The organism is Streptomyces ziwulingensis, from assembly GCF_039542605.1.
In the GTDB taxonomy this organism is placed as follows: domain Bacteria; phylum Actinomycetota; class Actinomycetes; order Streptomycetales; family Streptomycetaceae; genus Streptomyces; species Streptomyces ziwulingensis.
This window is the reverse complement of record NZ_BAABIG010000039.1, coordinates 1-114,475: the sequence shown is the minus strand read 5'-3', so window position 1 is coordinate 114,475 and position 114,475 is coordinate 1. Positions and strand designations below refer to the sequence as shown.

The window sequence follows — 114,475 nt, the reverse complement described above, 5'->3', positions numbered from 1 at the left end:
TCAACGCGGCCCTCTACCTGCGCCGCCCGCTGCTGGTCACCGGGCCGCCCGGTACCGGCAAGTCCTCGCTCGCCTACGCCGTCGCCCGCGAACTGCGCCTCGGCCCGGTGCTGCGGTGGAACATCACCAGCCGCAGCTCGCTGCACGACGGCCTCTACCAGTACGACCCGCTCTCGCGGCTGTACGCGGCACGGCAGCCGGCCGCGCGCCCGGACGGGACCGCGCCGCCCGAGCCCGCGCACCCCGGCACCGGCGTCGAGAACCACCTGCGGCTCGGCCCGCTCGGCACCGCCCTGCTGCCCTACGCCCGCCCCCGCGCCCTGCTCATCGACGAGATCGACAAGAGCGACCTCGACCTCCCCAACGACCTGCTGAACGTCCTGGAGGAGGGCCAGTACGAGATCCCGGAGCTGGTCCGGGCCTCCCGGGACGCGCCGGGCGGGCGGGCCGAGGTGATGGCCGACGGCACCGACCGGCCGGTGCCGGTGGAGCACGGCCGGGTCCGCTGCCGGGCCTTCCCCTTCGTCGTCCTCACCTCCAACGGCGAACGCGAGTTCCCGCCCGCCTTCCTGCGCCGCTGTGTCACCCTGCGCCTGCGCCAGCCGGACGACCGGCACCTCGCCGACATCGTCCGCGCCCACCTCGGCGAGCCCGACGACTACGGGCAGCAACTGATCACCCGGTTCCTGTCCCGGGTGGGCGGCGGCGAACTCGCCACCGACCAGCTCCTCAACGCCCTCTACCTGGCCCGCGCCTCCGGCCTCGGCGCCGACTCCCTCGACGAACTCGCGGAGCGGCTGATGCCGTACCTCGGCCAGTCCCCGCAGCCCCATGCCTTCTGACCGCCCGGACCCGCCCGAGCCGCTGGCCCGCCTCGCCGACCTGCTGGACCGGGCGACCTCCGGCACCCGCCCCACCCCGCTGGAGCTGGCGGAGGTGCTCTGGCTCGCCGGTCACATGGCACCGGCCGGCCCCCCGCCGCCGCGCGGGCCGGCCCCGCAGCGGCCGCCGGACGACCGGAGCGGACCGCCGCGCGACCCGCCGTCGCCGTCCGGTCCCACCGCCCCCGCCGCCCCGGCACCGGACCCCGGCGCGGGCACCGGCACCGGTGCCGGTCCCGGCGGCGCCGACCCGCCCCCCGCCCCCGGCGTCCCGCGCGCCCCGCTGCACCTGCCGCCCCCGCCCACCCCCGCCGGGCGGACGGCCCGGACCGGTCCGCACGCCGCGCTGCTGGCCCCCGCCCCGCCGATGCTCGCTCACCCGCTGGCGCTCCAGCGCGCCCTGCGCCCGCTCAAGCGCCACACCGACGCGCCCGTCGGCCGTGAGGTGGACGAGGCGGCGACCGCCGACCGCATCGCCCGGCTCGGCGCCGGCCCCGAGTGGTGGCTGCCCGTCATGCGCCCGGTGCGCGAACGGTGGCTGCGGCTGGACCTGGTGTGCGACACCGGGCCCACCATGCCGGTGTGGCGGCCGCTGGTGCGCGAACTGCACGCCGCGCTCGCCCAGTCGGGCGTCTTCCGCACGGTCACCGTGCGGTGCGCCGCCCCCGACGGCAGCGTCGACGGCCCCGGCACGCACGCCCCCTCCGACGGCCGTACGGTCACCCTCCTGATCAGCGACTGCATGGGCCCGCAGTGGCGGGCGGGCCCGGCCGGCACCCGCTGGTTCGCCACCCTGCGCCGCTGGGCCGAGCGGATGCCGCTGGCCGTCGTCCAGCCGCTCCCGGAGCACCTGTGGCGGGACACCGCGCTGCCGCCGGTGGCCGGCCGGCTGACCGCCCCGCACCGGGCCGCCCCCAGCGCGGCCCTCACCTTCACCCCGTACGACGACTCACACGACCCCGCGGACAGCTCCGGCTCCCCCGGCACCCCCGCCACCCCCCGGCCCGCCGGTGCCGTACCCGTACCCGTGCCGATGCTGGAGCCGGGGCCCGAGTGGCTGGCCAACTGGGCGGCGCTGGTCGCGGGTCCCGGCGGCACCGCCCACCCCGGCGCGGCGGCCCTCCTGGACCGTCCGCTGCCCGCCGACGCCGACGACCGCACCGACATCGCCCGGCTCTCCCCCGAGGAGCTGGTCCTGCGGTTCCGGGCCAGCGCGTCCGCCGAGGCGTACCGGCTCGCCGGGCATCTCGCCCTCGGCCGCCCGGACCTGCCGGTGATGCGCCTGGTGCAGGCCGCCGTCGAACCCCGTCCCCGGCCCGCCCACCTGGCCGAGGTGATCCTCAGCGGCATACTCGCCGCCGTCCCCGGGCCGCCCGGCTCGTACGCCTTCCGGCCCGGCGTGCGCGACCTGCTGCTGCGCGGGCTGCCGCGCACCGCCCGGGCCCGCACCCACGACCTGCTGCTGCGCACCGGGGGCCTGATCGACGAGCGGGCCGGCCGCTCCCCGGGCGAGTTCCGGGCGCTGACCCCGGCCCCGCACGGCACCGAGCCAGGGGCGCTGGACGAGGCGTTCGCCGCGATCAGTCCGGGCAGCGCGCGGCGGCTGACCACCGGGGAACCGCAGCCGTCCGGACCACCGTCCCCGCCGCCGCCCGCCGTGCCGCGGCCGCCGCGAGCGCCGTCCACCGGACCGGCGCCCGCGGGGACACCGGGGCCCCGGCGGCTCGGCGGCGGCCGGTACCGGCTGGTGCGGCGGCTCCAGCCGAACGGCAGGGTGTGGCTGGCGGAGGACACCGAGGCGGGCCGCACGGTCCTGGTCCGGGTGCACGCCCCGGTCACCGGCCGCGCGGAGCGGGAGGCGTTCCGGCGGGACACGCGGCTGCTGCGCGGGATCGACCACCCGAACGTGGTGACCGTCCTGGACGCCGGGTTCGAGGGCGACGCGCCCTACGTCGTCATGGAGCACCTGGACGGCATCGCCCTCGGCTCGCTGAGCCGCCCCGACCACGGCCACCGCCTCCCGGCGCCGCTGACCGTGTCCGTCGGGGCGCAACTGGCGCGGGCGCTCACCGCCGTGCACGCGGTGGGCACCACGCACGGCGCGCTGGAGGCCTCCCGGGTGGTGCTGCTGCCCGACGGCACGGTCCGGCTCAGCCTCTTCGCACCGGGACGCGGCGCCCGCCCCGGCGCCCGGTCCGAGGACCTGCGGGCCCTGTGCGAGGTGCTGCTGCGGCTGGCGTCGGGCACCTCCCACCGCACCGTCCCGATCGACTCCCGGCAGCTCACCCATCTCCCCGAGGCCCTGCGCGGCCCGTACGCGCACGCCCTCGACCTGCTGATGTCCCGCTCCCTGGCGACCCAGGTCCAGGGCCGCGACCTGCTCACCGACCCCGAACTGTCCCGGCGGGCGCGCGAGGCGTACGAGCAGCGCTTCTACTACGCCCTGGGCCCGCTGCGCGTCGAGGGCCCCGAGGGCACCCCCGACCTGGCGCCGGACGTCCGCGCGCTGCTCGCCACGCTGCTGCTCAAGCACGGCCGCACGGTCACCCACGAGGAGCTGCGGTGGGGCCTGTGGAACCCGGGTGTCGAACCGTCCGACCCGCGCGCCGAGGTGCGCCGGCTGGTGGAGCGGCTGACCGCCGCGCTGGGCCCCGGTGTGCTGGCGTCGCCGTCCCACGGGTACGCCCTGCACACCAGCGCCGACCACGTCGACCTGGTGCACTGCGAGGACCTGGTCCACCGCGCCGACCGGGCACGGGCGGCCGGCGCCTACGCCGACGCCCGCCGGCTCGTCTCCGAGGCGCTCGGGCTCTGGCGCGGCGGCGACCCGCTGCCGGACGTGCCGGGGCCCGCCGCCCGCACCGCCCGCGACCGGCTCCAGCGGCTCCGGCTCACCCTGCACGCCACCCGCGCCGAACTCGACCTGGCGCTCGGTGACGCCGACCGGGCCGCCGGCCGGCTGGCCGGGCTGGTACGGCAGTACCCCTTCCGCGAGGACTACCGCCGCCTGTACCTGATCGCGCTGCGCCGCCAGGGCCGCCTGGACGAGGCGCTGGAGGCGTTCGAGGAGTACGAACTGTCCGGGGGCCGCGACCCCGACCTGCTGGCCCTCGGCCGCGAACTGCGCCAGGACCACGTCCGCCCGACGTACGCCATCGGCGACCCGCCGGACCCCCCCGAGCCCCCCGAGCCCCTCGGCGGCGGCTTTCCGGACGGCGCGGTGGCCGCCCCGGACGAACTCCCGGAGGGCCCGTTCCCCACGGAGGACGACCTGTGGTCCCGCCTGTGGGCGGGCGAGGAGCAGCAGGCCGGACCCCGGCCGCCGGTCGTCTCCCCCCGTCCCACCGCCGAGTCCCTGCTCGCCGGCGCCCGCTGCGTGCTCCTCGGCTTCGACGACGTGGTGGCCCGGCTGTACCGGGCGGGCGCGGAGCGCGAGGTGCTCCTCGACGTCATGCGGCTCCTCGGCGAGGAGCGCGATCCCGAGGAGGTGCTGTCCGGCCGGGAGCCCCTGCCCCGGATCGGCCTGGCCCCCTCGGACGACTACCCCGGCACGCTCGACCTGGTGCGCGGGCTCGCCGGTCACCGCCTCGCCCCCGAGGTGCGCCGGCGGCTGGACCGGCACGAGGAGCGGGCGGCGCGCACCGCACGGCCCACCCCGCTCGCCCACCGGCTGATCCGCGCCCTGCACACCCGGCGGGTCCCGCTCGCCCTGGTGACCGACCGGGCCCCGGCACCGGTCGAGACGTATCTACGGCGGCACGGACTGCTGGGCCAACTGACGGGCGGCGTCCACGGCCGGGAGGAGGACCTCACCCGGCTCCTGCCCCACCCGTACGTCCTGCACCGGGCGCTGGAACGGCTCGACGCCGCCGCCGCCGAGTCCGTGCTGGTCGGGGGGTCGGTCGCCGAGCAGCGTGCCGCGCGGGCGATCGGGCTGCCGTTCATCGGCCTCTGCCTCGGCCAACGGGCCCGGACCCGACTGAGCCAGGCCGACCCGCGCACCCCCCTCGTCCCCGACCTGCGCTCCCTGCTCACCGCCGCCGAGACCCGCTGACGCGCGAACCCCCCGTTCAGCCGCACCCCGCCCGGCCCCTCCCGGCGGGCGCCCGCCGGGCTCCGCCCGCACGATGCCAGGAAGACCGGCCGCACCGGTCCCCTGGTCTGCGCTCTCGGGAGGATCTGCCATGACCGCCACTCTGGAGCAGCTACGCCGCTGCCACTTCGCCGTCGACCTGGGAGCGGCGAGGACCCGCGTGTACGTCAAGGGCGCCGGGCTCGTCGTGGACCAGCCGTCCGCCGCCGCCGTCAACACCCGGACCGGCGCACTCATCGCGGTCGGTGAGTTCGCGGAGAAGATGACCGGCCGCACCCCCGGTTACATCCGCGTCGTGCGGCCCGTCTCCGGCGGCACGATCGTCGACATCGAGATGGCCCAGCGCATGCTCCGCCACCTCCTCGGCGACAAGGTCCGCCGCGCGCTGCGCCGCAAGCCCCGGCTGCGCGCCGCGGTCTGCACGCCGCACGACGCCGATCCGCTGGCCCAGCGGGCCGCGATCGAGACGCTGGTCGGGCTCGGGGCCCGCCGTGTCGAACTGGTCGACACGCTCATCGCCGCGGCCGTCGGCTGCGGACTGCCCGTGGAGCAGCCCGAAGCCACGATGATCATGGTGTGCGGGGCGCACGCCACGCAGGTCGCGGTGCTCTCCCTCGGCGCGATCGTCAGCGCCACGCGCATCCCGGTGGGCGGCGAGGCGGTGGACCACGCCATCGTCCAGCACCTGCGCCACCAGCACGAACTGGTCCTGCCCAGCCAGTCGGTACGGCCGTTGCAGCTCGCCCTGTCCGGCAACGGGCTGACCGCGCAGGGTCCGGCCTCCACCGAGATCCACGGCCGGGACGTGGCGACCGGCCTGGCCCGCAGCGTGCGGGTGGACACCGCCGCCGTGCGGCACGCCATCCAGACGCCGCTGACGGGCGTGCTCGACGGCATCGGCCGGGTGCTGCGCGACTGCCCGCCGGACCTGGTCGCCGATCTCGCCGACCGCGGGATCATGATGGTCGGCGGCAGCGCCCTGCTGCCGGGCTTCGACCAGATGCTGCGGCAGGCGACCGGCATGCCGGTGCACATCGCCGAACGGCCCGACATCTGCGCCGTGCAGGGCCTGGGCACCATGCTGGAGGGCAAGGTCACCCCGCTGGCACTGGACCCGGCCGCCGGCTGAACCGGCGGCACCCCGGTCCCCGACCCCCCCGCTCCTCGCTCCCCGACCCCCGCTCCTCGCTCACCGCTCCCCGTTTCCCGGACCGGTTGCGCGCGTCAGGCCGCGAACCAGCCGCGTACCGTCGTGCCGTGCGGCGCGGTGTGGGTCCGGACCAGGTCGCAGACCAGGTTGACCAGCAGCAGGCCGCGGCCGCCGCGCTGGGCGCGGGCGGCGGGCCGCCGTCCGGCCAGCGGGTCGTCGAGCCGGCCCGCGTCGCTCACCTCGCAGACCACGTGCCCGTCCTCGGCCCACACCCGCAGCGTGCCCGAGCCGCCGCCGTGCACGACGCTGTTGGTGGCCAGTTCGGCGACGACGAGCGCGAAGTCGTCCAGCCGGACGCCGGTGAGGCCGAGCCGCGCGGCCTCGGCGGTGGCCGTGTGCCGGGCCGTGGAGAGCGAGGCGGCCACGACGGGCAGGGCCAGCGCTCCCGGGGCCGGCGGCAGCGGCTCGTTGTACCGGGCGACGACGCCGAAGGGGTCGTAGGAGTCGCTGTGCCGGGCCTCCGAGTCGCCGGCCGCGATGACCGTGGGGTGGGTGGCGCGGGCGTCGGCGAGGACGTACGCGGCCAGGTCCCGGGCGTCGTACGGGCACAGGATGGTCGCCGCGCGGCCCTCGAAGGCGGCGTTGATCAGCGCCTCGTGCTGGGCGCAGGCGGGGTACTCGGTGGCGCTGCGGCCGGCCCAGACCGGCTCGCCGATGATCCGCACCCGGCGGCCGGGCTCCTGAGGGTCGGCGAAGGCGCGCAGCACACCGGGGATGATCCGGCCGGGGTTGCGTCCGGCCTCCCGCATGTCCAGCAGACGCACCCGGTCGGCCTCGGTGCCCAGCGCGTCCCGCAGCAGCGCGAGCCGCTTGCCGGGCACCGCCACCGCCACGGGTTCGCCGGCCGCGAGGCCCGCGCGGACGAAGGGGACCGTGCCGGCCAGGTACTCGTCCTCGTCGCGGTAGAAGAGCGCGGGGTGGACGAAGGGGCCGGCGGGCGGCGTCGTCCCGGAAGGCGGTGCGGTCGCGGCACTCACGCGCACACCTCGATCTCCGTCAGGTCGGGCCAGAGCATCTCCAGCACCCGGCGCAGGGCGGCCGGCGGCCGGTGCAGCACGAGCCGCCGGCCTTCGGTGAGCCGCCCGGCGGCGTCCGCGAGCGCGCCGGCCCCGGCGACGTCGACGAACGTCACCGAGGACAGCTCCAGATACACGTCCTCATCCTCACGCACCACCTGTTCCAGCGCCTGCCGCCAGGCCGGGAGGGTCGACAGGCCGACCTCCCCCGCCATCCGTACGCCGCTCCGGCCGGCCAGCGGGGACACCGACAGCCGCGGCGGCGCGTCGACGGCCCCCGAGGACAGCTCGCCCCGCTTGCCCACCTTCGTCTCCCCTGATCGCGGTTTGTCTCCCCTGATCGCGGACAGCCCCACCCTACCCAGCCTTTGTCATGTCATTCCCGGCCTCCTGGTGTACTCGCCAGGACGGGGGGCAGGTGCACGGCGACGGGGGTCCGTAGGAGAAGCACGTGGTGAAGTCCGTCAGGACGCACGGGGACCGACAAGGCGGTGACATGACCTCAGCGGCACCCTCACGGCCGGCCGACCGGCCGGACGGTCTGGTCATCGAGTGCCGGACGAACGGGGACCGGGCGCTGCTCCGACCTCGCGGGGAACTGGTCCAGGGCTGTGTGGACACCCTCGCCGAGACGCTCGCCGGGCTGCCGGCCGGGACCGGGCGGATCGAGCTGGACATGAGCCGGGTGGTGTTCATGGAGACGGCCGGGCTGCACTTCCTGGACCTGCTCGACGGCCACGGCCGCCGGCAGTCGGTGCCGGTGACGACGGCGAACTGGACCGGCCAGCCCCGCAGGTTCCTGGAACTGGCCGGTCTGGACACCGACGACCCGCTGCGCGGCCCGCGCCCGCACGTCCTGGAGGAACTGGAGGAGGAGGTCGAGCAGTTGCGGCACGCGATCGCCTCCCGTCCGGTGATCGACCAGGCGCGCGGCGTGCTCATGGCCGTCCACGCCTGCTCGTCCGACGAGGCGTGGCACATCCTGCGGGAGACGTCGCAGCTGTCCAACACCAAGCTCCGCTCGGTCGCCGAGGCGGTCACCGCGGGCGCCGCGCCCGACGGCCCGCCCCCGCCCCCCGACGTACGCGCCGCCCTGCGCACGGCACTCGCGCGACACGGCCACTGACGACAGGCCGCCGACGACGGGCCGCTGACGACAGGCCCGCTTGGGCCCGTCCTACCGGGAAACCAACTTGGCGACCAGGCGCCCGCGCCACTCCCGCAGGCGCTTCATCTCGTGGTCGCCGAGGTTCTCGTCGACGCCGTGGACCGTCCCCCGCTCGGCGGCGATCTCCTCGTCCAGGAGGTCGAGGGCCTCCCGGAGGTCGCCGTGCGACTCCAGCGCCGCGACCAGCGCGTCGCGCACGGAACGGGTCTCGCTCCGCCGCTGCCGGCCGAGGGCCAGGGACTCGGCGTACAGGGCGCGCAGCAGGCGTACGCCCTCGGCCGGTTCCCCGTTCTCGGCGAGGAACCGGCCGAGGGCCGCCCGGCAGCGATGGGTGTCGGCGTGGCCGGGGCCCAGCACCCGGACCGAGTCCCGCTCGACGGCCCGCGCCTCGGCGACGGCTCCGTCCAGGTCGCCGGCCCGGCGGCGGTACCAGGCGAGCGAACGGCGCCGGCGCAGGGTTCCGGGGTCGTCCGTGCCGAACTCCGCGACACTGTCCGCCACTTCCGCCTCGGCCAGCCGTACGGCTTCGGCGTGCCGGCCTTCGTCCGTGAGCCACATCAACACCCGTGAGCGGCCGGCGAGGGTGTCGGGGTGCCGGCGGCCCAGCGCGCGGGTGAGACGGGCGATGTCCTCGTACACGTCCGGCCAGTCCCGCGACTTCGGCCGCTGCCAGTGCCGGAAGCGCCGCCTGATCCGCCAGGTGCCCAGGGTGTGCCGGCTCCCCGGCCGCTCCGCTTCTTCCGGCATCCGAACAGCTTAGGAGCCACCGCCGACCCTGCCCAGACCCTGACCGGACCCTCCTCCCCACCTCCCAAAATTTGATGGCCTGATTGAGAAAATCAAGTATCAGGCGTTGAATTCTCAAAAAAGTGAAGTTAGATATGCACTACAAGTGTGTCGCCGAGTGCAGGGGAGCCGAGGGTGGACTGGCAGGAACTGACGGATCTGACGCGCGGACAGCCGTTCGTGGTGGAGCGGGTCCGCCTCGCGGGCAGCGGCATCGCGGTCGAGGGCCGGTTCGAGCCGCCGCAACTGGCCCAGCTCGGCGTCGACGACCAGGTGTTCGTCGCCGCGTTCGTGCGGTCGCACGGCTCGATCAAGGAGATGGAGCGGATCTTCGGGGTGAGCTACCCGACGGTCAAGTCCCGGCTGAAGCGGATCGCCGAGCACCTCGACTTCGTCGACACCGACCCCGGCCCCCGTCCCGCCTCCCCGGCCGGCGCCGCCGACGTCGTCGACCGGCTGAGCCGGGGGGAGATCAGCGCCCAGGAGGCGCTGGCCGAGCTGGAGCGACCCCGGTGATCCCGCAACTGGTGACGGTCAGCCGCCGCCGTCCCGACGGCCGCCGGCAGCGGCTGTACGTCCCCGTCCTCCCGGTGCTGCTGCTGTTGTCACCGCTGCTGCTGCTCGCCGCGGCGGGCGGCGTCGTCGCCTGCCGGATCTTCAAGGTGAGCGCGACGGGCGCGCTGCGCGGTGCCGGGCGGCTGCTGTGGGCGCTGCCCGGCACCCGGTTCGAGATCGAAGAGGGCCGGACGGCCCTGCTGATCAGCGTCAGATGAGTCAGAAGCGAACCAGAAGCGAAGGAGCGACGATGAGCGAGCAACGCCGCCAGATCCTGCGGATGCTGGCCGAGGGCAAGATCACCGCGGACGAGGCCGAGCGGCTGCTCGACGCCCTCCAGCGGGACCAGCCCCGCCCGGCGCCGGGAACCGGGCACCGGCCGGCCGGCCGGCCCAAGTACCTGCGCCTGAGGGTGGACGCGGCGGACGGCTCCGGTGGCGACGGGGCGAGCCGGGTCGACATCCGGGTCCCGCTGCAACTGCTGCGGGCCGGGGTCCGGCTCACCAGCCTCCTCCCCGCGCAGGCCCTCACCAAGGTCAACGCGAGCCTGACCAGGTCCGGGGTACCGATCGACCTCACCGAGCTGAAGCCTCAGCACCTGGAGGACCTCATCGAGCACCTGGACGAGGTCGACATCGACATCGCCGACCCGGACTCCAAGGTGCAGATCTACTGCGAGTGAGGCGGTTCCGCTACGAGTGGGGCGGCTCTTCCGCGAGTGAGGCGGTCCGTGCGCGTCCGGCCGGGATCAGTGCGCGGCGTCCACCGTCTCGTCGGCGGGGGCGTCGCGCAGGCCCAGGCGGAGGTGCTCGACGTGGAAGAGGGCCTGGTCGAGGAGTTCGGCGACGTGGTGGTCGTACAGGGCGTAGACGATGGAACGGCCGTTGCGCTCACCGGCGACCAGACCGAGGTTGCGCAGCAGGCGCAGTTGGTGGGAGCAGGCGGAGGCTTCCATGCCCACCGCCTCGGCCAGGTCGCCGACCGCGCACGGCCCTTCCTGGAGACGGGCCAGGATGCGCAGCCGGGAAGGGGTCGCCAGGGCCTGGAGGGTGGCGGCCACGTCCGCGGTGCCCACGGCGTCCAGACGCTCGCGGGTGGTGGCGGTCTTCCTGGCCTCGGCTCCATGACCCATGCCGCCCATCCTACGCACCACACTTGAAAGCCTGTTCATATGTTCCTGTACGGTGGTGGGGTCGCCGCGTCCCGCACCCGTGAAGGGCTGTTCCGTCATGCCTCCTGCTCTCACCCTGCGCCCCGGACGGACGGCGTCCACGGGTCCAGACGCGGCTGCCGCCCCGGTGGTGCCGCGTCGCCGGACGCGCGTGTTCGCCCTGGCCGAGACCCGCTGGGCGGCGGCCGCCCTGGCGCTGTTCCTGATCGCGCTGCCCCTGCAACTCACCGGCGTCCCCGTGTGGGTGTGGGGGCCGCTGTACGCGGCCGCGTACGTCACGGGCGGCTGGGAGCCGGCCTGGGCGGGACTCACGGCGCTGCGGGAGAAGACCCTGGACGTCGATCTCCTGATGATCGTCGCCGCGGTCGGCGCGGCCTCGATCGGCCAGGTGATGGACGGCGCGCTGCTGATCGTCATCTTCGCCACCTCGGGCGCGCTGGAGGCCCTGGCCACCGCGCGCACCCAGGACGCGGTCCGCGGCCTGCTCGACCTCGCCCCCACCACCGCCACCCGCCTGACCGACGGCGGTGCCGGTGCCGGTCACGGTGCCGGTGACGACCGCCGTGGGGACGGCGGCGGGGAGGAGACGGTGGCCGTCGCCGCGCTCTCGGTCGGCGACACGATCCTGGTGCGTCCCGGTGAGCGGATCGGCGCGGACGGCCGGGTCGTGGCGGGGGCCGGGGAGGTCGACCAGGCCACCATCACCGGCGAGCCGCTGCCGGTGGCGAAGGAGCCCGGGGACGAGGTCTTCGCCGGCACTCTGAACGGCACCGGCGCCCTGCGGATCGAGGTCGCGCGCGACGCCTCCGACTCCGTGATCGCCCGGATCGTCGCCATGGTCGAGGAGGCTTCCGGGACGAAGGCGCCGACCCAGTTGTTCATCGAGAAGGTCGAGCAGCGCTACAGCCTGGGGATGGTCCTCGCGACCCTGGCCGTCTTCCTCGTCCCGCTGGGCTTCGGCGCGGAGCTGACGGGCTCGCTGCTGCGGGCGATGACCTTCATGATCGTCGCGTCCCCGTGCGCGGTGGTCCTGGCCACGATGCCGCCGCTGCTGTCCGCGATCGCCAACGCGGGACGCCACGGCGTACTGGTCAAATCAGCCGTCGTCATGGAGCGGTTGGGGCAGGTCGACGCGGTCGCCCTGGACAAGACCGGCACCCTCACCGAGGGCATCCCCCGGGTCACCGACATCCGTCCGCTGCCCGGCTCCGGTGTGGACGAGGAGGCGTTGCTGATCCTCGCGGCCGCGGCCGAGCATCCCAGCGAGCACCCGCTGGCCCGCGCCGTGGTCGACGCCGCCCGCACCCGCGGCCTGACCGTCCCGGACATGCGGGACTTCACCTCCGCGCCCGGCATCGGGGTCACCGCCACCGTCCAGGGCGCCCGCATCACTGTCGGCGCCCCGGCCCGCCTGCTCGGTGGCGGCGACCGCGACAGCGGAGGCGGCGGGAGAAGAGACGCGGACTCGGCCTCGGCCTCGGATCGCGCCGCCGTGCTGGTGGCCGAGTGGGAGGACGGCGGGCGCACCGCGGTTGTCGTCCTGCGTGACGGACTGCCGGTCGGCGTGCTGGGGGTCGCCGACCGGCTGCGCCCGGACGCGGCCGCCACCGTCGCCGCCCTGGCGACGCTGACCGGCGGCGCGCCGATGCTGCTGACCGGTGACAACCCGCGTGCCGCCGCCCGCCTGGCCGGCGAGGCCGGCATCGGTGACGTCCGCGCCGGGCTGCTGCCGCAGGACAAGGTCTCGGCCGTCCGGGAGCAGGAGAGGGCCGGCCGCAGGGTGCTGGTCATCGGCGACGGAGTCAACGACGCGCCCGCCCTGGCCGCCGCCCACACCGGCATCGCCATGGGCCGGGCCGGCTCCGATCTCGCCCTGGAGACCGCGGACGCGGTCGTCGTCCGCGACGAACTCGCCACCGTCCCCACCGTCGTACGCCTGTCCAGGGCGGCCCGGCGCCTGGTGGTGCAGAACCTGGTCATCGCCGCCGTGTTCATCTCCGGCCTGGTCGTCTGGGACCTGGCCGGACAGCTCCCGCTGCCGCTCGGGGTCCTGGGCCACGAGGGGTCGACCGTCATCGTCGGCCTCAACGGCCTGCGCCTGCTGCGCGACACCGCCTGGAACCGCGCCGCCGCCACGCCCGCGCCCGCATCCGCGCCCGCGCCCGCGCCCGCGCCCGCCGGGAGCCTGCGATGAGCCGCCGCGGCAGGAAAGCCGCTCAGGCCGCTCGGGGGACGGGGGCGAAGACCAGGACCGGGACCGGGACCGCTGGGGCTGGGGCTGGGGCTGTCCGGCCCACCGTCACCGTCTGCCGCGGCTGCTGCTGCGGTACGGCCGCGAAGGTCCCCCGGCTGGACCACGAAGCCCAGCTCAGCGACCTGCGCACGGCGCTGGCCGGGGTGGCGGCGATTCGGCGCGTCGGCTGCCTCGACGCGTGCGAGCGCGCCAACGTCATCGTCATCCAGCCCTCCGCCGAGGGCCGCAGGGCCGGCGGCCGGCCCGTCTGGCTCGGCCAGGTCAACGACCCCGGCGCCACGGCCGACATCACCGCCTGGGTCGAGGACGGCGGCCCCGGCCTGGCCGAGGCCCCCGACATCCTCGACCTCTACACCTTCACCCCCTCGCGCCGCGTACGGCACGACCTTGAGGAGGAGTGACCCGCCCGGTACCCCGGGACGCCCGGACCGCGTGGGTCAGGGCGCCGTCGTCACCGCGTCGGCGGCGAACCTCTTCCGCCAGGCCAGCGCGACGTGGACCAGTGCGATCAGCACCGGGACCTCGATGAGCGGGCCGACGACACCCGACAGGGCCTGCCCGCTCGTGGCACCGAAGGTGGCGATGGCGACCGCGATGGCCAGTTCGAAGTTGTTGCCGGCGGCGGTGAACGCCAGCGTCGCGGTGCGGTCGTAGGCGAGGCCCAGCCCCTTGCCGAGGAGGAAGGTCCCGAAGAACATGATCGCGAAGTAGACCAGCAGCGGCAGTGCGATGCGTACGACGTCCAGCGGTTGCGAGGTGATCGTCTTCCCCTGGAGGGCGAACAGCACGACGATCGTGAACAGCAGCCCGTACAGCGCCCACGGGCCGATCTTCGGCAGGAACGCCGTCTCGTACCTCTCGCGGCCCATCCGCCGCTCGCCGAGGCGGCGGGTGAGGAACCCGGCCAGCAGCGGGACGCCGAGGAAGACGACGACGTTCAGCGCGATGTGCCACACCGACACGTCCAGGCCCTGACCGTCGCCGAGGTTCATCCAGCGGGGCAGCAGGTCGAGGTAGAACCAGCCCAGCAGGCCGAACGCGAGCACCTGGAAGACCGAGTTCAGGGCGACCAGGACGGCCGCGGCCTCGCGGTCGCCGCAGGCGAGGTCGTTCCAGATGATGACCATGGCGATGCAGCGGGCGAGCCCGACGATGATCAGGCCGGTGCGGTACTCGGGCAGGTCCGGCAGGAAGATCCAGGCCAGCGCGAACATGACGGCGGGGCCGACGATCCAGTTGACGACCAGCGAGGAGACCAGCAGCCTGCGGTCGCCCGCCACGCGGTCGAGCCGGTCGTAGCGGACCTTGGCGAGGACCGGGTACATCATCACCAGCAGGCCGAGCGCGATCGGCAGCGAGATCCCGCCGGTCTCGATCGCGGCGAGGGCGTCGCCCAGGCCCGGGACGAGACGGCCCAGCCCGAGGCCGAGGGCCATGGCGAGCAGGATCCAGACCGCGAGGTAGCGGTCGAGGGTGGACAGCTTCCCGACGATCGAGTCGTCCCCGGCCGGGCCGGGGCGGCGGGTGGCAGCGGTGGAGGTCACGGGCAGGCCCTCCTGTTGTCGGCGGCAGCGCGCGCGGACCCGGCGAGCGCGGCGAACCGCTCGGACAGTCCGGCCAGGACCTCGGGCCGCAGCCGGTAGTAGGTGAAGCGCCCGCACGGCTCGGTCTCCACCAGCCCGGCCTCGCGCAGCACCTTCAGGTGGTTGGACAGGTTGGTCTGCCTGGCTCCGGTCTCCTCGACCAGGTGCGTCGTGCAGAGCGTCTCACGCGCCAGCAGGGTCACGATCCGCAGGCGGAGCGGATCGCCCAGCGCCCGGATCACATCAGGATCGACTGAAGTCAGCATGAGCTGATACTTTCACATCGCCGCGCGCGCCGACACCGGCGAGCGCCGACACCGGGCATCCGCCGCCGTCGCGACGAGGGAGAACGTTCACCATGGCCGAATCCGCCGGCAAGCCGTCCGTGCTGTTCGTCTGCGTGCACAACGCCGGCCGTTCCCAGATGGCCGCCGCCTGGCTGACCCACCTGGCCGGGGACCGGGTCGAGGTGCGCTCGGCCGGCTCGGACCCGGGGGCCGCCGTCAACCCCGCCGCCGTCGAGGCGATGGCCGAGGTCGGCATCGACATCTCCGCCGAGACCCCGAAGGTCCTCACCGTCGACGCGGTCCGCGAGTCCGACGTCTGCGTCACGATGGGCTGCGGCGACACCTGCCCCGTCTTCCCCGGCAAGCGCTACCTCGACTGGAAGCTCGACGACCCCGCCGGCCGGGGGGTGGCCGCGGTCCGCCCGATCCGCGACGAGATCAGGACCCTGGTCGAGAACCTGATCGCGGATGTGGCTGTCCGGTGGCCCGGCACCGGGACCACGCGGCCACCGGGCACCGCTCCGGCTGGCTGAGCCACGCGGCGGCGCGCGGCCGAACGCACGAGGAGAAGCTGCGCCATGTGCGATGAAACGCGGCAATACCGCAACTTCAGCGGCCCTGTTTGTACCTTTGGCGCCGATAGTGCCTACGAACGGGATACGCCTGTGCATTACGGTGAACTGGCCACGACAGGCTCCGGCCTGTCCCTCTTCGGCCTCGCGACGGGCCAGACCTGGCTGGTGGCGGCCGCTTTCGCGCTCACCCTGGGGGGCGCTCTGCTGATCCGCCTGACGTTCCGGCGCGGCAAGGGCGCGGATGAAGCCTGACACCGGCCTCTGCCCTGGCCCCGCACCCGAAGGCGCCGCCGTCCCGTCGGTGCCAGGGCCGGCGCCGGGGCCAGGGGGCGAGTACGTACCGCTGGGCGGCAGAGCGGCGCTCACCGCGCTGCCCCTCGTCCTGCTGGCGGGCTGGGCCGGGTGGCACCTGCTGCGGCTCACCGCATGGCGCGACGGCTCCGACCCCGGCCTCGGCTTCGTCTGGCTGGTGTCGTTCCTCCTGCTGTGGTGGCTGCCCCTGTGCTGGCTGGAACGTCCGGTCCCGGCGACGACCGCACAGCGGTCGATGCTGGACGGACTGGCCGTGACGGTCCAGATCCCGGTCTACAACGAGGATCCCGAGGCGCTCCGGGCCTGCCTGGCATCCGTTCTCGCGCAGACCCGGCGGGTCCAGCGGGTCCGGGTCGTCGACGACGGCTCCGTGGACACGGAGACAGGGCGGCCCCTTCTGTACGAGGCCGAGCGCGACCGGTTCCTGGCGGCGGCGGCCGCACTCGGCATCGAGGCCACCTGGGACCGCACTCCCAACTGGGGCAAGCGGTGGGCGCAGATGCATGTGCTCGCCGCGGACGACGCCGACATCTTCGTCACCCTCGACAGCGATTCCGTCCTGGACGTGAAGGCCGTCGCGGAGGGGCTCAAGCCCTTCGCCGATCCGCGGGTGCGGTCCGTGGCCGGCCTGATCGTCCCGCTCAATGTGCGGACGAACCTGCTCACCCGGCTCACGACCGTGCTGTACGTGCCGTTCACCCGGGGGCTGCGCAGCGCCCAGTCCGTCCTCGGCTCGGTCCTCATCAACTCCGGCACTCTCGCCTTCTACCGGGCCGACGTCGTACGCCGGCACGCCGGGGTCTACGAGCGCGAGACCTTCCGCGGGGTGCCGATGCAGATGAACGACGATTCGATGCTGACCATGTACGCCCGCCTGGCCGGCCGCACCGTGCACCAGCCCTCGGCCCTGTGCTTCACCCTGGTACCGGACCGGCCCCGCCACTACGTCCGGCAGCAGATGCGCTGGATGCGCGGCACCACGGTGCGGCACCTGTGGTGGCTGCGGCACATGCCGCTGCGCTCGGTGGCGTTCTGGATGCCCGTACTGGAGTACGCGCACCTGGTCCTGGCGCTGCTGATCCCGGTGGCCGTCGCCGCTTCGCCGGACCTGCGCGCCCAGGCGGGCCCGCTGCTCTGGCACACCCTGGTGCTGGGGTGCGCCATGAACTACCTGGTCTGTCTCCGCCTGTTCGTGATCCGCCGGTCGGACGAGGGGCTGGGACATCAGCTCCTCATGTACCTGCTGTCACCGCTGGCGGGTCTCTGGCGGCTCGTGGTGCTGCGTCCCCTCTACCTCTACGCCATGGCGACGTGCTGGCGGGTCGGCAGGTGGGGCACCCGGGCGAGCGTCGAGGTCCGCGTCAGCGCCGCCCACTGACCGGTGGCGGTGCGCCGGGCCCCTCTCCCGCCCCGCCGCGCGGCGCCGGTCGTGGTGCGCGGCCACGGCGCCCCGGGCCAGGGCGTAGGCGTCCTGCTCCAGGTCCGTACCCAGGCGCAGCCGCCGGTTGGCGTGCATGTGCAGCAGCGCGCGCAGGATGCGGGAGACGTCGGCGTCACCGGCGTGGACGGCACTGCTGTACGCGGTCAGCGCCGCGTACCAGTCACCGAGCCCGGCCGGCGGGTCCGGTTCGCCGGCCGGGATGAGGGCCAGCGCGTCACGGCGCCTGTCGCTGAACCTCCGGTGCCGCCGGGGGTCCTTGGGGTACTGGTCCAGCAGCCACCGCTCCCCGTCCTGACCGCGTTCGGCGTGGAACCCGCGGACGAGGCGGACCAGGTCGGCCGCGACGGGCAGGGGGTCACCGTCCCCGGGCAGGCGGCTCAGGGCCAGCCGGCTGTCCTCGTGGAAGAACCTCTCCGCCGGGCCGATGGCCGCCGGGCCGCCGTACCGGTCGGTCTCGGGACGGTACTCCCGCAGCGACCAGGTCCGGGCCAGGCCCGCTGCCATGAGGTCGCGCATCCGGTCGTGCAGGCTCGGCAGCACCTGCCGGGCGAGGACGGAGGGGGCGCCGTGCAGGCGCAGGCGCAGATGGGGGGTGTGGGTGCCGTACTCGCGGTAGCGGAGGAAGAACCAGCGGTCGACGTCGCCGGCGACCGTGCGCAGCCACGGCTCCAGGTACGCGGTGAGGACGCGGGACTGGTCCCCGGGAGCGGAGGGGATGTGGACCGAGAGCCACTCGCCGCCGGGCAGGTGGGCCGTGGCGTTCCTGACGGGTGTGGCCCGGGTGGCCGGATTGGCCGATGTGGCCGGTGTGGCCCGCTTGCCCGGCACCGGATCGTCCGAGGCGGAGGCGGAGGCGGAGGCGGGTTCGGCGGCCGCGTCGGCGGGCGGTCGGTGCGGGCGGGGGGACGGCCGGGCGAAGAGGGGTACGACGATCTCGGCGTCGTGGGCCCCGCCGGGTCCGCGCAGCCATCCCGAGGCAGCCGACAGGTCCTCGTGCAGCACGGCCTCCCCCTGCGCGCGGGCCTCCTCGTACAGCAGTTCCCGGTGCGCGGGCAGTCGCAGGTCCAGGGCCAGCCGCTGGTCCTCGCGCACCAGGTGGACCCGGTCGGGTATCCGCCAGCGCGCGCGGGTGGGCGCGAGGTGTTCCTCGGGGTCGTCCTTCGTCAGCACGGTGGCGGAGAGGCGCCAGGTGGCGGGCGAGAGCACCGACCGGCCGTGCCGGACGGCCGGCAGGAAGGGGGCGGTGGCGAGGTGGCCCCAGTCCCACGGGGTCACCTGGGTGACCCCCATCAGCGGCACCTCCAGCAGGAAGCGCGCCACGTCCGGAGCGAACGCGTGGTTGACCGCGTGCGGGACGTAAGGGCTGATCGGGCGCCCGTCGGAGGCGTCGACCAGGTGGAAGCGCCGGGTGTCCGCGGACACCAGGACCTCGGCCAGGTCGACGTCGCCGGGGGCGCCCGGGTCTCCGTACGTCCCCACGCCGAGGCGCGCGCCGGGCCGTCCCGGCGGGTCGGGCACCCGCATGACGTTGAGCGAACGGCGCTCGCGCGGCGCGTAGTCGACGCGGACGGGCCTGAGCCCGGCGCCGTCGGCCGCGCGGGCCCGGCGGGCGAACCCGGCGAGGTGCTCCCCGGCGCCCAGGACGTGGGAGAAGCGCCCCCACAGCGTCCCGGCCGGGCGGCAGACGCGGAAGGGGACCACTTCCAGCCCGAAGCGGCCGGCCGCCACGTCCGCCAGGGAGCCGGCGAGCACCGCGACCGGGAAGTCCGCGGACGCGGGCGGGGCCTCCCGCCCGGTGGACAGGGCGCGCAGGGTCTCCTCGTCGAGTTCCACGCCGGTGGCGCCCGACATGAGAGCCCCGGCGTACAGCGCGTTGAGGGCCGCCGTCCGGGCGGCGTCCACCGACGCGTCCGGCAGCGGGCGGCCGCCGCCGGGCAGCGAGTAACCGGCGGGCGGGCCGAGGCCGGTGCCCGGCGTCAGCAGGGCGGTCAGCGGCACCTGTTCGCCCTGCCCATAGGTCTCCAGGAACTCCCGGTGGTAGGCCGTCAGGGCGCGCTGTCCGGCCGTCTGCGGCGGGGCGCAGCGCCAGAGGACCGAGGCGGCCCGGGCCGCCTCCGCCGCCACTTCCGGAGGAAGGTGTACGTCGGCGTCGAGCGCCATGTCGACGTGCAGGCACTCGGTCGAGCCCGCCGCTTCGTGCAGCGCGCTCAGCGCACGGGTGCCGTCCCCGACGGGCTGTGCCGCGTAGGCGCGGGCCCGCGCCGTGTACTCCCTGAGGACGGGTGGTCCGGCAGCCGTGCGCGCGAGGTGCTCGAACGGGTCGGGATCGGACGGCGGCGGCGCGCTGTCGGTGAGCAGGAACTCCAGGGCGATCAGCCGGGTGAGCAGCCCGACGGCCTTCTCGCGGGTGAGGCCGGGGCAGTCCGCGAGGACCGCCGCGGCGAGGTCGCCGAGACGTACCGGTCGCCGGGCCGCGCGCAGGACCGACTCCACGGGCGGGGTCCGCCGCAGCGCGCGCCGCACGGGCCGGCCGGAGCGCAGCCCCAGTGGCAGGACGATCCGGTCGCCCTGGGTGCGCGCGGTGTTGTCGAGGACGACGCGCACGTCGTCGGGCGGGGCGGTGGTGTCCCGCGCGTCCAGGAGCGCGCCGAGCCACGCGTGGTCGGGCCTGATGTGCCGGGTGCGGCGGCCGGTGAGACGGGCGCGGGGGGCTCCGCCGAAGTGTCCGAGCGCGACTCCGGCGACCAGGCCGAACGGCGTGGACCTGCGGGTCATCCGCAGGTGGTAGCGGAGCATCGAGCGGGACAGCCGACGCCTGCGGGCCGGGGACGGCTGCCGCCCCGCGCGCAGTTCTTCCAGGGCGGCGTACAGCGAGGGGCTGGACACGAGCAGTGCCTCGGCCACCACCGGGTCGCGCTCGGCGGCCGCGACCAGGCCGTCGCGCCCGTCGTCGGCGGCGGCCGGCTCGCGGGACAGGACGGGCGCCCGCAGCAGGAAGGTCCCGCCGGCGTCGAACACGGCGAGGTCGTCGTCGGACACCAGCTCTCCTCGCACCCTGGTCACAGGAACATGGGGACCGGGTTGAGTTCGGACTCCGGGGTCCGCGCCGTCACCCACCCCAGCGAGACGGGGACGTCGTACAGCCGTCCCGGGGCGAACTGCGGCCAGAAGCTCCGCAGTCCGGGCACCATGACCTTGACCACGGGCAGGGCTATGTCGGGGCGGGTCTGGTCCAGTACCAGCAGTTCCATCCCCCGCTCCCCGACCAGGGCACGGGCCCGCGCCAGCTCGGCCGACAGGTCGTGCCGGCCGGCGGGCCGGCGGTGCGGGCCCGTCAGGAGGTCGGACCAGCCGTCCGGTGCGAGGTGGGGCTGGTTCTCCAGCGTCGCGGTCCGCCACCAGTGCGCGTCCGGGCCGCCCTGGGCCTGGTGCGGCCCGGAGCGGAACTCGATCAACTGGGCCAGGAACTGGTTCATCTCCGTCAGCGCCCGGGAGACGGCCACGGCCGGGTCGACGTGCGCGCCGAATCCGAAGAGGATGTCCTCGCTGCCGCCCCCGACGCGCCGCGACACGGCGGCGGCCACGGGTATGCCCAGGTCGGAGGTCAGGTCGAGGACCCACACCTCCCGGTCCCGCGCGGCGTACACGTCCCGCCAGCGCGCCAGGTAGGGCTGGGCCGTGTCGTCGAGGCGGACGCCCGGTCGGCGGACCCGGTTGTACCACCACAGGGCGACGCTGTCCCGTTCGACCAGTTCGAGGAAGCCCTGGAGGATCGCGTCCTCCCGGCTGGCCCCCGCCGCGTTGCCGTTGGAGTGGGCGACGGCGTGCACAGGTCCGGGCTCAGCGGGGAAGCGGTAGTACAGATAGGAAGTCGGTACGTACTTGTGCCGGTTCTCGGTCAGTGACCACACCGGCGTCCAGGAGATCTCCCGCGTCTCGTCGAGCGGGTCGGGCACCCAGGTGAAACCGGTCCCCCGCCGGCGCCACTCCTCGCGTTCCCGGAACTGCCGGGCGCTGAAGTGCTGGAGGGTGTCGAGTCGTACGGCGTCGTCCCCGAGGGCGCGGAGGGACGCCGTCACCCGCGCCTCGTCCCCCTGCCAGACACCGCAGTAGCGCTCGATGGCCTCACCCAGAGCGCTGGCGCGGGCCTGGGCGTCGGTCATCCCCTTGCCCGCGCTCTCGGTGCGCAGCACCCGGCGTACGCTCTCGCCGCCCCGCGGCCGACTCGTCGCGAAGTTGTGCCCGGCGGTGTAGACGTGCAGCAGGTCGGAGTGCGTCTCCATCCTGTCCAGCCGGGTGACGACGCCGGTGACGGGGCTGATCAGGTGCCCGTAGGTGCGCAGCAGGTGGTCGGGGCCGCTGGCCCGGTATCCGCCGTCGGTGTCCGGCGCCGTGGCGCGGCCGCGCGGTTCCAGGGGCCGGTGGGCCTGTGCCGCCACCATGCCGGGGTCACCGCAGCCGGGGCACTGCGGGCGGCGGGTGACCCGGTGGCTGCCGGTCTCCAGGGTCAGGGCGTCGAAGCTGAGCAGGGTCGGCGTGGGTTCGCGCAGTCCGGCGATCCACCGGGCGGCACGGAGGACCGCGAGCCGCGCGGCCACACCGGTCGCGGTGGCGGAACCGGTGTCGGTTCCCCGTACCGGGTACTGCTCCGTGCCGCCCGCGGCGAGCAGCGTGTCGGTGTCGCGATGGCTGCGCAGACGCTGCGTCAGACAGAGCCAGCAGGGGCCGCGGTCCGCCTCCATGACGGGTGAGATCCACGCCGACGCTCCGGCGGGCCTGACGACCATCCACGCGGTGGAGTCGTCGAGGGCCTGGGCGTGGAGGGGCAGGAGCCGGGGATCGAGGAAGTCGTCGACCGTGACGATACGGAGCGCCACCACCCCGCTGCGGTCGCTGTCGCCATCCGTATCGCTGTCGCTGTCGAGGAGAAGACCCTGTTCCCGTGCGGCTTCGGTGAGGGCCGCCGTCCCGGGCCCCGGGTCGCCGACCGGGATCAGGCGGACCACACGGCTCCGCATGGCGTCGCCGACCGCCTCCGGATCGAGGCCGGCCAGCTCCCACAGGCCGCTGTCATGGTCCTCTCGGCCCGCCGCCCGCTCCACCACCAGTCCCGCGGCGAGGAGTTGGTCCAGTGCCCGGTCGACCGCCGCCGCGGCGAAGGAGGCGGCCAGGGCCTCGCGCAGAGCCGCACGGGTGGCGCCTCGGCGGAGCAGCGGAGCCAGCAGTTCACCGATCGGACCACGCAGGAGGGTGTGCCGCTCCCGGGACACGAGGCGTACTCCTGTCCCGGAGTGCGTCGCCATGCGTACATGGCGGGGGAACCGCAGGAGGGGGGCATCCATGACAACGGGCAACTTTCTGCCGGAAAGCGAGGCAGGCCCGCAGACAGGCTGCGGGCCCGCACTCGACGGCCATGACCGGCCGCCGGTTTCTACCAGGTGGTCGAGCAGAAACCGCGCTCGGCACGCGCGTCGAGCTCCTCGATCGCGAGCTCTTCCTCGGTGACCTCGACGATCTCGATGTCGTTCTGCATGGTCTACCTCCACGTCAGGGAAAGGGGGTACGGCGCCATGCTGCCACCTGATTTCCCGAGGCAAAGGGGCCGGCGACGTAATCATGGTAAGTCCGCCCGAAAGCACATTCGGTGGTGCCGAGAAGTGCACAATGCGCCTCCGGCATGCGTAACCGCGGCGATCCGCGACGCGCCTCCGGGGTGCGCGGGCACCGGACGGCCATGGCCCTCGCGCTCCGGATTCGGAGGGGAGCTTTGCGTAAGCGTTCATCGGACCCGGCCCGGCGAGGCTCCGGCGCGAGCCCACCACGGACAGGTGACCGGCACCGGATTCCCGCACGCGGCAGCGAATCCGGCGGCCACATATCCGCGTTGCCACGCAGAAGGCGGCTCGCTACCATGGCACGGCAGCACATGTATCGCAGTATACGTATTGCTGTATACGTATTGCGGTACAGGTATTTCCGTGGCCCTCACATCGGTGAAGCGGCCCTCTTATCGGTGAAATGGAAGGGAACCCCAGTGCGGCGATTCGGCGATGCTCCCCGCTCACCCCTCCCTTCTCGCATCATCGAGGATCGCATTGCCAGCCCACACTCTGAATCTCGGCATTCTCGCGCACGTCGACGCGGGTAAGACCAGCCTCACCGAGCGGCTGCTGTTCGAGAACGGCGCCATCGCCGCACTCGGCAGCGTCGACGGCGGTGACACACAGACGGACAGCAACGAACTGGAACGGCAGCGGGGCATCACCATCCGCTCCGCCGTCGCATCCTTCGCCCTGGGCGATCTCCAGGTGAACCTGGTGGACACGCCGGGCCACCCGGACTTCATCGCCGAGGTGGAGCGGGCCCTCTCGGTGCTCGACGGGGCCGTTCTCGTGATGTCGGCGGTCGAGGGCGTCCAGTCCCAGACCCGGGTCCTGATGAGGTCGCTCAGACGCCTGCGGCTGCCCACCCTCCTCTTCGTCAACAAGATCGACCGTACCGGGGCGCGGTACGACAGCCTGCTGGCGGACATCCGCGGGAAGCTGACCCCCGCCGTGGTGCCGATGCAGCGCGTCGCCGGCCTGGGGACCCGGGCGGCCGACGTCCGGCCCCGATCCCCCGAGGACGGGGACTTCGCGACGGAACTGGGCGAGCTGCTCGCGGACCACGACGACACGGTGCTCCGCCGGATGGTCGACGACCGCCCGCCCGGCCCCCGGGAACTGCACGCCCTCCTCAAGCGGCTCACCGGCGACGGCCTGGTACACCCGGTCTTCTTCGGTTCCGCGGTGTCGGGTGCCGGCACCTCCCAACTCACCGAGGGGGTGCGGGAGTTCCTGGGACGACGCCGCCCCGCCGCCGCCGGCGAGGGGCTGCGCGGCACGGTCTTCGCCGTCGAGCGCACCGGCGCCGGGGAGAAGGCCGCCTATCTGCGGCTGTTCTCCGGGGAGCTGCGACAGCGACAGCGGGTGACCCTGCACCGGCACAAGCCGGGTGGGGCGGTGGAGAAGTACAGCGGCCGCGTCTCCGGTCTGGAGGTCGTCGGCGCCCGGACCGCGGACGGCGCCCCGGCGCCGTCCGGACCGCTCACCCCGGGCAACATCGCCAGGCTCCGCGGTCTGCCGTCCGTGCGCGTGGGTGACCACCTGGGGGAGACGGACGGGCCCGGACCGCGGTACCAGTTCGCACCGCCGATCATGGAGTCGGCGGTCCGGTCCCGCGAGCCCGGCAGGGAGGGCGAACTGCACGCGGCGCTCGCCCAGCTCGCCGACGAGGACCCGCTCATCCGGACGCGGACCCTCGCCGGTGGCGCGACCTCCATCCTGCTGTACGGAGCGGTGCAGAAAGAGGTCATCGAAGAGCGGCTCAGGCGCGAGTTCGGCGTCGAAGCGGTCTTCGAGCGGACCCGACCGGTCTACTTCGAACGCCCGCTGGGCACCGGCGAGGCGGTGTACGAGTTCGAGCCGCACCGGCCGAACGAGTTCTTCCAGACCGTCGGGGTGCGGATCGAACCCGCGGCCGCCGGCTCGGGCAACCAGTTCCTCCGCGAGGCGGAGGAGGGCCTGCTGCCGCGCGCCTACCACCGCGCCATCGAGAGCGCCGCCATGAGCACGCTCCAACAAGGGCTCTACGGCTGGGAGGTGACCGACTGCCTGGTGATCCTCACGAAGATCGGTTACGAAGCGCCGCGGACCACGGCGGCGGACTTCCGCAACCTGACCCCGATGGTGCTCATGCAGGCGCTCCAGAAGGCCGGAAGCGCGGTCTACGAGCCCGCCTACAGCATCGAGGTGGACTTCCCCGCCGACGCTCTCAGCGGTGTCATCGGGCTGCTCATGTCGCTGCGGGCGGACGTCGGGCAACCGGTCGAGGCGGAGTCGTCCTGGAGCGTCCGGGCCGAGGTCGCCGCCCGGCTGCTCCAGGACGTGGCCCTCGCCCTGCCCGGACTCACCCACGGCGAGGGGACGATCTGTTCCGAACCAGGCGGGGACCGGCGCGTGCGCTCTCCGATCCCGTCGCGCGAACGCTTCGACGGGAACCCGCTCGACCACGACGAGTACATGCGCTTCCTGTCCCACCGCGCACTCGGCAGACAGCCGTCGTGACGGAGTGACCGGATGCGGTGCGAATCGGGTACGGACAGTTCGCACGATGTTCCTCTTCGCGGTCGGCCGACAGCTACGCTCGGGGTCATGGGCGACCACATGTTCGTGCGAGTACCGCGGGACTTCTGGGAGTTGCTGGACGCGGCCGACTTCGACGAGGTGGAGGTCGGCTCCCGCTCGGCCGATGAGTGGGCATCGGTGGCGCAGGCCGCGGTGTCCGTCGGCAATCAGGGGCTGGCCGTCACAGCCAACCTGGTGGCCGTCTATCTCGCCCGCGAGCAGATCAAGGAATTCGCTCAGCGAGCCGCCGCCTGGTTCGGGTTCCGCGCCCCCGTCGAAAGATCCGCACCACCGCTCGTCTTCACGATCACCGGTGGGGCCGGAGCCGAGACCCGCATCGAGATCAGCTCCAGGCCCGGACCCGACGGAGTGCCCGTCCTCGACACGGCCGCCCTCACCAGGGCCATCGTGACCGCGATGGACGCCTCCTCCGGGACGGCCGGATGACTCCAGGGCTCGCACCGTGTCCGCCGTGCTCGCCACGGGCCGGACGGCGCGCTCGGTGCTCTGCCCCGCACCCGGAGTGGAGGGCGGTACGGCGATCCGGCTCGAAACGCCGAAGACCGGCCGTGAGCTGTGCCGGAGCATCGCCCTGCCCGGTCTGGGGCACGAAGAGGTCCAAGCCCGCCTGGAGGGCCGCGTCGCCCTGGTGCCGCTGAGGCAGAGCGCCCTGCTGCCGCTGTACTCCGCGCCGGTGGACGGCATCCCGGTACGCGGGCTCGCCGACCTCACCGTCGTCCCCTCCGGCAACGCCCACGACCTGCGGCGCGGAACCAGCGTCGGCCTGTCCGCCTGCCACCTGGCCGGCATCGGCACCCGGCTGCCGGAGAACAAGATGATGGCCACCCTCCACGAGGAACTCCGGGCGGGGACACCGCCCTCCGCCGCGCTCGGCAAGGTCGTGGCTCGCGCTGCCGCCGACGGGTTCCGCCCCAAGGCCTGGGGACCCCGCACCCACTTCGGCGCCTGAACCGGGCCCCGTGCGGCGGTGGGCCGGGCCTGGCCGGCGGGGCGTCAGGACGGCTGCACTCGCGCCTCTCACCGACCGAAGGTGTGAAAGGGGGACACAGAGGTTCGCCGCTGCGGCGTACGGGGCGCCGGATGGAGGATTCTTGCCTCCCCGGCTCGGGGCGGGCGTTGCCCGACGTAGACGCGACGGTGAAGGAGCGGACCGTGGAACAGCGCGTGATCCTGGTGGACGGCGCCGCTGGGCCCGGGGAAACGCGGAAGCTGTGGATGCGGGACCTGGCGGCCCATCTGGAACGGGCGGGGCTGGGAGTCACCGGCCGGCACCGGGAGCCACGGCCGGCCGAGGGCGCCGGTGCCGTAGCCGTGGTGGTCGGCGCGGCTGCGCTGCCTCCTCCCGACCTGCCGGACGACCCCGCCGGCCGCTCCTCGCGGGGGCAGCGGGACGGGGAGGTCCTGCGCCTGCCCGTCTTCATCGTTCTCGACGGTGCCGCCGCCGACCAGGTACGCGTCCCGGCGCACTGGCCCGCGGCGGAGTTCCTCGACCCCCGTACGGAGAGTCCCGGCGAGGTGGCCGCCCGGATCGTGCGCCGCGCCCGGGAGCCACGCCCCCACGAGGTCCCACCGCTGTTCGCCGCCCTGCGCTCCTTCGGGCGAAGCGATACGCAGGCCTGGCACACCCCCACCCATTCGGGCGGTCTGGCCTTCACCAAGTCCCCGGCCGGGCGGGCCTTCCGCGCCTTCTACGGCGAAGACCTGCTGAGCACCGACATCTCCGTCTCCGTGACGGAGCTGGGGTCCCTGCTCGCCCACGAGGGCCTGATCGGGGCGGCCGAGGACGAAGCAGCCCGCGTCTTCGGGGCCGACCTGTCCTACTTCGTCCTCAACGGCGCCTCCACGGCCGACCGCATCGTCGCCCACTACGCGCTGCTCCCGGGCAGCGTGGCCCTGGTGGACCGCAACTGCCACCGGGCCCTGGCCCACGCTCTCGTACTCACCGGCGCGGAAGCCGTGCCTCTCCTGCCCTCCCGCAACGGCTACGGGCTCATCGGCCCGGTGCCGCCAGGGACCCTCGCGCAGGCCGCCGCCCCGTCCGCCGGTCCGGCAGCCCTCGCGGTGTTGACCAACTCCACCTACGACGGCATCTGCTACGACACCGTACGGGCCAGTGAACTCCTGGCCGCCCGCACCCCCCGGATCCTGTTCGACGAGGCCTGGCTCGCCTACGCGCACTTCCACCCGCTCTTCCGGCGCCGCTACGCCATGGCCGTCGACGAGGAAGCCATGCCGGGGCCGGAGCGGCCCACCGTCTTCAGCGTCCAGTCGACGCACAAGATGCTCACCGCGCTCTCCCAGGGCGCCATGCTCCACACCCGCTCCGCCGCCAGGGCTCCGGTCGACCGCGCCGTGCTGGACGAGACCTACGAGATGCACGGCAGCACGTCGCCGCTCTACCCCCTGATGGCATCGCTCGACGTGTCCACCGCCACGATGCGCGACCACGGGCGGGCACTGATCGACGAGGCCCTCCGGGAGGCGATCGCCTTCCGGCAGGCGGTCGCCCGGCGGGCCCGGCAGTCACGCACCCGCGCCGGCGGCGACTGGTTCTTCGAGGTCTGGCAACCGCCCCAGGTCACCGACCCGGCCGACGGCTTCGCCCACGCCTTCCAGGACGCGCCCGGGGCGCTGCTGCGCACCGAGCCCTCCTGCTGGCTGCTGAACCCCGAGGACACCTGGCACGGCTTCACCGGACTCGAACCAGGGTTCTGCATGCTGGACCCCCTGAAGGTCACCCTGCTCTGCCCCGGCATCACCCCCGGCGGCGGTCCCACGTCCCAGGGCATTCCCGCCGCCGTCGTCAGCGCCTACCTCCAGACCCGGGGCATCACCCCGGAGAAGTCCAACGACTACACCCTCCAGGTCCTCTTCTCCATGGGCAGCAGCACAGCGAAACGGCAGGCACTGCTGGACTGCCTCTCGGACTTCAAGGCCCTGTACGACGACGACGCCCCCCTCGCAGCCGCCCTCCCCGACCTGGCGGCGGACGCCGGCAGCGACCCGGCCACCCTCCGGCAGTTGTGCGCGGACCTGCACGACCTGCTGACCAGGAGCGGCCACAGCCGACTGCTGGAGGAGACCTACACGAGGCTGCCGCGGAAGGACCTCAGCCCGCAGGCCGCCTTCCACCACCTGCGCGCCCACGGCTGCGAGCAGGTCCCGCTGCGGGAGGCCGCGGGCCGCACGGTCGCCACCGTGGTGACCTTGACGCCCACCGCCATCCCGCTCTTCCTGCCGGGCGAGAACACCGGGCCGCCCGGCAACCCCCACCTGCGCTACCTCGACGCCCTCCAGGCACGCGACCGCGCGTTTCCCCGGTTCCGTCAGGAGATGCACGGGGTACGGCGCGATCCGCGCACCGGGCAGTACCACCTCATGTGCCTCTCCGGGCAGCCGGGGTGAGGTTCGCCCTTCTCTCCCGCAGCCGGCCGAGGCCGACCGCGCAGATGTGCGGGGCGTTCCGGTCCGCGCCCGCCCCTGTGCCGGACGCGGGGGCAGGCGCGGCCGCACCGCGTCGAAGGGGCTCAGGTCCCGATGTCGGGCTGCGGGCCGCTGTACTGCTCAAGCAGCGCCGGCAGGCCGGCCGCCGGGTCGAGCGTGTAGGAGTAGTAGCTGCTCGGGGTGAACGTCGTGCCGTTGGTCTTCTGGTCGCCCGTGCAGTCGACCAGGACGCTGCCCTTCTGCGAGAGGGAGGCGGCCGTCGTGTCGACGGAGTAGGGGTTGTTGACGTTCTCGTAGTAGCTGTTCTCGATGACCGTCCTGGCCGCACCGCGCGAGAGGTTGCCGTACGAGGTGATGTTCCGCAGGTAGTTGTTGTAGAGGTGGGCCAGCGCGACGTTGTCGATGCTGGGGTTGCGCTGGTTGGTGTCGTGGATCCAGTTGTGGTGGATGGTCATGCGGGCGGTGACGTTGTCCGTCCAACCGATGCCGAAGGCCTTGTTGACCTCTCCCAGTTCGTTCCAGGACACGGTGAGGTAGCTGGTGTCCTTACGGCTGTCGATCAGGCCGTCGTTCATCCGCACGATCCGGTTGTGGTCGATCCAGACGTGGTCGGCGGTGTCCATCTGGATGCCGTCGTAGTCGTACGTCTTGTCGTCGGGATCGTCGTCGGTCATCCGCGTGTCGCGGAGGGTGAGGTTGCGGATGATCACGTTGTGGACGCCGGTGCCCAGGAAGAGGCCGCCGTTGACGATCTCGCCCGCGGTGCCGACCCCCACGAGTGTCTTGTCGGACCGGACCGGGATCTCGTAACCGTAGGACGGCACCGTGATGCCCTTGGTCACCTTGATGACGTAGGGAGCGCTGGCGGTGGCGTACTTGAGCAGGTCCGCGTAGGTGCTCACGCTGACCGTGGTGCCGGCGGCACCGCCGGTGGTACCGCCTCCCGTGGCGGCGAAACCGTCGGCCGTGGAGGGCCAGGTGCGGCCGCTGACGGGTTCGAAGGCCCATTGTTTGTTGGTGTTGGCGGTGCAGGTCTCCTGGATGACGGGGTTGCCGGAGGTGGTGGAGGCGTTGAGGTCGCTGACGCACAGTCCGTTGCCCGCGTTGATCACCTGGTAGGTGCCGGAACCGGACGCCGCGAAGCGCCACAGCTGGTTGCTGCTGCCGACACAGGTGTACTGCTGGAGCCGCACTCCGCTGGTGGTGCTGCTGTCGGGCACGTCCAGGCACTTGCCGCTGCCGACCGACTGCAGTTCGAAGGCCGAGCCGCGGGTGTTGACCTTCCACTGCTGATTGCTCTGGTCGGAATGGCAGTTCCACTGCTGGACCAGCGCCTTGTTGACGGTACTGCCGTCGACCACGTCCAGACACAGCCCGCTCCTCGCCACCGCCAGCGTGTACGTCCCCCCGGCCACCGGCACCGCGGCCGGCACTGTCACCCCGGCCGCCGCCGGCTCAGCCGAGGCACCGATCACGAGCAGCGGCACGGACAGCACCGCCGCGATGACGCAGCGGGCCCAGCGCAGTGATCGCGAGGCGACCTTCGGAGGTGCGGATGTCACTGTGCGCATGGCCATTTACCTTCCTGTCTGTCGTGAGCATGACAACAGCGAGTCGCACAACACCGGGGCCCCTGGCGTGAAACGTTTCAATGAAACAGATCGGAACGCCTGTCACCACCGCGCCCGGACCGCACTCCGCCCGTTGCGTCCTTGTTTCTCATATATGACGTACGAGGTACGACGGCCATGAAGATAGGAGCCCCACCTGGATTCGTCAACGCCTCTTACAAAACCGGTGTGCCTGGTCAGCCGAGCGGCAGCACCGCCCGCACCGTCGGCGCCGCCCTGACCACGCTGATCAGCCCCGGCCCAGGCCCGCCGCCCGTTCCACCGCCGCCTTCACCAGTCCGGCGAAGAGGGGATGCGGGCGGGTGGGACGGGAGCGCAGTTCGGGGTGGGCCTGGGTGGCGACGAGGTAGGGATGGATGTCGCGCTGGTACTCCACGTACTCCACCAGCTCGCCGTCCGGGGACGTGCCCGAGAAGACCAGCCCCGCCTTCTTCTCCAGCTCAGCCCGGTAGGCGTTGTTCACCTCGTAGCGGTGCCGGTGGCGCTCCGCCACGTACTCCTCGCCGTCGTACACCTCCCGCACGATCGAGCCCTCGGCCAGCTTCGCCGGATACAGGCCCAGCCGCATCGTGCCGCCCATGTCCCCCTCCCCCGCGACGATCTCCGACTGCTCCGCCATCGTCGAGATCACCGGATGCGCGGTGGCCGGATCGAACTCGGTCGAGTTCGCGTCACCGATACCCGCCAGGTTCCGCGCCGCCTCGATCACGACGCACTGCAGCCCCAGGCAGAGCCCCAGCAGCGGAATCCCGTGCTCCCGCGCGTAACGGATCGCACCGATCTTCCCGAGGATCCCGCGGTCGCCGAACCCGCCCGGGACGCACACCGCGTCGACGTCACCGAGCTGGGCCCGGGCACCGGCCGGAGTCCGGCAGTCGTCCGAGGTCACCCACTTGATCTTCACCCGCGCCCGGTTCGCGAACCCGCCCGCCCGCAGCGCCTCGGTCACCGACAGATACGCGTCGGGCAGATCGACGTACTTGCCCACCAGTGCCATCACGATCTCGCGAGCGGGCCGGTGCACCCGCTCCAGCAGGTCGTCCCACGTCGTCCAGTCCACGTCCCGGAACGGCAGATCCAGCTTGCGCACCACATAGGCGTCCAAGCCCTCGCCGTGCACCCTCTTCGGAATGTCGTAGATCGACCGGGCGTCCGGACACGCCACCACCGCCGTCTCGTCGACATCACACATCAGCGAGATCTTCCGCTTGATCGCGGTCGGCACCTCCCGGTCGCAGCGCAGCACGATCGCGTCCGGCTGGATACCGATATTGCGCAACGCCGCCACACTGTGCTGCGTCGGCTTCGTCTTCAGCTCACCCGACGGCCCGATGTAGGGCAGCAGCGAGATGTGGACCACGAACACGTTGTCCCGGCCCACCTCGTGACGGACCTGGCGCACGGCCTCCAGGAACGGCAGCGACTCGATGTCCCCCACCGTCCCCCCGACCTCCGTGATCACGACATCCACCTCGTCCGCCGCCATCCGGCGCATCCGGTGCTTGATCTCATTGGTGATGTGCGGGATGACCTGGACCGTGTCGCCCAGATACTCACCCCGCCGCTCCTTGGCGATCACCGTGTTGTAGACCTGGCCCGTCGTCACGTTCGCCGAAGCGTCCAGATCACGGTCCAGGAAACGCTCGTAATGACCGATGTCCAGATCCGTCTCCGCACCGTCATCGGTGACGAAGACCTCACCGTGCTGGAACGGATTCATCGTGCCGGGGTCGACATTGAGGTAGGGGTCGAGCTTCTGCATCACCACGCGCAGGCCCCGGGCCTTGAGCAGCATGCCCAGGCTGGAGGCCGTCAGCCCCTTGCCGAGGGAGGAGACGACACCCCCGGTGACGAAGATGTGCTTGGTCGTCGAGGCTGTGTGGGATCGGGAGGCGGGGGGCGGCATGGCCAAGAGAGGGCTCCGTGGTCGCGGTCCGGGGTGCGGAGCGGCTGCCCATGACCCGTGACCTACCGGGGTGCGGTGTTCAGGACAGGTCCGCGCTTGTAGGTGTGCGTGACGATCTCTGTGTCCACGTCGAGGAGGTGCGGCAGCGCTCCGAGCTGGTCGACCACGAAGGCGTACAGGCCGGTCTCGTGCTCCAGGCACACGTCGACCAGCAGGTTGTGCCGTCCGGTCACCGCGGCGCAGCAGCGCACCTCGGGACAGCCGGCCAGGTCCTCGCCCGCCCGCTCGATCCCCGCCGGGTGGACCTTCAGCCGGACCCGCGCCTCGACCGGACGGCCCACCAGCGCCGGGTCGACCACCGTGCGCAGCCGCAGCATCCGGCGCTCCAGCAGCGCGGCCACCCGCCGGCCGGCGGTGGCCGTCGAGAAGCCCAGTTCCCCGGCGAGGTCCGTCAGGGTGATGCGCGCGTTGGCGATCAGCGACGCGGCCACCCGTTCGTCGCCCGGCGCGAACTCGCACCGGCCCGCGCGGCCGGGCATGGCCTGGACCATGCTTGCCCGCAAGCGCCTCTCCTCCTCCTCGGTCAGGACAGGGGCGTGCCACTGTGCCTCGGTCTTGAAGTGGCGCAGCACGAGGTGCGCGTCGGGCATGTCGGCGTCGGGGAACTCGGCGAAACCACCGGCCGTCAGCGCGTGCAGAAACGGCCGGGACGGTGCCACCACCTCGCACCAGAGGAGACCTCCTCCTCCGCTCACGGCGGCGACGTTAAGCACATCGGTGCGCTTTGCCAATCCCGTGGCAACGTCTTCCAGACAGTCACCCGGGACCTGGAGGCGCACCAGGACGACGTTGCCGAGCCCGCACCGCAGGACGTCGTACTCCGCCGTGGTGTGGACGATGCCCTCGGCGACGAGCCATTGCAGGCGCCGTGCCACGGTGCGCTCGTGCTCACCGAGGATGCGGCCCATCTCCGCTACGCCGGCCCGGGGGTTGATCTGCAGCGCGGCCACGATCCGCTGGTCACTCAGCTCCAGACTGTCTGTTTCGTTCATCATGTCGCCATGATGGCAGGATCTTTGTCATCGAGACCATGGGTGTTGACGGAATCGATCGTCTGCGGCAAAACTGTTGATCAGTCACCAAGGGTGACGCGTCATAACCGTCGTGTATGCGCACTGGCCGTCACCGGCCGAGAGGACGAAGCTTGTTAGGCGAAGGCACCTCCGCATCCGTCAAGGACCACGTCACGCCCGGCGCGTTCCGCACCGTCATGGGTCAGTTCTGTTCCGGCGTCACCGTGGTCACCGCCATGGGGCCGGAGGCACCCGTCGGCTTCACCTGTCAGGCGTTCGCCTCGCTCTCCCTCGACCCGCCCCGCATCGTCCTCGGCGTCAGCCGCTCGTCGACGAGCTGGCCCGTCATCAGGAGCGGCGCGGAGTTCTGCGTGAACGTGCTGGCGCAGCACCAGCGCGCGCTCAGCGACCAGTTCGCACGGTCCGGCGGGGACAAGTTCCGCGGCGTCGGATGGTCCGGTTCACCGGCTGGTTCCCCCCGGCTCGCCGGGGCGTCCGCGTGGATCGACTGCCGCCCGCACGCCGAGTACGACGGCGGGGACCACCTCGTGGTGATCGGCGAGGTGTGCCGGGTGGAGACCCCGGCCGAGCCGCGGCCGCCGCTGCTGTACCACCGCGGCCGGTACGCCCGGATCGCCGACTGTCCCTGACCCCGTTCTCCGCGCCGCCGGCGCGTCACCGGGGACGTACCTCACGCTGCCCGGTCGCCCCGCGCGGACGGCATCGCGACGCCCGGTCGGCCCGCACCGTCGCGGCGTCCGGTCGGCCCGCACCGTCGCGGCGTCCGGTCGGCCCGCACCGTCGCGACGCCTGAACGACGTCCGCCCGTCGCGATGTCCCGCCCGCCCCGCGCCCCGGGGTGACGCCTGCGCGGGCGCCTGCCCACGCCCTTGTGTCCCGGTGGTGTCCCGGTGGCCGCCACACCATCCCGTCACCGCCCTGACCATCCCGTCACCGCCCTGTCCGCACCCCGGCCTGCACCCCTGTCACCACCCTGTCTCCACCCCTGTCACCGCCTCCGTACCCCCTGTTCGAGGTGCCCGTCGTACCGATGGGCACCCACGTCATCGACAAGGAGCACCATCGACATGGCTCAGACCACAGTCCAGGCAGAGACTTCGGCGCGCCCGTCCGGTCTGCTGACGGGACTCGACGTCTTCGTCGGCGGCCCGATCCAGCACGCCATTCTGGAGAATGGTTTCGTCGGCCATCTGCAGACCGCGATCAGCACCGCGATCGGCACGGTCACGGAGCACGGCGGCGCCGTCTTCTCGGCTCATGTCGTGGAGAAGTTCGGCGCCGAGACCGCGGCGTTCACCCCGGAGCAGGTCTCCGTGCGGGACTTCCGCTGGATGAAGAAGTGCGACGTCTTCGTGCCCGTCCTGCCCCTGATGGACGACGGGACGCTGCGGCGCACGGACGGCACCCATGTCGAGCTGGGCTGGGCCACGGCGCTCGGGCGGCCCATCGTCATGATCACCAAGCAGCCCTTCGTCGAGTCCGCGAGCCACCTCCTCAAGGGGCTGCACCGCGTGGGCTTCGTCCAGGTCATCGACTTCGACGAGTTCACCGAGAAGCCGGCCCTGCTCATCGACGCCGTGCTCGCCGCGACCGAGCGGCAGCGGGAGGCGATCGGCGCGAGCCTCGTCGCCTGAGGCGTGTTCCGTCCAAGGGCGTGTTCCGCCCTGGGCACCCTCCGTCCGGATCAGGCGGCGCCGCGACCCGTCCCGCCGTCTGATCCGCACGAGAGGCCCTGAGCACCTCCCCCCACGCATCCGCTCACCGCCGGACGGAGACATCAGTGTCCGATACGACCGTACTGGGCCTGCCGATCGCGAATCCCGTGATCGTCGGTTCCGGACTCCTGACGGACCAGGAGCGCAACATCCGCCGACTCATCGAAAAAGGAGCCGGCGCCGTCGTCACCAAGACCATTCACCCGAACCCGCCCCAAGGGCTGGACGAGCGCATACTGCGGCTGCCCGTCGGCATGCTGAACAGCACCACCTACTCCAAGCGGCCGGTCAACCACTGGCTCCAGGTGCTGCGTTCGTTCGCCGAGGACCGGCTGCCCGTCATCGCCTCGCTCCACGCGGACTCCCCGGCCGAACTGGCCGCGCTGGCCGCGGATGTGGAGAAGACCGGCTGCCGGGCACTGGAGCTGGGGATCTCGTGTCTCAACGAGGAAGAGGGGCTGGAGGAGGACAACCCGGACCGGGTCTACGCCTACACCTCCGAGACCCGCGGCCGTACGCGCCTGCCCCTGTCGGTCAAGCTCGCCATCGGCGAGGGCCTCCAGGACCGGGTCCGCGCCGCCATCGCCGGCGGAGCGGACGCCGTCACCGTCAGCGACACCATCGCGGGTGCCGCCGTGTCCCCGGAGAGCGGCGGACTCGAACTCGACGGCGTCTTCGGCTACTCGGGCCCCGGCATCAAACCCCTGGTCCTCGCCGCGATCTGGCAACTGCGCCGACGCGGCATCGAGCTGCCCGTCCTGGGCTGCGGCGGCGTCGGCGGCGGCCGTGACGTGGCCGACTACCTCAGCGTCGGCGCCGACGCGGTACAGGTCTACACGGCCCTGCACACCGACATGTACCGGACGCTGGAGCGCATCCTGACCGAGACCCGGGAACTGACCGGCGACCGGGCCGGCGCCCCGGGCGCCGAGTACCGCGAGCCCGAAGGAGCGGTCACATGACAGCCGACCGGCCGTATGCCCTTCACCTCACCGACCTGACGAGCAGTCAGGTGGTGGACGCCGTCCGGGGCCGGACCGTCATCTGGCCCGTCGGCGCCGTCGAGCAGCACGGCCCGCATCTGCCCCTCTCCGTCGACCTCCTCCTCGCGGAGGCCTTCGCCGGCGAGATGGCCCGGGAACTCGACGCGTTCACCCTTCCCGCCCAGGCGATCGGCGCACGCTCACTGCCGCAGAGCGGCGGCGGACTGCACTTCCCCGGCACCGTGCACGTGGCCGGCGACACCCTGATCCGCTTCCTGCGGGAGACCATCAGCTCACTCGCCGCACTCCCCATGGCCCGCCTCATCGTCGTCAACGGGCACTACGAGAACGAACCGTTCCTCTTCGAGGCGCTCGACCAGGTGCGCGAGCGGGGACAGCTCGACCACACCGAGGTCTTCGCGTTCAGTTGGTGGAGCCTGGTGCGCGACAGCTTCACCGACGCCGAGATCCCCCGCTTCCCGGGCTGGCACGCCGAGCACGCGGGCGTCACCGAGACCAGTCTCATGCTGCACCTGCGCCCGGACCTCGTCACCGACCAGCGCCCGGACCACGACCGGCCGCCCCGCGCGGGCGTCTACCTCCATCCCGTCGACGTCGAGAAGACCACCAACAACGGCGTCCTCTCCTCGACCTCGGGATCGAGCGCCGCCCTCGGCGAGAAGCTGCTGCGCCATGTCGTCGACGAGGCCACGACCCTCGTACGGGACGGCCAGGGCCTGCTGTTCGCCTGGATCCAGCCCGACCGCCGACGCACCACCCCGGATCGCCGATCCGCCGCACCGTCCGGAGGGACCCGACCGTGACACGGAAGTTCCATCTCGCCTGCATCTTCAACTTCACCCCGGACGACTGGGAAGGGCCCTTCGGTACCGGAGGAGCCCCGTGGGACGGCCGGTTCCACACCGAGGTGGCCCAGGCGCTGGAACGCGCCTGCTTCGACTACGTGATCATCGAGGACAAGCTGATGGTCCCGGAGAGCTACGGCGGCACCTCCGAGCGGGCGCTGCGGCAGGGCATGGTCGTCCCGAAGCACGACCCGGTGCCGCTCGCCGTCGCCATGGGGCTGGCCACTTCCCACCTGGGCATCGTGGCCACCCTGTCGACCATGGCGTACCCGCCGTTCATGACCGCGCGGCTCGCCTCGACGACGGACAGCATGCTCGGCGGCCGGTTCGGCTGGAACATCGTCACCAGCGCCGAGAACCTGGCCGCCCAAAATTTCGGCCTGGAGAAGCTGCCGTCGAGGGACGTCCGCTACGCGATGGCCGACGAGTACGTGGACGTGGTCCGGCGGCTCTTCGCCTCCTGGGACGCGGACGCCGTCGTGCTCGACCGGGAGAACGGGGTGTACGCCGACCACACCAAGGTCCGGCCGATCCACTTCAAGGGCGAGCACTTCAGCGTGCGCGGCCCGCTGAACACCGTGCCCTCCCCGCAGCACCGGCCCGCGTTCGTGCAGGCCGGCGCCTCGCCCCGGGGCCGGGTGTTCGCCGCCCGCAACGCGGACTCGGTCATCGCCATCGCCAACGGCGTGTCCGCCATGAAGCAGTTCCGCGACGACGTCCGCGGCCACGCCGAGGCGGCCGGCCGGGACCCCGACGACGTCAAGGTGCTGTTCTGTGTGACCCCGACGCTCGGCGAGACCGAGCAGGACGCCCGGGACAAGTACCAGCGGATGATCTCCTCGCCCCAGTTCATCCACGACATCCTCGCCGAGACCTCGGCGCTCACCGAGATCGACTTCGCCCAGTTCGACCTCGACAAGCCGCTGCCGTACCGGCTGGAGACCAACGGCGAGCAGGGCTCGCTGGACCAGCTCCAGCAGTGGGGCAGCGGCAAGACCCTGCGGGAGCTGATCCTCGACGGCGCCGGCGGGCTGGTCTCCTCGGTGGAGCTGATCGGTACGCCGGACCAGGTGGCCGAGCGGATGGGCGAGGTGATGGAGGAGGTCGGCGGTGACGGCTTCATGCTGACCACACCGGTGCTCCGGATGAACCGCCGCTGGGTCGCCGAGGTCACCGACGGCCTGGTGCCCGCGCTGCAGCGCCGCGGCCTGACCCGGTCGACGTACACCCCGGGCAACACCCTGCGGCAGAACCTCGCGGAATTCTGACCCGGCCCGCGGCGATGACGACCTCCACGACACCGCGGCTGGTCCTGGACGGCGACGCCCAGGACCTGCTGTTCCGGCAGGCCCGCACCCCGGACCGGTTCACCGGCGAACCGGTCGACGACGAGACGGTCCGGGCCGTGCACGACCTCGTCCGCGACGGCCCGACCGCGTTCAACCAGCAGCCCCTGAGGATTTTCCTGCTCCGCTCCCCGGAAAGCCGCGAACGGCTGGCCGTCCATCTCTCGCGGGGCAATCGGGAGAAGACCCTGCGGGCACCGCTGACCGCCCTGCTGGCGGTGGACAAGGAGTTCCACCGGAAACTGCCCGAGTTGTTCCCGGCATTTCCCGGGGCCGCGGATTTCTACGCCTCGGACAGCGCCCTGCGGAAACGGTCGGCGGTGCTGAACGGCGCGCTGCAGGCCGCCTATCTCATCATCGGGATACGGGCCGCGGGACTGGCCGCGGGCCCCATGAGCGGCTTCGACGAGGACGGCGTCGACCGGGAGTTCTTCCCGGCCGGCGACCTCTCGGCGCTGCTCGTGGTCAACATCGGCCGTCCCGGGCAGCCGGCGGGACGCCCGCGCGGCCCCCGCCTGGCGCACGCCGAGGTGTGTACGACGCTGTGACGCCGGGCCGTCCGGCCCCCGCCCGGGTCACGCGGGCGGGCGGGGGCCGGGCAGCGCCTCGCCGCGCACCGTCTCGCGGTACCAGCGGCCCCAGGTGTCCAGCAGTTCCGTGATGGAGTCCAGGCTGTGCCCGACCTCGGTGAGCGTGTAGTCGACCCGGGGCGGCACCTCCCGGTACACGGTCCGCGTCACCAGACCGTCCGCTTCCAGCTCCCGCAACTGACGGGTCAGCATGCGCTGGGTGATGCCCGGCAGCGCGCGCCGCAGCTCACCGAATCGATGCGTTCCGGAGACCAGTTGTTTGAGAATGGCCAGCTTCCAACGGCCCCCGAGCATCTCCATCGCGAACTCGATCGCGCAGTGATCCGGTGCTTCTTCGACACTGGAACGCACGGCTGACCTCCATCGGTATACAGCGTGGCACTAGGGGACACCGAAGACCGTACTTGTGGCCCGCGTCGGTACGTCCGGAAACTGAGAATAGTCAAGCTAGGAGGCACCCGCACCGATGCGCGCAATCGAAGAGACGGAGCAGACGGAGTCCGCGGCCGCCACTCCGCCCAGGCAGCGGTGGCTGGTCCTGGCCGTGGTGTCGGGCAGTCTGCTGCTGTGCGGCATCGACCTCACCGTGCTGCACGTGGCCGTGCCCAGCATGAGCCGGGAACTGGCGCCTTCGCCGGCCGGGCTGCTGTGGATCGTCGACGTCTACTCGCTCACGCTCGCCGCCCTGCTCGTCACCTGCGGCACCCTCGGCGACCGTATCGGCCGCCGCCGCATGGTGCTCAGCGGCTTCCTCACCTTCGGTCTCGCCTCCGCGGCGGCGGCCTTCTCCACGTCTACGGCCCAGCTCATCGCGGCGCGGGCCGCGTTGGGGATCGGCGCCGCGATGATCATGGCGTCCACGGTGGCGATCATCCGGGTCGTCTTCACCGACGACCGGGAACGGGCGCTCGCCCTCGGCATCTGGACCTCCGCCCACAGCGTCGGTGCCACGATCGGCCCGCTGGTCGGCGGTCTGGTCACGGCGAAGTGGGGCTGGAGCGCGGTCTTCCTGATCAACGTCCCCGTCATCGTCGTGCTCCTGGTCGTCGGCGCCCGGGTCGTCCCCGAGTCCCGCAACCCCGTCCCGCGCCGCTGGGACCTGGCCAGCGTGGTGCTGTCCGTCGCCGGCCTGGCGGGCGTCGTCTTCGCGCTGAAGCAGGCCGGCGAGCATGCCGGGGTGAACGGCGTCATCGTCGGCACGGCGGTCCTCGGAAGCCTCCTGCTCTACGCGTTCGTCCGCCGCCAGCGGCGCATCGCCGAACCGCTGCTGGACTTCACCCTCTTCCGTGAACGCCGCTTCAGCACCGCCACCCTGTGCGTCATCGGCTGCTTCGGCTCCTACGTCGCCCTGCTGTTCTTCCTCACCCAGTGGCTCCAGCAGGTGGGCGCGTACTCGCCGCTGCGCGCCGGACTGGCCCTCATGCCGCTGGCCGGTGCCAACGCCGTCGGCGCGATCACCGCGCCCTGGGCCGCGAACCGCTGGGGCAACCGATGGGCGCTCACCGGCGCGCTCGTCCTGTTCGCCGTCGCCCTCGCCGCGATCGCCCTGGTCGGCGACACCGCCCACTACGGCGTGCTGCTCGCGCCGTTGCTCGCCGCGGGGTACGGCGCGGGCATCGTGATGACCCTGGGCGCGGACTCCATCATGGGCGCCGCCCAGCCGGAACGCTCGGGCGAGGCGGCGGCCATCCAGGAGACCTCCTTCGAACTCGGCGCGGGCCTCGGCGTCGCCGTCCTCGGCACCGTCCTGACGGCCGTCTACCGGACCGGTCTGCCCCAGGTGGCCGGGCTGGGACCGGACGGGCGGAGTACGGCCGAGGAGTCGTTCGCGGACGCCGAGGGCCTCGCCGCCCACCTTCCCGCCGAGACCGCGCAGGGGCTGCTGCACGCGGCGCGCCAGGCGTACGACCAGGGCTTCACGACCGTCATGGCCCTGGCCGCGGTCGGCCTGGTCCTCACCGCCACCATGGCGGCGGTCCTGCTGCGCCCGCCGAAGACCGGCTGACCGCCGCACACCGCCCGCACACCGCCCGCGCACCGGGCGACCGGACGGCGGCCCGCTCGGGGCCGCCGGCGCCGAACGCGCCGGACTGCCGGTGCCGGGTCATCGAGCGGTGAGTACGTGCGCCCACGGCTCATCGATGTCGGCCAGACCCAGCACGGCCACCACGTTGTCGAGCATTCCGGCGCCGAACCAGTGCCGCACGGCCTCGTCGTCGTCCAGCAACCGCCGAACGGTGTCGACCTGCTTGGCGTAGCACCGGCGCACGGCCTGCTCCACCAGTGGCTCGCCGACGGCACAGTTCGCGTGCATGAGGAAACGCAGGATGTTCCGGTCCGCGACGAGCGCGGTGTAGGCGCCGCGCGCCGCGTCCAACGCCGCCTCGGGCGCCGGACCGGCCCCACCCGACGCCGGCGAGTGAGCGACCAGCGTGTCGGTCATGACGACGGACACGTGGTCGACCACCGCCGCGAACAGTGCTTCCTTGTTCGGGTACAGGCGATACAGATACGGCTGAGAGACGCCGACCCAGTCCGCGATCTCGTGCGTCGTCGTACCGTAGAAACCCTTTCGCGCGAAACAGTCGACCGCGGCGGCCACGATGGCCCGACGTCGTTCGTCGCTCTTCGTGCTGGTACCGGCGGCAGGCATGGGAGTCAGTCAAACACGGCTCTCCTCAGCGTCCAAAAGCCACGCTGCGGTCGGCGTCGGACGGCACCTCGTGGGGCGTGAGCGCCTCGATCGCCACCAGCGGGTTCCAGTAGTCCAGGTAGTGGGTGATGCGCGCGTCGTCATCGGTCCGGACGACGGAGATGCACGTCTGCTCGTACGGCTTGCCGGTCGGCAGCGCCGTGCCTGTCGAGCGGAATTCGGCGATCACCAGACTCGGATCGACCGTCTCGTGGAACACCAGGTCGACGAAGTCCACGTCAAAGGTCTCGGGGAAGTTGCTCATGTGCGCGCGCAGCGCGTCTCGCCCCGTCACCCGCCGGGGCACACCGGCCGGCGCGTACGGGAACTCCAGCACCGCGTCCGGGGCGAACAGCTTCACCCACTCCTCGGTGTGTCCGGCGGCGGTGAGGCGCAGATGCTCGGCCACGGCGTGCTGGGCAGCGGCGCGGCGACCGGCGTCGTCCTTCTTGACTGTCATCTTCACTCCTGCGTTAGTGGTCGACCTATAACCTACCACGCCATGAGTCCCCGGTCGCGGGGAAGACCTTCGGGGGCCGCGCGCGGGGCGGCGAGCACCGGCCCGCACCCTGCGCGGCGAACAGCCTGACGACCTCGGCGGCGGCCTCGAAGCGGAGCGCCGCCTTACGCCGTTCGGCGAGCGGCGGCACGGCATACTCCCGAACCGACGCACCGCGTACCGCGGTTGACGCCTCGCCCACCCTTGCCCCCCGGCCCCCGCCCCGTCACCGCGACACAGCCAGCCATTCGAAAATGGCACCCGCAGACTTCTTGTCTCTGACTGACACGTCGACCTACGCTGCCGTAAGTGACCAGCGAGTAACAACGCGGTGGCGCACGGCATGCGACGTGCGCGGCCGTACCGCGCGAGTTCAGGTGACATCGCCCCGGAAGATCCGCCTCGCCTGAGCAGTCCGGACGGCCTCACTGATCGGACGGCGCCCCACCCCACCCCAAGGAGCCGCTCATGTCCACGCCCAGCAGACGTGCCCTGCTCACCGCCACCGCGGGAATCGCCGCAGCGAGCGTCCTCCCCTCCCCCGCCGCCGCGGCCTCCGGGCCGGCCCGGGTGGGACTGGCCCGGGAGGAACACCGGGCCGTCATCATCGGCTCGGGCTTCGGCGGTGGTGTGGCCGCGCTGCGGCTGGCGCAGGCCGGCGTGCCGGTCACCGTCCTGGAGCGCGGCCGGCGCTGGCCCACCGGGCCGAACGCGGAGACCTTCCCCCACGTATCCGGCCTGGACAAACGGGCGCTCTGGTACGGCACCCTCCCCGCAGCCGTCCGGCCACTCGCCCGGCTCATCGGCACACCGCTGAACTTCGGACCCTATGTGGGCCTGCTGGAGCCGATACTCGGACAGAACATCCTCGGCGTCTGCGCGGCCGGGGTCGGCGGCGGCTCCCTCGTCTACCAGGGCATGACACTTCAGCCCGCCGAGGCGGTCTTCGACACCTGGCTGCCCCAGGAACTCGACTACCGGCGCATGAACGAGATCTACTACCCGCGGGTCGCGGCGATGCTCCGGGCGACCGCGGCACCGGACGAACTGGTCACCTCGTCGAACTACCACGCGGCACGGGTCTTCGCCGAGCGGGTGCGCAGGGCCGGCTACGGCCTGGAGAAGATCCCGATGCCCATCGACTGGGACTACGCCCTGGCCGAGCTGCGCGGCGAGATGAAGCCGTCCTACACGAACGGGGACTGCGCGCTCGGCGTCAACAACGGCGGCAAGCACTCCGTCGACGTGACCTACCTCCGGCAGGCGGAGGCGACGGGGAAAGTGACCGTCGCGACCCACCACAACGTCACCTCCGTGGCACGGGCGGCCGACGGCCGCTGGGAGGTGCATGCCGACCGGACCGACGACACGGGCAAGGTGCTGGAGCAGAAGATCCTCTCCACCCGCGCCCTGGTCATGGCGGCCGGCAGCCTCAACACCAGCAAGCTCCTGGTCCGCGCGGGAGCCACCGGCGCCATTCCCGACCTGCCCGACGGACTCGGCGAAGGGTGGGGGACCAACGGCGACCGCATCTACGCCTGGACCAACCTCCAGGAGGACTTCGGGGCCGAACAGGGCGGCCCGGTCGTCTACGGCAGCAAGGAGTGGGACGACCTCGCCACGGCGAACACCGTCATCCAGGCCTCACTACCGCCGCTCGGCCTCAACTCCCGGACCACCATGCTGGTCGGCTTCGGGGTGAGCGCCGACCGCGGCCGGTTCCGCTACGACGCCGCCACCGACTCCGTCTCGCTGCACTGGCCCCTGGGCGGCGACGCCGCCAGCCACCGCGCCATCCAGCGGCGCGTCGACAAGGTGGCCAAGGGGCTCGGTGTCCTCACGGACACGAACACCCTGGTCAACAGCACCTGGCACCCGCTCGGCGGCGCCCCGATGGGCACCGTCTGCGACCTTGAGGGCCGCGTGGCGGACCAGCGCGGACTGTACGTGCTCGACGGCGCGCTGATCCCCGGCACGACCGGCGCCTGCAACCCGTCGATGACCATCGCCGCCGTGGCCGAACGGGCGATGGACGCCATCACCACGCACGACATCGACACGATCATCTAGACGACGAACGAAGACACCGAACGAAGACACCGAACGAAGCGGAGCACCGTCGGTGCCGGCGCTCCGCTCGCGGGGTGACGCGTACTGACGGGAGGTCAGGTCGACTCGCGCACGACGAGTTCGTTCGGCATGATCACCGGCCCGGTGGGGCCGCCGTCGATCAGGCCGAGGAGCAGGTGGACCGCGGCGGTCGCCTGGTCGGCCATCGGGCTGCGCACCGAGGTGAGCGCGGGACTGGTGTAGGACGCGGCCTCTATGTCGTCGAAGCCGACGACCGCCACGTCTTCGGGGACACGTCGGCCCGATTGATGGAGGGTGCGCAGGGCTCCTATCGCCATCAGGTCGTTGGCCGCGAACACCGCGTCGAGGTCGGGATCGTCCTCCAGGAGCTGTCGCATGGCTTCGGCGCCGGAGGCTCTGGTGAAGTCGCCCAGGGCCACGATGGAGCGGCGGCCGGTGTCACGCAGCGTCTGACGGTAGCCATCGAGACGTTCCCGTGCCTCGTACAGTTCGAGCGGCCCGGTGATGGTGGCGATCCGGCGCCGACCGCGCTCCAGGAGATGACGCACGGCCAGCGCCGCTCCGGCGGCGTTGTCCAGCGCCACGTACGGGACGTCCTGTGCGGAGGTGCGGTTGAAGGACACGACAGGCAGGCCCTGCCGGGCCAGGGCGGCCGGCAGCGGATCCGTACCGTGCAGGGCGACCAGGAGCACGCCGTCCACATGCCCACCGGCGATGTACTGCACCACCCTGGTCCGGCTCCGGTCCGATTCCGCGAGCATGAGCACGAGCCGTTTGCCCGCCGTCTCGAACTCTCTGCTGACGGCGCGGACCACGGTGGAGAAGAGAGGATCGTCCGAGACGACTCCTTGGGGCGGGTCGGACACCACCACGGCGAGGGTGTCCGTGCGGCGGGTGACGAGATTGCGTGCCGCCCCGTTGGGCACGTAGCCCAATTCGTTCACGGCGCGCATGACGACGTCTCGGATCTGCGGGGCGACCGTCGTCTCGCCGTTGATGACCCGGGAGACGCTCGATTTGGACACGCCCGCTCGGGCGGCCACCACATCGAGGGTGGGGCGTTTCATACCTGTCCGTCCCCTGTGCCGCCGCCCGGGTGCGTGCGCGGGGCGGGTTTTCTCATCAGGGCGACCTCCGGCTCTGCGTCATGGCAATGCGAGCAGCGTATCCGCAGGCCGGGGCGGCATGAGCGGGTCCGGAAAGGCGTCCCGCGCGGCGCCACCCCCGTGGCCGCCGACCCGCCGCGAAGCCCGTGAGGAACCGCTCCCCCACGTGTCGTACGTGTTAAGCCGCTGTTTTTTCAAGGTGAAACAGGTCTTGACAGCCTTTACCGGTCCCTCCATTCTCCCCTTCAGGGAGCGCTCCCTGGCCTCCCCCACATGAGGAGTCGCCCATGCAAGGGCCGCTGCGTCGCTTCAGCTCGTTCCTGGCCCTCGCGGCCGCACTGCTCGCTTTTCTCGCCCTCCCCGCCCCTTCCGCGCAGGCGGCGGAGGTGCTGCTCTCTCAGGGAAAGCCCGCCACCTCCTCAAGTACCGAGGGCGACTTCAGCGCTCGTAGCGCCGTCGACGGCGACCCCGGGACGCGCTGGTCCAGCACCTTCGCCGACCCGCAGTGGATTCAGATCGACCTCGGGGCGAGTGCGGAGATCAGCCGGGTCGTCCTCGACTGGGAGGCCGCGTACGGCACGGCGTTCAGGATCGAGGTGTCGAGCGACGCGGAGAGGTGGACCGTCGTCCACCAGACGGCCGCGGGCCCGGGCGGCACCGAGAACCTGGCCATTTCCGGCACCGGCCGCTATGTGCGCATGTACGGGACGCAGCGCGCCACCGCCTACGGCTACTCGCTGTGGGAGTTCCAGGTGTACGGCACCGCCGGCGGGCCCGGCGGTGACGCCGCCCGGCTGCTCTCGTACGGCAGGCCGGGCACGGCTTCCTCTTCCCAGAGTGACCAGAACTGCTGGGAGTGCACACCGGCCAGGGCTTTCGACCGGGATCCGGCCTCGCGCTGGTCCACCAGCTCCACCACGGGATGGACCGATCCAGGCTGGATCTCCGTCGATCTCGGTGCGCCGGCGCAGATCGACAAGGTCGTCCTGCAGTGGGATCCCGCCTACGCGAAGTCCTTCCAGATCCAGGTCTCGTCGAACGGGGCCGACTGGACACCGATCTATTCGACGACGTCCGGCACGGGCTTCAAGCAGACGCTGGCCGTCTCCGGCACCGGCCGCTACGTGCGCATGTACGGGACGCAGCGCGCCACCCCTTACGGCTACTCGCTGTGGGAGTTCCAGGTGTACGGCACCGGCGGCGATCCGATACCGGCTCCGCCGCTGCCGAGCGACCCGGCGAACCCGCCGCGGCTGGTGTGGAGCGACGACTTCGACGGCGCCGCGGGCGGCAGACCCGACTCCGCGAAGTGGCGGGCCGACCCGGGCACCGGGCCGAACAACGAGCTGGAGTACTACACCGACCACCGCAACGCCGCCCTGGACGGGGCGGGACACCTGGTGCTGGAGGCACGCAAGGAGGTCACCGCCGGATCGTCGTGCCCACGTGACCCGCTGAGCGGCAGCACCACATGTCAGTACACCTCGGCGCGGATGAACACCGGCGCGACGTTCCAGTTCACCTACGGTCGCGTCGAAGCACGCATCAAGGTGCCCAAGGGCAACGGTCTGTGGCCCGCCTTCTGGATGATGGGCGGCGACTTCCTGACGGGCCGGCCGTGGCCGTACAACGGCGAGATCGACATCATGGAGATCCTCGGCAAGGACGTGAAGACCGCCTACTCGACCGTCCACGCGCCCGCCTACAACGGCGGGGGTGGCATCGGCGCGCCGTACACACTGCCCGGGAACGCCGACTTCTCCGACGACTTCCACACCTGGGTCGCCGACTGGAACAGCAGGGGCATCACGTACAGCCTGGACGGCCGGACCGTTCTGACGCTCGACAAGGCGCAGGTGGAGCAGACCCGCGGACCATGGATCTTCGACCACCCGCACTACCTGATCCTCAACCTGGCGGTCGGAGGTGACTGGCCGGGCCCGACAGACGCCGGCACCCCCTTCCCCGCCAAAATGCTCGTCGACCACGTGCGGGTCTATCAGTGACCCCTGGCCGCCCGGTGACCGCGAAGGCCCCGGGCGGCTCCGCCCACCCCCCTGTGGGCGGCGGTCCACGTCACCCCAGCAACCCGACAAAACGACAACACGGCAAATCAACGACCCGACAACCCGGCAATCCCTTGCGGGCAGACGCCGTTGTCAGCCTCCCGCTCCCCCCATCGCCGCACTTCGGCGAGCAGACCCCTACCCCTGACGCCCGTGAGGAAGTGACATGCGCAGACATCCCGTCCCGCTGTACACACTGTTGGTGAGCACTCTGGCGGTCGTGCTGGCCGCCGCCCTGAGCCTGACCGTATCGACCCAGCAGGCCCAGGCCGCGACGGTCACCGTCCAGGCCGAGTCCTACGCGGCCCAGTCGGGTGTCGCGTCGGAGGCGACCGGGGACATCGGGGGCGGGCAGAACGCCGCGTTCCTCGCCGACGGCGACTGGATGCGCTTCGACAACGTCGACCTCGGCGCGGCCGGCCGGCTGACGGTGTCGGCCCGGATCGCGTCCGCCGTCGGCTCGGGCACGGTGGAATTCCGGACCGGCAGCCTGGCCGGACCCCTGCTCGCCGTCATACCGGTCTCCCCGACCGGCGGTTGGCAGACCTGGGCGACCCAGGCCACCGATGTCACCACCCATCCCACCGGTTCACAGACGGTGTTCGCCGTGCTGCGCAGCACGGCGACCGGTGACTTCGTCAACATCAACTGGTTCTCCTTCGTCGGCGCGGGCGACAGCCCGGCGGCCGGATGGGTTCCCATCGACCAGGCCAAGTGGAACGCCCAGTTGGCGCAGTTCCGTGCGATGACGCCCGCCACCGTGCCCGCCGGTAACGTCCGGGTCCCGGAGTTCAACGCCACCTGCTCCTACAGCCACTCCAAGCCGGACGACCCCATCGTCCTGCCGGGCCTGCCCGGCGCGTCCCACATGCACAGCTTCTTCGGCAACAGGAGCACCGACGCCTTCTCCACGACCCAGTCGCTGCTGACCAGCACACCGACCAGTTGCACCCCTGCCGACGACCTCTCGGCGTACTGGATCCCGACCCTGTACGAAGGCGACAAGGCCGTCGAAGCCGAAGGCATGATCGTGTACTACGGTTCCCGGCTCGTCGACCCCTCGGCGACCGTGCCCTTCCCACAGGGTTTCCGCATGATCGCGGGCGACGCCAAGACCCAGACGCCCACCCCGGCGGGCTCGCCGGGCCAGTACTGGTGCGCAGGCGAGGGCGGTGAGATCGGCCGCAGCGCCGACGGCAACTGGCCGCGCTGCGCCCCGAAGGCCCATCTCACCCACCAACTCGTCTTCCCCGACTGCTGGGACGGCAAGAACCTCGACAGCCCCGACCACAAGTCGCACGTGGCGACCACTTACGACGGCAAGTGCAGCGGCGCCTACCCGGTCGCCATCCCCAATCTCTCCTTCGTCGTCAGCTATCCGACCAGCGGCAGCACCGCGGGCTTCCGGCTGGCCTCGGGCATGGCATCGTCCATCCACGGCGACTTCTTCAACGCCTGGGACAACGCCGCCCTCGGGCACCGCGTGAAGGACTGCGTCAACCAGAAGGCCAAGTGCAACTCCGCCGGCACATTCTGACCCTGTGGTCGGCATGCGCCATGGTGGTGGCGCTGCTGGCCGTCGGGTGCACCTCGCAGCCGACGGCCGGCGCGTCGCCGGAGCCGTCCTTCAACGCCACCGACACCGCCTGGATCCTGTTGATGATCCCCATGGCCGAGCGCGCACGGCTCCTGACCGATCTGGCCCCCTCCCGCACGGCGGACCCGGGCCTGGCCGAGCTGGCGGCGAAGACCGGATCGACACTGCGCGGAGACCTCCGCCGACTGCGCGCGGTGCTGCGTCTCTCCGGCGTCCCCGACACCCACCCCCACGAGGGGCACAGCATGCCGGGCATGGTGAGCCCCGGCACCCTCGAAAAGGCGGCAGCCATGAACGGCCGGGCGTTCGACCGGATCCTCACCGACGCGCTGCGCGCCGGCTTCACGCGGTCCCGGTCGCTCTGCGCCGACGAGCAGACCCACGGCCAGGCCGACGAGGCGACGGAACTGGCCGCGGCCATCGCGAGGAGCACGGCCGAGCTGACCACCCGGCTGGACACGCTGCGAGCGGCACAGCCCGCGCCGTCCGGCGACGAGACCACGGTGGCGCCCGGTCCGGGCGCGAGCGTGGCCAGGTCGTCCGGGCGTACGGCGCCCCCCAGCCCGGGTGGGTCGGCGCCACCACGTGAGGGTGTGACGCCAGGCGGTCGGTCAGGGCCGTGACGCGGACGGGACCGGGGCCGCCGTGCGGGACGGGGAGGGGGCTGCCCTCCCCGCCCGTGTGTACGTCGAGGGTGTACGTCGAGGGTGTAGGTCGAGGGCCAGGCCGGGCGGTGTCCGGACGGTGTCCGGACGGTGCGCGGGCGCAGCGCGGTCGCAGATCTCCGCTGTCCGGCGGGGGTGGCTGCTTCAGGCCGCGCGGACCGAACATCGTCTCCGGACTCTCGGCCCAGTCGGCGGCATGCCCGCCGGCCTGGTCGACGACTCCATCCAACCGCGTTGGCCGCCCCGACCGTGAGGTCGGGGCGGCCAGGTGTGCCGCACAGGCTTTGGGCGGGCACGTCGGAGGAATCAGAGGAAGGTGACGACGATGGGGCCTGACACCGAGGTGATTCCGCCAGGACTGAGGCAGCCGAGCAGGTCAGTCGTGATGGCCAGGGTGGTGTGGCTGGCGGTGTCGCCGACGAAGACACCGGAGATCACCGTTCCGAGAGTGGTGATCACCGTCTGACCGCCGGGCTTGAGGTCGATGGTCAGGGTGTAACGGACCGTGCTGCTGGACCCGTCGTTCCAGTTGTAGACGATGTTGAAGGCACCGGGGCTTCCCCCCACGCAGGACAACGGACCGGTTCCTTGGAACGATCCGGTCCCGCCCGTGATGGAGGGTTGCGTCAGCGAGACGCAGGGGCCCAGTACCAGGTTGGAGCTGAAGGAGACCGGCTGCGGGAGAAGGCTCAACCCCGGGTTGTAGGTGACGGTCTGCAGGGCCGGGCAGGTCAGGTCTCCGGGCAGGGCTGATGCACCGGTCACGCCGGGCCCCGCGAACAGCAGTCCGCTGACGAGGAGTCCGAGGGCGGACAGGCGGGCGACGAGTCTCTTGAGCATGGCGGATTTCCCATCTGAGGTGCTGGCTGCCAGACGCCAGGCGGACTGGGGCGGGGACGGTAGAGGGCGGCCGGCACAGTCGACAGGTGACGGCGACGGTACGGTGACGGTGACGGCCAGTGGGAACGCTCCCTCGTACGCCGGGGAGGTCACCTGAGCAGCGAGAAAAGGCCATGCGGGGCGTTTTGTGCCTGGAGGGCGCGAGCTGAATCGCGAAGGGCGAAGGTGGGCCCACGAGAAGGCGGTTCGACCCGAAAGGGCGCTCGGCTTGACGCTCGAAAGAGTGTGAGAAAAAGATTTCCTGATTCATTATTTTCTGGCAGGCGCGACGCGTTGTCCACGGAGCGCACAATGACATGGGGAGCGCATAGTTCAAGCCGGAGCGTGGAGCGCACTCCGGCGCACGACGCCTGAGTAGGTCATGGCCGCTCGAGAGGGTGGCAGGTGGGATTCACTGCAGGTATGGAGAACGCCTTGTGGGACCGGCTGTCCGCGGCCGGAGAGGGCAGGAACCTGCGATGGCACCGAGCCTGCTCGGCTTTCTCGTCAGGCGTGGTGTCGGCGTGCGGGCAGTGCATCACCAATGTCGACACCAACAGCTCCGGCGCCGATCCCGGCCCGGTCGTCATCGCCTGTCACGACCAGCGCGTCACCTCCGTACGCTCAAGTCTCACCGAGTACCAGTTCTGACGTGTGGCGGTTCCGACGTGTGGCGGCCCGGCCGCGGCTCGTCCGCATGCGTGATGAACTGTGGCCCGGCTTCGAGATGTTGATCTCGTCTCGAACGAGAGAGCGGGAGGCACCGTGGACCTTGGTGGGGGGACGTGGCAGCGACTGGCCGCCGTGGCGCTCGTCATGGCGGTGGCGGCCGGGTGTACGGGGCAGGGCGAAGGCGCGGGCGGCGGAAACGACGAAGACCTGCTGCGGAACCACGACTGGACGCAGATGCCGGGCACCACCGCGCGGAACGGCGTCCTGCGGGTCAGCGCATCGGATCGGCGCATCGTGGAGCAGGACTCCTCCGGCGGCCGGCCCAACCCCCCGCTGAACCTGGCCGGCCCGCATCTCAGGTCCGACGGCGACTTCACCGTCACCGCGCGCATGTCCGGTGTGGGTGACGATGACGGCGACTCATGGCTGCGGCTGTACGGACGGGTACCGGTCATCTACGACGAGTGGCGGCAGGAGCGGCCCTCACTCCGCGTCGGCGTGAGGGCCGACGGACAAGTGAAGGCGGAGATATGGGACGGCGAGGGCGATGAGCCGGCCACCTCCGAGGATTTCGACTGCGACTGCTCCGGGACGGTGACGCTCGCCGTGTCGAGCATCGGTGACACCTTCCGCGTAACAGCCGACGGACGGCGGCTGGGAACCGTGCAGGACCCGGGGGTGTTCGCCGAGGGCACTGTCTGGTTCGGTCTGGAGGCGGACGCGGGCGAAGACGAGCGCGAGCGCCGCGAGGGATGGCGTCTGACGCAGTTGACCGCGCGGGCGGAGAGCGGTGACTCGCTCCGCGTGATCAAGGCGCCGCGGCTACGCCAGGAGCAGTCCGACCACTCGCTGCGTGCGCGGGCCGCAGACGTGGGGCGGCCGTTCGACGTCGGCACCGCCCTGGCCGAGAACCCGCTGCTCACCGACTCACGCTACCGGGCGCTCGCGGGAAGCCAGTTCTCCATGCTCACTCCGGAGAACGCGTTCAAGCCACAGTTCCTCCACCCACGCCGGGGCGTCTACGACTTCCGCGACGCGGACCTGCTCGTACGCTTCGCCCGCGCGAACGACATGAAGGTGCACGCGCACACCCTCGTCTGGCACGAGGCTCTGCCCCACTGGATGCGGGAGAACGACGACCCCGAGGAGGTGCGCCGGACCATGCTCCGGCACATCGCCATGGTCGCCGGGCACTTCAAGGGAGAAGTCGCGGAATGGGATGTGGTCAACGAGCCCATGTCCGACGACGAGAAGAGCTACACCAACGGGGATCTCGGTCTGCGCTCCGAGCAGAGCCCGTGGTTCGAGGCCATGGGCGAGGAGTACATCGACGAGGCGTTCAGGGCCGCCCACCGGGCCGATCCGAAGGCACGGCTGTTCCTCAACGAGTACGGGGCCGAGGAGGAAGGCGAACGGTGGGACGCCCTTTACGATCTGGTCGAGCGGCTCAAGGAACGCGGCGTACCGATCGACGGCGTGGGTTTCCAGAACCATGAGTACGCACCCGGCGACCGCGTCGACCCGGAGACCTTCCGCAGCCATGTGCGGGATCTGGCGGAGCTCGGGGTTCAGGCGCGGGTGTCGGAGATGGACGTCCCCATAGGCGAGGACGAGGAGGACGGGCGGCAGACCCAGGCTGATGAGATGGCGGGCAAGCTGCGGGTCTGCCTGGAGGAGCCGAACTGCACATCGTTCTCCACATGGGGATTCACCGACCGGTACGGTTCCACCGCCGACACCAAGATCTATCCTCCGCGCACGGCCGATTCCCTGCCGTGGGACGCGGCCCTGCGGCCGAAGCCGGCGTACGAGCGCCTGCTCGCGGCCTTTGACGAGGCGTGAGGAATCAAGGCGCGTTCACGGCCAGGCCGACAGAGATGAGGCGCCCGGCCGACACTCCGGCGGCAGTCGCCGACGGCACGCCCGCGTGCTTACGACTTCTACGGCACCGTCAGCGCGCGGCAGTCCGTACCGGAATTAGAGAGAGGGAGGTGGCTGAAATACGGCAGTGCTGTCATATGCGATTGTTGACGGTCCAGCGAAGTTGCGGGAACTATCGGTTTGCGTGCTGTGCAGTAGTGGCAGGCTCCACGGGGTGACCGGAGTGTCTACCGCCACCGCGTTCCGTTCGATCTACGACGCATGACAGGTACTGGGCTACGGTCAACGTCCGGGATGGCGCGGCCCGAGGAGTCTGGAGAGACATTGTGGTGCTGAGCCGAGTCGATATCGTGGCGGTTGACAAGGGTGCGGCTTTCTGGGAAGACCGGTCCGCTCTCCTTGCCGGGCTGCGGGAGAATCCACCGAGAGTTCCCGCTCACTTCGGATATGACGCGCTCGGCTCGGACTTATTCGAGTTGATCACCGAGTTACCCGACTATTACCTCACTCGGGTCGAGTACGGACTGCTGAAACGTCACGCCGGGGAGATAGCCGACCTGATCGGGTCCGGTCGGGTCGCGGAGCTGGGGAGCGGGAGCGCCAAGAAGACCCGTCTGCTGTTGGCAGCTTGCGCCGACCGCCGGCCGACTTCCTATCTGCCGATTGATGTCAGCCGCGAGATGCTGGAGACGAGTGGGCGCGATCTGACCGCCGAGCTGCCCGGCCTGCGAGTACAGGGCTTGTGGGGCCGGTACGAGGCGGGGCTGGCCTGGCTGAGGGACAGCAGGCCCGAACCGGTGACGGTGTCGTTCCTCGGCAGCAATCTCGGCAATATGCCGCTTGACGAACGTGACAGACTGCTCTCCGAGATTGTCGGGACACTTCGACCCGGTGACGGATTCCTTGTCTCGGTCGATCTCCTGAAACCGGCTCAGGTACTCGAAGCCGCCTACAATGATCCGGTCGGCCGGTCGGCGTTCACGCGTTTCAGGCTCAACCACCTGGACCATCTCAATCGGCGTTTCGGCGGAAATTTCAACTCGCGGATTTTCGCCGCACGAGCACACTTCGACGCCGATACCGGAACCGTCGACGCGCGTGTTTACGCAACCGAGGACCATACCGTCGCGTTTCATGATTTTGATCTTGAGCTGAACCTGCGGAACGGCGACTCGCTCAACGTCGGCTTGTCCCACAAGTTCCAGCGTGAGCAGTTCGTGTCCGACGTCGTCGCACGCGGTCTTGAACTGCGCGCACAGTGGCTCGACGAGAAGTGGCAGTACGGAATTTTCCTCTTCACGTACTCACATGGCCGTAGTGAGGCAGCCGATGCGCTCTGAGATGAGAGAGGCCGATTCCCGCGATGCCCGGATCACACCATGTGGTTACTGAGGCCCCCCGGGGTATACCGGCCCCAGACGGATACGTGGTTACTGGTCCAAGCGCTGAATGACGCCGGAATCCCTTGCGGTGCGCGTGTTCTGGACATGTGCACCGGTACCGGTGCGTTGGCCATCGCCGCGGCGGGCGTGGGAGCGGGACACGTGACGGCGTTGGATGTCTCACTCCGTGCCACGCTGGCGACCCGCTTCAACGCTCGCGTACGCGGACTACCGGTCCGGGTCGAACGCCGGGACGCGATGACATTTCGCGCACCCGGGCAGTTCGACGTGATACTGGCCAACCCACCGTACGTACCCTCCCCGCAAGGGGATCTGCCGCGGAGCGGGCCGAGCAGGGCATGGGACGCCGCGCGTGACGGACGGGCCCTGCTCGATCCGCTGTGCGTCAACGCCTCCGGCATGCTCTCCAGCGGCGGCATGCTGTTGATCGTCCACTCCGCCGTGTGCGGAGTGGAGACCACTGTGGACCTGCTGCACACGGCAGGACTGAAGGCCGCGGTCGTGGCCCGCCGGACAGTACCGTTCGGCCCGGTCATGAACCGCCGGATCCCGTTTCTGGAAGAGCAGGGACTCATCACGGCGGGACAACGCGAGGAGGAACTGGTGGTGATCCGTGGAGACCGACGCAACGACCAGCCCTAGTCCGGTTCCGGAACCGGACGCTTCCGCCGGCTCACGAGACCGGGACCGTAGGCGGGTCACTCTCGTTCCCGGTGGACCACTCCTCGTCGAAGGTCCCGTGGAGGTGGTGACCGGAGACGGTCAGGTCGTCCTCTCGGATCGTTTCGTGGTCGCCCTGTGCGTGTGCCAGCGCAGCCGGCGGCACCCGTTCTGCGACACCAGCCACCGCCGAAGCGTCCGCCAGGATGCCGACAACCAGACCCCGGGATCAGGCCCCGGCTGACTGCTCGGGCAGCGCCCGGCGCAGCGATGTCGTTCCGGTGCGCCAGGCGGCGAGCAGGTGCGCGGCCAGTCTGCCCTCCATCAGCTCGGTGGCCGCGATACCGAACACCACGTCCCCGGCGAGGTGAGGTTCCCGTCGGAGCAGGTCACCGATGACCTCACGACGCAGTACCTGTTCGTGCACGGCGTCGGCTTCGATGTGCTCGGTGAAGAAGAGTGAGCACTGCGGTCCCGCGCCCAGCCGGTCCAGCGCCTGGGCGATGCGCTGTGCGCTCGGCGCTGTGGTGATCTCGGCCGCCGCGAAGTGACCGACCAGAGCGCCGCGCAGCCTCCGGTGCAGCCCGAACATCGACATCAGATTCACGATCGCGATCGCGGGTGCTGGTACGTCGTCCATGTAGTGCAGGTAGGCGGAAGAGAGCCCGGCACCGACCAGGAGGTCGGCGAACATCTGGGAGTGCGCCCTCTCGGCACGGCCCCCGCCGAACTCGTCGAACTCGACTGCCACCAAGGAAGCCTTGGCCTGACCCTGAAGACGGGGAATCGCCCAGGCGTGCGGGTCGGCCTCCTTCAGGTGATACACCGAACGGTGCGCGAAGTACTCACGCATCTGTTCCCAGGACGCATGGTCCCGGAGATAGTGCGACACCCCGTCTCCGGGCACCTTCTTCACCAACAACCCATCCAGTACGGCGGCGACATCGGTACCACCGCCCGTGTCCGAGCGCAGAGCCGTCACGAACGCACGCTCCATCGCCGCCCGCAACCGAAGCAGCTCCGGATCCCACTCCCACAACGGATCGACACCGCCAAAACCCCGATAGTGCAGCTCATAACAGATGTGCAGGGCCAGCGTCAGATCCTCACCGTACGGATCGATCCCGTCCAGGGCATACAGCGGAAACGGCTCCGAGGTCGGGGGCTGCGCCAGCGCGGTCACCACCGCCGCGGACAACGGCCCCCGGGGGGCTGGCAACGCGTGGGCGAGAGGCTCGAAATCTGTGATGGCAGCGATGACGGTCATCGGCTCTCCAACTCGATCGAACGCATAGATGCCGTACGCACGGACGATGAAAGCATTTTCGCCTACCCGCGCACTTACCACCAGACGCCCTCCACCTGCCCGCGTAGCTGCCGGGCGGAGGGCCGGACCGGCGAGGAGTGGTCGCCGGGCCGACCGTTTGGTGATGCCTTGGCCAGGCGCCAGGTGCCAGGTGTCAGGTGTCAGGTGCCAGCCGGTGCGAGCGGCGTCGGGGGCCGGGGGTCGGGGGTCGGGTAGATCCATAGGACCCGGCCTCGCGCGGAGCGTGTCCCCGTCGTCATAGGCGAACCGTCCACGGCGCAGGCTGCGGACGAAGGCGAGGCGCGTCAGGAGGTGGATCGACCATCGCGTGCCCCATGCACTGCCGCCCGACCCGCTGACCGCCGACCTGCGCGAAGGGGCCACCGGCACTTCCTCGTGATTACCGCTCTCATCTGTTGCGGCATCATCGATGTGAACGTGAAACCTGCGTTCTCCCAGGTGACGACGTTTCTGCTGTGGTGGGGCGGGGGGACTCGAACCCATTACGGTGACGCTTCTCACCTGCGGTTTCTCTGGAGTACCGGACATACCTATCCGTTTCCATCGGGCTGCGTCTTCCTCGACCCTGCTCCCCGAGGGTTGTGCAGCGTCCGCTGCACACCCGCTACTGGGCCTGCTGGACAACGTGAGGAGACTTGACCGCCGACGCAGACGGTTCACAGCCGACGACGAGCAAGACGTGCTCGACGCCTGAGGGCGCTCGAACATCGTCAAGATCAACGGCGCCACTCATGACGGAGAGTAACGCGGCGGGAGCGTCAGCGGCGCGCTGGTTCCGCTCCTGTCGCCCCGGTCGCGGCGCCTTGACGGCCTGCGCCAGCGGCGACACCGATTCCCTGGCCCGTCGCAAGAAGGGCAATCACCGAGCCACAGGTTGACCCGGCATATGGACAGCAGTCTTGGCCGACGTCTCCGACGACCGCACGCTGGGACCTGCCTGGCGACGGCGTCGTTCGGCTCGAAGTACAGCTTGGTGACGTCGAAGAACCGAGCCAGACCTTCAAGGACCACGGGCACCGGTGCGTCGTCCTCACCCGTCCGCAGGGCCTCGACGCCCTCGGCTGAGGTGACCTGGGAGCCCGCAGAGGCGTTCACCGAGTCCGTGATCTCCTGGTCCCCCGGCGCAGTCCCGCCCAGGTAGGAGCGCTCCAGCAGGAGAGTGATCTTCTCGGCCAGCGTCTCCGGCGCCTTCTCGGCCTCGGCGGCGTCCTCGTCAGCCGCTCCGGAAGACCGGTCCTGGGCGCGCTTCAGCTCGTCCTCGGTCACTCCGTAGGCGGCTGCGAGGAGGGGGATGTACCGGTCCTTGAGCCGTCGGACGCCCTGTTCAGCTCCAGCCACCGGACCATCGCTCTTGGTCCCGATGACCGCCCGCGTCTCGTACCGGTAGAGGCCGGCGTCGCATCGCAGGTCGATCAGATCGGGCAGGCCGGCGCGCGGGAACAGGTCGTCCAGATCCCGGTTCAGCACCCTGGCGAGAGCAGGTAACTTCCCTTGATCGGGTGCCGTCGCTTCCGACCCCACCCCGCCACGGTCGAGTCCGCAGCTCCGAGGGCGGAGGCCACGTCGGCCTGCGAGACATCCGCGGCTCGACGTACCGCGCGCACACGTTCTCTGTCGAAACGGCGAGCCGGCATCGGACCTCGTTTCTGGACAACACCGATACCCGGCTGGGAGGGAAGGCGTCCCGGCGGAGAGTCTGGAAGGCCCAGCAGTCTGAGCAGCTCGCCCGTCGAAACGGCCTCCCGCCGGTCAACCTGTGATTTGCCCGGCTCGTATCTGGTGAGCGAAGGACCAGGAATCCCTGATGTGAGGGATCACGACACCGAAGTCGCATCCCCCGCTCATGTCAGGCCTGGCATACCGCCGTCACCAACAGTGTCGCCGCACTCCGCGGGCCCTCGACCGCCGGCGGCAGCACGTTGACGTCGATCTGCGTGAAACCGGACTCGTCCAGGACCTTCGTCCAGAGGTGTTCCTGGAGGACCCAGCGACGCATAGTGGTCGCCTCTCCGTCCGGGGTCTTCGCCGGAATGTCGGCGGGGACGACGTCGGACTCCGCGGGTGCTCCGCCGAGGTAGTGGGCGAGGGTGGAGAACGCCAGCAGGCCGCCCGGACGCAGCCCGGCGGCCACGACCGGCAGCAATTCTCGGGGGTCGGTGAAGTCGACCGCGCCGAAGACGCTGTAGAGCACGTCGTAGGTGCCGGCCGTCGTCCGCAGATGCTTCACGGCGTCGGATCGGACGATGCGCAGGCGGGGTGCGAGGTGGCCGAACAGGTCGGTGGCCATGGCGTGCTGCGCGGGTGAGGCATCGACGGCATCGACTCGGGCGGGGGCCTGATGGGTGGCGAGGTGGGCGGCCTGCCTGGCCGCTCCGGCGCCCAGGTCTCCGATGACCTTGCCGGTCAGGTCCCCCAGGATCTCGGAACCGGGGCCGCCCTCCTGGCTCCAGAGCCAGTGGAAGGCGCGGGGAACAGTGCGGTCGCGTTCGGCGCGGGTGCGGCCGAAGTGGTGCCAGAGGTCGGTGGTGATCGTCACCCGCATCATCCTGGTGGGCGCGGCCCGGGGCCGGGCGGACTCCGGGGAATTTCACCCACCCGTGAGCCGGGCCCGGCCTGGTCAGCACGGGGCCCGGCTCACCGCTCACGTCAGTGTGCGTCGTTGCCGGGGCGGCACGGGCCGCACTTCGCGGCGTCCTCCCACAGCGGCAGGTCGACCTCCCAGCCGTCGGACGCGATCAGGTCCGCGGTCCTCATCACCGAGCCGTCGTCCTTCATCTCGGCGTCGGGGACGTGGTGCAGGAAGATGCCGCCGTTGAAGCGCTCGCACAGCTCGGCGTAGGCCACGGTGTCCAGGATGATCGTGTGGACGCCGATGTCGACGAGCTTGCTGGGCGCGAGCCCCAGCCTCTCGCCCCGGTGGTGCATGGCGGTCAGCAGGTAGGCGTAGCCCTGTCCGAGGACTCGGGCCGCCATGACCGAGTCGTACGGGCAGTCCCGGATCAGGAGCCCGACCTGCTTGTCCCACAGGTCGGCGGGCACGGCCTCCCGCACGGATCGGATCGGGCTGGTCGTCGGGTCGGTGGCCGGGGGAAGTGCGACAGCCGTTGCCATGATGCCTCCGGTGGACGGTGCCCCGTGGTCCGGGGCTCTGCACCCAGAGCAGCGCACCCACACGCCCGACGGTGGCCGACTGTCCCGTCGAGCAACGCGTTTGCGCGTTGTGCAAGCGGTCTCGACGGCTTCGCCGGCCTCCCCCTACGGTGGGAACCCCGGTCGTACGGCGTGGGAGGGGGGACCTGTGCCAGGTGACCCATGGAACACTGCCAAGGCCCGCGAATTCGCCGAGCAGCGGCGCCCCGGCGCCCTCATCCGTCTCGGCCGGGAACACCGGAACTGGACCCTTGCCGCGCTCGGTGACCGGCTCGGTTGCTCACCGGCCACCGTCTCCCGGCTGGAGCGCCGCAACAGGGTGGTCGACCTCACGCTGGTGCACCGCGCCGGGCTCGAAGTCGGCGTCCCGCGACACATCTTGGTGCATTCGCTGGCACCACCCGCCCCGAACGTGTCGGCCGCCACTAGAGTGGCGGCCAGTCCGCACGTCGAGGAGGACCCGATGCGCCGCCGCACGCTGCTCGCCGCCACGGCGGCCGCCGGCCCGGCCGCCCTGCTGGTGGGCCTGGACGAGGCCCTGGCAGACACCCCCGCCCCGACCGGCGCCGGGGCGCTGGACGCCCGGCTGGCCACTGCCCGCGAGCTGTACGACAAGGGCGCGCACGGGCGTCTGCTCGCCGCCATGCCGGGCCTCATCGGTGACGGGCACGCCTCAGCGGCGTCGCGCCGGGAGCTGGATCAGGCCCGCCTTTCCTCCGTCTACAGCCTGGCCGCCTCGGTGCTGAGCAAGCTCGGTTCCTACGAGCGGGCCCGGCTCACCGCGGACCGCGCCCGTACCTGGGCCGAGGTGTCCGGCTCACCCCTCGCCTCCGCGGCCGCCGCCCGCGAACTGGCGATCGTACTGCGCCACCAGGACCGCACAGAAGAAGCCCAGCGCCTCATGACGGCAGCCACTTCCGGCGTCGAGGCGACAGGCCTGCGCACCGACGCGTCGGCATCGGCGTACGCGCAGATGCTGTGCACCCTCGCCTACACCGCTGCCCGCGGCGGACGCCGTGCGGAGGCTCTGGCGATGGCTGAGGAAGCGCGCCGCGCCGCCCGCCGACTGCCATCGAGCGCACCGGCCGGCCGACTGTTCCCCCTCACTCCGGCCGCCGTCGACCTGTACGCCGTGGGCGTGCACTGGGCTCTCGGCGACGCGGGAGCCGCCCTGGAAGCCGGGAAGGACCTGCGGCCCGACCAGTTCCCGACGGCCGAGCGCAAAGCACGGCTGGGAACCGACATGGCTCGTGCCTGGTGGGCCTGGCAGCGCCCCGCGCAGACGGCCCAAGCGCTGCTGTCCGCCTACCGTGCCAGCCCTGGGGAAGTCCGGGACCGGCCCGCCATCCGCGGCATTGTCACCGAACTGGCAGAGCACCACCCGCGCGTCACCGGGGTCCGGGAATTGCAGACGGCTCTACGCCCGCGGGCGCTGTAACTGGCGGTTCGCCCCGGCCCAGCGGTGTCATACGCGTACGCTCGTTCGAGCAGATACGGCAGATGCCTCCTGCGGTGAGTGCGCGCGGGGCATCGACATCACTGTGCTGCGAGTCAGGCGACCGAGGCGATGAACGCCTTCCGTGCCTGCGGCCAGACGGTGAACGCCGGTCCATTCTCCTGCTTGGAGTCGCACACGCCGACGTGCTCACGGTGAGCGTTCGGGTGGGCGACCTTGATGCAGTTGTTGCCGTTGCCGCTGAATGCGGAAACGAACCAGTCGTCTTCGGGGGCGAGGTCGTGGGCGTTGAGGGTCATGTCGCAGATGTCTCAGGATAGTTGTCGCAGGAACTTTGACGTCTCCGCTACAGGCAGAGCACCGTCCCGCAAGGCGTCGAACCTGCGGGCGAACATCCAGACCTCAGTTGCTCGATCTGTTTGCACATGGTCTCGCGGCTGCCCATCACCCTTCGCGGAACAGCCTCGTCCAGGATGGTTCGGATCTCCACCGGGTTGTCACGCGTCAGGATCGACCGGCGTTCCATACGAAGGGCGATACCGCGCTCGATGAACTCGGTGGTGTGCTCCTCAACCGGCTTCGCGTCCTCGAACACAGCACGCGCGTAGTCCTTGGTCTGGAGCAAGCCGAACACGGTGTCGGGCTGCCATGTCTTTATGGACTCGGCTCCGTCTTCCAGACCGATGTACATCGCCATGCCGGAGAGCATCGTGCGAGCGTACGTCGACCACCGACCACGGCTCAGTCCATCACGGTGGATACCGACCAAGAAGTCGACGTCGTCCTTGTCAGTGCTCCCGTACCGCTCCAGCCCCTTCACCCATCAGTCACGACGCCGAGGAGTTCCGATGCGAACTCGACTGGTTCGAGGCGCACTTCGGGTTCGTCGCCCTGGTGATTCCCGAGCAGCACGCGGGGCAATCATGAATGCCACGGTGCGCGGAACCGGGTGTGCACGGATGAGTCCTGCCGGGCAGCACGGCCGCGGACCGTAGAGGTGGCCGTCGCTCCGGAGCCGGTCCGCGTCGCCCAGGTACGACGGATCACCGTGGCGCTCCTGCGGTACTGGCACGTGCCGGCCCCCCTGGTCCAGGACGTGGTGACGGTCGTCTCCGAGCTGGTCACCAACGCGATCCCGCACGGCTGCGGAACCGTCAGCCTGCGGTTTCGGCAGACCGGCGGAGAACTTCTCGTCCAGACCACCGACGGCAACCCGGCCCCCGCGCGGCTGCGCCCGCCCACGGCCGACGACGAGCGGGGCCGCGGCCCGCACCTCGTCGCGTGTCTCTCCCGGGACTGGGGCGTCAGTGCGGACGGCCGCACCACCTGGGCCCTCTTCCGTACCTTCTCGGGGAGGTCGTGATGTGGACGACCGATGACGTGATCGCTGCCGCTCCGTCGGCTGGTCTGGTCACCTCCCATGACGAGGACAAGCGCAGGGTCGCCTTCCTCCTGGGCCGGTCTCTGGCCGCCGAGATGGACCTGTTCGCACAGCACTTCACCGTGCCGCTGCGCGCCGCCCGCAACCACCAGGTCCTCATCACCGACAAGACCCCCGCCAATGTGCTCGCCCTCGCCGGCCTGGTCCTCGATCCCAGCGAGCCCGACGTGGCTTCCATCCTCGGCGCCGCCGAGATGTACAGCCGGGCCTGGATGCCCCACGCCTACGACGCGGTCGTGTACTGCCGTGACCGTTACGACCAGAAAGCCGGCGGCGACCGCATGCGGGAGAAAGTCCTCGCCGTGCAGAACCCGGCAGACGACGCGATCCACGAAGCCCTCCGTACGGTCCCCCGACTCCCGGTCCTGGAGATGCCGCTCGGCCTCACCGTCGCCGAGCGTGTCCGATGGACCGTCGCGCGTGTTGACGAGCTGGGACTGACCGCCGTCTGCATCTCGCTAGAGTCCCCTACCGGCAAGGCGCCCACCGCATGGAGGACAAAGCACAGTGCCCGCACTTCCCGTGAACGACGTGATGCTCATCCTAAGGCGCGGCGACGGAGCCGTGTGTCTCGCCGAACGGCAGGGCACCGGCTACGCCGACGGAAAGTCGAACTTGCCCTCCGGGAAAGTCGAATCCGGTGAGGACGTGTACGACGCCGTGATCCGCGAGGCCCGCGAGGAGATCGGCGTCGAGATCGAGCGCGAGGCCCTGAGCATCGTGCACGTCATGTACTTCCGTACCCCCGAAGGTGAGACCCGCATCGGCTGGTTCTTCACCGCCTCCCACTGGAATGGCACGCCGACGAACATGGAGCCCCACAAGTGCGCGGGCCTGTCGTGGCACCAGGTCGACCACCTGCCCTCGAATACCGTCCGGTACAACGTCCTGGGCGTACTCCACTGGGCCAAGGGCGAGCAGTTCTCCAGCCACTGGCACGACTGGCACGACCAGTACCACTGTCCGACAAACGTCTGAAAGACATCGCGAGTGCCTTCGCTCCCTGATGACGTGCAGGTCATTGCGCGTATGCGCGCGGCACTGCGGCCCTGGAGTACGCCGTTGACACCTTCGGGTGTAAGCGGGAAGAGGGCGGCATGGAGGTATGGGGCTCGGAATGTTTTCCTATTACTCGGATTTACACATCCGCCTCCATGCCGAACGGCTGTCCTGGGCCATGCCGAGGTTCCTCGGCGACGGTGCTCCCACGGAGGCAGCGTGCTGGACGACCGCGCACGGGGGTATCCAGTGGTCCAACTTGGCCGGGCCTGACCTGGAGATCCTCGATTGGGAGCGATGGGGCACTACTCCTTGATCGCCGCCCTCTCCCACCAGGGCGCGACTCCTGGCCGGGCATGGCGCGACCTCGTCGGCAACCGCGACACCTGGATCACTAGCGCCGTTGTCCTACGGCAGTTCCGCGCATTCGAGCAAGAACGAGGGAACGTCATCCCCTCATGGCGAAGGAGATCCGCACCACTCGAACTTCGATGACACATGCTGATCCCTCTTGGCCACAGAGTTGCCGATCTTGATGTCCCGTCTCTGTTGATCTGGCCCCTGTCTCAAGTGATCTGGTCCGATTCGCTGGCCGTCTCGGGTGATCTGGTTCACCGCGAGCGGTGGAATGAGGCTCACATCTGGACGACGACCTTCCCCTTGGCGTGGCCCTGTTCCAGGTAGGCGAAGGCCTCGGCGATCTGCTCGAACGGGAAGACTCGGTCGGTCACTGTCTTGAGCAGCCCTTTGTCGACCAAGTCGGCCAGCAGGCCGAGGTCCTCTCCGCTGGGATGCATGAACATGTACCGGTAGCCGGCCCGCCTTCGCCGGGCCTCGCGGCGGATCTTGGCGCTGGCTGCCCACAGCGCGGCGGTCACCAGGGGGCCGGCGCCCAGGTCCACGCGAGCGGTTGTCGCATCGGGAACCCCTGCGATGGAGACCGTTTTGGCTCCCGGCTTGAGGAGGGCGAAGCTGCTCATCAGGTCCTGCCCGCCGGTCAGGTCGAAGGCGCCGTCATAGTCGACGAGGAGGTCCTTGAAGTTCTGACTCGTAGTCGATGACCGTCTCGGCCCCGAGCGACCGCACCAGTTCCTCGCCACGGGGTGACGCTGTGGTGGCCACCTTCGCCCCCATCCAGACGGCGAGCTGGATGGCGAGGGTGCCAACGCCCCCGGCTCCGCCGGAGATGAACACCCGGTCGCCCGCGGTCAGGGCCAGTTCGTCGCGCAGCGCCTGCAGGGCGGTCAAGCCGGCCAACGGCAACCCGGCCGCATCGGCGAAGTCCAGCGCCTTCGGCATCTTCGTCACCAGGGTCTGGTCCACGACGACGAAGGGGGCGTAGGCACCCAGCTTGGTCTTGTCCACCCTGGCGAACACCCGGTCGCCGACCGCGAAACGCGTGACACCGGCGCCGATCCTCTCGACAACACCGGACAGTTCACTGCCCGCCACCATGGGCAGGTCGAGGCGGTTCAGCAGCCGCATCTTGCCATCGCGGATCTTGCAGTCGACGGGGTTCAGCCCCGCGGCCCGGATGCGGATGAGCATCTCGCCGTCGCTTGGCGCGGGCTCGGGGACGTCCCGCAGTTCCATCGCGCTCGCGTCCCCGTATCGGGTCAATACGCACGCAGCGGCGGATCGGCGGTCACGGCCGACTGGAGAATGCTGAACAGCAGGCCGCGCAGGTTCGCGATCGTCTTCGCGGCGTACGGTCGGCGTTCGGTTCCGGCAGGATGCAGCGGACCAGGCTTGCCGCCTTGAAGGTCGAGGATCCACTGACTGATGTGGGCGCGGGTGAACCGCGGGCCTCGGTCGGAGACCGGGAGTTCCCCGAACCACGGGATCAGGTGGTTGTCAATGAATCTGGTGTAGTTCGTGCGCGTGTGGTCCGGTATATCGGTGAGCAGACCCACGTAAGCGTGTGCGTACACGGCGAACGTCTCAGCATCAGGCACTGCCGGCTCGTCAGGCTTGAAGCCCCTGCCTTTCGTCGCACCACGCGCCGGCGCGACTGCCCCCGGCGCGCCGGTAGACGATGTGCGAGGTCGCCCCGGAGCTCAGTTTCTTCGTCTTGATATAGCCACGGGGGCAAGCACACGAGGGGCCCCGTGCGGTACTGGTGCGGTACCGCGCCTGCCCAACGGCGCATCAATCGGGTGTTTCCGCAGGTCACGACGTTTCTGCAGTGGTGGGGCGGGTGGGACTCGAACCCACGGCCGACGGATTATGAGTCCGCTGCTCTAACCGGCTGAGCTACCGCCCCATAACGGCGTGTCACGTACATGTGTGCGCGCCGTCTGCCGCAGCATAGCCGCTCATACGATCTCCTGCCTCGGATGGTCGGCTTCCCACGGCACCTTCCTGACCTTGAGGACTCCGGTGCGCGGCGCGCGGTTCCAGGGTCGGGAAGAGGACATGAAAAAGGACCCCGGAGGGTCCTCGTTCACCGTGCTCCCCCGACTGGACTCGAACCAGTAACCTGCCGGTTAACAGCCGGCTGCTCTGCCAATTGAGCTACAGGGGACCGCGCTCCCCCGACTGGACTCGAACCAGTAACCTGCCGGTTAACAGCCGGCTGCTCTGCCAATTGAGCTACAGGGGATTGCTTGTCGCATCGAACGCAACTCCCTGGGTAACCGCCAGGGGGCGCGCGCTCGCTGCGACACATACATTAGCGCAAGCAGGGGGGTGCTCCGCCAATCGGTACTCCCCGGCACCGAAGAGCTAGGCAAGGGAAGGGTGGACACGCCATGCGTTACCGGCTCACGTTCGTCGTCGGACTGGCCGCGGGATACGTCCTGGGCAGCAAGGCCGGACGGGAACGTTACGAGCAGTTGAAGAAGTCCGCCCGGCGGGTCTCGCAGAACCCCGCGGTGCGCAACACCGCGGAGACCGCCGGCCAGCAGGGCCGCCGCTTCGCGGACAAGGCGTACCACGTGGTGAGCGACAAGGTCGGGGACCGGCTGCCCGACTCCGTCGCGCAGCGCGTGAAGTCCTTGCGGGAGCGGAACAGCGGCGGTTCCGCCGGGGACGACTGGGGCACCAGTAACACCTAGCGGGACCTCTGCGACCCCACCCGGCACGGACACCCCTCCCCGTGCGGCAGAATTTTGCCCATGGGGATAGTCGCCGGGTTGGACAGTTCGCCCGATTTCACTCGTATCGTCGTCTGTGACTCGGAGACGGGTGCCGTGCTCCGGCAGGGCTACGCGCCGCACCCGGTGGAGCATCCGGAGGGCGGGGGCCGCCCCTGTGACGTCGATCCGCAGGCGTGGCTGCTGTCCCTGGGCGAGGCGGCCGGCGGTGGACTGCTGGAGGGTGTGCAGGCCATCGGGGTCTCCGCCCAGGCGAACGCGGTCGTGCCGCTGGACGCGCACGGCAACACGGTGCGCCCGGCCCTGGTCGGCGGCGACAAGCGGACCCAGGTCGCCGCCGCCGACCTGGTCGACGCCCTCGGCGGGCGGGCCGCCTGGGCGCAGGCCGTGGGCAACGTGCCGCAGGCCGCCCAGCCGGTGACCAAGCTCCGCTGGCTGGCCCGTAACGAACCCGAGGCCGCCGCCCGTACCGCCGCGCTGCTCCAGGCCCACGACTGGCTGGTCTGGCAGTTGCTCGGGCGGCCGGCCCGCCGTACCACCGACCGGGGCGGGGCCTCGGGGACCGGCTACTGGTCGGCGGCGACCGGTGGTTACCGGCCCGACCTGGTGGAGCTGGCGCTCGGGCACCAGGCGATGCTGCCGGAGGTGATCGGCCCGGCCGACGCCGCCGGTACGACGCCGGAGGGGCTGCTGATCTCCGCGGGGACCGGCGAGACGATGGCCGCCGCCTTCGGGCTCGGCATCGGGCTGGGCGACGCGGTGGTCTCGCTCGGAGCCTCCGGGTCGGTGATGGCCGTGCACTCCGAGCCGCTCGTGGACCCCTCCGGCATGATCACCGCCCTCGCCGACGCCACCGGCATGCACCTGCCGGTCGTCACCACCCTGAACGCCGTACGGACCCTGCGCGGGACCGCCGAGCTGCTCGGGGTGCCGGACCTGGAGGGGCTGTCCGAGCTGGCGATGAAGTCGACGCCGGGCGCGCACGGGCTGGTGCTGCTGCCCTACCTGGAGGGCGAGCGCACCCCGCACCTGCCGCACACCGCGGGCACCCTGGCCGGGCTGCGGCGCGAGTCGATGCGGCGCGAGCACCTGGCGCGGGCCGCGTTCGAGGGCATGCTGTGCGGGCTGGCCGACGCGCTGGACGTGCTGCGCGGCCGGGGCGTGGAGGTGCGGCGGGTCTTCCTGCTGGGCGCGGCGGCCGAGCTGCCGGCCGTGCGGGCGGCGGCGCCCGCGCTCTTCGGGACACAGGTCGTCGTACCGCAGCCCGCGGACTACGCGGCGCTCGGTGCGGCGCGGCAGGCGGCCTGGGCGCTCGGGGTGTCGCGGGGCGCGCTGGACGGGCGTACTCCCCCGGCCTGGCAGGGCGCGGTCGCCCAGGTGCTGGAGCCGGGCGAGGAGCTGGCGGTGGGGCAGGCGGTGCGCCAGCAGTTCGTCTCCGTGCGGGAGCAGACGCACCCCGGCGCCTTCCGGGTCTGAACGCGTCGGGAGACGGCGGAGGACAGCGGAGGACAGCGGAGGGAAGCGGACAGACTGCGGGGGTGGATCGAGGGCGGCCGGGAGGTGGCCTGTTGGGATACTTGGGTTAATCGGTTGAGGTAACACCGGTGGAGTGTCCGACGATAGGTGCCAGGGGCGACCACCCGCCCCTCCCGCCGACTCCGAGAGACCCAGCGTGCTCATACGACTACTGCGTATTTTCCTCCGGCCCTACAAGAAACCCATCGCCCTGCTGGTGGCGCTGCAGTTCCTGCAGACCTGCGCCACGCTCTATCTGCCGACCCTGAACGCGGACATCATCGACCAGGGTGTGGTCAGCGGGGACACCGGCTTCATCCTCGGCCACGGTGCCCTGATGATCGGCATCTCGCTGGTGCAGGTCGTCTGCAACATCGGGGCCGTCTTCTTCGGCGCGCGGACGGCCGCCGCACTCGGCCGGGACCTGCGCGGTGCCGTCTTCGACCGGGTGCAGTCCTTCTCCGCCCGGGAGCTCGGCCACTTCGGCGCGCCGTCGCTGATCACCCGGACCACCAACGACGTGCAGCAGATCCAGATGCTGGCGCTGATGACGTTCACGCTCCTGGTGTCCGCGCCCATCATGTGCGTCGGCGGCGTGGTCCTCGCGCTGGGGCTCGACGTGCCGCTCTCCGCGGTGCTGGTGGCGGTGCTGCCGGTGATGGCGGTCTCCCTCACGCTGATCGTGCGGCGGCTGCGCCCGCTGTTCCGGGCCATGCAGGGACGCCTGGACACGGTGAACCGGGTGCTGCGCGAGCAGATCACCGGCAACCGCGTCATCCGCGCCTTCGTCCGCGACACCTACGAGGAGCAGCGGTTCCGCAAGGCCAACGCCGATCTGACCGAGGTGTCGCTGGGCACCGGCAATCTGCTCGCGCTGATGTTCCCGGTGGTCATGACGGTGGTGAACCTGTCGTCGATCGCGGTGGTCTGGTTCGGCGCGCACCGCATCGACAGCGGCGGGATGCAGATCGGCGACCTGACGGCCTTCCTCGCCTATCTGATGCAGATCGTCATGTCCGTGATGATGGCCACCTTCATGTTCATGATGGTGCCGCGCGCGGAGATCTGCGCCGAGCGCATCCAGGAGGTGCTGGGGACCGAGAGCAGTGTGGTACCGCCCGCGGCGCCGGTCACCGAGCTGCGCCGGCACGGGCATCTGGAGCTCCGGGGCGCGGGCTTCCGCTACCCGGGCGCCGAGGAGGCCGTGCTCAGGAACGTCGGGCTGGTGGCCCGGCCGGGTGAGACGACCGCCGTCATCGGCTCGACCGGCAGCGGCAAGTCCACGCTGCTCGGGCTGGTGCCGCGGCTCTTCGACGCCACCGAGGGCGAGGTGCTCGTCGACGGCACCGACGTGACGACGCTTGAGCCGGAGCTGCTGGCCAGGACCGTAGGACTGGTACCGCAGAAGCCGTACCTGTTCGCCGGGACGATCGCGACCAATCTGCGCTACGGCAATCCGGACGCGAGCGACGAGGAGCTGTGGCACGCGCTGGAGGTGGCGCAGGCCAAGGCGTTCGTGGAGGGGCTGGAGGGCGGGCTCGACGCGCCCGTCGCCCAGGGCGGGACCAATGTCTCCGGCGGGCAGCGGCAACGCCTCGCGATCGCGCGGACGCTGGTGCAGCGCCCGGAGATCTACCTCTTCGACGACTCCTTCTCCGCCCTGGACTACGCGACCGACGCCGCCCTGCGCGCGGCGCTCGCCGAGGAGACCGCGGCGGCGACCGTCGTCATCGTCGCCCAGCGGGTGTCGACCATCCGGGACGCGGACCGGATCGTCGTACTGGACGAGGGCCGGGTCGTCGGAACGGGACGGCACCACGAACTGATGGCGGGCAACGACACCTACCGGGAGATCGTGCTCTCCCAGCTCACGGAAGCGGAGGCCGCCTGATGGCCGGTCCGGCGGGACGGATGATGGCCGGGGGCGGGCCCGACCAGCGCTCCATGGACTTCAAGGTGTCGGGCCGGCGGCTGGTCGCGCAGTTCGGGCCGGAACGGCTCACGATCGGCGCGCTGCTGGGCTGCGTGGTGGTGAGCGTCGGCCTGAACGTGATCGGGCCGAAGATCCTCGGCAACGCCACCGACCTGGTCTTCGCGGGCATCGTCGGGCGGGAGCTGCCGGCCGGCACCACCAAGGAGCAGGCGCTGGCGGCGATGCGCGAGCGCGGCGACGGGCAGGTCGCCGACATGCTGCGCTCCACCGATTTCACGCCCGGCCAGGGCATCGACTTCGGCGCGGTCGGCCATGTGCTGCTGCTGGCGCTCGGCACGTTCCTCGTCGCCGGGCTGCTGATGGCGGTGGCGACCCGGCTGGTGAACCGGGTGGTCAACCGGACCATGTTCCGGCTGCGCGAGGACGTGCAGACGAAGCTGTCGCGGCTGCCGCTGTCGTACTTCGACAAGCGGCAGCGCGGCGAGGTGCTGAGCCGGGCGACCAACGACATCGACAACATCGGGCAGACCCTCCAGCAGTCGATGGGCCAGCTCATCAACTCGCTGCTGACCATCATCGGCGTGCTCGCGATGATGTTCTGGGTCTCCTGGCTGCTGGCGCTGGTCGCGCTGGTGACGGTGCCGCTGTCGTTCCTCGTCGCCACCCGGATCGGCAAGCGGTCGCAGCCGCACTTCGTGCAGCAGTGGCGCACCACGGGCAGGCTGAACGCGCACATCGAGGAGATGTACACCGGGCACACCCTGGTGAAGGTGTTCGGCCGGCAGCGGGAGTCGGCCGCGCGGTTCGCCGAGGAGAACGAGGCGCTGTACGAGGCCGGGTTCCGGGCGCAGTTCAACAGCGGGGTCATGCAGCCGCTGATGATGTTCGTGTCGAACCTGAACTACGTGCTGGTCGCCGTGGTCGGCGGGCTGCGGGTCGCCTCGGGGACGCTGTCCATCGGGGACGTGCAGGCGTTCATCCAGTACTCGCGGCAGTTCTCGATGCCGCTGACGCAGGTCGCGTCGATGGCCAACCTGGTGCAGTCGGGCGTCGCCTCCGCCGAGCGGGTCTTCGAACTGCTGGACGCCGAGGAGCAGAGCGCCGACCCGGCCCGCGCCGAGAAGCCGGCCGAGCTGCGCGGGCGGGTGGCGCTGGAGCACGTCTCGTTCCGGTACGACCCGGAGAAGCCGCTGATCGAGGATCTGTCGCTGGCGGTCGAGCCCGGCCACACGGTCGCCATCGTCGGACCGACCGGCGCGGGCAAGACGACGCTGGTCAACCTGTTGATGCGGTTCTACGAGGTGTCCGGCGGGCGGATCACCCTGGACGGTGTGGACATCGCCCGGATGTCCCGGGACGAGCTGCGCGCCGGGATCGGCATGGTGCTCCAGGACACCTGGCTGTTCGGCGGCACGCTCGCGGAGAACATCGCGTACGGCGCCTCGCGGGAGGTCACCCGCGGGGAGATCGAGGAGGCGGCGCGGGCCGCGCACGCCGACCGGTTCGTGCGTACGCTCCCCGACGGCTACGACACCGTCATCGACGACGAGGGCTCCGGGGTGAGCGCCGGTGAGAAGCAGCTCATCACCATCGCGCGGGCGTTCCTGTCCGACCCGGTGATCCTGATCCTGGACGAGGCGACCAGTTCCGTCGACACCCGTACCGAGGTGCTGATCCAGAAGGCGATGGCCAAGCTGGCGCACGGCCGCACCTCGTTCGTCATCGCGCACCGGCTCTCCACCATCCGGGACGCGGACACCATCCTCGTCATGGAGAACGGCTCGATCGTCGAACAGGGCGCCCACGCCGACCTGCTCGCGGCGGGCGGGGCGTACGCGCGGCTGTATCAGGCGCAGTTCGCGCAGGCGGTGGCGGAAGTGGACTGACGGGCGGACGGGCGGACGGGCGGACGGGGCTGCCTCTGGGGCCTTCGGGGGGTGTTCCCCCCGAAGGCCCCCGGCCGTGCGGTCAGACCTCCAGGGAGGTCTCGATCCGCTTCAGGCTGTGCCGGGCCAGGGCGAGGTTGCCGCGGGCGCGGTCGAGCGCGAGGTAGAGGAAGAGGCTGCCGCTGCTGCTCGCCAGGGGGCGGACGAGGTGGTACTGGTGGCCGAGAGTGATGAGGATGTCCTCGATGGCGTCGTCCATGCCCAGCGTCGCCAGCGTACGGATCTTGGCGCGAATCACCTCGGTGTTGCCGGCGGCGGCCACCTCCAGGTCCAGTCCCTGGCCGCCCCCGAGAGCCCCCAGGGACATGCCGCTCTCGTAGTCGACCAGGGCGACGCCCAGTGCTCCGTCGATCTCCATGGCTTCCTTGAGCGCTGTCTCCACGGTCATTGCGTTGCCTCTCGGTCACGTGCGCGTCGCATGGACGTCATGTCATACATCGGCGTCATGTCGTAAAAAACATCCAGAAGCCCTGTGTGGCGCTTGACCTTTAAACTACTGTGATTTCTGTCCGAAAGTGAAGCCTCATCAGGTGGAGGGGGAAAGGGTGTCCCCGGTCGAAGACTCCCTGGGTCGTCTGCTCCAGGTACCCGGAGTGACTGGCGTGTCCCTGGCCGACGCGGTCACCGGGCTGTCGTACGGCGCCGCGGGCGCGCAGCGGCTCGACGCCGACGACTGCGGCCGGCTGGCCGTGCTCATCGACGAGCGGCTGCACGCGGCCGGAGCCGAGGGGGAGCTGGAGACGGTGGTCGTCACCGGCGCCCGGCACCAGCTCGTCATGCACCTGCTGCCCGGCTACGGTGATCCCCTGCTGCTGACGGTCGCCCTGGAGCGTGAACGCGCCAACCTGGCGCTGGTACTGCGTCACCTCAGCCGCTATCCGGCCCAGGAGGCGGCGTGACCACCCGGAGCGACGGACCGCGCAACGTCTCGGCGGTGCTCAACGCCCTGCACGAGCGGGAGCGCGACGGCACGGTGATCGTCTCCGGTGTTCCGGGCGGCCGGATCCATGTACGGCGGGGTCTGGTGGTGAGTATCGACACCCCCGGCGCGCCCGGCGCGGAATCGATACTCCTCAGGTCCGGGCGGGTGACGGACGCCGCCTGGACCGCGGTCCGGGCGGTCTGCCGCGACGAGGAGGGCCGGCTCGCGGACGAACTGGCGGCCCGCTCCCTGTTGACGGCGACGGAGTTCGAAGTCGTCTGCGCGGCGGCCGTGTTCGACGCCGCCTTCGCCCTCGCCCTCTCCTCCCCCGAGAGCTGGGAGGTCGCGGAGCCGGTCCCGGTGCCGGTCAGCGGGCCCGCCTTCGCTCCTCGGCGGATCGCCGCGGAGACGACCCGCCGCCTCGCCGTCCTGGGCGACCTCTGGATGCCGGCGAGCGCCCTCGCCGCCCTGCGCGTGCGGCCCGCCGAGTCGGTGCCCTCCCGGCTTCCGCCTCGTTACGGGACGCTGCTGGGGGCCGCCAACGAGCGGCGTACGCCCCGTGACCTGGCCTTCGCCCTGGGCCGCGGCACGTACGCGGTCATGCTCGACCTGGCCCGGATGCACGCCCTGGGCCTCCTGCGGGAGACCCCGCAGGGGACGGACGCCCGGCCGAGCACCGCGCCCCGGTCCCCGGCGCACGGTGCCGAGACCCCGGTTCCCGTCCCGGCGGCCTCGCTGCCTCGGCGTACGCCCGGCGCCCATCAACTGGGCGGGGCCGAGCGGTCGTGAACGCGCGCCGACGGATTCGGGCCAAGCGCCGCAACCTGGCGCTGGCCCGCCGTCTCCGACTCCCCTGCCGGGACCGGCCGCGGCCCCCCGCGCCCCCCGCGCTGCCGGTCCGCCGCCCCGGCGGTCCCGGCGCCGTGACCCGGCCGCCGGACGGTTTCGACGCCCACCGGCCCGACACCGACCTGCTCCGCCGGGTGCACGCCCACCTGACCGACCGCCCAGAGCCCTGATCACCACCTCGGCCCTGAACGTCACCTCAGCTCTGAACGTCACCTCGGCCCTGATCATCACCTCGGCCCTGATCATCACCTCGGCCCTGATCATCACCTCGGCTCTGGACGAGCCCTCCCCTCACACCAGGAGTCCCATGTCCGGCACCGCGCACCCCGATCCCCTCGTCGAGATCATGACCGCTCTGCGTGAGCGGGTCATGGGAGTGCATGACATCGTCCTGTCGACCGGCGACGGCCTGCTGGTCGCCGCGGACGCGGCGACCGTCCACCCCGAATCCGTCGCGGCGCTCTCCGCCGCCACCCTCAGCCTCGGACAGCGGCTGGCCCACGAGGCCGACGGCGGCGCGCTGCGCGACGTCACGACCCGCTGCGCCGGCCGGCACGTCCTCATCCAGGCCGTCGGCGAACGCGCGCTGCTGACCGTCCTGGGCGACGAGGGGCTGGACCTCGGCATGCTGCACCTGCACCTGCCCGCCACCGTCGACGACCTGGTGCGGATCCTCGACCACGACGTCCCCTCGAAAACCGCCTAGTGGGCGTGTTCCGGTCTCAGTCCAGGTAGCCGCGGAGCTGGTCGGCGAAGGCGTGGTCGCGGAGCTTGTTGAGGGTCTTGGACTCGATCTGGCGGATCCGCTCGCGGGTCACGCCGAAGATCCGGCCGATCTCCTCCAGCGTGCGCGGGCGCCCGTCGACCAGCCCGTAGCGGAGCTGGACGACCTTGCGTTCGCGTTCGCCGAGGGTGGAGAGGACGGCTTCCAGGTGCTCGCGGAGCAGCAGGAAGGCGGCCGACTCGACGGGGCTGGCGGCGTCGCCGTCCTCGATCAGATCGCCGAGGGCGACGTCGTCCTCCTCGCCGACGGGGGCGTGCAGGGAGACCGGTTCCTGGGCCAGGCGCAGGACCTCGCGGACCCGTTCGGGCAGCAGGTCGAGGTGGGCGCCGACCTCCTCCGGGGTCGGCTCGTAGCCGCGTTCCTGGAGCATCCGGCGCTGGACCCGGACGACCCGGTTGATCAGCTCCACGACGTGCACGGGGACGCGGATGGTGCGGGCCTGGTCGGCGAGGGCGCGGGACATGGCCTGGCGGATCCACCAGGTGGCGTACGTGGAGAACTTGTAGCCGCGGGCGTAGTCGAACTTCTCCACGGCCCGGATCAGCCCCAGGTTGCCCTCCTGGACGAGGTCGAGCATGGTCAGCCCGCGTCCCACGTACCGCTTGGCGACGGAGACGACGAGGCGCAGGTTGGCTTCGATCAGGCGGCGTTTGGCCATCCGGCCGAGGACGACCAGCCGGTCCAGGTCGTGCGCGAGGCTGCTGTCCAGGTCGGGGGTGCGCCGGAGCTTGTCCTCGGCGAACAGGCCGGCCTCCACGCGGCGGGCGAGGTCGACCTCCTCGGCGGCGGTCAGCAGGGGGATGCGGCCGATCTCCCGCAGGTACTGGCGGAACAGGTCCGAGGAGGGGCTGCCGGACTCGGTGCGCGCGGGCGAGGCCGCCACGGGCTCGGTCCCGGGGGCGTCGGGCGCCTCGGCGGGCGGGCCCTCCGGGTGGTGCGCGGCACGGTGCTGCGCGGGCATCGCGGCCAGGGTGTCCGGCTCGGCGTCCGGCTCCGTGCCGTCGGTGCTGGGGGCGGTACTGGGGTCGGTGCTGCTGTCGGTGCTGCTGTCGGTCTGGGTCAACGTCTGGATCCGGGTCTGCACGGGGGGCGACCTCCAGGATGATCGCTGCCAGGTGGGGCGGCAGCGGTACTGCGGGGACGGAGTCGGCGGCCTCGCCGCTGTCCGCCCCTGCCGGGACGCACAGGCCACACTCCGAGGACTCAGGCACCGCAACCCAGTGTGGGGTACGACACATCACCGCCACGAGGGGCGTGCGGTGACTTTTTGCGTCCGGCCCGTGACCGCACGGTTATCCCCGGGAGACCGGCAGGCAGCGGGCGGTCACCGAAGCCCCCGGCGCTCAGAGGGCGGCGGCGCCGTGGCCGCGCAGGGCCTGGTCGTACTGCTGGAGAACCCACAACTCGTTCTGTACGGCGGCGAGTTCGGCGGGGTCGCCGTGGGCGGAGAGGCGGGTGAGGCGGCCGGTGATGTCGCGGATGCGGCGCTCGACGGCACGGCGGCGCACGGTGACGAGCTGGGCGCCCGCGTAGATCTCGTCGACGCCCTTCACACCCCGGTGCAGCATGATCGCCTCCACCGCCAGCTCGGTGACCATGGCGCGGACGGTGTCGTCGGGGGCGGCCTCGCGGACCCGGACCAGATAGTCCTGGGGGTCCTCGACGCCGAGTTCGGCGCCGCCCGCCTCCATGATCGTCTGGCGGACGGCGGCGTAGGGCGGGGCGGTGAACTCGTCGACGCCGTACGCGTCGAAGGCCGGGGAGACCAGTTCGGGGCGCTGGAGGGCGAGCTTGAGCAGTTCCCGTTCGGTGGCGAAGACGGGGTTGCGGAGGTTGAGCGCCGGGCCGCGGGGGGAGCGGGGGGCGGGGTCGGCGGCGTACTGCAGGCCGCCGCCACGCGCGGCGGGGCCGCGGTCGCCCCGCTCGGCCCGCTCGCCGCCGCGGTCGCGGGCCCAGCGGGCGAGCTGGGCGACCCGCTTGACCACGAACTGCGTGTCGAGGATGCCGAGCATGCCGGCGAGCTGGACCGCGACCTCGTGCTGGGCGCCGCTGTTCTTGATCCGGGCGACGACGGGGGCGGCCTCGTCCAGGGCCGCCGCGCGGCCGGCCGGGGTGTCCAGGTCGTAGCGGGCGACGATCTGGCGCAGCGCGAACTCGAAGAGCGGGGTGCGCGGCTGGACCAGGTCGGCGACGGCCTCGTCGCCCTTGGCCAGGCGCAGGTCGCAGGGGTCCATGCCGTCGGGGGCGACGGCGATGTAGGTCTCGGCGGCGAACTTCTGGTCGTCCTCGAAGGCGCGCAGGGCCGCCTTCTGGCCGGCCGCGTCGCCGTCGAAGGTGAAGATGACGCGCGCCGAGCCGTTGTCCATCAGCAGGCGGCGCAGGATCTTGATGTGGTCGCCGCCGAACGCGGTGCCGCAGGTGGCGATGGCGGTGGTCACCCCGGCGAGGTGGCAGGCCATGACGTCGGTGTAGCCCTCGACGACGACCGCGCGGGACGCCTTGGCGATGTCCTTCTTGGCGAGGTCGATGCCGTAGAGGACCTGGGACTTGCGGTAGATCGGGGTCTCGGGCGTGTTCAGGTACTTCGGGCCGTTGTCGCTCTCGTACAGCTTGCGGGCGCCGAAGCCGACGACCTCGCCGCCGACGTCGCGGATGGGCCACATCAGCCGGCCGCGGAAGCGGTCGATGGGGCCGCGGCGGCCCTCCTGGACGAGGCCGGAGAGCAGCAGTTCCTTGTCGCTGAAGCCCTTGCCGCGCAGGTAGCGGGTGAGGTGGTCCCAGCCCTGCGGGCTGTAGCCGACGCCGAAGTGCGCGGCGGCCGACTGGTCGAAGCCGCGCTCGGCGAGGAAGATCCGGCCGGTGTCGGCCTCGGCGGAGGTGGCGAGCTGCTCCTCGTACCACTGCGCGGCGATCTTGTGGGCCTCGACCAGGCGGATGCGTTCGCCGCGCTGGTGGGTGGGGTTGTACCCGCCCTCCTCGTAGCGCAGGGTGATGCCGGCCTGGCCGGCCAGGCGCTCGACCGCCTCGGAGAAGGTGAGGTGGTCGATCTTCATCACGAAGGTGAGGGTGTCGCCGCCTTCCTGGCAGCCGAAGCAGTGGAAGAGACCCTTGCTCGGGCTGACCTGGAAGGACGGGGACTTCTCGTCGTGGAAGGGGCAGAGGCCCTTGAGGTTGCCGCCGCCCGCGTTGCGCAACTGGAGGTACTCCGAGACCACGGCGTCGATCGGGACCGCGTCCCGTACCGCCTTCACGTCCTCGTCGTTGATCCGTCCTGCCACGAGGTGATTCTACGGGGCGGCGCCGACAAGCCCCGTCGCGACGACCGGCGCAGACCGGCGGAGACCGGCGGCGGTCAGCGCGGACCGGCGGAGACCAGCGGAGACCGGCCGGGTCCGGTGGCGACGGTCACGGGACGGCGAGGCTGTCGAGGGGCACGCGGGGGTCCGCCAGGGCCTCCGTGTCCACCCTGGTCCCGGCGCGGATCAGCTTCTGGATCGGCTCTGTGACATCCCACACGTTCACGTTCATACCGGCCAGCACCCGGCCGTCCTTGCGCCAGAAGGCGATGAACTCCCGCTTGCCCGCGTCGCCGCGGATCACCACCTCGTCGTACGAGCCGGGCGGGGCCCAGCCGGAGTACTCCATGCCGAGGTCGTACTGGTCGGAGAAGAAGTAGGGCACGCGGTCCTGGGAAAGGTCCTGGCCGAGCATCGCGCGGGCGGCGGCCGGGCCGCCGTTGAGGGCGTTGGCCCAGTGCTCCACCCGCAGCCGGGTGTCGAACAGGGCGTGGTGGAAGGAGGCGGCGTCGCCGGCCGCGTGGATGTCCGGGTCGCTGGTGCGCAGCCGGGCGTCGACGACGATGCCGCCGCCGTCGGCGTGGTCGGCGATCTCCAGGCCGGCCGCCTGGGCGAGGGAGACGCGCGGGGCGGCGCCGATCGCGGCGAGCACGGCGTGCGCGGGGTGCTCCTCGCCGTCGTCGGTACGGGCGGCCAGCACCACCCCGTCCTGGCCGACGATCTCGGTCAGCCGGACGCCGAAGCGGAAGCGGACGCCGTGCGCCTGGTGCAGTTCGGCGAAGACGCCGCCCAGCTCGGGGCCGAGGACGCCGTGCAGCGGGGTCGGGGCGCGCTCGACGACGGTGACCTCGGCGCCGTACTCGCGGGCCGCCGCCGCGACCTCCAGGCCGATCCAGCCGGCCCCGGCGATCACGAGGTGGCCGTTGTCCCGGCCCAGGGCGGCCAGTACGCCCTTGAGCCGCTCGGCGTGGGCGAGGCGGCGCAGGTGGTGGACGCCGGCCAGGTCGGTGCCGGGGACGTCCAGGCGGCGCGGCTCGGAGCCGGTGGCCAGCAGCAGCTTGTCGTAGCGCACGCGCGTGCCGTCGTCGCCGTAGCGGACGGTCCGGGTGGCGCGGTCGACGGCGACGACGGTCTGCCCGAGGTGCAGTTCGACGTCGTGGCGGGCGTACCAGCCGGGCTCGTGCACGAAGACGCTCTCGCGGTCCTCCTTGCCGAGCAGGTAGCCCTTGGACAGCGGCGGGCGCTCGTAGGGGTGGTCGCGTTCGTCACAGATGAGGATCACCCGGCCGGTGAAGCCCTCCGCGCGGAGCGTCTCGGCCGCCTTCGCGCCGGCCAGACCTCCTCCGACGATGACGAATGTCTGATCCGCGTCGACCACTTGTTTGCCTCCTCGTCAGGGTTACGCCACATGCGAGCGTCCCGCACCGGGCCGGTCACGGGAAAGGGGGGTGGCCCGATCAGCTCAGTTTGGCGAGCGGCGCTGTCAGATAGGCGTGCAGGGACCGGGCCGAGACGTCGGTGAGGCAGGCGATCTGATCGACGATCACCCGCTTGCGGGCCCGGTCGTCGGCCGCCCGGTCGTACAGGGCGCGGAACTGGGGTTCCAGGCCGTCGGGGGCGCGGCCGACCAGTGCCTCGGCCAGTTCGGCGACGACGATCCGCTGGTCGGCGCGGAGCTGTTCCTGCTCGGCGCGCTGTATCACGTACCGGTCGGCGACCGCCTTGAGGACGGCGCATTCCAGGCGGGCCGCGCGGGGCACGACCAGCTCCGCGGTGTACCGGGTGAGCCGCCCGCCGCCGTACGCGTCGCGGGTGGCGCTCTCGGCGGCCAGGCAGAACCGGCCGATGAGCTGGCTGGTGGCGTCCTTCAGACGGGCCTGGGCGCGGGCCGAGCCGTCGTAGTTGTGCGGCCACCACTCCATGTCGAGGAGGCGGTCGAGGGCCTCGGCGAGTTCGGCGGGGTCGGTGTCCGCGGGCACGTACCGGCCGAGGGCGACCCGGAAGATGTCCTCGCGCTCGGGGTCGGCGAGCAGACAGCCCGGGTCGACGTGGCCCGCGTGCAGGCCGTCCTCGACGTCGTGCACGGAGTACGCCACGTCGTCGGACCAGTCCATGACCTGCGCCTCGAAGCAGGTACGGGTGGCGGGGGCGCCCTCGCGGACCCAGTCGAAGACGGGCCGGTCGTCCTCGTAGACGCCGAACTTCACCGACGCCGGGTCGCCGGGGCGGGCGCCGCGCGGCCAGGGGTACTTGGTGGCGGCGTCGAGGGCGGCGCGGGTGAGGTTGAGGCCGACCGAGCGTTCCTCGGTGAACCGTTTCGGCTCGATCCGGGTGAGGAGCCGCAGGGACTGGGCGTTGCCCTCGAAGCCGCCGCAGTCCCGCGCGAACTCGTTCAGCGCCTCTTCGCCGTTGTGGCCGAAAGGGGGGTGTCCGAGGTCGTGGGAGAGACAGGCGGCCTCGACCAGGTCGGGGTCGCAGCCGAGGGCCGCGCCGAGTTCCCGGCCGACCTGGGCGCACTCCAGGGAGTGGGTGAGCCGGGTGCGGGGGCTGGCGTCCCACCCGGGGGTGCGCTGGCCGGGGGTGACGACCTGGGTCTTGCCGGCGAGGCGGCGCAGGGCGGCGGAGTGCAGGACCCGGGCGCGGTCGCGCTGGAAGGCGGTGCGGCCGGGGCGCTTGTCCGGTTCGGGGGCCCAGCGGGCCACTGAGGTGGGGTCGTACGGGGGGTGGTGTGCGGGGTGTGCGGTGCCTTCCATGTCACGACAGTACGGGGTGCGCGCGGGCGTCCGGCCGTCGTGACCGGGGTCACGGCCTCAGGCGGACGCCAGTTGCCAGCGGGCCGTCGCCGGGAGGGTCGTCGCCGGGGTGGTGCGGGCCTCGTCGTAGCGGTGGAGGAGGAGGTGGGCCATGGCCGGGTGGGTGCCGAGGGGGGCCGCGGCGATCCAGGGGGCCGCGGCGGCGCACTCCCTGGCGAAACGGCCGGGGGCGGTGAAACAGGAGGCCACGGCGATGTTCCGGTGCCCGCGGCCCCTCAGGGCGCTGACCGCCTCCGGCACGGTGGGGGTGGCGGTGGTGGCGTAGGCGGGGAGGACCGGGACGCCGAGGCGGGCGGCGAGCAGGCGGGCCGTGCGGCCGGTGTCGACGGCCGACTCCGGGTCCCGGGAGCCGGCGGCGGCCAGGACGACCGCGTCCCCTCGGCGGCGGTGCCAGCCGGCCTCGGCCAGCCGGTCGTGCAGGGCGTCGACGAGGAGGGGGTGCGGGCCGAGCGGGGCGGCCACGCGGGTGCGGGCCGGGGACCGGGCGGCCATCTCGGGGATGTCCCGTTTGACGTGGTAGCCGCGGCTGAGCAGCAGCGGTGCCAGAACGGCCGGACCGTCACCGAGGGCGGCGAGCGTGTCGGGGAGGAGCGGCTCGTTCAGCTCGATGTGCCCCAGGCGCACGGACAGGCCGGGGCGCAGGGCGCGGACCCGGTCGAGGAGGGCGCTCACGGTGGCCAGGGCGCGCGGGTCGCGGCTGCCGTGGGCGACGACGACCAGGGCGGGCCCGCCGTCCGGACCGGTCGTCGGGCTCGTCCCGCGCGTCCTGCTGCTCATCGTCGTCACCGTCATGCCGTCGATCGTGACGCCGGGAGGTTGCCACCCCGTTGCATGGGCGTCACGGAGGTTTTCCGGGGGTTCACCGGCGGGAGGTGCGCGGTGTGAGGCGGCGTGACCTGCCGGTTCACCGCGCCGGAGGGAGGCGGGTCACCGGCCGGGAGTGAACCGGAAGGGCGGGCCGGGCGTCTGTCAGGGTCGGGGCGAGCGGGGAGGGGGCGAGCGGCGATGGGCCGTCGAGGAGTGCGCGTACCGTGGTTGCCGCGCACACGCGCGGGGCGCCGTCGCCTGCTGCGGGCGGTGGTGGCCGGGTGCGTACTGGTGCTGCTGCCGGGGGCGTGGCTGCGGCTGGTGACGGACGACCGGCTGCGCACCGCGGGCGACGTGGAGCGCACCGAGGTCGCCGTGGTGTTCGGCGCCGGGCTGTGGGACGGCGAGCCGTCGCCGTATCTCGCGCACCGGCTGGACACGGCGGCCGAGCTGTACCGGGCCGGGCGGATCGAGGTGGTCCTGGTCACCGGGGACAACAGCCGCGAGGAGTACGACGAGCCGGACGCCATGCGCGCCTACCTGGTCCGGCACGGCGTGCCCGGCGCGCGGATCGTCAGCGACTACGCGGGCTTCGACACCTGGGACTCCTGCGTCCGCGCGAAGAAGATCTTCGGGGTCGACCGGGCCGTCCTGATCAGCCAGGGCTTCCACCTCCGGCGGGCGGTGGCGCTGTGCCGGGCGGCGGGGGTGGCCTCGTACGGCGTCGGGGCCGCCGACCGGCACGACGCGACCTGATACTACGGGGCCGCCCGGGAGGTCCTCGCGGCCGGCAAGGCGGCGTGGGACGCGGCGGTCCGACCCGACCCGCACTTCCTCGGGCCGAGGGAGCCCGGGGTGGCGCGGGCTCTGGACGCCCCGCGGTGACCTGGGCCGCCGGCCCGGGCCGATGGCCTGGGGCCGCGGGTCCCTCACGGTGGGCGGGCGGCGGCGGGGAGGTCCCTGTCCCGGCCGCGTAACAAGGGGCCGCAGGCCGCGTAACACGCACGACGCACCGTGGAAGGCATGCCGAATGCCGCGACGCCCACGCACTGCCCGTACTGCGCCCTGCAGTGCGGGATGAATCTGACGGCCGCCGCCGACGGGACGGTCGAGGTGAGCGAGCGGACGGACTTCCCGGTGAACCGGGGCGCGCTGTGCGGCAAGGGCCGTACGGCGCCCGAGGTGCTCTCCTCGCGCGTGCGGCTGACCTCGCCGCTGGTGCGCTCCGCCGACGGCACGCTGGTGGCGGCGGGCTGGGACGAGGCGCTGGACCGGATCGCGGCGCACCTCAGCCGGGTGCGCGACACGTACGGACCGGACGCGCTCGGGGTGTTCGGCGGGGGCGGGCTGACCAACGAGAAGGCGTACGCGCTGGGGAAGTTCGCACGCGTGGTGCTCGGTACCTCGCAGATCGACTACAACGGGCGGTTCTGCATGTCGTCCGCGGCGGCGGCCGGCACGAAGGCGTTCGGCCTCGACCGGGGGCTGCCGTTCCCCCTGGAGGACATCCCCCGCACCGGGTGCGTGATCCTGGTCGGCTCCAACCTCGCGGAGACCATGCCGCCGTCGCTGCGGTTCTTCCGCGAGCTGCGGGAGAACGGCGGCACGCTGATCGTCGTGGACCCGCGCCGGACCCGGACGGCCGAGCAGGCCGACCTGCACCTGGCGCCCCGGCCAGGCACCGACCTGGCCCTCGCGCTGGGGCTGCTGCACCTGGTGGTCGCCGAGGGGCGGGTGGACGAGGAGTACGTGCGCGAGCGCACCTCCGGCTGGGAGGAGGCGCGGGCGGCGGCGATGGCGCACTGGCCGGAGCAGGTGGAGCGGCTCACCGGCGTGTCCGTGCCCGACCTGCGCGAGGCGGTACGGATGTTCTGCGCGCCCGAGGCGGCGATGGTGCTCACCGCGCGCGGGCCCGAGCAGCAGTCCAAGGGCACCGACACGGTGGGCGCGTGGATCAACCTGTGCCTGGCGACCGGGCGGGCCGGGCGGCCCCTGTCGGGTTACGGCTGCCTGACCGGGCAGGGCAACGGGCAGGGCGGGCGCGAGCACGGGCAGAAGGCCGACCAGCTCCCCGGTTACCGCAAGCTGACCGACCCGGCGGCGCGGCGGCACGTCGCCGAGGTGTGGGGCGTCGACCCGGACTCCCTGCCGGGGCCGGGGCGCAGCGCGTACGAACTGCTCGACGCGCTCGGCACGGACGTACGGTCGCTGCTGCTGATGGGGTCCAACCCGGTGGTGTCGGCGCCCCGCGCGGCCCATGTGGAGGAGCGGCTGCGCTCGCTCGACTTCCTCGCCGTGTGCGACGTGGTGCTGTCGGAGACGGCGGAACTGGCGGACGTGGTCCTGCCGGTGACGCAGTGGGCGGAGGAGAGCGGCACGACGACCAGCCTGGAGGGCAGGGTGCTGCTGCGGCGCCGGGCGCTCCCCCCGCCGGACGGCGTCCGCAGCGACCTGGAGGTGCTGCACGCACTCGCCGACCGGCTGGGCGTGGAGAAGGGCTTCCCGGTCGACCCCGAGGAGGTCTTCGAGGAGCTGCGCCGGGCGAGCGCGGGCGGCCCGGCGGACTACTCCGGCATCACGTACCGCCGGCTGGCGGAGGAGAACGGGGTGTTCTGGCCGTGTCCGGCGCCGGTCTCGTCGGCCACTTCCGTCATGTCGGCCACTCTGGGCACTCCGGTCACTCCAGCTACTCCGGCCGCTTCGGCCGCTCCCGTCACGCCGGCTACTCCGGCTACTCCGGCCGCTTCGGCTACTCCGGCCGCTTCGGTTTCCGCCGCCTTGCCCGACGTGCACCCCGGTACTCCGCGTCTCTTCCTCGACCGGTTCGCCACCGACGACGGGCGGGCCCGCTTCGTGGCCGTCTCGCACCGGCCGGCCGCCGAGGAGACCGACGAGGAGTACCCGGTGCTGCTGACCACCGGCCGGGTCGTGGCGCAGTACCAGTCCGGTGCCCAGACCCGGCGGGTCGAGGAGCTGAACGCCGCCGCGCCGGGCCCGTTCGTGGAGCTGCACCCGCGTCTGGCGGCGCGGCTCGGCGCGGCCGAGGGCGACCCGCTGGCCGTGGTCTCCCGCCGGGGGCGCGCCGTGGCGCCGGCCCGGATCACGGCCGGCATCCGCCCCGACACCGTCTTCATGCCGTTCCACTGGCCGGGCGAGGGCCGCGCCAACACCCTGACCAACCCGGCGCTGGACCCGACCTCGCGGATGCCGGAGTTCAAGGTGTGCGCGGTGCGGCTGGAGACGGTCGGCGGCCGGGAAACCGGCTGAACGCACGTCGGACGAGGTTCTTCCGGTGCGGGCGCTCACCCGTTCACACCCGTGCCGTACGCCCTTCGCGTTCTTCTCGGGTGCTCGGTCGTGGCACGCCGGTGACCTGCCGAAACGGAGTCGGGTGCGGACCGGTTCCGGATCGTGCGCCACCCGTTCGGCACACTCCTGACGCGCTCTCGGGAAGCGGGCGCGGCCCGCTGCCACTTACCTCGGAGTGGCAGGGGACAGACACGACACCGACAGGTCGAGGGAGCACCGATGCGACGTACCGCCCGTCTGCTGACCGGTACCGCGCTCGCCGCCACCGTCACACTCGGCGCCACCGTCACGCTCACCGCCACCGCCGGTATCGCCGTCGCGGCGCCCGCGTACGCCGGGGGCTCGCAGGGCGCGGAGGGGGTGGAGGGCGCGGAGGGTGCCGCCGGCCGGCTGGACATCCGTCCGTCCACGGTGGTGCCGGGCGGCCGGGCCGCGGTGGACACGGCGGCGTGCGGCGCCGCCGGGACGGCTTCGGGCGACGCCGGCGCGGTGGGCGCCGGCCCGTTCACGCTGGCGCCGGGGGGCGACGGCGGCGTGACGACCGGCGGGTTCCGGGTGCCGCCGGGCGCCCAGCCGGGGACGTACGAGATCGTCGCCGTCTGCGCCGAGGGTGCGCGGCGGGTGACGGGCGACCTGGTGGTCACGCTGGCGCAGGCCGGGCAGGTGTACCCCAGAGGAAGCGTGAAGACGGGGGTCGGTGGCGCTCTCGGCCCCGATCCCGTGCGGACCGCGGCCGGCGTGGCGGCTCTCGCCGTCGCCGCCGCGGGCGGTACCTGGCTCCTGCATCGCCGGGCGAGAGGCGACGGGATGTGACGGGCACCCTCCGCTGCCCGTCCGCCGGTACCGCACTTCCCCACCCCCTCCGGGTCCGACGCCCCTCGCGGCCCGGAGGGGGCAGGGGACCCTGACCACGAGGGGTCGTCATGCGCAGGTTCGGCAACACCGCCATAGCCGCCGTGACCGCGGTCGCCCTCTGCTCCGGGGCCTGGCTGCTGCGCGACGGCGCCTCGGCCGAGCCCCCGCAGCCCTCCGCCGCCGAGGCCCGCACCGGCCACGACCGCCAGGCGCCCGCCGCGCCCGCGCTGCCGCCCTCCCCGCCCGACCGCATCCGCGTCCCGGCGATCAGCGTGGACGCCCCGCTGACCGGGCTCGGCCTGACCCCCACCGGCAGCCTCGACGTACCGCCCACCGAACGTGAGAACCTCGCGGGCTGGTACGAGGCCGGCACCACACCCGGCGAGAAGGGCACCGCGATCGTCGCCGGGCACGTGGACAACGACGAGGGACCGGCGGTCTTCTACCGGCTCGGCGCCCTCAAGCGGGGCGGCGTCGTCGAGGTGGCCCGGCGGGACGGCACGGTCGCGGTGTTCACGGTGGACGCGGTCGAGGTGTACGAGGCCCGCGCCTTCCCCGACGCGAAGGTGTACGGCGCGGCGGCCCGCCCAGAACTGCGGGTCATCACCTGCGGCGGCGGCTACTCCCCGGCGACGGGTTACCGGGGGAACGTCGTCGTCTTCGCCCATCTGACGGGCACGCGGTGAGGGCCCGGGAGGGCGCGGGCAGGAGGCAGAGGGTCACCCGGCCCCGGCCCCGGTCCCGGTCCCGGTCTCAGCCTGCTGGTCGGCCCAGACATAGCTCTCGGGCAGCAGGTCGGCGATGCGGACGGTCCGGACGCGGTCGCCCTCGGCGCCGACGATGACCTCAAGGGCGGGGAAGTAATCGAGGAGGATCTGCCGGCACCGGCCGCACGGGGGAACGATCCCCCGGTCGCGGTCGGCCACGGTGACGACGGTGTCCAGTTCGTAGGCGCCCTCGGCGGCGGCGGCGCCGATGAGGATCAGCTCGGCGCAGGGGCCGCCCGTGAAGTGGTAGACGTTCAGCGCGGTGACGATCCGGCCGTCCCGGGCGCGGGCCGCCGCCGCCACGGTGTGGCGCTCACCCCGGCAGCGGGTACGGGCGACCCGGGTCGCGGCCTCGACGAGTTCACGGTCGGGTCCACGGTCGAGTTGCTGACCGGGGTCGGGGTGACGGTCTGGCCCGGGGGCACCGGCGTGGGTCTTCTCCATGACCGTCCCGAGGATGCAGCACCGGCACCCCGACCGCCCGGACCGGCGACCGACGGCGCGTCGCGGCGTACCGAAAGCAGGCGTCGTACCGAAGGCAGGTGTCGCGGCGGCCCTACGCCACCCACTGCTCGTACGCCATGTTCGCCACCATCGCGAACACGACCACCAGCAGCACGATCCGGACGAAGCCGCTGCCGTGCTTCAGGGCGGTGCGCGCGCCGAGGGTGCCGCCCGCCAGGTTGAAGACGGCCATCAAGGCGGCCAGTTGCCACAGCACGGCGCCCTGCCAGGCGAACATGGCGAGGGCGCCGGCGTTGGTGCAGCAGTTGACGATCTTCGCGGTGGCGGAGGCGGTCACCAGGTCGAGGTGGAGTACGGCGGTGAGGGCCAGGACCAGGAAGGTGCCGGTGCCGGGGCCGATCAGACCGTCGTAGAAGCCGATGCCGAGGCCCGCCAGACCGATCGCGGCGAGGACGCGGCGCGGGCCGGCCGGGCCGGTGGCGGGGGCCGTGCCGAAGGCGGGGCGCAGGATCACGAAGGCCGCGACGGCGAGCAGCACCACCATGATCACCGGCTTGAGCACCTCGGTGCTCATCCCGGCGGCGAGGAAGGCGCCGCCGGAGGAGCCCGCGAGCGCCGCCAGCCCGATGCGGACGGCGGTGCGCACGTCGACCGGCGCCTTGCGCGTATATGTCACGGCCGCGCCCAGGGTGCCGACGATGGCGACCGCCTTGTTGGTGCCGAGGGCGTGCGCCGCCGGGGTACCGGCCGGCAGGCCGAGCAGCAGCGCGGGCAGGAGCAGCAGTCCGCCGCCGCCCACCACGGCGTCGATCCAGCCGGCCGCGAGGGCGGCGGCGCACAGCAGTGCGAGGGTGGTCGGGGCCAGGTCGGTCATGCGCCCGACCCTACGAAGCGGGCGGACGCACCGTCCACGGAGCTGAGGATCTTCTGAGCTTGCCCTCGGCCGGCCGACCCGCTCCCCTCACACCCACCCCCCTCCCCCGCTGAGGGCAGCGTTCCCCGCGGGAAACAGACGTGATGCCACCGGGTAACACCGGCACCGCACGCTCGATGACATGACCTCGAATACGCGTGTGGTGGTGATCGGCGCCGGCCTCGCGGGCGTGACACTCGCCCGCCGGCTGCACGAGCTGGGCACGCCCGTGACGCTCGTCGGCGAGGAGGAACACCGGCCCTACAACCGGGTGCTGCTCGCCGAGGTGCTGGCCGGACGGTACGGCGCCGAGGTCATCGCGCTGCCCGCGCCCGCCTCGCTGGTCCGCGGCCGGGTCACCGGCGTCGACCGCGCGGCCCGGACCGTCACCTGCGCCGACGGCTCGGTGATCGCATACGACACGCTGGTCCTGGCGACCGGCTCCAACCCCGTACTGCCGCCCCTGCGCGGCCTGTTCGCCACCGGGCGCGAGACACCGGAGCACGCGCTGCCGGAGGGCGTGCACGCGTTCCGCACCATGGACGACTGCCTGGGCCTGTCGAAGGCGCTGCGGCCGGGCGTGCGGGCGGTCGTCATCGGCGGCGGACTCCTCGGGGTCTCCGCGGCCCGCGCGCTGGCCGTGCGCGGCGCGCAGGTCGTCCTCGCCCAGCAGTCCGAGCGGCTGATGGAACGGCAGCTCGACCCGTCCGCCTCGAAACTGGTCCGGCGCCACCTGGGCGACCTCGGGGTCGAGGTGCACACCGAGTGCCGGGTGCGGGACGTGGGCTGCGTCGGCGGCGCGGTGCGCTCGGTGGAACTGAGCGACGGGTACACCCTCGACGCCGACCTGGTGGTCCTCGCCTGCGGTGTCCGCCCGCGCGTCGGCCTCGCCCAGGCGGCGGGCCTGGAGGTCCGCAAGGGCGTCGTCGTCGACGACGAACTGCGCACCTCCGACCCGCGGATCCGGGCGATCGGCGACTGCGCGCAGCACGGGGAGACGCTGTACGGGCTCGCCGCCCCGGCCCTCGAACAGGCCGGTGTCCTCGCCGAGGCGCTGGCCGGCCGCGCGGACGCCCGCTACACCGGCACCCGCTCCCTGACCCGCCTCACCCTCACCGGCCACCCCACGCCCCCCTCCCCGTTCGCCCCCTCCCCCTTCGCCCCCTCCCCGTTCGACCTCGCCGCGTTCGGTGAGGTCGACCCCCGCCCCGGCGACGACGTCGTGCAGCTCACCGACGCCACCCGCGGCACGTACCGCAAGGTCGTCGTCCGTGACGACCGCCTGGTGGGCGGGGTCCTTGTCGGCGAACTCGGCACCGTGGGCGCGCTGGCGCGCGCCTGGGAGGGAGCAGAGCCGCTGCCCTCCGACGGTGCCCCCCTGCTCCACCTGCTCACCAATGACGGAGGCTCCTGATGACCGCCACCCCGGGGACGACCCCCACGCTCGTGCTCGTCGGCCACGGCATGGTCGGCCAGCGCTTCCTGGAGGCGCTCGCCGAGCGCGGTCTGACCGGCACCCACCGCGTGGTCGTGCTCTGCGAGGAGCCGCGTCCGGCGTACGACCGGGTGGCGCTCACCTCGTACTTCTCGGGCAACACGCCCGAGGACCTGTCGATGACCGACATGGCGTTCATCGAGGAGCACGGCATCGAGCTGCGGATCGGCGACCCGGCCGAGACCGTCGACCGTACGGCCCGCCGGGTCACCGCCCGCTCCGGCGAGGTCTTCGACTACGACATCCTGGTGCTGGCCACCGGCTCCTACCCGTTCGTGCCGCCGGTGCCGAACAAGGACGCCGAGGGCTGTTTCGTCTACCGCACGATCGAGGACCTCCTCGCCATCGAGAGTTACGCGAAGACCGCCACGACCGGCGCGGTGGTCGGCGGCGGCCTGCTCGGCCTGGAGGCGGCGGGCGCGCTGAAGGGGCTCGGCCTGACCTCCCACATCGTGGAGTTCGCGCCCCGGCTGATGCCCGTCCAGGTCGACGACGGCGGCGGCGCGGCGCTGCTGCGCACCATCGAGGAGATGGGCCTGAGCGTGCACACCGGCGTGGGCACGCAGGAGATCGTGGTCGGCGAGGACGGCGCGGTCACCGGCATGAAGCTGTCCGACGGTTCCGAACTCGCCACCGACCTGGTGGTCTTCAGCGCCGGTGTCCGCCCCCGCGACCAGCTCGCCCGCGACTGTGGTCTGGCGGTCGGCGAGCGCGGCGGCATCAGCGTGGACGAGCAGTGCCGCACGGTCACCGACCCGCGCGTCTTCGCGATCGGCGAGTGCGCGCTGGCCGCCGACGGCCGGGTGTACGGCCTGGTCGCCCCCGGTTACGAGCAGGCGGTGACGGTCGCCGCGACCCTCGCCGAGGACGAGGCGTCCTTCACGGGCGCGGACCTGTCCACCAAGCTGAAGCTGCTCGGGGTGGACGTGGCCTCCTTCGGCGACGCGCACGGCACCGCCGGGGACTGCCTGGACGTCGTCTACTCCGACTCCCGCGCGGGCCTGTACAAGAAGCTGGTCATCGGCCGCGACGGCACGCTGCTCGGCGGCATCCTGGTCGGCGACGCGGAGGCGTACGGCACGCTGCGGGCCTTCACCGGCTCGGTGCCGCCGATCGCGCCCGAGTCGCTGGTCCTCCCCGCCGGCGCGGGCGCCCCGGTCCAGCTCGGCCCCTCCGCCCTGCCCGACGAGGCGGTCATCTGCTCCTGCCACAACGTCTCCAAGGGCGCGATCCGCGGCGCGGTGACGGAGCACTCCTGCACCACCGTGCCCGAGGTGAAGAAGTGCACCAAGGCCGGTACCGGCTGCGGCTCCTGCGTCAAGGTGCTCGGCCGGCTCGTCACCGCCGAGCTGGAGGCGGGCGGCGTCGAGGTCGACAAGGGCCTGTGCGGCTGCTTCGCGCAGACCCGCGAGGAGCTGTACGAGATCGTGCACGCCCTGCGGATCACCTCCTACCGGGAGCTGCTGGACGGGCACGGCCGTGCACCGGCCCGGGGCGGCGACGGCTGCGAGACCTGCAAGCCGACGGTCGGTTCGATCATCGCCTCGCTCGCCCCGGTGATCGGCGCGAGCGGTTACGTCCTCGACGGCGAGCAGGCGGCCCTCCAGGACACCAACGACCACTTCCTGGCCAACCTGCAGAAGAACGGCTCGTACTCGGTGGTGCCGCGCATCGCCGGCGGGGAGATCGCCCCCGAGAAGCTGATCGTCATCGGCGAGATCGCCCGCGACTTCGGCCTCTACACGAAGATCACCGGTGGTCAGCGGATCGACATGTTCGGCGCCCGCGTCGAGCAGCTCCCGCTGATCTGGGCCCGGCTGGTCGACGCGGGTTTCGAATCGGGCCACGCGTACGGCAAGTCACTGCGCACGGTGAAGTCGTGCGTGGGCCAGACCTGGTGCCGCTACGGCGTCCAGGACTCGGTGCGCATGGCGATCGACCTGGAGCTGCGCTACCGGGGCCTGCGCAGCCCGCACAAGCTGAAGTCGGCCGTCTCGGGGTGCGCCCGCGAGTGCGCCGAGGCCCAGTCCAAGGACTTCGGCGTCATCGCCACCTCGAACGGCTGGAACCTGTACGTCGGCGGCAACGGCGGCGCCACCCCGCGCCACGCCGACCTCCTCGCGCAGGACCTCTCGGACGCCGAACTGGTCCGGCTGATCGACCGGTTCCTGATGTTCTACATCCGCACCGCCGACCGGCTGGAGCGCACCTCCACCTGGCTGGAGCGGATTCCCGGTGGCCTCGGCCACGTCCGGGACGTGGTGGTGCACGACTCGCTCGGCATCTGCGACGAGCTGGAGTCCCTGATGAGCTCGCACATCGCCGGCTACCGCGACGAGTGGGCCGCGACCATCAGCGACCCCGAGAAGCTCGCCCGGTTCGTCTCGTTCGTGAACGCGCCCGACACCCCCGACCCGGTCGTCGGCTTCGTGCCGGAGCGCGACCAGATGAAGCCCGACCTGCCCCTGCTGAACATCGGCCACCGTCCCATGGAAGCCCTGGAAGGAAGCGCCCAGCGATGACCCTGGCACCCGAGACCACCGACCTGAAGGTCCGGCTGCGCCTGACCGACGGCTGGTTCACCGCCTGCGACCTGAGCGCGCTGCTCCCCGGCCGGGGCGTCGCCGCCCTGCTCCCCGACGGCCGCCAGGTGGCCCTGTTCCGCGACCGCTCCGGCGAGCTGTACGCCATCGACAACCGCGACCCCTTCAGCGGCGCCGGCGTCCTCTCCCGCGGCCTGACCGGCACCCACCAGGGCCGCCCCTTCGTCGCCTCCCCCCTGCTCAAGCAGCGCTTCGACCTCTCCTCCGGCCAGTGCCTGGACGACGAGTCGGTACGGGTGACGACGTACGAGGTGCGGGCGTCCTGAGCCCGCCGCCGTGGTCGCGCCGCGGGAGCGGGCGGGCCGGCCGCGGGGTGGCGGGCCCCGGTCGGTCTCCTGTCGGTCTCCTGTCGAGTTCGGCCGGCTCGTCGAGTTCGCCGGGGCACCGCGTTTGACTGGGGCCGCTCGCGTTGCGCACGCCCACCCCCGTCACGGAGGCGAACCATGAGCGACCCCCACCCCCGACCGTCCCTCGCCCGGCCGTCCCGGCGCGCGGTGCTCGGCGGTTCCGCCGCCGCCCTCGCGGTCGTCGCCGGGACCGGTCCGGCCGAGGCATCCGGGAAGGCACCCTGGCCCACCGAGTTCCCGCTCCCCGACGGCTGGCTGCCCGAGGGGATCACCATCGGCGACCGGCCGTACGCGTACCTGGGCTCCCGCGCGAACGGCGCGGTCCACCGCACCGACCTGCGCACCGGCCGGGGCGCGGTGCTGCACGAGGGCGGCACGGGTCTGGCCGCCATCGGTCTGAAGCTGGACCGCGACGGTCTGCTGTACGTCGCCGGGGGCGGCGGCGGCACGGCCAGGATCATCGACGCCCGCTCGGGCACGCTGCTGGCCACCCACCGACTCACCGAGCCGAGCGGCCACTTCATCAACGATGTCACCCTGCTCGGCGACCGCGCCTGGTTCACCGACTCGCGCGGCCCGGTCCTGTACGGCGTCCCGCGCGGCCGGCCCGGCCCGGTCCGTGCCCTGCCGCTGACCGGCGACTGGACCCAGACCCCGGACGTCAACAACGCCAACGGCGTCGTGGGCACCCCCGACGGCCGCGGCCTGATCGTCGTCAAGAGCACACCGGGCGAGCTGTTCCACGTCAGCACGCGCACGGGCGTCGCCCGCCGGATCGCGCTCACCGGCGCGGCCGACGTGATCAACGGCGACGGACTGGTGCGCGTCGGCCGCACGCTGTACGTCGTACAGAACCGCCTCAACCTGGTCAGCGTCTGGGCGCTGAACGCCTCCGTCACCAGGGCCACCCTGCGCCGCACGATCACCGACCCGCGCTTCGACGTCCCCGCCACCGCCGCGCGCTTCGGCGACCGGCTCTACCTCGTCAACGCCCGCTTCACCAGCCCGCAGACACCGCAGACGACGTTCACGGCGGTGGCCGTGGAGCGCTGAGCACGGCCGGGCCTCCGCCTGCCGCGGCTCAGGGGCGGCGGGCGAGCCAGGTGGTGCGGGTGGTGCTCACGCTCAGGTCGTTCCGGCGCGCGATGCCGTGCGGCCGGCTTTCGTCCAGCAGGGTGTCCAGGACGGCCAGGTCGTCCGCGTCGAGGACGTCGGTGGCGTGGGAACGCAGCCTGAGCAGGCAGATCCGGGCGTAGCGAGGCAGGGCCGGTCCGGCCTGGGTGCGGTCGAGGCGGATGTCGAAGGGGCGGCGCGCCTCGACCGTGAATCCGGCGTTCATCAGCTCGCCGGTCCAGTCCCGGGGCGGCCGGGTGTTCGTGACGGCGTGCAGGCGGCTCTCCAGGCCGGGCCGGCCGATACCGATGTCCTCGGGCAGGAAACGGGGGAAGAAGTCCATCTCGGTGACCGCGAGGAGCCCGCCCGGCCGCACCCGCTCGAACGCCTGGGCCAGCGTGCGGGCGGGGTCGGCCGCGTGGTGCAGGAACGCGGCGGCCCAGACCAGGTCGTACGGCCCGCCCGCACCGATCTCGTCCCAGGGCGCGTCGAGGTCCGCCTCCAGCGTCCGGATGCGGCCGGCAACGCCGTGTGCGGCGGCCTGCTTGTTCAGGCGATGCAGCATCTGCGCGGAGATGTCCACGGCCGTCACCCGGGCCGGGCCGAACCGGTGGGCGAGAGCGAGGCTGCCGGTGCCGGGGCCGCTGCCCAGATCCAGTATCCGGGCCGGGGCGGGGTCGGCGACCTCGGCGAGCCAGCCGGTCAGCCGCGTGAGGTAGGGCGCCAGGACTTCGGCGTCCGCTTCCAGCATCCGCGCCATCGCGATGTCGGAGCCGCTCGCCCGCCCGTGTCCGAGGTGACCGTGGGTGCCGTGGATGCCGTGGGGTGTGTTCATGCCTCGACGGTAGGGGGATCATTGCCGCTTCGTCATAGACTCTTGCCGATGGAGCAAGAAACGACTTTGGACGCAATCGTCAGGATGCGGATCAGGTCCCTGCGCAGGGCGCGCGGCTGGTCGCTGGACAACCTCGCCGAACGCGCGGGCATCAGCCCTTCCCAGCTCAGCCGCATCGAGACCGGTCACCGCCGCCTCAGCCTCGACCAGCTCACCGCCCTCTCCGGGGCACTGGGCAGGTCACTCGACCAGCTCGTCGAGTCACCCGACGACTCCGACGTCGTCATCCGTCCCGACCGTGACGACAGCCGCGGCCTGACCACCTGGCTGCTGAGCAAGGACGACGGCCCGCAGGGTCTGACCGTCGCCAAAATGCGCCTCACCGACCAGGCGGGCGACGTCGCCCCCGAGGACTTCGGTGTGCACCCCGGCAGGGACTGGTTCACCGTGCTGTCCGGCACCGTCGTCCTGTATCTCGGCGACCGCGTCCTCCGCGTCGAGGCCGGCCAGGCCGCCTCGTTCTCCACCATGACCCCGCACGCCCTGCGCGGCGACCGCGGCCCCGCCGAGATCCTGTGCATTCTCGACCACCACGGCGAACGCAGCCACCTCCGCACCTGAGCCGACCGCGGTAGCGCCCGCAGGGAGCGGAGAGTTACCGTCCGGTCACGTCACGTTCGCATCACAGGACGCCCATATCCCCTCCGGACCCGCGGCGCCTCCGTACGTTCGTCACCTCACATCCCATTCGCCACACTCGGGGGGACGACCATGAACCCGCTCCGCAAACCGGCCGCCGTCGCCATCATCGCCCTGGTCCTGGCCGCACTGCCGGCCACCGCCCTGGCCCACGACGGCGGCCACCCCTTCGAGAACTGCGCCGAGGCGTACGAGGCCGGATACGCGAACATCCAGAAGGGCGACGAGCACTACGGCGCCCACCTGGACCGCGACGGCGACGGCGTCGGCTGCGACAACCCCCCGGCGGACTTCGTCCCGGCGGACGACGAGGAAGCGGGCGTCGGCTCCGACTCCGGCTCCGCGCCACGGGACACCGACCTGGCCGCGACCGGCGGCGGCGACGCCACCCCGTACCTCGCGGCGGGCGCCGGCGCGGTCGTCCTCGCGGGCGGCGGCCTGCTGCTGGCGGCGAACAAACGACGCGGCCCGCGCCGGACCCAGCGCTAGGGCGAAACACGCTCCAGGGCCTGTACGGCGACGCGACATGGCGTGGCCATGCCTCAGCCATCCCCTTCCCCTAGATTGCGTGACCGCACGACCCCGCGGCCATCCGGCGGGCGGGCGGTCACGGCATCTCTGGAGTGAGAGTGGAACGTCGTACCCTTCTGCGTGCGGTCGCCCTCGGCGGCACCTCCGCCGCCCTGGGCGGCACCCTGTGGCGCGGCGCCGCGTTCGCCGCGCCGGCCCAGCCCGGCAGCGGCCCCTACGGCGCGCTCGGCGCGCCGGACTCGAACGGCCTCAGGCTCCCGTCGGGCTTCACCGGCCGGGTGATCGCCCGGTCCGGCCAGACGGTCGCCGGCACCTCGTACACCTGGCACAACGCCCCGGACGGCGGCGCCTGTTACGCCGACGGCACGGGCTGGATCTACGTCTCGAACTCGGAGGTCAACCCTTCCGGCGGCGCGAGCGCGGTGCGGTTCTCGTCCTCCGGGACGGTCACGTCGGCGTACCGCGTGCTCTCGGGCACCCGGCAGAACTGCGCGGGCGGCAAGACCCCGTGGAACACCTGGCTCTCCTGCGAGGAGGTCGACCGCGGCTACGTCTACGAGACCGACCCCTGGGGCACGAAGGCGGCCGTGCGCCGGGATGCCATGGGCCGCTTCAAGCACGAGGCGGCGGCGGCCGACCCGGTCCGCGGGGCCGTCTATCTGACGGAGGACGTCACCGACGGCTGCTTCTACCGTTTCCGGCCGGCGACCTGGGGCGATCTGTCGGCCGGCACGCTGGAGGTCATGGTCGCGTCCACCGCCACCAGCGGCCCGGTCACCTGGGCCAGGGTCCCCGACCCGACCGGCGCCACCGCCACCCGCAACCAGGTCTCCGGCGCCAAGCGCTTCAACGGCGGCGAGGGCTGCCACTACGCCGACGGCACCTGCTGGTTCACCACCAAGGGCGACAACCGCGTCTGGCAGTACAACGCCGCCGCCCAGACCATCGAACTGGCCTACGACGACTCCCTGGTGACCTCCGGTACGGCCCCGCTGACCGGCGTCGACAACGTCACCGGCTCCGCCTCCGGCGACCTGTTCGTCGCGGAGGACGGCGGCACCATGGAGATCTGCGTCATCACCCCGAGCGACGTCATCGCCCCCTTCCTCCGGCTCGACGGCCAGTCCGGCTCCGAGATCACCGGCCCGGCCTTCTCCCCCGACGGCACCCGGCTGTACTTCTCCAGCCAGCGGGGCACGAGCGGGAGTTCGTCGGGCGGGATCACGTACGAGGTGAAGGGCCCGTTCCGCTCCTGACCCGCTCCGGCGCCGGAACGGGTCTCAGGACACCCGCTCCGGCGCCGGACGGGCGTGATGACACGCACAGCGGCACCGCGGCAGCAACAGCACCGCCGCGGCCCCCGGCATCGACACGTCCGCCAACTGCCGGCAGTCCCCGTGCAGATCCTCGTACCCGGGCGTCCTCGCGAGCCCGCACTCGGCGGACAACCCGGCCTCGACGGACCGTGACTCGTGCGCCGCCACGACACCTCCCCCTCTCGTTCCGGGCATGGACCCGGCCGTGACCTATTCGCCGTGAGGGGGCGGGACGGATGCACCGGGTTCTTCCGGCCCGGACAACGGGGGCCGACGGCGGTCCCGCTCGGCCGACCTCATCCATCCGTGCTCGGATACCGCGGCGGGCTGGGCCGGCCATCGTGAGCGAGCGCAAGCCCTGCCGGACCGGCCTGTCCGACGAGCAGTGGGCGCCGGCACCTGGGGTCTCTATTCTTCTGATCGCCACGAGCCTGGTGCCACCGGACGAACCGCTCGGCCGGGTGGCCGCGCGAAGCCGACGCCGCGAAGCGCCGGGCCCCCGACCCGGGACGAATGAATCACGAATCCATCACATGACCTTCACAGCAACGGGCCCCGCCCTACCGTCGACCCCCTGACACACCATCCCAGGGGGGACACATGACCAGCCCGTACTACCCGCCTCCGCCGCCGTACGTCCCCGGCCCCCCGCCCGGGCCCAGGTGGGCGCGGAAGCGGTACGTCCTGCCCGCGCTCGGGCTGGCTCTGGTGCTGGGTGCCGGGATCGGCGCCGGGGGTGACGGCGGGAACGCGACCGGCGACGCCGAACCGGCCGCCGCCGCCCCGCGTCCGGCCGTCACCGTGACGGCCACGGCCACGGCGACCGCGACGGCGACCGAGACCCCGGAGCCCAGGCCCGCGGAGACGGTGACCGCCACGGCGACGGTGGAGGTGCGGGTCACGAAGACGGCGACGGCGACGGTGACCGAGGAGACGGCGCCCGACACCGGGAGCGGCGGCGGCAGCGGCGAGGGCGGCAGCGTCTACTACCAGAACTGCGACGCCGCCCGGGCGGCGGGCGCGGCTCCCGTGCACGCGGGCGATGCGGGGTACGGACGGCACTTGGACCGGGACGGTGACGGAGTGGGCTGCGAGTGACGCGGGCGGCGGGCAGGATGGCCGTATGACGCAGAACAGGATGGCCGTATGACGGAGAAGACGTGGGCGGGGACGGGCCGTCGGTGCGGGTCGTCCGGTTCCGTGCTGTCGCTGTGGTCCCAGGACTCCGTGCTGTCGGTCGGATCGGTGGGGTCCGTGCTGTCCGTGGGGTCGGTGGGGTCCGCCCTGTCGGTCGGCTCGATCGGCAGCGCCCTGTCGGTGGGCTCCCTCGGGAGCGCCCTGTCGCTGATCTCGACCGGCTCGTGGCTGAGCACGGGGTCGCTGTTCTCCGCCCGGTCGCGGTGGTCGGTCCTGTCCTGGCGCTCCTCCGGGGGCCTGCTGGCCGCCGGCGCGGTGGGCACGGCGGCCGGGGCCGCGCTCCTGCTGCTCAGGGCGGGGCGGGCCGGGCACGCGGGCCCGTCCTGACCCGCCGGCGTGCGGCGAGGGGCGGCGCCCCCGCACGGGTGCCGCCCCTCGCCGCGGTCCGGGGCCGCCGCCGACCGGTGAGGGTGGTCGGGTGACCGGCAACGGCCCCGGGGCCGTGGGGATCAGCGGTGGTCGCTGCCCTCGGCGCGGACCGCCGCGCGGCCTGCCTCCAGGCGGGCGACCGGGATGCGGAACGGGGAGCAGGAGACGTAGTCCAGGCCCACCTCGTGGAAGAAGTGGACGGACTCCGGGTCGCCGCCGTGCTCGCCGCAGACGCCGAGTTTGAGGTCGGGGCGGGTGGCGCGGCCGGCCCGGGCGGCGGCGGCGACCAGGGAGCCGACGCCGTCCCGGTCGATGGTCTCGAAGGGGCTGACGCCGAAGATGCCCTTCTCCAGGTAGGCGGTGAAGAAGGACGCCTCCACGTCGTCGCGGCTGAAGCCCCACACCGTCTGGGTGAGGTCGTTGGTGCCGAAGGAGAAGAACTCCGCCGCCTCGGCGAGCTGACCGGCGGTCAGCGCGGCGCGCGGCAGTTCGATCATCGTGCCGATCGACAGTTTCAGCTTCGTGCCGGTGGCCGCCTCGACCTCGGCGATGACCTGGGCGGCCTCGTCGCGGACGAGTTCCAGCTCCTGGACCGTGCCGACCAGCGGGATCATGATCTCCGCGCGCGGGTCGGCCTTGGCCGCCTTGCGCTCGGCCGCCGCCTGGGCGATCGCCCGTACCTGCATGGTGAACAGGCCGGGGATGACCAGCCCGAGCCGGACCCCGCGCAGGCCCAGCATCGGGTTCTGCTCGTGCAGGCGGTGGACGGCCTGGAGGAGGCGGAGTTCGTTCTCGTGCGGCTCCTGGCGGGACTCCGCGAGGGCCACCCGGACGGAGAGTTCCGTGATGTCGGGGAGGAACTCGTGCAGCGGCGGGTCGAGGAGGCGGACGGTGACCGGGAGGCCGTCCATCGCCTCGAAGAGTTCGACGAAGTCCCGCTTCTGGAGGGGGAGGAGTTCCTTCAGGGACTCCTCCCGGTCCGTCTCGGTGTCGGCCAGGATCAGGCGCTCCACCAGACCGCGCCGGTCGCCCAGGAACATGTGCTCGGTGCGGCACAGGCCGATGCCCTGCGCGCCGAAGCGGCGGGCGCGCAGCGCGTCCTCGGCGTTGTCGGCGTTGGCGCGCACCCGCAGCCGGCGTTTGCGGTCGGCGAAGGCCATCATCCGGTGGACGGCCTCGACCAGTTCGTCGGCGTCGTCGGCGCCCGGGTGCATCCGGCCCTCGAAGTACTCGACCACCGGGGACGGCACGACCGGTACCTCGCCGAGGTAGACCTTGCCGGAGGAGCCGTCGATGGAGACGATGTCGCCCTCCTCCACCACCTGTCCGCCGGGGACGGTCATCCGGCGGCGTTTGGTGTCGACCTCCAGCTCCTCCGCGCCGCAGACGCAGGTCTTGCCCATGCCGCGCGCGACCACGGCCGCGTGCGAGGTCTTGCCGCCGCGCGAGGTCAGGATGCCCTCGGCCGCGATCATGCCGTCGAGGTCGTCGGGGTTGGTCTCGCGGCGGATCAGGATGACCTTCTCACCGGAGCGGGACCACTTCACGGCCGTGTACGAGTCGAAGACCGCCTTGCCGACCGCCGCGCCCGGCGAGGCCGCGATGCCCCGGCCGGCCTGCGCCACCTTGGCCTCGTCGTCGAAGCGGGGGAACATGAGCTGGGCGAGCTGCGCGCCGTTGACCCGGGTGAGCGCCTCGGCCTCGTCGATCAGACCCTGGTCCACGAGCTGGGTCGCGATCCGGAAGGCCGCGCCCGCCGTGCGCTTGCCGACACGGGTCTGGAGCATCCAGAGCCGGCCGCGCTCGATGGTGAACTCGATGTCGCAGAGATCCTTGTAGTGGTTCTCCAGCGTCGCCATGATCTGCATGAGCCGGTCGTACGACTTCTTGTCGATCGACTCCAGCTCGGCGAGCGGGACCGTGTTGCGGATGCCCGCGACGACGTCCTCGCCCTGGGCGTTCTGCAGGTAGTCGCCGTAGACGCCCTGGTGGCCGGAGGCGGGGTCGCGGGTGAAGGCGACGCCGGTGCCGGAGTCGGGGCCCAGGTTGCCGAAGACCATGGTGCAGACGTTGACGGCGGTGCCCAGGTCGTGCGGGATGCGCTCCTGGCGGCGGTAGAGCTTGGCGCGGTCGGTGTTCCAGGAGTCGAAGACCGCGTGGATGGCGAGGTCCATCTGCTCGCGCGGGTCCTGCGGGAAGTCCCGGCCGGCCTCCTTCCGCACGATCTTCTTGAAGGTGGCGACCAGCTTCTTGAGGTCGGCGGCCTCCAGTTCGGTGTCGACCGTGACCTTCTTCGCCGCCTTCGCCTTCTCCAGCGCCTCCTCGAAGAGGTCGCCGTCGACGCCGAGGACGGTCTTGCCGAACATCTGGATCAGGCGGCGGTAGGAGTCCCAGGCGAACCGCTCGTCGCCGGCCTGGTCGGCGAGGCCCTTCACCGACTGGTCCGAGAGGCCGATGTTGAGGACCGTGTCCATCATGCCGGGCATGGAGAACTTGGCGCCGGAGCGGACCGAGACGAGGAGGGGGTTGTCGGGCCGGCCGAGCTTCTTGCCCATCTGTGCTTCCAGGGCGTCGAGGTGCGCACTCACCTCGTCACGCAGTGCCGCCGGCTCGTCGCCGCTGTCCAGGTAGACCTTGCAGGCCTCGGTGGTGATGGTGAAGCCGGGCGGGACCGGGAGGCCGAGGTTGGTCATCTCGGCGAGGTTGGCACCCTTGCCCCCGAGGAGGTCCTTGAGGTCCTTGTTGCCCTCGGTGAAGTCGTAGACGAACTTCACGTCCTCAACGCGGGTGCCGGGCTCGGCTCCCTGGAGATCTTTGTTTTCCGACACGGGTCTCGACTCCTCGAGGACGCGGTGGCTGCCCTGACGGCGAGGAATCTACCCAGATCAAAGGCTTCTGGGGAGGTCCACTTACGTGTCATGTGCCCGTAACCGTTCGTCCGCCAGGGGATCGAAAGTCAAGGGTTGGCAAGCACCGGACGAGCACCGCGTTCACCTCTTGAACGGAAGCACTCCCGGCACACGGCCACTCGCGCTCACATGAGCCGGTTTGCTCTCGCTTGAGTTCGATCGATGAACGATCAGAGGGTGGCACTGAGTGCCACCCCTTGGAGAAGTGCAGTCGATGTTCCACTGCTCATCTGAGCGCCGCCCCTATCAAGGGTGGCGAGAATCACGCCGCTCCGGGTGCCGGAATGTCACCATGCGGACGCCCGTTCGGGACGTTCTCTCAGCCGTCCCGGAACGGAAACGCACCCGTCACACGCCCATCGCGTGCAGCCGTTCCTCCACCCGGTCCGGCGCGTACAGGTGCTCCACCACCAGCGCTCCCGCCCCGATCAGCCCGGCCCGCTCACCGAGCCGCGAGGTGACCACCTCCAGGTGGGCGGTGGAACGCGGCAGGGCCCGCTGGTACAGCAACTCCCGCACGCCGGTGAGGAAGGGGGTTCCGGCCAGATCTCCGGCGATCATCAGAACACCGGGGTTGAGCAGGGTCACGACCGTCGCCAGCACGTCGCCGACCAGCCGCCCGGCCTCCCGGGCCAGCGCGACCGCCTCCGGGTGCCCGGCCGCGAGCAGTCCGCGCACGTCCGAGCCGGAAGCGGCCGGTACGCCGTCCTCGGCCAGCCGGCGCGCCACGGCCCCGCCGCTGGCGACCGCGGCCAGGCAGCCGTACGAGCCGCACCGGCACAGCGACCGGGCGCCCTCGGGAACGCGGATGTGGCCGATGTCCCCGGCGCCGCCGTCCGTCCCCCGGAAGATGGCGCCGTCCACCACGACCCCGGCACCGATGCCGGTCGACACCTTGACCAGCACGAACGCCGAGGCGTCCGGGTGCGAGGCGCGCTGCTCGGCGAAGGCCATGAGGTTGGCGTCGTTGTCCACGAGGACCGGCACGGGCCCGGCTCCGGTGTGCTCGGTGACGGACCTGGCGAGCCTGGACCGTATGTCGTAGCCGTCCCAGCCCGGCATGATCGGCGGCTGCACCACCCGGCCGCTCTCGCGGTCGACCGGCCCGGGCACCGCCAGGCCGATGCCGCACACCTCGTCGGCGCCGCGCCCCGCCTTCTCCAGCAACTGGGCGAACCACCCGCCCAGTTCGCCCAGTACGGCGTCGGGGCCGTCCTCGACGACCAGGATGCCGGTGCGTTCGGCGAGGATCTCGCCGGTCAGGGACAGGACGGCGGCGCGGGCGTGCCGGGTGTCCAGGTCGACGGCGAGGACGACGGCGTGGGCGTCGTCGAACTCCAGGGTGATGGACGGGCGTCCACCGAGCGGGGAGTCGACGGGACCACCGGCCCCCTCGCGCAGCCAGCCGGCCCGGAAGAGCCGGTCCAGGCGCTGGCCCACCGTGGCCCGGGACAGCCCGGTGGTCTGCTGCAGGGCGCCGCGCGTGGTGGCCCGCCCGCTGCGCACCAGTTCGAGCAGGTCGCCGGCGCTCGCCTGACCGCCGGCCCGGGTCGCGGTCCGGGTGGCGGTACGGGCGGTGCCGGCACCGGCGGCGGTTCTCCCGGTCACGCCGGTTCTGCCGGGGCGTTCCGTCATGCGCACCCCCTTGTGTTTCCCCACCCTGCATTACATAGTGGGTTATGCGTGTTAAGTAGACGTAACTCTACGGTAGCCGTCCGTCGTCCGGCCGGCCGGACGTCCTCGGGGGGACCTGAGTGGAGCTCGCGAACCGATCCGCCAACGCCCGTTCCACCGCCCACCTGGACCCCCTCCCGCGCCCGCGGCACCAGTATGGCGGGCCGCTCCCGCCCGGGGCGCGCCCGCGCGGCCCGCTCCGCGACGACGGCCGGATCACCGGCCGGGGCGTCCCGGGATTCCGGCCGAGGCGCCGGCCGTGACACCGACCGGGGTGCCGATCGCGACACCGGCCGAGGTGCCGACCGTTGTACCGCCCGAGGTGCCGGCCGTCGCACCGGCCGAGGGGCCGGCCGTCGCACCGACTGTGATACCGAGTACGGGAGGGGACGGGACATGACAAGACGACAGCATCTGCTGATGCGCGGCTCGACGTTCGCGGCCGTGGGGGACCGCGGGGACATCAGCGGGGTGGCGGACGGTGACACCCCGGACGGGCTGTTCGTGCGCGACGCCCGGCACTTGAGCCGGTGGCAGCTCACCGTCGACGGCTCCGTGCCGGAGACCCTCGCGCCCGTCGCGGGCGAGGACACCGCCCGCTGCGTGCTGGTGCCGCGCGGCGGGCGCCACGATCCGCCGGCGTACACGCTCTTCCGCGAACAGGCCGCCGGTGACGGCTCGTTCGTGGAGGCGCTGCGGATCACCAGCAACCGGCCGGGTCCGACCACGGTCCATCTCGCGGTCACGGCCGACGCCGACTTCGCCGACCAGTTCGAACTCCGCTCCGACCACCGCACCTACGCCAAACCCGGCGCGACCCGCACCCGTCAAGTACTGCCGCACGGCGTGGAGTTCGGCTACCGGCGCGGCGAATGGCACTCCCTGACGACGGTGACGTCCGAGCCGGCGCCGGACACCGTGGAGGAGACCGGGACCGGGGCCCGCCGCCTGGTGTGGGCCCTGGACCTCGCGCCGCACGGCACGGCGGAACTGCTGCTGCGGGTACTGGCCCGGCCGCACGGACACCGGCGGGCGGTGCGGGTGCCCCACTCCCCCGCCGCGGTCGGCGCCCGGTCGCTGGCCGAGGAGGCCGCGTTCGCGCGGGACGTGGCCTTCCCCACCGGATGGCCGGAGCTGGCCACCGCCTGCGCCCGGGGGCTCGCCGACCTGGCGGCGCTCCAGGTCCCGGCGACCGGCCCGGACGGCGAGGAACTGCGCGTCCCGGCGGGCGGCGCGCCCTGGTTCCTCACCCTGCTGGGCCGCGACGCCCTGCTGACCTCCCTGTTCACGCTGCCCTACCGGTCCGGCCCGGCCGCCGGCACCCTCGCCGCGCTCGCGGCGACCCAGGCCACCTCCCGGACCGTCCTCGGCGGGGACCCGGTGGCCCAGCCCGGCAAGATCGTGCACGAGGTGCGGCGCGGGGAGCTGGCCCACTTCGGGCAGGTGCCGTACGGGCGGTACTACGGCTCGGTCGACGCCACGCCGCTCTTCCTGGTGCTGCTCGGCGCGTACGTGGAGCGGACCGGGGACACGGTGACCGCGCACCGGCTCCAGCCGCACGCGCGGGCGGCGGTCGGCTGGATGCTGGACCACGGCGGGCTGACCTCGCGCGGCTACCTGGTCTACCGCGCCGACCGGGGCGGCCTCGCCAACCAGAACTGGAAGGACTCCCCCGGCGCGATCTGCTCCGCCGACGGTACCCGGCCGAGCGGTGCGGTGATGGCGGCGGGGGCGCAGGGGTACGCGTACGACGCGCTGCGCCGGACGGCGTGGCTGGCCCGGACGGTGTGGGCCGACGAGGTGTACGCGCAGTTGCTGGAGCAGGCCGCCGGGGATCTGCGCGACCGGTTCCAGCGGGACTTCTGGATGCCGGAGCACTCCTTTCCCGCGCTGGCCCTTGACGGCGAGGGGCGGCAGGTGGACGCGCTCGCCTCCGACGCGGGGCATCTGCTCTGGTCGGGGCTGCTGGACAAGGAGTACGGGGAACTGGTCGGGCGGCGGCTGCTGGAGCCGGACTTCTTCTCCGGGTGGGGGGTGCGGACGCTGGCCGCGGGGCAGCCGGCGTACCACCCGCTGTCGCGGCACCGGGGATCGGTGTGGCCGCACGACAACGCGATGATCGCGCTCGGGCTGGCCAGGTACGGGCTGCACGACGAGGCGCGGACGGTGGCGCACGGGCTGGTCGACGCGGCGGCGGCGGTGGGGCACCGGTTGCCGGAGGTGTGGGCGGGATACGGGCGGGAGAGCCATCCGGAGCCGGTGCCGTGCCCGCACGGGTGTGTGCGGGAGTCCCGGTCCGCGGCCGCGCCGCTGGCGTTGCTGACCGCGGTGGGTCTGGCGTAGGGCTTCGGGGGGGGACCGCGCACCGGTACCGCCCCGCGTCCCGGAACGGCCCTGGGGGCCGGTTGAACGCATGCCGGTGTCCGTCCGTAGGGGAGGGTGGCGGATCCGGGCCCCCACTCCGGATCCGCCGCACGAACGGGCTTCGTACGGAGGGACCCTCGGGTGCTTGTCTTCTCGCGCGCGCCGCGGCCGGCGCAGGCGGAAACGGATCGGCCGGACCACGCGGAAGAACCCCCCGCCCCCGCCCCCGCTCCCGTCCCCGCCTCCGCCCGCTCCCGCATCGCCGCCCGCCTCGGCCGTTGGCGTGGCCGGCGTGGCCGGCGTGGCTGGCGGGACCGGCGTCCCCGTGCGGCCCTCGCGCTGCGGTGGACGGGCACCGGTCTGGCCGCCGGTCTCGTCCTCGGGTCGCTGCTGCTGCCCAACAGCCTCGCCGCGCTGCACCCGGACCGTTTCGCCCGGCTGCCGGCGGAGGCGATCGTCGGGGCCGTGCTGCTGCTCGCCCTGCCGGGCCGGGCGCGGCGCGCGGTGGCCGCGGCGGCCGGTGCGGGCCTCGGCGTGCTGACCCTCCTGAACCTCCTGGACATGGGGTTCCGCGACTACCTCGGCCGGGGTTTCGACCTCGTCCTCGACTGGGAACTGCTCGACGACGCGCGGGCGTACGTCGCGGACTCGCTGGGCGGGGCCGCCGCCGCCGGGGCGCTGGTGGCGGCGTCGCTGCTGGCCCTCGGCGTACCCGTGCTCACCGCGCTCGCGGCGGTCCGGCTCGGTGAGGTGCTGGCCGCGCACCCGGCCCGCGCGCACCGGGGAACGCTGCTCGCCGCCGCCGTCTGGATCACCTGCTCGGCGCTGGGCCTGCAGACGTCCGGTCTGCCCGTCGCCTCCGACCGGGCCACCGGGGCGGTGCGGAGCCAGGTCCGCCGGGTGGCGGACACCCTGCGGGACGAGGCCGCGTTCGAGAAGGAGGCGAAGGCCGACACCTTCGGCGCCACCCCCGGCGCCGAGCTGGTGCCGGACCTGCGCGGCAAGGACGTGCTCTTCACCTTCGTCGAGAGCTACGGCCGCAGCGCCGTGGAGGACCCGGTGACCGCGCCCGGCGTCGAGCGGATGCTGGCCGGGAACACCGCGGCGCTGGCGAAGGCCGGGTTCCGGGCGAAGAGCGGCTGGCTGACCTCGGCGACGTACGGCGGCAGCAGTTGGCTCGGGCACTCCACGTTCCTGTCCGGACTGTGGGTCGACAACCAGCAGCGCTACCGCACGGTGACCTCCGGCGACCACCTCACCCTCACCAAGGCGTTCGGCAGGACCGGCGAGTGGGACACGGTCGGCATCATGCCGGGGGTGCGGAAGCGGTGGCCGGAGGCGGAGTTCCACGGCCTGGACAGGGTCTACGACGCGTCCGAACTCGGCTACCGGGGGCCGAAGTTCAGTTGGTCGACGATGCCGGACCAGTACGCCCTGGAGGCGTTCCAGCGTCTGGCGCACGGCCGGAAGCGGGACCGGCCGCTGGTCGCGGAGATCATCCTGACCTCCAGTCACCAGCCCTGGGCACCGGTGCCGGAGCTGGTCGACTGGGACGAGCTGGGCGACGGCCGGATCTTCGGCCCGGTCGAGGAGGCGGGCGAGAGGGCGGCCGACGTCATCGCCGACTCCACCAGGTCCCGGCGGGCGTACGGGAGGTCCGTCCAGTACTCGGTGACCAGCCTCACCCAGTGGCTGGAGCGCTACGGCACCGAGGACACCGTCCTGGTCTTCCTCGGCGACCACCAGCCCATCGCCCGGGTCAGCGGCGACGACGCCGGCCGGGACGTGCCGGTGTCGGTCGTGGCGAAGGACCCCGCGGTGCTGGAGAAGATCGCCGGCTGGGGGTGGACGGACGGCCTGCGGCCCGCGCACGACGCCCCGGTGTGGCCGATGAGCGACTTCCGCGACCGCTTCCTGACGGCCTACGGATCGACCCCGCACCCCTCGGAGAAGAACTGAGGCCGCGGGCCCGCGGTCAGCCGCCGGACGTGTCCAGTTCCGCTTCCTCGCCGATGCCCGCGCAGTCGTACGGGTCCTTCAGCCAGCCGTCCGGGAGGACCACGCGGTTGTTGCCGGAGGTGCGGCCGCGGGGGCCGTCGGCGCCGGTGGGCCAGGGCTGGTCGAGGTTCAGCTCGTCCAGGCCGGTGCGGAGGTCGGCCAGCGACGAGGTGACGGCGAGGCGCTTGCGCAGTTCGGAGCCGACCGCGAAGCCCTTCAGGTACCAGGCGACGTGCTTGCGGAAGTCGATGACGCCGCGGGCCTCGTCACCGATCCACTCGCCGAGCAGGGTGGCGTGCCGGACCATGGCGTCGGCGACCTCACGGAGCGTGGGCTGTACGCGGTCCTCCGGTCGGCCCTCGAAGGCGGCCACCAGGTCCGCGAAGAGCCAGGGCCGGCCCAGGCAGCCGCGGCCCACGACCACGCCGTCGCAGCCGGTCTCGCGGACCATCCGCAGCGCGTCCTCGGCCGACCAGATGTCGCCGTTGCCGAGCACCGGGATCTCCGGGACGTGCTCCTTCAGGCGGGCGATGGCCTCCCAGTCGGCGGTGCCGCCGTAGTGCTGGGCGGTCGTCCGGCCGTGCAGGGCGACCGCCGTCACACCCTCCTCGACGGCGATCCGGCCGGCGTCGAGGTAGGTGAGGTGGTCGTCGTCGATGCCCTTGCGCATCTTGATGGTGACGGGCAGGTCACCGGCGCCGCTGACGGCCTCCCGCAGGATCGCGCGGAGCAGGTTCCGCTTGAACGGCAGCGCGGAGCCGCCGCCCTTGCGGGTCACCTTCGGCACCGGGCAGCCGAAGTTCAGGTCGATGTGGTCGGCGAGATCCTCGTCCACGATCATGCGGACGGCCTTGCCGACGGTGGCCGGGTCCACGCCGTAGAGCTGGATCGAGCGCGGCTTCTCGGTCGCGTCGAAGTGGATGAGCTGCATGGTCTTCTCGTTGCGCTCGACCAGCGCCCGAGTGGTGATCATCTCGCTGACGAAGAGGCCCTTGCCGCCGCTGAACTCACGGCACAGGGTCCGGAAGGGCGCGTTGGTGATCCCCGCCATGGGGGCGAGGACGACGGGCGGCTGCACCGTGTGCGGTCCGACGCGCAGCGTCGTCGGGGTCATCGTGGGCGTGGACATTGCTCCATTGTCCCGCACCGCGGCGAGTGCCCGGCCGCGCCCCGGATCATGAACGTGCATAAGTCATTAGTTAGTCGCACTATCGAAATGGGCGTACGATGGCGGCCATGCCCGAGCTGAGCCACCGCCGACGGCTGCTCGTGCTCGCGATCTGCTGCATGAGCCTGCTGATCGTGAGCATCGACAACACCGTCCTCAACGTCGCCCTGCCCGCCATGCAGCGGGACCTGCACGCCGACACCGCCGGTCTCCAGTGGGCGGTCGACGCCTACACCCTGGTACTGGCCGCGCTGCTGATGCTGGCGGGGTCCACCGCCGACCGGATCGGCCGCAAGCGGGTCTTCATGGCGGGCCTGGTGATCTTCACCCTCGGGTCGGTGCTGTGCTCCCTCGCGCCGGATCTGTCCTCGCTGATCGCCTTCCGGATGGTGCAGGCGGTGGGCGGTTCGATGCTCAACCCGGTCGCCATGTCGATCATCACCAACACCTTTACCGACCCGCGCGAACGGGCCCGCGCGATCGGCGTCTGGGGGGCCGTCGTCGGCATCTCCATGGCCGCCGGTCCGCTGGTCGGCGGCGTACTGGTGGACTCGGTCGGCTGGCGCGCGATCTTCTGGGTCAACCTGCCGGTCGGCCTGGCCGCCCTGCTGCTCACCCTCCGGTTCGTCCCCGAGTCCCGCGCGCCCAAGGCGCGCCGCCCGGACCCGCTGGGCCAGGTGCTGGTGATCGCGCTCTTCGGCTCCCTGACGTACGCGATCATCGAGGCGCCCGCCGCCGGGCTGCTGAGCGTGCTCCCGTACGCCGCGCTCGCGCTGGTCGCGCTGACCGGCCTGCTGATCTACGAGCCGCGCCGCGCCGAGCCCCTCATCGATCTGCGGTTCTTCCGCTCGGCGCCGTTCAGCGGGGCCACCCTGATCGCGATCGCCGCGTTCGCCTCGCTGGGCGGTTTCCTCTTCCTGTCGACCCTGTACCTGCAGAACGTGCGCGGGCTCAGCGCGCTGCACGCGGGTCTGTGGATGCTGCCGATGGCGATACCCACCTTCCTGTGCGCGCCGCTCTCCGGCCGGCTGGTCGGCAGCCGGGGGCCGCGGCTCCCGCTGCTGATCGCGGGCGGCGCGATGACGGTGAGCGGGGTGCTGTTCGCCGCCTTCGAGGCGGAGACGTCGAACGTCACCCTGTTCCTCGGGTACGTGCTCTTCGGCATCGGCTTCGGCTTCGTCAACGCGCCCATCACCAACACCGCGGTCTCCGGCATGCCCCGCGCTCAGGCCGGGGTGGCCGCCGCCGTCGCCTCCACCAGCCGCCAGCTCGGCCAGACCCTCGGCGTCGCGGTGATCGGCGCGGTGCTGGCCGCGGGCGTGGGCGCCTCCTCGTACCGCGGCACGTTCGTCTCCGCCGCGCGTCCCGGCTGGTGGATCCTGGCCGGGTGCGGGCTGACGGTCCTCGTCCTGGGCGCCCTGACCACGGGCGCGTGGGCCCGCCGGTCGGCGGAACGCGCGGCGCGGCGACTGGAGTCGCGGGAGGTGCGGGAGGCGGCGCGGGTCATCACGTAGCCCTCCGGGCGGGCGGCCGGGGAGACCGGTGCGGGCTCACGTCGGTACGTGGCGATGTCGGCCTTCCGTCGGTACGGGGTGACGTCGGCCTTCCGTCTGTACGTGGTGACGTCGGCCTTACGCCGGTACGGCGACCTCGGCCTTACGCCAGTACGTGGGGATCTCAGTACGGCAGGGCCGGCAGTCGGGCCGCCGCCTTCGGCCAGTGGCCGGCGACCGTCTCCTCGATCCTGGGCAGCGCGCGCTGGCCGAGCAGGGCGGCGACGATGGCCGCGGCCACCCCGGCCCAGGCGAGGGGGCCGAGGGGTGTGCAGCCGAAGAGGGTGCTGGCGACCGGCGTCTGGACCAGGGCGACCAGCGCGGCGGCGGAGCCCAGTGACGTGAGCTGCACCAGGCGGCTGCCGCGCCGGTCGGCGAGGGTCTGGGCGAGCTGGGTGCCGACCACCGCGCACAGGGCCATCGTGGTGGAGCGGCGGCCGGTGCCGGGCGTGAAGCGGCCGAGGAGCCAGGCGGCGGTGGCGCCCAGCGCGGTGGTCAGGGCCCGGTGCCGGATCTGCCGCAGCAGCGGCTCGCCCAGGATCGCCGTACCGAGGGGCGCGCTCGCGTCGCGTTCCGCCGCCTCGGCGTCGCCCGTCGGCGTGACCGCGACCGCCATCGCCGGGAACAGGTCGGTGAACAGGTTCACCAGCAGCATCTGCCGGGTCGACAGGGGTGCCGCGCCGCCGAGGACGGTACCGAGGATGCCGAAGCCGACCTCGCCCGCGTTGCCGCCGATCAGGATGGCGATGGCGTCCGCGACGCTGTGCCACAGGGCCCGGCCCTCGCGCACCGCCTCCACCAGGACCAGCAGGTCGTCGCCGGTCACCACCAGGTCGGCGGCGTTGCGGGCGGCGGCCGAGCCGCGGGCGTTGATGCCCACGCCGATGTCGGCGGCGCGGATCGCGGCGGCGTCGTTGGCGCCGTCGCCCACCATCCCGACGACCCGTCCGGCGTCCCGGAGCGACTCGATGACCTGGAGTTTCTGCTCGGGCGCGACCCGGGCGACCACGTCGGCGTCGCGCAGCATCCGGGACCGGGCGGAGCGGTCCACGGCGGCCAGTTCGTCGCCGGTGACCACGACCGTCTCCTCGGGCCAGCCCAGTTCGGCGGCGATGGCGCGGGCGGTCCCCGGATGGTCACCGGTCAGCACCACCGGCCGTACACCCGCCTCGCGCAGCCCCCGTACCAGCGCCGGGGACGTCTCGCGGGCCACGTCGGAGAGGCCGAGCAGCCCGGAGAAGCGCAGGTCCAGTCGGTCCAGGGGGCGTTCGAGGAGGGCCGTCGGGTCCTCGCCGGCGGCCAGCGGGCGGTGCGCGACCGCGAGGATGCGCAGTCCGGCGGCGGCCAGGTCGTGGGCGGTGTCCAGCGCGTGGGCCGGCATCCCGTGGCAGGCGGGGAGCACGGTCTCCGGGGCGCCCTTGACCACGAGGACGAGCGGGCCCCCTGCCGCACCGGACCGCGCGGCCGGTCCAGCGGAGGCCGACCCGGGGACGGCCGACCCGGGGACGGCCGACCCGACCGCGGCCGCGTAGCCGCGCGAGGTCTCGAAGGGCAGCCCCTCGGTCTGCCGCCAGCCCGGGTCGTCCCCGGCGGCGGCCAGGACCGCCTCGTCGGTGGCGTGCCGGGGCCGGGTGGTGTCGCCGTCGGGCCGGGGGCAGGCGCGGGCCGCGACCCGTACCGCCTCGGCGGCCTCCGGCGCGTCCGCGCGGTGCACGGTGCCGTCGGGTCCCGCCACCCGCACCAGCCGCAGCCGGTTCTCGGTGAGCGTGCCGGTCTTGTCGAAGCAGATGGTGTCCATGCGGCCCAGCGCCTCCAGGGTGCGCGGGGTGCGCACCAGGACCCCGCGCCGGCCGAGCCGCCGGGCCGCCGCGAGCTGCGCGACCGTCGCCACCAGCGGCAGCCCCTCGGGCACGGCGGCCACCGCCACCGACACCCCGCCGCTGACCGCCTGCCGGATCGGCGTCCCGCGCAGCAGCGACAGGCCGGTCACCGCGGCCCCGCCGGCCAGGGTCAGCGGCAGCGCCTTGCGGGTGAGGTCCTGGAGGCGGGCCTGCACTCCGGCGGCCGACGGGGTGCGCGCGGCCAGCGACACCGCGCGGGCCGCCTCCGTACGCTCCCCGGTGTCCACGACGACGGCCCGGGCCCGTCCGGCGACCACGGTGGTGCCCTCGAAGACCATGCAGTGCCGCTCGGCCATGGGGGCGTGCGGGGTCGCCGCGACCGCCTTGCCGACCGGCAGCGACTCGCCGGTCAGCGCCGACTCGTCGACCTCCAGGCCGTCCTCCCAGAGCAGCCGGGCGTCGGCGGGCACCACGTCGTCGGTGTCGAGCGCGATGACGTCGCCCGGGTGCAGCCGGGTGGCGTCCACCACCCGGGCCGCGTCCGACCCGCCGGGCTCCTCCTCGTCGCTGAGCCGGGCCTTCTGCTTCTGCTGGGCGAGCAGGCCCTCCAGCGCCCGTTCCGCCCGCAGCCGCTGCAACCCGCCGACCAGCGCGTTCAGGTCCAGCGCGCCGACGACCAGCAGGGCGTCCACGACCGAGCCGAGGATCGCCTCGGCGGCCGAACCGACGGCGAGCACCGGGGTCAGCGGGTCGTCCAGCTCGTGCCGTACGGCCCCGGCGAGCCGCACCGTCCAGGTCAGGGGCGCCAGCGCGGGCGTCCGCGCCGCCTGCCCGGCCGCCGCCCGCACCCGCCCGGTCAGCCGTTCCACCGCCGACGGTGCCGGCTCCCGCTGCCGCTCCAGCCGCTCCCGTACGTCGGCCGGCTCCAGTGTGTGCCAGGCCACCCGGGGCCGGGGGCGGGGCGCGCGGGCCGCGGCCACGGTGAGGGCGGCGCGGGCGCCGGAGAACAGGGCCGCCGCCGCGCCCGCGTCGACCGGGGCGTGCCGCAGACCGGGCAGCAGCGGCGCACCCCGCCGGCTGCGGGCCTCGCCCACGGCCACCAGCAGCCCGGACAGCGCGGCCCCGGAACGGGCGAGCACCTGGGAGCGGCGGCCGACCCCGCGGGCCGCGGGCACCGCCCGCAGCAGCCGCCACACATCGGCCAGGCCGTGCGGGGCGAGGACGTCCGCGCCCCAGGCCACCGGGGCGTCCCCGTCGGCGAGCGCGACGGCGACGTCCCCGGCGAGCAGCCCCGCCACCTCCGCGTCCCCGCCGGGACGCGGCCGTACGACGGTGATGACGCCGCCCTCCTCGCGCAGCGCCTCCACCACCGCCCGCAACGGCCGCCCGGCGTCGACGACCTGGTCCGCGAGGCCGGTGAAGTCGGCCAGCGCCGGGTCCTCCACCATGACCACCCGCAGCCCGGCGCGGCGCGCCGCGTCCAGCACGTGCTCGGTCCACGGGTCGGCGCCCTCACCGGGCCGCCGCAGCGCGCTGGGATGCAGTACGACCGCGGCGGCCGGCTCCAGTTGCCGCAGCCGCTCGGGGTCGCGCACCAGCACGCCCTCGCGCGACAGCGCGGCGCTGAGGACGGCGTGGAAGGCGGCGGGACCGTAACGGGCGGCCTTGGGCGAGCCCGCGAGCACCGCCTCGGCGGCCTCCCCCAGGTCGTGTTTGACGAGAAGGGCGGCCACCGCGCCCGCGACGCTGCCGGCGGAGGCGTGGGCGGCGTACTCCTGGGCCGGGGTGGGGCGCGGCGGCGGGCGCTGCGCACCGCCGGCGGGCAGGCTCTCCCGGTCCGGGGCGCAGAGCCGGTCGTGGACCACCTCGAACGCGGTCCCCCGGGCCACCGCCTCCGTCAACTGGCAGGCGCGCAGCGCCCCGTCGAGGACCAGCGAGGCCGGGCTCTGTCCGGCGCCGTGCACAGCGGCGTTGGCGACCGCCAGCGTCACGTCCATCCGGGCGGTGCCGAGCCGCTCGCGCAGCCAGGCCCGGAAGCCGGGATTCTCGCGCAGCAGCGTCGCCACGGCGGTGATCAGGCGGGGCGCGGGCGGCAGCCGCCGCGCGGAGGCGGTGAGCGCGGCGGCGACACCCAGCGCGTCGGCCGCGAGCGCGAGTGCGGCGACCCGCACGGAGGTCGGGTCGCCGGGGTGGGACAACTCCTCCACGAGGTCGTCGGCGTCGTCCTCGGCGGCCCCGCGGGTCAGCCCGTGCCGCTCGGCCAGGGCGGTGGCCCGGTCCACCACGCGGTCGGTGAGCGCGTCCTCGGTCGCGGTGACCACCAGCCGGGCCAGTCCGGTGTCCCAGTAGGCGAGCGCCACGTCCGGGTGCTCGACCAGCGCCAGGGCCACCCGCCGGGCCACCTGCTCGACGCCGCCCGCCCGGCGCACCCGCTCCGGCGCGGCCGGCCGCAGCACGAGGTGGACGCGGCGGCCCGCCCGCCAGTCGTCGCCACCGCCCGGCAGCGCGGCCCGCGCC

Annotated in this window: 96 protein-coding genes, 3 tRNA genes and 2 pseudogenes (1 of these 101 cut by a window edge); 60 read left to right on the top strand and 41 right to left on the bottom strand. The window is 72.4% G+C overall.

What is annotated here, in order from left to right; translation table 11 throughout:
• The 3 genes from ABEB00_RS20235 to ABEB00_RS20225 all read left to right on the top strand — a co-directional run.
• A protein-coding gene (locus ABEB00_RS20235; RefSeq protein WP_345621291.1) for an AAA family ATPase crosses the window boundary here: on the top strand, nt 1-842 show its 3' portion. 202 nt of this gene lie to the left of the window's left edge; the window shows 842 of its 1,044 coding nt (coding positions 203-1,044); its start codon lies off the left edge, out of view; the stop codon is at nt 840-842.
• The gene (locus tag ABEB00_RS20230) at nt 832-4,935 is read left to right on the top strand and encodes an SAV_2336 N-terminal domain-related protein (protein WP_345621289.1); all 4,104 of its coding nucleotides are present in this window, start codon (nt 832-834) and stop codon (nt 4,933-4,935) included. Before ABEB00_RS20235 ends, ABEB00_RS20230 begins: the two co-directional genes overlap by 11 nt.
• Before the next feature lie 130 nt (nt 4,936-5,065).
• On the top strand, nt 5,066-6,103 hold the full coding sequence (locus ABEB00_RS20225; protein ID WP_345621288.1) for a rod shape-determining protein: 1,038 nt from the start codon (nt 5,066-5,068) through the stop codon (nt 6,101-6,103).
• Between the two features lie 95 nt (nt 6,104-6,198).
• Here the strand turns inward: ABEB00_RS20225 and ABEB00_RS20220 are convergent, their stop codons facing one another.
• Together ABEB00_RS20220 and ABEB00_RS20215 are read right to left on the bottom strand one after the other, a co-directional pair.
• Complete coding sequence (locus ABEB00_RS20220) at nt 6,199-7,161, bottom strand: anti-sigma factor RsbA family regulatory protein (RefSeq protein ID WP_345621286.1); 963 nt, start codon at nt 7,159-7,161, stop codon at nt 6,199-6,201.
• The gene (locus tag ABEB00_RS20215; RefSeq protein WP_345621322.1) at nt 7,158-7,415 is read right to left on the bottom strand and encodes an STAS domain-containing protein; all 258 of its coding nucleotides are present in this window, start codon (nt 7,413-7,415) and stop codon (nt 7,158-7,160) included. Before ABEB00_RS20215 ends, ABEB00_RS20220 begins: the two co-directional genes overlap by 4 nt.
• A gap of 281 nt (nt 7,416-7,696) precedes the next feature.
• Here ABEB00_RS20215 and ABEB00_RS20210 point away from each other — a divergent pair, with 281 nt between their 5' ends.
• Complete coding sequence (locus ABEB00_RS20210; protein ID WP_345621285.1) at nt 7,697-8,326, top strand: ANTAR domain-containing protein; 630 nt, start codon at nt 7,697-7,699, stop codon at nt 8,324-8,326.
• Between the two features lie 51 nt (nt 8,327-8,377).
• Here the strand turns inward: ABEB00_RS20210 and ABEB00_RS20205 are convergent, their stop codons facing one another.
• Nucleotides 8,378-9,115: a hypothetical protein gene (locus ABEB00_RS20205; RefSeq protein WP_345621284.1), complete on the bottom strand. Its 738-nt coding sequence runs from the start codon at nt 9,113-9,115 to the stop codon at nt 8,378-8,380.
• A 174-nt stretch (nt 9,116-9,289) separates the two neighbouring features.
• Here ABEB00_RS20205 and ABEB00_RS20200 point away from each other — a divergent pair, with 174 nt between their 5' ends.
• From ABEB00_RS20200 to ABEB00_RS20190, 3 genes are read left to right on the top strand one after another with little or no spacing between them, the layout of a single operon-like run.
• Nucleotides 9,290-9,670, top strand: a complete 381-nt coding sequence (locus tag ABEB00_RS20200; RefSeq protein ID WP_345621283.1) for a DUF2089 domain-containing protein — start codon at nt 9,290-9,292, stop codon at nt 9,668-9,670.
• On the top strand, nt 9,667-9,927 hold the full coding sequence (locus ABEB00_RS20195; RefSeq protein WP_345621282.1) for a hypothetical protein: 261 nt from the start codon (nt 9,667-9,669) through the stop codon (nt 9,925-9,927). The genes ABEB00_RS20200 and ABEB00_RS20195 overlap by 4 nt, the downstream gene beginning before the upstream one ends.
• Nucleotides 9,928-9,959: 32 nt before the next feature.
• On the top strand, nt 9,960-10,391 hold the full coding sequence (locus ABEB00_RS20190; protein ID WP_345621281.1) for an SHOCT-like domain-containing protein: 432 nt from the start codon (nt 9,960-9,962) through the stop codon (nt 10,389-10,391).
• 66 nt (nt 10,392-10,457) lie between these two features.
• Here the strand turns inward: ABEB00_RS20190 and ABEB00_RS20185 are convergent, their stop codons facing one another.
• Complete coding sequence (locus tag ABEB00_RS20185; protein ID WP_345621280.1) at nt 10,458-10,841, bottom strand: ArsR/SmtB family transcription factor; 384 nt, start codon at nt 10,839-10,841, stop codon at nt 10,458-10,460.
• 97 nt (nt 10,842-10,938) lie between these two features.
• Here ABEB00_RS20185 and ABEB00_RS20180 point away from each other — a divergent pair, with 97 nt between their 5' ends.
• Entirely contained in the window at nt 10,939-13,074 is a 2,136-nt protein-coding gene (locus tag ABEB00_RS20180; protein ID WP_345621279.1) for a heavy metal translocating P-type ATPase, read from the top strand.
• A complete protein-coding gene (locus tag ABEB00_RS20175) occupies nt 13,071-13,535 on the top strand; it encodes a (2Fe-2S) ferredoxin domain-containing protein (RefSeq protein WP_345621278.1) in 465 nt (154 codons plus the stop codon). The genes ABEB00_RS20180 and ABEB00_RS20175 overlap by 4 nt, the downstream gene beginning before the upstream one ends.
• A gap of 36 nt (nt 13,536-13,571) precedes the next feature.
• Here the strand turns inward: ABEB00_RS20175 and arsB are convergent, their stop codons facing one another.
• Both arsB and ABEB00_RS20165 read right to left on the bottom strand, forming a co-directional pair.
• Nucleotides 13,572-14,678: an ACR3 family arsenite efflux transporter gene (gene arsB, locus ABEB00_RS20170; protein WP_345621276.1), complete on the bottom strand. Its 1,107-nt coding sequence runs from the start codon at nt 14,676-14,678 to the stop codon at nt 13,572-13,574.
• Nucleotides 14,675-14,983 carry an ArsR/SmtB family transcription factor gene (locus ABEB00_RS20165; protein ID WP_345621275.1) on the bottom strand — a complete coding sequence of 103 codons (309 nt, stop codon included), beginning with the start codon at nt 14,981-14,983 and terminating at the stop codon, nt 14,675-14,677. Before ABEB00_RS20165 ends, arsB begins: the two co-directional genes overlap by 4 nt.
• Before the next feature lie 92 nt (nt 14,984-15,075).
• Here ABEB00_RS20165 and ABEB00_RS20160 point away from each other — a divergent pair, with 92 nt between their 5' ends.
• From ABEB00_RS20160 to ABEB00_RS20150, 3 genes are read left to right on the top strand one after another with little or no spacing between them, the layout of a single operon-like run.
• A complete protein-coding gene (locus tag ABEB00_RS20160) occupies nt 15,076-15,537 on the top strand; it encodes an arsenate reductase ArsC (RefSeq protein WP_345621273.1) in 462 nt (153 codons plus the stop codon).
• A 45-nt stretch (nt 15,538-15,582) separates the two neighbouring features.
• Complete coding sequence (locus ABEB00_RS20155; protein WP_345621272.1) at nt 15,583-15,831, top strand: hypothetical protein; 249 nt, start codon at nt 15,583-15,585, stop codon at nt 15,829-15,831.
• Nucleotides 15,821-17,269, top strand: a complete 1,449-nt coding sequence (locus ABEB00_RS20150) for a glycosyltransferase (RefSeq protein WP_345621271.1) — start codon at nt 15,821-15,823, stop codon at nt 17,267-17,269. The genes ABEB00_RS20155 and ABEB00_RS20150 overlap by 11 nt, the downstream gene beginning before the upstream one ends.
• A 78-nt stretch (nt 17,270-17,347) precedes the next feature.
• On the opposite strand, the pseudogene ABEB00_RS20145 reads toward ABEB00_RS20150, so the two are convergent.
• Together ABEB00_RS20145 and ABEB00_RS20140 are read right to left on the bottom strand one after the other, a co-directional pair.
• A pseudogene (locus ABEB00_RS20145) lies at nt 17,348-20,236 on the bottom strand (lantibiotic dehydratase); the annotation flags it as partial.
• A gap of 155 nt (nt 20,237-20,391) precedes the next feature.
• Nucleotides 20,392-22,635, bottom strand: a complete 2,244-nt coding sequence (locus ABEB00_RS20140; RefSeq protein WP_345621270.1) for a TOMM precursor leader peptide-binding protein — start codon at nt 22,633-22,635, stop codon at nt 20,392-20,394.
• Nucleotides 22,636-23,382: 747 nt separating this feature from the next.
• Between ABEB00_RS20140 and ABEB00_RS20135 the strand changes: the two genes are divergently transcribed.
• The 4 genes from ABEB00_RS20135 to ABEB00_RS20120 all read left to right on the top strand — a co-directional run bounded on the left by ABEB00_RS20135 (nt 23,383) and on the right by ABEB00_RS20120 (nt 28,923).
• Nucleotides 23,383-25,437 (top strand): GTP-binding protein, encoded by a 2,055-nt coding sequence (locus ABEB00_RS20135; protein WP_425586534.1) that lies wholly within the window; start codon nt 23,383-23,385, stop codon nt 25,435-25,437.
• Between the two features lie 87 nt (nt 25,438-25,524).
• Entirely contained in the window at nt 25,525-25,944 is a 420-nt protein-coding gene (locus ABEB00_RS20130) for a hypothetical protein (RefSeq protein WP_345621268.1), read from the top strand.
• A 25-nt stretch (nt 25,945-25,969) separates the two neighbouring features.
• Nucleotides 25,970-26,467, top strand: a complete 498-nt coding sequence (locus ABEB00_RS20125) for a hypothetical protein (protein WP_345621266.1) — start codon at nt 25,970-25,972, stop codon at nt 26,465-26,467.
• A 203-nt stretch (nt 26,468-26,670) separates the two neighbouring features.
• A complete protein-coding gene (locus tag ABEB00_RS20120; RefSeq protein WP_345621265.1) occupies nt 26,671-28,923 on the top strand; it encodes an Orn/Lys/Arg family decarboxylase in 2,253 nt (750 codons plus the stop codon).
• Between the two features lie 122 nt (nt 28,924-29,045).
• On the opposite strand, the gene ABEB00_RS20115 is transcribed toward ABEB00_RS20120, so the two are convergent.
• From ABEB00_RS20115 to ABEB00_RS20105, 3 genes are all read right to left on the bottom strand, one after another.
• Nucleotides 29,046-30,533 (bottom strand): RICIN domain-containing protein, encoded by a 1,488-nt coding sequence (locus ABEB00_RS20115; RefSeq protein ID WP_345621263.1) that lies wholly within the window; start codon nt 30,531-30,533, stop codon nt 29,046-29,048.
• A gap of 289 nt (nt 30,534-30,822) precedes the next feature.
• On the bottom strand, nt 30,823-32,499 hold the full coding sequence (gene pyrG, locus ABEB00_RS20110; RefSeq protein WP_345621321.1) for a CTP synthase: 1,677 nt from the start codon (nt 32,497-32,499) through the stop codon (nt 30,823-30,825).
• A gap of 62 nt (nt 32,500-32,561) precedes the next feature.
• On the bottom strand, nt 32,562-33,554 hold the full coding sequence (locus ABEB00_RS20105) for an Lrp/AsnC family transcriptional regulator (RefSeq protein ID WP_345621261.1): 993 nt from the start codon (nt 33,552-33,554) through the stop codon (nt 32,562-32,564).
• Nucleotides 33,555-33,703: 149 nt separating this feature from the next.
• Here ABEB00_RS20105 and ABEB00_RS20100 point away from each other — a divergent pair, with 149 nt between their 5' ends.
• The 6 genes from ABEB00_RS20100 (at nt 33,704) to ABEB00_RS20075 (ending at nt 39,051) form a co-directional block, all read left to right on the top strand.
• Complete coding sequence (locus tag ABEB00_RS20100; RefSeq protein ID WP_345621260.1) at nt 33,704-34,222, top strand: flavin reductase family protein; 519 nt, start codon at nt 33,704-33,706, stop codon at nt 34,220-34,222.
• Between the two features lie 438 nt (nt 34,223-34,660).
• Nucleotides 34,661-35,227 carry a hypothetical protein gene (locus tag ABEB00_RS20095; protein ID WP_345621259.1) on the top strand — a complete coding sequence of 189 codons (567 nt, stop codon included), beginning with the start codon at nt 34,661-34,663 and terminating at the stop codon, nt 35,225-35,227.
• Between the two features lie 146 nt (nt 35,228-35,373).
• The gene (locus tag ABEB00_RS20090) at nt 35,374-36,270 is read left to right on the top strand and encodes a beta/alpha barrel domain-containing protein (RefSeq protein ID WP_345621258.1); all 897 of its coding nucleotides are present in this window, start codon (nt 35,374-35,376) and stop codon (nt 36,268-36,270) included.
• The gene (locus ABEB00_RS20085; protein WP_345621257.1) at nt 36,267-37,115 is read left to right on the top strand and encodes a creatininase family protein; all 849 of its coding nucleotides are present in this window, start codon (nt 36,267-36,269) and stop codon (nt 37,113-37,115) included. Before ABEB00_RS20090 ends, ABEB00_RS20085 begins: the two co-directional genes overlap by 4 nt.
• On the top strand, nt 37,112-38,425 hold the full coding sequence (locus ABEB00_RS20080; protein ID WP_345621256.1) for an NtaA/DmoA family FMN-dependent monooxygenase: 1,314 nt from the start codon (nt 37,112-37,114) through the stop codon (nt 38,423-38,425). The genes ABEB00_RS20085 and ABEB00_RS20080 overlap by 4 nt, the downstream gene beginning before the upstream one ends.
• Before the next feature lie 14 nt (nt 38,426-38,439).
• On the top strand, nt 38,440-39,051 hold the full coding sequence (locus tag ABEB00_RS20075) for a malonic semialdehyde reductase (protein ID WP_345621255.1): 612 nt from the start codon (nt 38,440-38,442) through the stop codon (nt 39,049-39,051).
• 27 nt (nt 39,052-39,078) lie between these two features.
• On the opposite strand, the gene ABEB00_RS20070 is transcribed toward ABEB00_RS20075, so the two are convergent.
• Nucleotides 39,079-39,444 (bottom strand): winged helix-turn-helix transcriptional regulator, encoded by a 366-nt coding sequence (locus ABEB00_RS20070; RefSeq protein WP_345621254.1) that lies wholly within the window; start codon nt 39,442-39,444, stop codon nt 39,079-39,081.
• Between the two features lie 115 nt (nt 39,445-39,559).
• Here ABEB00_RS20070 and ABEB00_RS20065 point away from each other — a divergent pair, with 115 nt between their 5' ends.
• Nucleotides 39,560-41,098, top strand: coding sequence for an MFS transporter (locus tag ABEB00_RS20065; RefSeq protein WP_345621253.1), 1,539 nt, complete (start codon nt 39,560-39,562; stop codon nt 41,096-41,098).
• A 99-nt stretch (nt 41,099-41,197) separates the two neighbouring features.
• Here ABEB00_RS20065 and ABEB00_RS20060 read toward each other — a convergent pair whose 3' ends face one another.
• Together ABEB00_RS20060 and ABEB00_RS20055 are read right to left on the bottom strand one after the other, a co-directional pair.
• Complete coding sequence (locus ABEB00_RS20060) at nt 41,198-41,746, bottom strand: TetR/AcrR family transcriptional regulator (RefSeq protein ID WP_345621252.1); 549 nt, start codon at nt 41,744-41,746, stop codon at nt 41,198-41,200.
• Nucleotides 41,747-41,771: 25 nt separating this feature from the next.
• Nucleotides 41,772-42,245 (bottom strand): nuclear transport factor 2 family protein, encoded by a 474-nt coding sequence (locus ABEB00_RS20055; RefSeq protein WP_345621251.1) that lies wholly within the window; start codon nt 42,243-42,245, stop codon nt 41,772-41,774.
• 507 nt (nt 42,246-42,752) lie between these two features.
• Here ABEB00_RS20055 and ABEB00_RS20050 point away from each other — a divergent pair.
• Nucleotides 42,753-44,354 carry a GMC oxidoreductase gene (locus tag ABEB00_RS20050; protein ID WP_345621250.1) on the top strand — a complete coding sequence of 534 codons (1,602 nt, stop codon included), beginning with the start codon at nt 42,753-42,755 and terminating at the stop codon, nt 44,352-44,354.
• A gap of 95 nt (nt 44,355-44,449) precedes the next feature.
• Here the strand turns inward: ABEB00_RS20050 and ABEB00_RS20045 are convergent, their stop codons facing one another.
• Nucleotides 44,450-45,442 (bottom strand): LacI family DNA-binding transcriptional regulator, encoded by a 993-nt coding sequence (locus tag ABEB00_RS20045; RefSeq protein WP_345621249.1) that lies wholly within the window; start codon nt 45,440-45,442, stop codon nt 44,450-44,452.
• Between the two features lie 326 nt (nt 45,443-45,768).
• On the opposite strand from ABEB00_RS20045, the gene ABEB00_RS20040 reads away from it, so the two are divergent.
• The 3 genes from ABEB00_RS20040 to ABEB00_RS20030 all read left to right on the top strand — a co-directional run bounded on the left by ABEB00_RS20040 (nt 45,769) and on the right by ABEB00_RS20030 (nt 49,767).
• The gene (locus ABEB00_RS20040) at nt 45,769-47,487 is read left to right on the top strand and encodes a discoidin domain-containing protein (protein ID WP_345621248.1); all 1,719 of its coding nucleotides are present in this window, start codon (nt 45,769-45,771) and stop codon (nt 47,485-47,487) included.
• A 226-nt stretch (nt 47,488-47,713) separates the two neighbouring features.
• Entirely contained in the window at nt 47,714-49,084 is a 1,371-nt protein-coding gene (locus ABEB00_RS20035; RefSeq protein WP_345621247.1) for a DUF1996 domain-containing protein, read from the top strand.
• Nucleotides 49,060-49,767: a DUF305 domain-containing protein gene (locus ABEB00_RS20030; RefSeq protein ID WP_345621246.1), complete on the top strand. Its 708-nt coding sequence runs from the start codon at nt 49,060-49,062 to the stop codon at nt 49,765-49,767. The genes ABEB00_RS20035 and ABEB00_RS20030 overlap by 25 nt, the downstream gene beginning before the upstream one ends.
• Before the next feature lie 348 nt (nt 49,768-50,115).
• On the opposite strand, the gene ABEB00_RS20025 is transcribed toward ABEB00_RS20030, so the two are convergent.
• Nucleotides 50,116-50,649, bottom strand: coding sequence for a hypothetical protein (locus ABEB00_RS20025; protein WP_345621245.1), 534 nt, complete (start codon nt 50,647-50,649; stop codon nt 50,116-50,118).
• Nucleotides 50,650-51,111: 462 nt separating this feature from the next.
• On the opposite strand from ABEB00_RS20025, the gene ABEB00_RS20020 reads away from it, so the two are divergent.
• The 5 genes from ABEB00_RS20020 to ABEB00_RS20000 all read left to right on the top strand — a co-directional run bounded on the left by ABEB00_RS20020 (nt 51,112) and on the right by ABEB00_RS20000 (nt 55,548).
• Entirely contained in the window at nt 51,112-51,339 is a 228-nt protein-coding gene (locus ABEB00_RS20020; protein ID WP_345621244.1) for a hypothetical protein, read from the top strand.
• Nucleotides 51,340-51,453: 114 nt separating this feature from the next.
• Nucleotides 51,454-53,202 (top strand): endo-1,4-beta-xylanase, encoded by a 1,749-nt coding sequence (locus ABEB00_RS20015; RefSeq protein WP_345621243.1) that lies wholly within the window; start codon nt 51,454-51,456, stop codon nt 53,200-53,202.
• 368 nt (nt 53,203-53,570) lie between these two features.
• On the top strand, nt 53,571-54,581 hold the full coding sequence (locus ABEB00_RS20010; RefSeq protein WP_345621242.1) for an L-histidine N(alpha)-methyltransferase: 1,011 nt from the start codon (nt 53,571-53,573) through the stop codon (nt 54,579-54,581).
• Nucleotides 54,582-54,620: 39 nt separating this feature from the next.
• On the top strand, nt 54,621-55,286 hold the full coding sequence (locus tag ABEB00_RS20005) for a HemK2/MTQ2 family protein methyltransferase (protein ID WP_345621241.1): 666 nt from the start codon (nt 54,621-54,623) through the stop codon (nt 55,284-55,286).
• Nucleotides 55,258-55,548, top strand: coding sequence for a CDGSH iron-sulfur domain-containing protein (locus tag ABEB00_RS20000; protein ID WP_345621240.1), 291 nt, complete (start codon nt 55,258-55,260; stop codon nt 55,546-55,548). The genes ABEB00_RS20005 and ABEB00_RS20000 overlap by 29 nt, the downstream gene beginning before the upstream one ends.
• Here the strand turns inward: ABEB00_RS20000 and ABEB00_RS19995 are convergent.
• From ABEB00_RS19995 to ABEB00_RS19980, 4 genes are all read right to left on the bottom strand, one after another.
• Nucleotides 55,534-56,571, bottom strand: a complete 1,038-nt coding sequence (locus tag ABEB00_RS19995; protein WP_345621239.1) for an iron-containing redox enzyme family protein — start codon at nt 56,569-56,571, stop codon at nt 55,534-55,536. The two genes, ABEB00_RS20000 and ABEB00_RS19995, sit on opposite strands and share 15 nt — an antisense overlap.
• Before the next feature lie 789 nt (nt 56,572-57,360).
• Nucleotides 57,361-58,098, bottom strand: a complete 738-nt coding sequence (locus tag ABEB00_RS19990) for a DNA-binding protein (protein WP_345621238.1) — start codon at nt 58,096-58,098, stop codon at nt 57,361-57,363.
• A 379-nt stretch (nt 58,099-58,477) separates the two neighbouring features.
• On the bottom strand, nt 58,478-59,173 hold the full coding sequence (locus ABEB00_RS19985; RefSeq protein ID WP_425586533.1) for a class I SAM-dependent methyltransferase: 696 nt from the start codon (nt 59,171-59,173) through the stop codon (nt 58,478-58,480).
• Nucleotides 59,174-59,277: 104 nt separating this feature from the next.
• On the bottom strand, nt 59,278-59,742 hold the full coding sequence (locus ABEB00_RS19980; protein WP_345621235.1) for a glycine-rich domain-containing protein: 465 nt from the start codon (nt 59,740-59,742) through the stop codon (nt 59,278-59,280).
• A gap of 187 nt (nt 59,743-59,929) precedes the next feature.
• On the opposite strand from ABEB00_RS19980, the gene ABEB00_RS19975 reads away from it, so the two are divergent.
• Complete coding sequence (locus ABEB00_RS19975; RefSeq protein ID WP_345621234.1) at nt 59,930-61,219, top strand: helix-turn-helix domain-containing protein; 1,290 nt, start codon at nt 59,930-59,932, stop codon at nt 61,217-61,219.
• A 113-nt stretch (nt 61,220-61,332) separates the two neighbouring features.
• Here the strand turns inward: ABEB00_RS19975 and ABEB00_RS19970 are convergent, their stop codons facing one another.
• On the bottom strand, nt 61,333-61,536 hold the full coding sequence (locus tag ABEB00_RS19970; RefSeq protein WP_345621232.1) for a DUF397 domain-containing protein: 204 nt from the start codon (nt 61,534-61,536) through the stop codon (nt 61,333-61,335).
• 47 nt (nt 61,537-61,583) lie between these two features.
• Nucleotides 61,584-61,946, bottom strand: a complete 363-nt coding sequence (locus ABEB00_RS19965) for a DUF5753 domain-containing protein (RefSeq protein WP_345621231.1) — start codon at nt 61,944-61,946, stop codon at nt 61,584-61,586.
• 288 nt (nt 61,947-62,234) lie between these two features.
• Here ABEB00_RS19965 and ABEB00_RS19960 point away from each other — a divergent pair, with 288 nt between their 5' ends.
• From ABEB00_RS19960 to ABEB00_RS19950, 3 genes are read left to right on the top strand one after another with little or no spacing between them, the layout of a single operon-like run.
• Nucleotides 62,235-62,600: an ATP-binding protein gene (locus tag ABEB00_RS19960; protein ID WP_345621230.1), complete on the top strand. Its 366-nt coding sequence runs from the start codon at nt 62,235-62,237 to the stop codon at nt 62,598-62,600.
• Nucleotides 62,600-63,322: a hypothetical protein gene (locus tag ABEB00_RS19955; protein WP_345621229.1), complete on the top strand. Its 723-nt coding sequence runs from the start codon at nt 62,600-62,602 to the stop codon at nt 63,320-63,322. The genes ABEB00_RS19960 and ABEB00_RS19955 overlap by 1 nt, the downstream gene beginning before the upstream one ends.
• Nucleotides 63,213-63,656, top strand: coding sequence for an NUDIX hydrolase (locus tag ABEB00_RS19950; RefSeq protein ID WP_345621320.1), 444 nt, complete (start codon nt 63,213-63,215; stop codon nt 63,654-63,656). The genes ABEB00_RS19955 and ABEB00_RS19950 overlap by 110 nt, the downstream gene beginning before the upstream one ends.
• Nucleotides 63,657-64,312: 656 nt before the next feature.
• Here the strand turns inward: ABEB00_RS19950 and ABEB00_RS19945 are convergent.
• The 6 genes from ABEB00_RS19945 to ABEB00_RS19920 form a co-directional block, all read right to left on the bottom strand.
• Entirely contained in the window at nt 64,313-64,777 is a 465-nt protein-coding gene (locus ABEB00_RS19945; RefSeq protein WP_345621228.1) for a zinc-binding dehydrogenase, read from the bottom strand.
• Nucleotides 64,692-65,270, bottom strand: coding sequence for an NADP-dependent oxidoreductase (locus ABEB00_RS19940; RefSeq protein ID WP_345621227.1), 579 nt, complete (start codon nt 65,268-65,270; stop codon nt 64,692-64,694). Before ABEB00_RS19940 ends, ABEB00_RS19945 begins: the two co-directional genes overlap by 86 nt.
• A gap of 23 nt (nt 65,271-65,293) precedes the next feature.
• Nucleotides 65,294-65,590 (bottom strand): hypothetical protein, encoded by a 297-nt coding sequence (locus tag ABEB00_RS19935; protein WP_345621226.1) that lies wholly within the window; start codon nt 65,588-65,590, stop codon nt 65,294-65,296.
• Nucleotides 65,591-65,863: 273 nt separating this feature from the next.
• Nucleotides 65,864-65,940: transfer RNA gene (locus ABEB00_RS19930), tRNA-Ile, on the bottom strand.
• A 188-nt stretch (nt 65,941-66,128) separates the two neighbouring features.
• Nucleotides 66,129-66,201, bottom strand: a tRNA-Asn gene (locus ABEB00_RS19925).
• Nucleotides 66,202-66,206: 5 nt separating this feature from the next.
• A tRNA-Asn gene (locus tag ABEB00_RS19920) sits at nt 66,207-66,279 on the bottom strand.
• 148 nt (nt 66,280-66,427) lie between these two features.
• Here ABEB00_RS19920 and ABEB00_RS19915 point away from each other — a divergent pair.
• The 4 genes from ABEB00_RS19915 to ABEB00_RS19900 all read left to right on the top strand — a co-directional run bounded on the left by ABEB00_RS19915 (nt 66,428) and on the right by ABEB00_RS19900 (nt 72,106).
• Complete coding sequence (locus ABEB00_RS19915) at nt 66,428-66,733, top strand: YtxH domain-containing protein (RefSeq protein ID WP_345621225.1); 306 nt, start codon at nt 66,428-66,430, stop codon at nt 66,731-66,733.
• Nucleotides 66,734-66,793: 60 nt separating this feature from the next.
• Nucleotides 66,794-68,248, top strand: coding sequence for a xylulokinase (locus ABEB00_RS19910; RefSeq protein ID WP_345621224.1), 1,455 nt, complete (start codon nt 66,794-66,796; stop codon nt 68,246-68,248).
• A gap of 196 nt (nt 68,249-68,444) precedes the next feature.
• Entirely contained in the window at nt 68,445-70,178 is a 1,734-nt protein-coding gene (locus tag ABEB00_RS19905; RefSeq protein ID WP_345621223.1) for an ABC transporter ATP-binding protein, read from the top strand.
• Nucleotides 70,178-72,106: an ABC transporter ATP-binding protein gene (locus tag ABEB00_RS19900; RefSeq protein WP_345621222.1), complete on the top strand. Its 1,929-nt coding sequence runs from the start codon at nt 70,178-70,180 to the stop codon at nt 72,104-72,106. Before ABEB00_RS19905 ends, ABEB00_RS19900 begins: the two co-directional genes overlap by 1 nt.
• An 82-nt stretch (nt 72,107-72,188) precedes the next feature.
• On the opposite strand, the gene ABEB00_RS19895 is transcribed toward ABEB00_RS19900, so the two are convergent.
• The gene (locus ABEB00_RS19895; protein WP_345621221.1) at nt 72,189-72,554 is read right to left on the bottom strand and encodes a hypothetical protein; all 366 of its coding nucleotides are present in this window, start codon (nt 72,552-72,554) and stop codon (nt 72,189-72,191) included.
• A gap of 205 nt (nt 72,555-72,759) precedes the next feature.
• Between ABEB00_RS19895 and ABEB00_RS19890 the strand changes: the two genes are divergently transcribed.
• The 4 genes from ABEB00_RS19890 (at nt 72,760) to ABEB00_RS19875 (ending at nt 74,643) form a co-directional block, all read left to right on the top strand.
• A complete protein-coding gene (locus ABEB00_RS19890) occupies nt 72,760-73,065 on the top strand; it encodes a hypothetical protein (protein ID WP_345621220.1) in 306 nt (101 codons plus the stop codon).
• Nucleotides 73,062-73,877 (top strand): helix-turn-helix domain-containing protein, encoded by an 816-nt coding sequence (locus tag ABEB00_RS19885; protein ID WP_345621219.1) that lies wholly within the window; start codon nt 73,062-73,064, stop codon nt 73,875-73,877. Before ABEB00_RS19890 ends, ABEB00_RS19885 begins: the two co-directional genes overlap by 4 nt.
• On the top strand, nt 73,874-74,107 hold the full coding sequence (locus ABEB00_RS19880; protein ID WP_345621218.1) for a hypothetical protein: 234 nt from the start codon (nt 73,874-73,876) through the stop codon (nt 74,105-74,107). The genes ABEB00_RS19885 and ABEB00_RS19880 overlap by 4 nt, the downstream gene beginning before the upstream one ends.
• A gap of 137 nt (nt 74,108-74,244) precedes the next feature.
• Nucleotides 74,245-74,643 carry a roadblock/LC7 domain-containing protein gene (locus tag ABEB00_RS19875; RefSeq protein WP_345621217.1) on the top strand — a complete coding sequence of 133 codons (399 nt, stop codon included), beginning with the start codon at nt 74,245-74,247 and terminating at the stop codon, nt 74,641-74,643.
• Between the two features lie 16 nt (nt 74,644-74,659).
• Here the strand turns inward: ABEB00_RS19875 and ABEB00_RS19870 are convergent, their stop codons facing one another.
• From ABEB00_RS19870 to ABEB00_RS19850, 5 genes are all read right to left on the bottom strand, one after another.
• A complete protein-coding gene (locus tag ABEB00_RS19870; RefSeq protein WP_425586532.1) occupies nt 74,660-75,805 on the bottom strand; it encodes an RNA polymerase sigma factor in 1,146 nt (381 codons plus the stop codon).
• 259 nt (nt 75,806-76,064) lie between these two features.
• Nucleotides 76,065-77,999, bottom strand: a complete 1,935-nt coding sequence (gene dnaG / locus ABEB00_RS19865) for a DNA primase (protein ID WP_345621215.1) — start codon at nt 77,997-77,999, stop codon at nt 76,065-76,067.
• A gap of 127 nt (nt 78,000-78,126) precedes the next feature.
• Nucleotides 78,127-79,395 (bottom strand): NAD(P)/FAD-dependent oxidoreductase, encoded by a 1,269-nt coding sequence (locus ABEB00_RS19860; protein ID WP_345621214.1) that lies wholly within the window; start codon nt 79,393-79,395, stop codon nt 78,127-78,129.
• Between the two features lie 79 nt (nt 79,396-79,474).
• Nucleotides 79,475-80,770 (bottom strand): deoxyguanosinetriphosphate triphosphohydrolase, encoded by a 1,296-nt coding sequence (locus ABEB00_RS19855; RefSeq protein WP_345621213.1) that lies wholly within the window; start codon nt 80,768-80,770, stop codon nt 79,475-79,477.
• 57 nt (nt 80,771-80,827) lie between these two features.
• A complete protein-coding gene (locus tag ABEB00_RS19850) occupies nt 80,828-81,607 on the bottom strand; it encodes a sirohydrochlorin chelatase (protein ID WP_345621317.1) in 780 nt (259 codons plus the stop codon).
• A gap of 228 nt (nt 81,608-81,835) precedes the next feature.
• Between ABEB00_RS19850 and ABEB00_RS19845 the strand changes: the two are divergent.
• The 4 genes and pseudogenes from ABEB00_RS19845 (at nt 81,836) to ABEB00_RS19830 (ending at nt 86,487) form a co-directional block, all read left to right on the top strand.
• A pseudogene (locus ABEB00_RS19845) lies at nt 81,836-82,522 on the top strand (SanA/YdcF family protein).
• 138 nt (nt 82,523-82,660) lie between these two features.
• Nucleotides 82,661-84,904 carry a molybdopterin oxidoreductase family protein gene (locus tag ABEB00_RS19840; RefSeq protein ID WP_345621212.1) on the top strand — a complete coding sequence of 748 codons (2,244 nt, stop codon included), beginning with the start codon at nt 82,661-82,663 and terminating at the stop codon, nt 84,902-84,904.
• Nucleotides 84,905-85,165: 261 nt separating this feature from the next.
• A complete protein-coding gene (locus ABEB00_RS19835; protein WP_345621211.1) occupies nt 85,166-85,759 on the top strand; it encodes a hypothetical protein in 594 nt (197 codons plus the stop codon).
• Between the two features lie 110 nt (nt 85,760-85,869).
• On the top strand, nt 85,870-86,487 hold the full coding sequence (locus ABEB00_RS19830; protein WP_345621210.1) for a class F sortase: 618 nt from the start codon (nt 85,870-85,872) through the stop codon (nt 86,485-86,487).
• A gap of 33 nt (nt 86,488-86,520) precedes the next feature.
• On the opposite strand, the gene ABEB00_RS19825 is transcribed toward ABEB00_RS19830, so the two are convergent.
• Both ABEB00_RS19825 and ABEB00_RS19820 read right to left on the bottom strand, forming a co-directional pair.
• Complete coding sequence (locus ABEB00_RS19825) at nt 86,521-87,012, bottom strand: cytidine/deoxycytidylate deaminase family protein (protein WP_345621208.1); 492 nt, start codon at nt 87,010-87,012, stop codon at nt 86,521-86,523.
• Between the two features lie 112 nt (nt 87,013-87,124).
• On the bottom strand, nt 87,125-87,907 hold the full coding sequence (locus ABEB00_RS19820) for a sulfite exporter TauE/SafE family protein (RefSeq protein ID WP_345621207.1): 783 nt from the start codon (nt 87,905-87,907) through the stop codon (nt 87,125-87,127).
• A 181-nt stretch (nt 87,908-88,088) separates the two neighbouring features.
• Here ABEB00_RS19820 and ABEB00_RS19815 point away from each other — a divergent pair, with 181 nt between their 5' ends.
• The 4 genes from ABEB00_RS19815 to ABEB00_RS19800 all read left to right on the top strand — a co-directional run bounded on the left by ABEB00_RS19815 (nt 88,089) and on the right by ABEB00_RS19800 (nt 93,444).
• The gene (locus ABEB00_RS19815) at nt 88,089-89,360 is read left to right on the top strand and encodes an NAD(P)/FAD-dependent oxidoreductase (protein WP_345621206.1); all 1,272 of its coding nucleotides are present in this window, start codon (nt 88,089-88,091) and stop codon (nt 89,358-89,360) included.
• The gene (gene nirB, locus ABEB00_RS19810) at nt 89,360-91,963 is read left to right on the top strand and encodes a nitrite reductase large subunit NirB (RefSeq protein ID WP_345621204.1); all 2,604 of its coding nucleotides are present in this window, start codon (nt 89,360-89,362) and stop codon (nt 91,961-91,963) included. Before ABEB00_RS19815 ends, nirB begins: the two co-directional genes overlap by 1 nt.
• Entirely contained in the window at nt 91,960-92,310 is a 351-nt protein-coding gene (gene nirD, locus ABEB00_RS19805) for a nitrite reductase small subunit NirD (protein ID WP_345621203.1), read from the top strand. The genes nirB and nirD overlap by 4 nt, the downstream gene beginning before the upstream one ends.
• Nucleotides 92,311-92,487: 177 nt before the next feature.
• Nucleotides 92,488-93,444 (top strand): SMP-30/gluconolactonase/LRE family protein, encoded by a 957-nt coding sequence (locus ABEB00_RS19800; RefSeq protein WP_345621202.1) that lies wholly within the window; start codon nt 92,488-92,490, stop codon nt 93,442-93,444.
• 28 nt (nt 93,445-93,472) lie between these two features.
• On the opposite strand, the gene ABEB00_RS19795 is transcribed toward ABEB00_RS19800, so the two are convergent.
• Entirely contained in the window at nt 93,473-94,339 is an 867-nt protein-coding gene (locus ABEB00_RS19795) for a class I SAM-dependent methyltransferase (protein ID WP_345621201.1), read from the bottom strand.
• Nucleotides 94,340-94,423: 84 nt separating this feature from the next.
• Here ABEB00_RS19795 and ABEB00_RS19790 point away from each other — a divergent pair, with 84 nt between their 5' ends.
• The 5 genes from ABEB00_RS19790 to ABEB00_RS19770 all read left to right on the top strand — a co-directional run bounded on the left by ABEB00_RS19790 (nt 94,424) and on the right by ABEB00_RS19770 (nt 98,409).
• A complete protein-coding gene (locus tag ABEB00_RS19790; RefSeq protein ID WP_345621316.1) occupies nt 94,424-94,960 on the top strand; it encodes a helix-turn-helix domain-containing protein in 537 nt (178 codons plus the stop codon).
• Between the two features lie 150 nt (nt 94,961-95,110).
• Nucleotides 95,111-95,527, top strand: a complete 417-nt coding sequence (locus ABEB00_RS19785) for an excalibur calcium-binding domain-containing protein (RefSeq protein WP_345621200.1) — start codon at nt 95,111-95,113, stop codon at nt 95,525-95,527.
• Between the two features lie 140 nt (nt 95,528-95,667).
• Complete coding sequence (locus ABEB00_RS19780; RefSeq protein ID WP_345621198.1) at nt 95,668-96,825, top strand: alkaline phosphatase PhoX; 1,158 nt, start codon at nt 95,668-95,670, stop codon at nt 96,823-96,825.
• Nucleotides 96,826-97,485: 660 nt separating this feature from the next.
• Nucleotides 97,486-97,983: an excalibur calcium-binding domain-containing protein gene (locus ABEB00_RS19775; RefSeq protein WP_345621197.1), complete on the top strand. Its 498-nt coding sequence runs from the start codon at nt 97,486-97,488 to the stop codon at nt 97,981-97,983.
• 48 nt (nt 97,984-98,031) lie between these two features.
• Nucleotides 98,032-98,409 carry a hypothetical protein gene (locus tag ABEB00_RS19770; RefSeq protein WP_345621196.1) on the top strand — a complete coding sequence of 126 codons (378 nt, stop codon included), beginning with the start codon at nt 98,032-98,034 and terminating at the stop codon, nt 98,407-98,409.
• Between the two features lie 122 nt (nt 98,410-98,531).
• Here the strand turns inward: ABEB00_RS19770 and ppdK are convergent, their stop codons facing one another.
• Together ppdK and ABEB00_RS19760 are read right to left on the bottom strand one after the other, a co-directional pair.
• Nucleotides 98,532-101,279 carry a pyruvate, phosphate dikinase gene (gene ppdK, locus ABEB00_RS19765; RefSeq protein ID WP_425586531.1) on the bottom strand — a complete coding sequence of 916 codons (2,748 nt, stop codon included), beginning with the start codon at nt 101,277-101,279 and terminating at the stop codon, nt 98,532-98,534.
• Nucleotides 101,280-101,708: 429 nt separating this feature from the next.
• Nucleotides 101,709-102,995, bottom strand: coding sequence for an ROK family protein (locus ABEB00_RS19760; RefSeq protein WP_345621195.1), 1,287 nt, complete (start codon nt 102,993-102,995; stop codon nt 101,709-101,711).
• A gap of 435 nt (nt 102,996-103,430) precedes the next feature.
• Here ABEB00_RS19760 and ABEB00_RS19755 point away from each other — a divergent pair, with 435 nt between their 5' ends.
• Together ABEB00_RS19755 and ABEB00_RS19750 are read left to right on the top strand one after the other, a co-directional pair.
• Nucleotides 103,431-105,377 (top strand): amylo-alpha-1,6-glucosidase, encoded by a 1,947-nt coding sequence (locus ABEB00_RS19755; RefSeq protein ID WP_345621193.1) that lies wholly within the window; start codon nt 103,431-103,433, stop codon nt 105,375-105,377.
• A 162-nt stretch (nt 105,378-105,539) separates the two neighbouring features.
• On the top strand, nt 105,540-107,357 hold the full coding sequence (locus ABEB00_RS19750) for an alkaline phosphatase family protein (protein ID WP_425586530.1): 1,818 nt from the start codon (nt 105,540-105,542) through the stop codon (nt 107,355-107,357).
• 16 nt (nt 107,358-107,373) lie between these two features.
• Here ABEB00_RS19750 and dusB read toward each other — a convergent pair whose 3' ends face one another.
• Entirely contained in the window at nt 107,374-108,525 is a 1,152-nt protein-coding gene (gene dusB, locus ABEB00_RS19745) for a tRNA dihydrouridine synthase DusB (RefSeq protein ID WP_345621191.1), read from the bottom strand.
• Nucleotides 108,526-108,632: 107 nt separating this feature from the next.
• On the opposite strand from dusB, the gene ABEB00_RS19740 reads away from it, so the two are divergent.
• Nucleotides 108,633-110,078, top strand: a complete 1,446-nt coding sequence (locus ABEB00_RS19740; RefSeq protein ID WP_345621190.1) for an MFS transporter — start codon at nt 108,633-108,635, stop codon at nt 110,076-110,078.
• Nucleotides 110,079-110,241: 163 nt separating this feature from the next.
• Here the strand turns inward: ABEB00_RS19740 and ABEB00_RS19735 are convergent.
• Nucleotides 110,242-114,475 (bottom strand): cation-translocating P-type ATPase (locus tag ABEB00_RS19735; RefSeq protein ID WP_345621188.1); only part of this gene is annotated, 4,234 nt, incomplete at its 5' end.

Coding starts and splice junctions, on each gene's coding strand:
- ABEB00_RS20230 (WP_345621289.1), top strand. CDS start 832: ATGCCTTCTGACCGCCCGGACCCGCCCGAGCCGCTGGCCCGCCTCGCC.
- ABEB00_RS20225 (WP_345621288.1), top strand. CDS start 5,066: ATGACCGCCACTCTGGAGCAGCTACGCCGCTGCCACTTCGCCGTCGAC.
- ABEB00_RS20215 (WP_345621322.1), bottom strand. CDS start 7,415: ATGGCGGGGGAGGTCGGCCTGTCGACCCTCCCGGCCTGGCGGCAGGCG.
- ABEB00_RS20210 (WP_345621285.1), top strand. CDS start 7,697: ATGACCTCAGCGGCACCCTCACGGCCGGCCGACCGGCCGGACGGTCTG.
- ABEB00_RS20205 (WP_345621284.1), bottom strand. CDS start 9,115: ATGCCGGAAGAAGCGGAGCGGCCGGGGAGCCGGCACACCCTGGGCACC.
- ABEB00_RS20190 (WP_345621281.1), top strand. CDS start 9,960: ATGAGCGAGCAACGCCGCCAGATCCTGCGGATGCTGGCCGAGGGCAAG.
- ABEB00_RS20185 (WP_345621280.1), bottom strand. CDS start 10,841: ATGGGTCATGGAGCCGAGGCCAGGAAGACCGCCACCACCCGCGAGCGT.
- ABEB00_RS20180 (WP_345621279.1), top strand. CDS start 10,939: ATGCCTCCTGCTCTCACCCTGCGCCCCGGACGGACGGCGTCCACGGGT.
- ABEB00_RS20175 (WP_345621278.1), top strand. CDS start 13,071: ATGAGCCGCCGCGGCAGGAAAGCCGCTCAGGCCGCTCGGGGGACGGGG.
- ABEB00_RS20165 (WP_345621275.1), bottom strand. CDS start 14,983: ATGCTGACTTCAGTCGATCCTGATGTGATCCGGGCGCTGGGCGATCCG.
- ABEB00_RS20160 (WP_345621273.1), top strand. CDS start 15,076: ATGGCCGAATCCGCCGGCAAGCCGTCCGTGCTGTTCGTCTGCGTGCAC.
- ABEB00_RS20155 (WP_345621272.1), top strand. CDS start 15,583: ATGTGCGATGAAACGCGGCAATACCGCAACTTCAGCGGCCCTGTTTGT.
- ABEB00_RS20150 (WP_345621271.1), top strand. CDS start 15,821: ATGAAGCCTGACACCGGCCTCTGCCCTGGCCCCGCACCCGAAGGCGCC.
- ABEB00_RS20140 (WP_345621270.1), bottom strand. CDS start 22,635: ATGGCGACGCACTCCGGGACAGGAGTACGCCTCGTGTCCCGGGAGCGG.
- ABEB00_RS20135 (WP_425586534.1), top strand. CDS start 23,383: ATGCTCCCCGCTCACCCCTCCCTTCTCGCATCATCGAGGATCGCATTG.
- ABEB00_RS20130 (WP_345621268.1), top strand. CDS start 25,525: ATGGGCGACCACATGTTCGTGCGAGTACCGCGGGACTTCTGGGAGTTG.
- ABEB00_RS20115 (WP_345621263.1), bottom strand. CDS start 30,533: ATGCGCACAGTGACATCCGCACCTCCGAAGGTCGCCTCGCGATCACTG.
- pyrG (WP_345621321.1), bottom strand. CDS start 32,499: ATGCCGCCCCCCGCCTCCCGATCCCACACAGCCTCGACGACCAAGCAC.
- ABEB00_RS20105 (WP_345621261.1), bottom strand. CDS start 33,554: ATGATGAACGAAACAGACAGTCTGGAGCTGAGTGACCAGCGGATCGTG.
- ABEB00_RS20095 (WP_345621259.1), top strand. CDS start 34,661: ATGGCTCAGACCACAGTCCAGGCAGAGACTTCGGCGCGCCCGTCCGGT.
- ABEB00_RS20085 (WP_345621257.1), top strand. CDS start 36,267: ATGACAGCCGACCGGCCGTATGCCCTTCACCTCACCGACCTGACGAGC.
- ABEB00_RS20075 (WP_345621255.1), top strand. CDS start 38,440: ATGACGACCTCCACGACACCGCGGCTGGTCCTGGACGGCGACGCCCAG.
- ABEB00_RS20065 (WP_345621253.1), top strand. CDS start 39,560: ATGCGCGCAATCGAAGAGACGGAGCAGACGGAGTCCGCGGCCGCCACT.
- ABEB00_RS20060 (WP_345621252.1), bottom strand. CDS start 41,746: ATGCCTGCCGCCGGTACCAGCACGAAGAGCGACGAACGACGTCGGGCC.
- ABEB00_RS20055 (WP_345621251.1), bottom strand. CDS start 42,245: ATGACAGTCAAGAAGGACGACGCCGGTCGCCGCGCCGCTGCCCAGCAC.
- ABEB00_RS20050 (WP_345621250.1), top strand. CDS start 42,753: ATGTCCACGCCCAGCAGACGTGCCCTGCTCACCGCCACCGCGGGAATC.
- ABEB00_RS20045 (WP_345621249.1), bottom strand. CDS start 45,442: ATGAAACGCCCCACCCTCGATGTGGTGGCCGCCCGAGCGGGCGTGTCC.
- ABEB00_RS20040 (WP_345621248.1), top strand. CDS start 45,769: ATGCAAGGGCCGCTGCGTCGCTTCAGCTCGTTCCTGGCCCTCGCGGCC.
- ABEB00_RS20035 (WP_345621247.1), top strand. CDS start 47,714: ATGCGCAGACATCCCGTCCCGCTGTACACACTGTTGGTGAGCACTCTG.
- ABEB00_RS20025 (WP_345621245.1), bottom strand. CDS start 50,649: ATGCTCAAGAGACTCGTCGCCCGCCTGTCCGCCCTCGGACTCCTCGTC.
- ABEB00_RS20020 (WP_345621244.1), top strand. CDS start 51,112: ATGGAGAACGCCTTGTGGGACCGGCTGTCCGCGGCCGGAGAGGGCAGG.
- ABEB00_RS20005 (WP_345621241.1), top strand. CDS start 54,621: ATGTGGTTACTGAGGCCCCCCGGGGTATACCGGCCCCAGACGGATACG.
- ABEB00_RS19995 (WP_345621239.1), bottom strand. CDS start 56,571: ATGACCGTCATCGCTGCCATCACAGATTTCGAGCCTCTCGCCCACGCG.
- ABEB00_RS19985 (WP_425586533.1), bottom strand. CDS start 59,173: ATGCGGGTGACGATCACCACCGACCTCTGGCACCACTTCGGCCGCACC.
- ABEB00_RS19980 (WP_345621235.1), bottom strand. CDS start 59,742: ATGGCAACGGCTGTCGCACTTCCCCCGGCCACCGACCCGACGACCAGC.
- ABEB00_RS19970 (WP_345621232.1), bottom strand. CDS start 61,536: ATGACCCTCAACGCCCACGACCTCGCCCCCGAAGACGACTGGTTCGTT.
- ABEB00_RS19965 (WP_345621231.1), bottom strand. CDS start 61,946: ATGCTCTCCGGCATGGCGATGTACATCGGTCTGGAAGACGGAGCCGAG.
- ABEB00_RS19955 (WP_345621229.1), top strand. CDS start 62,600: ATGTGGACGACCGATGACGTGATCGCTGCCGCTCCGTCGGCTGGTCTG.
- ABEB00_RS19950 (WP_345621320.1), top strand. CDS start 63,213: ATGCTCATCCTAAGGCGCGGCGACGGAGCCGTGTGTCTCGCCGAACGG.
- ABEB00_RS19940 (WP_345621227.1), bottom strand. CDS start 65,270: ATGGAACTGCGGGACGTCCCCGAGCCCGCGCCAAGCGACGGCGAGATG.
- ABEB00_RS19915 (WP_345621225.1), top strand. CDS start 66,428: ATGCGTTACCGGCTCACGTTCGTCGTCGGACTGGCCGCGGGATACGTC.
- ABEB00_RS19910 (WP_345621224.1), top strand. CDS start 66,794: ATGGGGATAGTCGCCGGGTTGGACAGTTCGCCCGATTTCACTCGTATC.
- ABEB00_RS19900 (WP_345621222.1), top strand. CDS start 70,178: ATGGCCGGTCCGGCGGGACGGATGATGGCCGGGGGCGGGCCCGACCAG.
- ABEB00_RS19895 (WP_345621221.1), bottom strand. CDS start 72,554: ATGACCGTGGAGACAGCGCTCAAGGAAGCCATGGAGATCGACGGAGCA.
- ABEB00_RS19875 (WP_345621217.1), top strand. CDS start 74,245: ATGTCCGGCACCGCGCACCCCGATCCCCTCGTCGAGATCATGACCGCT.
- ABEB00_RS19855 (WP_345621213.1), bottom strand. CDS start 80,770: ATGGAAGGCACCGCACACCCCGCACACCACCCCCCGTACGACCCCACC.
- ABEB00_RS19850 (WP_345621317.1), bottom strand. CDS start 81,607: ATGAGCAGCAGGACGCGCGGGACGAGCCCGACGACCGGTCCGGACGGC.
- ABEB00_RS19840 (WP_345621212.1), top strand. CDS start 82,661: ATGCCGAATGCCGCGACGCCCACGCACTGCCCGTACTGCGCCCTGCAG.
- ABEB00_RS19835 (WP_345621211.1), top strand. CDS start 85,166: ATGCGACGTACCGCCCGTCTGCTGACCGGTACCGCGCTCGCCGCCACC.
- ABEB00_RS19830 (WP_345621210.1), top strand. CDS start 85,870: ATGCGCAGGTTCGGCAACACCGCCATAGCCGCCGTGACCGCGGTCGCC.
- ABEB00_RS19825 (WP_345621208.1), bottom strand. CDS start 87,012: ATGGAGAAGACCCACGCCGGTGCCCCCGGGCCAGACCGTCACCCCGAC.
- ABEB00_RS19820 (WP_345621207.1), bottom strand. CDS start 87,907: ATGACCGACCTGGCCCCGACCACCCTCGCACTGCTGTGCGCCGCCGCC.
- ABEB00_RS19815 (WP_345621206.1), top strand. CDS start 88,089: ATGACCTCGAATACGCGTGTGGTGGTGATCGGCGCCGGCCTCGCGGGC.
- nirB (WP_345621204.1), top strand. CDS start 89,360: ATGACCGCCACCCCGGGGACGACCCCCACGCTCGTGCTCGTCGGCCAC.
- nirD (WP_345621203.1), top strand. CDS start 91,960: ATGACCCTGGCACCCGAGACCACCGACCTGAAGGTCCGGCTGCGCCTG.
- ABEB00_RS19800 (WP_345621202.1), top strand. CDS start 92,488: ATGAGCGACCCCCACCCCCGACCGTCCCTCGCCCGGCCGTCCCGGCGC.
- ABEB00_RS19795 (WP_345621201.1), bottom strand. CDS start 94,339: ATGAACACACCCCACGGCATCCACGGCACCCACGGTCACCTCGGACAC.
- ABEB00_RS19790 (WP_345621316.1), top strand. CDS start 94,424: ATGCGGATCAGGTCCCTGCGCAGGGCGCGCGGCTGGTCGCTGGACAAC.
- ABEB00_RS19785 (WP_345621200.1), top strand. CDS start 95,111: ATGAACCCGCTCCGCAAACCGGCCGCCGTCGCCATCATCGCCCTGGTC.
- ABEB00_RS19775 (WP_345621197.1), top strand. CDS start 97,486: ATGACCAGCCCGTACTACCCGCCTCCGCCGCCGTACGTCCCCGGCCCC.
- ABEB00_RS19770 (WP_345621196.1), top strand. CDS start 98,032: ATGACGGAGAAGACGTGGGCGGGGACGGGCCGTCGGTGCGGGTCGTCC.
- ABEB00_RS19760 (WP_345621195.1), bottom strand. CDS start 102,995: ATGACGGAACGCCCCGGCAGAACCGGCGTGACCGGGAGAACCGCCGCC.
- ABEB00_RS19755 (WP_345621193.1), top strand. CDS start 103,431: ATGACAAGACGACAGCATCTGCTGATGCGCGGCTCGACGTTCGCGGCC.
- dusB (WP_345621191.1), bottom strand. CDS start 108,525: ATGTCCACGCCCACGATGACCCCGACGACGCTGCGCGTCGGACCGCAC.
- ABEB00_RS19740 (WP_345621190.1), top strand. CDS start 108,633: ATGCCCGAGCTGAGCCACCGCCGACGGCTGCTCGTGCTCGCGATCTGC.